This window comes from Paracoccus bogoriensis (assembly GCF_019431455.1).
Classification (GTDB): domain Bacteria; phylum Pseudomonadota; class Alphaproteobacteria; order Rhodobacterales; family Rhodobacteraceae; genus Paracoccus; species Paracoccus bogoriensis.
In genome coordinates, this window is the sequence record NZ_JAHYSR010000002.1 from 56,664 (window position 1) to 167,722 (window position 111,059).

Genomic DNA, 111,059 nt, shown 5'->3' on the forward strand with positions numbered 1-111,059 from the left:
CACCGAACCCTCGTATGATCTTGCGACCGGCCGCGGCCTGATCGCCTGTCCCAGCTGCGATGCCCTGCACTTGCGCGAGGACATGGCCCCGGGCGAGACCGCGCGCTGCATCCGCTGTGGCCATGTCCTGGCCAAGCCGCGCGAAGGTGCGTTCGTCCAGCTGATTGCGCTGGCCTTCACGTCGATGGTGCTGTTGATCGGGGCGGTTTTCTTCCCCTTCCTCGAGGTTTCGACATTCGGCTTCGGCAATGCCAGTTCGCTTTTCGACGTGGCGCTGGCCTTCGCTGACGGGGTGCTGCTGCCGCTGGTCATCGCGGTTCTGGCGATGATCATCGGCCTGCCCATCGCGCGGGCCTTTCTGCTCGTCTATACGCTGGCCCCGCTGGCGCAGGGCCGCCCGCCCTACCGCCACGCGGCCACCGCGTTCCGCTGGTCGGAAGCGCTGCGCCCCTGGTCCATGGCCGAGATCTTCGTGATCGGCACCGCCGTCGCGCTGGTCAAGGTCGCGGGTCTGGCCTCGGTGCATCTGGGCCCAGCGTTCTGGGCCTTCTGCGCGCTGATCTTCGTCAATCTGGCCAGCCGGTCCTTCATGTGCCGCACGTCGATCTGGGACGCGCTTGAGCAATCGGGCCAGGCCGTCGATGACCGCGATCCTTCCGGCACCTCGTCCGAGGTGCAGCACCGCCCGGCCAGCCTGGCCGATCCGCAGGCCGGTGCATGAGCGCGCCGACCGAGCCGCAATCGCCGGTCCTGACCGCTCATCGCGCGGGCCTGATCGGCTGCCGGTCCTGCGGGCGCGTCTGGCCGCAGCAGGAAACCCATTGCCACCGCTGCGGAGCCGAACTGGTGCCGCCCGACCGGCGCGGGCTGCAAGCGGTTTGGGCCTGGCTGATCGCGGGGCTGATCGCCTATATCCCCGCCAACGTCTTTCCGATGATGAGCACCCAGACCTTTGCCGGGCTGGCGGGCAATTCCGAAGCGACGATCCTGGGTGGGGTGATCGAGCTGATCCATTACGGCAGCTGGGACATCGCGATCATCGTCTTTGTCGCCTCGATCGTGGTGCCGGTCGGCAAGTTCATCGCCATAGGCTGGCTGGCGATGGTTGCCGGGCGTCCCGCGAATGTGGAGCAGGCGCATACGCGGCTGAAGGTCTATGAGGTGGTCGAGTTCATCGGTCGCTGGTCGATGATCGACGTTTTCGTGGTGGCGATCCTGTCGGCGCTGGTGCAACTGGGCTTCGTGGCCTCGATCAAGCCCGGCCCGGCGGCGGTGTCCTTCGCGCTGTCGGTTGCTTTCACGATGCTTTCCGCGCAAAGCTTTGACGCGCGGCTGATCTGGCGCGGCCTGCCGCTGCGCAGTCGAGCCGCGACCCACAGGACTGAATGATGAGCGATACCCCTCCGCCTCTGAAACCGGCCAGCCCGGTCCGCAAGACCGCCGTCCGCGCGGCACAGGCCGGGGTCAATGTCATCTGGCTGGTGCCCATCATCGCACTGGTCGTCACGCTGGGCATCGCCTGGAACGCCTTTCGCGACCGGGGCATCCTGATCCAGATCGAATTTGCAGACGCCACGGGCATCACCGCCGGCGAGACGACACTACGCTTCCGCGAGATCATCGTGGGCCGGGTCGAAGCCGTGCAATTCACCCCCGATCTGGGGCGGGTGGTCGTCGATGTCCGTGTCAACCGCGACATCGCGCAATATATCGACGACGAAGCCAGCTTCTGGATCGTGCGCCCGCAGGTCACCGCGCAGGGGGTGACGAGGCTGGACACGGTGCTGACCGGCGCCTTTATCGAAGGGTATTGGGACGCCGATGTCAGCGAGCCCGCGACCCGCTTCGTCGGGCTGGACCGTCCGCCCCTGATCCGCAACGACCAGCCCGGCACCTGGGTCACGCTGGCCATGGACCAGGCCGACGGGTTGAACGAGGGCGCGCCGGTCCTGTTCCGCGGCGTCGCGGTGGGTCGGATCGAGAATATCCGCCTGGATCCCGGCTCGGACCGCGTGTTGGCCGATGCCTTCGTCCAGGCACCCCATGATGGCCGCCTGACCAGCGCCACGGTGTTCTGGGACACGTCGGGCTTTTCGCTATCGCTTGGCGCACAAGGTCTGTCCTTCAACGTGAATTCTCTGGCCTCGATCCTCCAGGGTGGCGTAGCTTTCGACACGCTGGCCAGCGGCGGCCGCCCGGTCGAGCCGCAGCAGGTCTTTACCGTGCAGCCCGATGAAAGCACGGCCCGCAACCTGCTGTTCAGCGCCGAGGATGACAGCCAGCCCCTGATGCTGGGCATGATCATCGACGATTCCCTGCGCGGCCTGACCCGCGGCGCCGATGTCCAGTTTCAGGGCCTGCGCGTGGGGCAGGTGAACAATCTGGCCGTCATCACCACCGAAGGGCCGGGCGGGCGCCCGGAACTGCGCCAGCTTGTGACGCTGGCGATCCGGCCCGGCCGTCTGGGACTGGCCGATGATGCCGACCCGGCCGAGGCGCTGGCCTTTCTGACCGCAGCGGTCGAGGACGGTCTGCGCGCCCGCGTTGCCAGCGCCGGTTTCCTTGGCACTTCGCTGATCGTGGAACTGGTCGAGATCTCCGATGCGCCCCCTGCGACCATGGATCTTGCTGCCCAGCCCAACCCGCTGATCCCCTCGGTCGAGGGCGATATCGAGGATTTCTCGGCCAGCGCGCAGGGCTTCATCGAACGCATCGGCCGCCTGCCGATCGAGGAATTGATGAACTCGGCCCGCGACATGCTGGACAGCATCACCGCGATCGCCAGCGATCAGGACACCCGCGCCATCCCCACCGCCCTGCGCGAGGCGATCGAGGATGGCCACCTGGCCCTGTCGGACCTGTCCGCGATCACCACACAACTGCGCGAGAACAACAGCGGCGAAACGCTGGCCCAAGCGCTCGAGGATGCCTCGGCCGCATTCCAGGCGGTGTCCGAAGCCGCCGCCGATGTCCCCGAGATGGTCGGGCGGATCGACGCCGCCGCCGCTGCGGTCGAGGAGTTCGGCTTTGCCGAGGTCAGCGCCCAGGTCGAGGGTATCCTGGCCGATCTGCGTGCCATGCTGGGTAGCGAGGATGCCGAACAGCTTCCGCGCAACCTGTCGAACACGCTGGAAGCCGCGACCGGCCTTCTGAACGACCTGCGCGACGGCAATGCGGCGGGCAACCTGAACAACGCGCTGCAATCGGCCAGCAATGCGGCGGACGAAATCGCCGCCTCGGTCCAGCAACTTCCGCAACTGATCCAGCGCCTTCAGCTTGCCGCCGCGCGCGCCGACGGGGTGCTGTCCAGCTATGGCGACCGGTCGGCCTTCAACAACGAGGTTATCGGCACCCTGCGCGAATTGCGCCGCGCGACCGAGGCTTTCGGCTCTCTGGCGCGCATGATCGAACGTAACCCCCGCGCCTTCATTCTGGGACGCTGACATGACCAAGACCATTGCCCTGTTTCCTGCCGCGCTGCTGGCGATTGGTGCCTGTTCCAACCCGGAAAAGACCGCGCGCCATCTGATCGACCCGCCTACGGCCGGAATTCAGGTGCCCGACCGGCTGGGTTCGGCGGTGCTGAAGGATGTGGTGCTGCCGCAATACGCGTCCGACCAGGAAGTCGCGTTCCAGACTGCCGATGGCGCGGTGCGGTCGAACCCGGACAATCTGTGGGCCGACAATCCCGGTCGGGCTTTCACGACCACGCTGGCCCGCGCGATCACCGAGGTTTCCGGTGCGACCGTGATCGGCGAGCCTTGGCCGCTGGCCCAGCCCCCGCGACGCGAGATCGAGGTGAGAGTCGAACGGGCCCTGGCGCAGGCCAATGGCATCTATCGGCTCAGCGGTCGCTATTTCGTGGCCGATGGGGCGGGCGGAGGCGCGAACCATGCGCGCAGCTTCAACATCAGCGTGCCGATGGCGGCGCAGTCGCCTGCCGCGACGGCGGCCGCGCAAAGCCAGGCCATCGCGATCCTTGCTCAGCAGATCGCCACGCTGTCCGGGCCGGGAAGCATCATCGCGACCAGCGCGCCTTCGGCCAGCGACCCCTTCGCCCTGCCGCCGCTGTTCTAGGCCAGCGCCTCAAGCAAGGCGCCATGCAGGCGGTGGCCTGCGACGATCAGCCCGTCCACCATCGCGCGCGGGCTGTTGAAGCGCATCAACCCGCCGCGCCGATCGGTCACGCGCGCGCCTGCGCGTTCTGCGATCAGCGCACCTGCTGCGATGTCCCATTCCCAGGCCGCGCGCAGCGACAGGGCCGCGTCGAAGCGCCCCTCGGCCGCAAGGCACAGCCGCCATGCCAGCGACGACCGGAATTCGCGGCGAAAGGGCGGCATGATGCCGCCGCGCCAGTTTGCGGCCTCAGTCACGGCGCGATAGGTCAGGACGCGAGCGCCCTCGATTCCGGCATCGGATGGTCGGATCGGCTGGCCGTTCAGCAGCGCCGGACCGTCCGCATGGGCGGCATAGGTCAGGCCCTGCGCGGGCAGATGGACCACCGCCGCGACGATCCTTTCGCCGCGCGCTACGGCCAGCGAATGGGCGAAGCCGTCCTGCCCGTCGATGAAGGCGCGGGTGCCGTCGATCGGGTCGATGATAAAGCAATATTCGGCGTCCAGCCGCGCCGGATCGGATTCGGATTCCTCGGAGAGCCAGCCATAGCCGGGGCGCGCGCCCATCAGCCGCGCGGCAAGCGCGTCGTTCACGGCCAGATCGGCCTCGGTCACGGGGCCTGCGCCCTCGCCCTTGTCCCAGGCTCTGGGATCACGCCGCCAATAGTCAAGCGCGATCCGGCCTGCCTGTTCGGCGGCCTCGGATAACAGCGCCAGATCGGCCTCAGGCGCCGGCAAGCGTCATGCCCTCGACCAGCAGGCTGGGAACCTCGATTCCGCGCCAGGGCAATGCGTCATCGGCGGCGATCATGGTCCGCAGCATGTCGCGCAGATTGCCCGCAATGGTGCATTCGTTGACCGGATAGGCGATCTCTCCGTTCTCGACCCAGAAACCGGCCGCCCCGCGCGAGTAATCGCCGGTCGTCGGATTGATCGAGGCACCCAGCATCGAAGTCACGACCAGCCCGCGCCCCATCTGCGCAATCAGCCCCTGCTGGTCGCCCTGTCCGGGTGTCAGGATCACGTTGGAATGGCTGGGCGCGGGGGCCGAAGCCAGGCCGCGCGCCGCCGATCCGGTGCTGGCCATGCCCAGCTTGCGCGCCGAGGCCAGATCCAGCGTCCAGCCCTTCAGCACACCCTTTTCCACGATGGCGCGGCGCTGGGTCGGCAGCCCTTCGGCGTCGAATGGCCGCGAGGATGCATAGCGCGGGCGCAGCGGATCCTCGATCAGGTCCATGCCCTCGGGCAGGATCGCCTCGCCCAGATCGCGGCGCAGCCAGCTTGCGCCCCGCGCGATGGCGCTGCCATTCACCGCCGATAACAGATGCCCGATCAGCGACCCGGCGACCCGCACATCATACAGGATCGGAAAGGCGCCCGTGGGCGGCTTCCTGGCGCCCGCCCGCGCCAGCGTGCGTTCGGCGGCCAGAAGGCCGATCTCTTCGGGCTGCGGCAGATCGGCGGCAAAGGTGCGGGACTCGCCGGCATAGTCGCGTTCCATCTGCAGCCCGTCGCCGGTGATGGCCACGACCGACAGCGCATGGCCGGTGCGCGCATAGCCGCCTGAAAAACCGTTCGAGGCCGCCAGCCACATCCGCCTGTGGCTGTAGCTGGCATTGGCGCTTTCGACCTGGCTGATGCCCCTGACCGCCAGGGCGGCGGCCTCGGCGCGCAGGGCCATCTGCTGCAACCTGGCCGGTTCGGGTTCGGGCGCGTTTTCGGCCAATTCCAGCCCTTCGGCATTGCGGCGAGGGGATAGCTGGTCAGGATCGGCCAGACCGATCGTGTCGTCCACCGGCGCCTCGCGCGCCATCGCGACGGCGCGTTCGGCCATCCGGGCAATCGCCTCGGTGCTGTGATCCGAGGACGAGACCGCCGCCTGCCGCCCGCCGATCAGGACGCGCAGGCCGATTTCCAGCCCCTCGGCGCGTTCGGCCTGTTCCAGCGCGCCGGCGCGCACGTCGATGCTGACCGAACGGCCATCCACCGCCAGCGCGTCGGCCTGATCGGCGCCAGCGCGCTGTGCGGCCTCGATGAGGGTCTCGGCAAGGCGGCGAAGACGGTCGCGGTCGGGGGTCTGGATCGTCATGGTCGAGGCTCGAGTCCGGTTCTGGGGCGCGTTGACGAAAAAAGGCCGGGACTGGTCGCCCCGGCCGGTCCGTTATCCGGCAATGCCGGTCACTTGACCTGCTGGCCGTTCGCGAAGATCGAGCCGTCCTGCCGGAACTCCATCTCGGTGCGCAGGCGGTTCTGGTCGCCATCGACCGGGCGGGCGAACATGGCCATCATCATTCGCGTGGCCATCACCTGATCCTGCGGCACGACACCCATCGCGACCAAAGTATCAAGCAACGTGTTCACGCCGGTGAAATCGCCGGTCAGGCGGCCCTCGGGCGCGGTCGGGTCATCGCCGAAGGTCAGCGCGCCCGTCACCTCGGCCGTGGCGCCCACAGCGGCGAGCCCGATGCGGTTCACGTTCAGGCTGAGCGGCATCAGAGGCGGCGTCTGCGCCATCTGCTGATCGGCGTCCAACAGATCGCTGGTCAGCATCAGCTTGCCATCCACGTCAATGTTCAGGCTGGCCGGGTCGCGGGGCATCTGCCCCTCGGGGTCGAACATCGACCACAGCGAATCGTCCAGCGTCACCCGGTCCAGCACATAGCGCAGCGCGAAGGGCTGCGGCTGGTCGCTGGCCAGAAGCGGCATCGCGATCCGCATGGCGGCTTCGGCGATGTCGTAGGACATGGTCATGCCCATGGCCGGATCTTCGGTCGTAACGGACATGCCGGTGCCGGTGCCGGCGATCTCCACACCCTCGGCGGACAGTTTCACGGCAAAATCGCTGCTGGCTGCGGTGAAGCGGCCATTGCCCTGTTCGGACTCTCCAAGGTCGTTGGTGGTGTCGCTGGCGAAGCTGCCGGCGACCGCGCCTGTGGTAAAGGACAGATCCGCCATCATCCCCGCCCGCAACGCCGCCGCAGGATCGGTGTCCATGCTGGTGCCGTCGCCAGGGGAAACGCTGGTCCCGGTCAACGCCAGCGCCTCGATCCGCAGATTGGCTTCAACGTTCTGTGCCGGAAGCTCGCCCTCTTCGGGCTGAGCGGCGGCAAAGGTCAAATCAGTGCTTTCGGCGGTGAAGCTGAAATCCTGCTCATTGCCCCCGTTCTCGCGCAGTCGGATTGCCTGACTGCCCTGCAATCCGTTCATGGTCAGGACCAGCGGCGTCTGGCCGTCCAGATCGGTTGTTGTCCCTGTCAGACGCAGTTCGGGCACCATCATGACATGGCGCATATCCTCGATGCTGCCGCTGGACAGGGTCTCGTTGCCCGGCATCTGAAGGACCAGATCCATGCCGCTTTCCTCGCCGGACGGATCGGTAAAGCGGCCGGTCATCGTCATGTCGCCCTCGATGGTCGAGCGGACCTGATCGCTGGTCTGGGCCTCGAAGATCATGCGCGGTATCGTCATGACAAAGCTGCCCTCGGCCTCGGGCGGGGCGCTGAGGGCAACGTTCTCAAGCACCAGTCGTCCGGCGCTTTCATCGCGGTTGCCGATTTCGACCAGCGTGCCGGAATCCGCAAGGCTGCGTTCGATATTCGCCCAGACATCGGCCGGAGCCAGATCGGCAAGGGCCGCGCCGGATCCGAGTATCAGCGCAAGCGCCGATGTTGCAATGGGACGAAACATGGCGGATACCTCTCCAAGGACAAATGCAACATGATTTCTGGCACAGGCAGGGCCAAAGGGAAAGAGGCAGGGCATGATCGGCAGCACGCGCCTTGCGGGTGGCGAATTGGCGCTGATTACCATTGACCGCCCGGGCAAGGCCAACGCCCTGACCGAGGAAATGTTGCGCGCCCTGATCGCCGCCTTTGACCGGGCCAGGGCCGACCGCGTCAAGGCGGTCATCCTGACCGGGACCGGCAAGACCTTTTCCGCAGGCGCCGATCTGGATGCCGCGCGGGCCGGGCTGGCGCAGTCGGACCTGTGGGCGACCTTGTCGGGGCGGGTGGCTTCGATGCCTTGCCTGACCATTGCGGCCCTGAACGGCACGATGGCGGGCGGTTCCTTCGGAATGGGCCTAGCCTGCGACATAAGGCTTGCCGTCCCCGAAGCACAATTCTTCTATCCGGTCATGCGTTTGGGTTATCAGCCGCCGCAGGGCGACCCCGAGCGGCTGGCCGCGTTGATCGGCCCGTCGCGGGCGCGTCTGATCCTGATGGGCGGTGCCCGGGTTGCCAGCGACGAGGCGCTGTCATGGGGCCTGATCGACCGCATTCATGACGGCGACGCGCTGCTACCTGCCGCGCAGGATCTGGCAGCAGCGGCCTTGTCGGCGTCGGCCGATCACGTGGCGGCTCTGAAGGCCCGACTGGCATGACGGAGCCAGCAAGGCTTGTGCGACCGTGTCAGAAGCCGAGGCTGCTGTAATAGACCTCGGCCTCGCGATCAGTTGTGTAGCCCACGCCCGAGGCGATGATGCAGCTGGTATCGTCGCCGCGCGGTGCCACGACACTCCAGGTGCCAAGGATGTCCGAGGCCCAGAGCTCGGTGCCCTCGGCGCCCGCGGTGACGACCACTTCTTCGGCAAAGTCATGCCGCAGTGTAAAGGCGATCTCGTCGTCGCTGGCGCAATAGGGCTGGTCCTGCGTGGTCTGGGCGGACAAGGGCATGTCCTCGATCAGACGCAGCAGGTCCGGGGCGGGAATGCCGGCCATGGCGGACCAGCTTTCGACCGCGCCTCCGGGGCTGGCCTTGGCGGCAGCGGGCAGGACCGACAGCAGCGCGACGCTGCCGGCCAGTCCGAGGCGGGCGATGCGGTTGGCGATGCGGTTCATGGTCTGGCCTTTCTGTTGCCGTTCGGTCAGGATTGACAGCCGAAAAACGCAAGGGCCCGAAAGGCAGTTCCGGTGACGTAGGGTCAGTCACGCCCAGTTGCGGCACAGATGCAGGCGCGCGACCAGCCCCTGTCCCTCGCGCAGGAAGTCCAGCCGCCCGCCATGCTGCGCTGCCACGGTCGAGACGATGGCAAGGCCCAGACCGACCCCGCTTGCACCCTCGGCATTCTCGCCGCGCTGGAAGGCGCCGGTCAGGCGCGCCAGGTCCGTATCGGACAGGGCCGAGCCGCGATCAATCACACTGATGCGGGCATCGTCGGCATCGGCCTCCAGCGTGACATCGGCGGAATGGCCGTATTTCAGCGCGTTGTCGATCAGGTTCGTCAGCGCCCGCCGGATCGAGGTGGGCTGCGCGCGCATCAGGATGGCCGGGTTCTCGACCAGGGGCCGGGTGATCGCGCGGGCGAACAGCGTGCCCGATGGCGCGGCGCGGGGCGGTGCAAGGCGCAGCGTCACCGGCAGGCCGACATCCTGGTAATCGGCCACGACCGCCTCGACCAGCGAGGTCAGAGAAATCTGGCGGAACGGCTCGGCGCCGATCTCGGCGCGGGTATAGGTCAGCACGCCGTCGATCATGCTGGTCATCTCGTCAATGTCGTGTTCCAGCCGGGCGCGCAGGGCTTCGTCCTCGATCAGCGCGCTGCGCAGGCGCAACCGGGTGGCGGGCGTGCCCAGATCGTGGCTGACCGCCGACAGGACCAGCGCCCGGTTTTCCAGCGCGGCGCGGTCCTGCGCGACATAGGCGTTCACGGCCTCGGCGGTCTGGCGCAATTCCTCGACGCCGCTCACGGGCAGGTCGGCACTGCGGGCGCGGTGGTCGCGCAGCGCGGCGGCAAAGGCCGAAAAGGCGCCCGACACCTCGGCCACCCAGCCCAGAAGCGCGACCAGCGCGCCGATCGCCACCGCCCCGGCCAGCAGGCGCCTGTCCGCAGGGGCCGCATCGCAGCCCCAGACCGGAGCCCCGTCCACCCGGATCCAGGGCCCCGATCCTGTCTGCACATAAAGCTGCGGCTGGCTGCAGAATTGCGCCAGCGTCCGCGTGACCGAGGCCAGCCCCGCCGCCTGCCCGGTCCCGCCCAGGCTTTGAACCCGCGCCACAGGATACTGGATGTCGGGCGAATGAACGCGGATCGACAGGCGCAGCCCCTGCGACAGGTCAGGCCGCCCGCCGCCGGTCAGCGTCAGCACCGTCTCGTGCCAGCCAGGTGCCAGCGGAGGTGGCTCGCGCAGCGGGGTCAGCGTCGTGCCGGGCGGGGTCGGCCCGCCGTTCAGCAGGCTGTCATGCAGCGCCAGCCCCGTCACATAGGCCCGCGACAGGTGATCGCGCCATGCGGCATCGCTGGAGGTCCACAGCCAGGCCGCGCCGGCCCCGGCCAGCATCGCCAGCACGACCCACAGGCTGGCCAGAAGCCGCAGGCTGGGCCGCCTAGTCATCCGCCCGGGTCACGTCGGCGGCCAGCACATAGCCGACCCCGCGTTCGGTTCTGATCAGGCTGGCATCTGTCTTTTGCCGCAGACGGCCGACCAGCATGTCGATCGCCCGGCCCTCGGCGGCCTCGTCATCATCAAGGGCGGCGGCGATCTCTTCGCGGGTCAGGGGGATCAGCGGATTGGCCAGAAAGACGCGCAGCAGCGCGGTTTCGCGCGCCGACAACGTGACCTGCCAGCCGCCCGGCGCCGTCACCTCGTCGCGCCGTGCGTCATAGCGCCAGCCGCCGAAGCGCAGGACGCTGTCGCGGCGGCGGTGGATCAGGCTGGGCGCCCTGCCCGCCCGGCGCAGAACCGCCCGGATGCGCGCCAGCAGCAGGTCGGGGTTGAATGGCTTGGCGATGTAATCGTCGGCGCCGACCGCGTATCCGGCCATGCGCTGATGATCAGCCGACAGGGCACTGACCATGATGATCGGCACGTCCTGCGCGGCGCGGATCTCGGCGCACAAGGCGACGCCGTCGTCCCGGCCCAGGGAAACATCCAGAAGGATCAGATCCACCCGCCCTGATTTCAGCGCCGCCAAAGCGCCCGCGCGGCTGTCGGCCAGCGTGACATGCAGCCCCTGCCGTCGCAGATAGGCGGCCATCATGGCGGCCATGTCGGCGTCGTCCTCGACCAGCAGCAGACGATGCAGGCTCATTCGGTTCCCCCTCGGCGGATCGTCATGGCAGGGTCGCGCGGTTTTTGTAACAGTATGTAACGAAGCGCCGCGAAATCTGCCAGTTGCATGGCCGCCATGCATTGCACGAAAGCCCGGTTTTTCGGCATTTTCCTCATCAGGCAGGGCCAAGGCCCCTGCACCGGAAGATCTGGGAGGATCCATGACGCTGAAAACCGTTCTGGCGGCCTCGGCCGCCGTGATGATGGCTGGCCCTGTGCTGGCCAATCCGCAGGCCGAAGTGCTGCATTGGTGGACCTCGGGCGGCGAGGCCCGCTCGGTCGCCGTCCTGCAGGAGCAATTCGCCGCCGAGGGTGGCACCTGGACCGACATGCCTGTGGCGGGCGGCGGCGGCGACGCGGCGATGACCGCCCTGCGCGCCCGCGTCCTGTCGGGCAATGCGCCGACCGCCGTGCAGTTGAAAGGCCCGGCGATTCAGGAATGGTATGAGGAAACCGGCCTTGCCGACATCAGTGCCGTGGCCGAAGAGAACGGCTGGGCCGATGTCCTGCCTGCCCAGATTGCCGAGCACATGAAATGCGAAGGGAAGTGGTGCGCCGCGCCGGTGAACGTGCACCGCGTCAACTGGATCTGGGGCAACAAGCAGATCCTGGACGAGCACGGCATCGAGATGCCGACCACCTGGGAGGAATTCAACGCCGCTGCCGAGAAGCTGCAAGAGGCCGGTGTCACGCCCCTGGCCCATGGCGGTCAGGCCTGGCAGGACGCCACCGTCTTCGAGACCGTCGTTCTGGGCATCGGAGGGCCGGAATTCTTCCGGCAGGCGCTGGTCGATCTGGACCCCGAGGCGCTGACCTCGGACACGATGAAGCAGGTCTTTGACCAGATGCGCGTGATTCGCGGCTATGTCGATCCGAACTTCTCGGGTCGCGACTGGAACCTGGCCACCGCCATGGTCATGAACGGCGAGGCCGCCTTCCAGATCATGGGGGACTGGGCCAAGGGCGAGTTTCTGGCGGCCGGAAAGGAACCCGGCACCGATTTCGTCTGTGCGCAGACGCCCGGCAACGGCTTCCTTTACAACGTGGACAGCTTCGCCTTCTTCAACGTGGATGGCGACGACAAGCAGCAGGGTCAGGCCCTTCTGGCGCGTCTGATCATGGGCAAGGACTTCCAGAAGACCTTCAACCTGAACAAGGGCTCGATCCCGGCACGCACCGACGTGGCGCTGGACGAGTTCGACAGCTGCGCCGTCGCCTCGGCCGAGGCGATGAATGCGGGCGCCCAGGACGGTTCGCTGCTGCCCAGCTATGCCCACGGCATGGCGCTGCGTGGTGCGCAGGCCGGTGCGATCACCGATGTCGTAACCGCGCATTTCAACAGCGACATGTCGTCGGATGACGCCGTGCAACAACTGGCCGACGCCGTCGCCAACGCGATGTAATCCCGGCCCGACTGCCCCGCGCCATGCCGCACGGCCCTTGGCGCGGGGCTTTTTCTTTGGGGATGCCTGACATGGAATGGCTTGAACGCAACGTGCCCAAGCTGGTCTTGGCGCCGTCCTTCGTGGCAATCCTGGTCTTCGTCTATGGCTTCATCGCCTGGACCGCCTGGATCAGCTTTACCCGCTCGCGGCTGATGCCGCGCTACGAACTGGACGGCTTCATCCAGTATGAACGCCTTTTCGCCGCCCCGCGCTGGGATGTGGCGATGAACAACCTGTTCATCTTCGGTGGACTTTTCATTCTGTTCTCGATGGTCATCGGCCTCGTGCTGGCGATCCTTCTCGATCAGAAGATCCGGGCCGAGGGCGTCTTGCGGACGATCTACCTCTATCCCATGGCGCTGTCGCTGATCGTGACGGGGACGGCGTGGAAATGGATCCTCAACCCCGGGTTGGGCTTGCAGGAGATGGTGCGCGGCTGGGGATTCGAGAATTTCACCTTCGACTGGCTGATCCGGCCCGACATGGCGATCTACACGATCGTCCTGGCCGCCGTCTGGCAGGCATCGGGCTTCGTGATGGCGCTGTTCCTGGCGGGACTGCGCTCGGTCGATACCGAGATCATCCGCGCCGCCCAGGTGGACGGTATCCCGACCCACCGCATCTATTCGGCGATCATCATCCCGACCATGGCGCCGATCTTCCTGTCGGCCTTCATCGTGCTGGCGCATCTGGCGATCAAGGCCTTCGACCTGGTCATCGCCCTGACCGGAGGCGGCCCCGGCTATGCCACCGATCTGCCCGCGACCTACATGTATGCCATGGCCTTTTCGCGCGGCGATCTGGGTCAGGCGGCCTCCAGCGCGATGATCATGATGATGGTCGTCTTCGCCATCGTGGTTCCCTATCTCTACAGCGAATTGAGGCCGCGCCGTGACCAGTAACACCGTCCTGCGTTGGGGCCTTTACGGCATCCTGATCCTGTTCGCGGCCTTCTACCTGATGCCGCTGTTCGTGATGCTGACCACCTCGCTGAAAAGCCTGGAGGAAATCCGCACCGGCAGCCTTCTGGCCCTGCCGCGCGAGATCACCTTTGCCCCTTGGGCCGAGGCCTGGTCCACCGCCTGCGCGGGCACCCAGTGCGAGGGGCTACGACCCTTCTTCTGGAACAGCGTTCTGATGGCCGTGCCAGCGGTCGCGATCTCGACCGTGATCGGTGCCCTGAACGGCTATGTCTTTGCTCAATGGCGCTTCAAGGGCGCGAACCTGTTCTTCGCGATGATCCTCTTCGGCTGCTTCATCCCCTTCCAGGTCGTGCTGCTGCCCATGGCGCAGATGCTGGGATTCATGGGGCTGGCGGGCACCATCCCGGGGCTGATCTTCGTCCATGTGATCTACGGCATCGGCTTCACAACGCTGTTCTTCCGCAACTACTATGTCACCATCCCGCAGGAGCTGGTCCGCGCGGCCAAGGTCGATGGCGCGGGGTTCTTCCGCATCTTCTGGTCGATCTTCCTGCCGCTCTCGCTGCCGATCATCACCGTCTCGGTCATCTGGCAGTTCACGCAGATCTGGAACGACTTTCTTTTCGGCGTGTCGTTCAGCGGGCCGGGCAGCCAGCCCGTGACCGTCGCGCTGAACAACATCGTCAACTCCACCACCGGCGTCAAAGCCTATAACGTGGACATGGCGGCTGCGATCATCGCGGCCCTGCCCACGCTTCTGGTCTATGTCGTCGCCGGCAAATACTTCATCCGCGGCCTGACCGCCGGCAGCGTCAAGGGATAAGCCATGCCCATTCTCGAAATCGAACACCTGCAGAAAGCCTATGGCGACACCCACATTCTGCACGACATCAATATCTCGATCGAGCCGGGCGATTTCCTGGTTCTGGTGGGGCCCTCGGGTTGCGGCAAGTCCACCTTGCTGAACTGCATCGCCGGGCTCGAGCCGATCACCGGCGGCACGATCCGCATCGCCGGCCGCGACGTGACGGGCGTCAGCCCCAAGGATCGCGACATCGCGATGGTGTTTCAGTCCTACGCCCTTTACCCGACGATGAGCGTGGCCAGGAACATCACCTTCGGGATGCAGGTCCGCGGCGTGGACAAGGCCACGCAGGAACGCAAGCTGGCCGAGGTCGCGCGGCAATTGCAGATCGAGCCGCTTCTGAACCGCAAGCCCGGCCAGCTGTCGGGCGGCCAGCGCCAGCGCGTCGCCATGGGCCGCGCCCTGGTCCGCGACCCCGCGCTGTTTCTGTTCGACGAGCCGCTGTCCAACCTGGATGCGAAGCTGCGCGTCTCGATGCGGACCGAGATCAAGAAGCTGCATCAGGATCTGAACGCCAGCATCGTCTATGTCACCCATGACCAGATCGAGGCGATGACCCTGGCCACCAGGATCGTGGTGATGAAAGGCGGCGTGATCCAGCAGATCGGCACCCCGGCCGAGATCTACAACAAGCCCGCCAACATGTTCGTGGCCGATTTCATGGGCAGTCCGGCGATGAACCTGATCCCGGCCCGCGCCCGCGCCGAGGGCGGACAGACGCGGATCGAGATCGACCGCCCCGGCGATGCGCCCTTGGTCATCGTCGATCCGGTGGCCCGCGACCTGCCGACCGAGATCGTCCTGGGTGTCCGTCCCGAGGATATTCACGAGGCGACGGGCAATGCCCATCTTCCCGGAACCGCGCAGGCTGCAAGCAGCGACGTGCTGATCGAGATCGTCGAACCCGCAGGCGCCGACACCTTTGCCGTCACCCATCTGGGCGGCAAGCCGGTCACGGCGCGGCTGCGTGCGGAAAGCGCGGTTCAGGCGCGCCAGCCCTTTCCGCTGGCATTCGACCTCTCGAAAGTGTCGTATTTCTCGCCTAAGGATGGCCAGAGGCTGAACTGAGAGGGACCGGCGATGGCGATGCTACTGGGCGATGTGGGCGGCACCAATGCCCGTCTGGCGATTGCGCGCAACGGCGTGATCGACCAGACGACGGTGACGCGCTTCAAGGGTGACGATTTCGCCAGTTTCGACGATGTCGTGCGCCGCTTCATGGCGCAGCAGCACCAGCCCCATATCTCGTCGCTTTGCATTGCGGTCGCCGGGCCTGTCAGCGGGGGTCGCGCCTCGCTGACGAACCGCGACTGGTCCTTTGACGAACAGAACTTGGCGCGGCTGACCGATGCCGACCATGTGCGGCTGATCAATGATCTGACCGCGCTTGGCTATGCGACCCCGGCGCTGAAGGGCGAGGGTCTTTCGGTCTTGCGCCCCGCCCCCGAAGATCGCGCCCGCAACGGTCAGGCGCTGGTCGTCGGGCTGGGCACGGGCTTCAACGTCTGCGCAGTCCGCGTGCTGCCCGGCGGCGCGATCACCGCGCTGGAGGCCGAAGAGGGTCACACCCACCTGCCCGCCAACATCATGGCGCGCCTGATCGACCGCGTCGGCGCCGAAGCCGCTGCCGGATTCTTCTCGACCGAAGAGACCTTTGCGGGGCGCGGCCTGTCGCGGCTACACGCGGCAATGACGGGCTTGGAGCCTGTCCGCAGCGAGCAGATCGCCGCCGCCGCCGAGGCGGGCGATGCGGCCGCGAACGAGACCTATGATTTCTTCGCCGAGCTGGTCGGGCTTTTGTGCCGGGAACTGGCCCTGCGCTTCATGCCGCTGGAGGGGCTGTTCCTTGCGGGCAGCGTCGGGCGCAGCATCGCGGGCCGGATGGATCGGTTCACCCTGGCCTTCCTGTCCAAGACCCATATGCGCCACATCCCGGAAAACGCGCCGGTTTTCCTGATCCGCGACGATATGGCGGCGCTGCATGGCTGTCTGGCGGCGCTGACCCAGCCCGGTTGATGCCGCACGAAGGTTAAGCAAGAAGCCGCCTTTTCGCCGTGGAATTGCTGGATTTCACGGGCTGATCCTGTTTCAATCGGTCCCAAGAAGAAACGGGCGGGCAGGGTGATGCGGCGAATTCTGGGAATGGTGCTGGCGGTTTCGACTGTGCTGGCAGGTCTGGGCCTTGTGGCGGGCGATGCACGTGCACAATCTTCGTGGCCCTTTTCCGGCCTCTTCGGTCGCGATGGGGAAGGTCCGGTCGTGCTTGACATCACCGTGACCGGCGGCGATGCGGGGCTGGAACGCGCCTTTCGCAACACCTCTCTGATCGCGGGCGCGCTGGCCGAGGATCGGATCTCGGGTCAGGACATCCTTGCGGCGGCGCGGGCGGATTATGCGCGTATCCTGGGCGTGCTTTATGACGAAGGCTATTACGCGGGCGACATCAGCATTACCCTGGATGGGATCGAGGCCGCCGAGGTCGCACCTCTGGATGCGCCAGACCTGGTGCGCCGGGCGGTTATCGCCGTGGATCCCGGCCCGCGCTTCCGCTTTTCGCGCGCCCAGATCGCACCGGTCGCGCCGGGCAGCGACATTCCCGACGGCTATGCGGCGGGCGAGGTGGCCGGCACGGGCACGATCCGCCGCGCAGCCCTGGCAGGCGTCGCTGGCTGGCGCAGCGCGGGCCATGCCAAGGCCGACATCGCCAGCCAGGAGATCACCGCCCAGCACGACAGCGCCACGGTGGACAGCCGCATCGCGCTGAATCCTGGCCCCGCCGTGCGCTTCGGCCAGTTGCAGGTCAGCGGCAATCAGCGCCTGAACGAACGGCGCCTGCGAAAGATCGCGGGCTTCCCCGAGGGCCAGCCCTTCGACCCCGAGGATCTTGACACCGTCCGCAGCCGCCTGCGCCGCACCGGTATCTTTTCCTCGATCACCCTGACTGAGGCCGACGACCTGCGGCAGGGCAATATCCTCGACGTGGACCTGACGGTGATCGAACAGCGCCCCCGCCGCATCGGCGCGGGCTTCGAGATCTCGAACACGGACGGGGTTCTGGTCTCGGCCTACTGGATGCATCGCAACCTGCTGGGCGGGGGCGAAAGGCTGAGGATCGAGGGCAGGGTCAAGGATATCGGCTCGACCACCAGCGACCGCGACGACCAGCTGACCTTGCGGATCGACCGGCCCGCGACGATCACCGCCGACACGACTGGCTATGTCGAAACCGACATCGCTCGGATGCGCGAAGAGGATTACAGCGAGGACAGCGCCAGCCAGTCCTTGGGCTTTATCCACATCTTCAATGACCGCCTGACCGCCGGCATCGCCGGGCAATACCGCATCAGCCGCGTCTTCGACGCCAATGGCCGCACGAATTTCCGCGTCCTGGCGCTGCCCTCGGATGTGATCTGGGATCGCCGGGACGAGCCGAACAACGCCAGAAGCGGCACATGGCTCAGCGCCGAGATCATGCCGTTCCATGGCTTCGACGACACCGATTCCGGCTTGCGCGCGCTTGGCGAGGGGCGGGCCTATGTCTCGTTCGGGGAAAACGACCGCTTCACGCTGGCCACGCGCGGACGGCTCGGCACGATCCTGGGCAGCGACATCCGCCGCACCCCGCGCGGCTTCCTGTTCTATTCGGGCGGCGGCGGCTCGGTCCGGGGGCAGCCTTATCAAAGTCTTGGCGCCGATGTGATCACCACCCGCATGACTGGTGAGACCATTCGCACCGGCGGCATGAGCCTGGCCAACGCCACGGCCGAACTGCGCTTTCAGGTGCGCGACCGGATCGGCATGGTCGCCTTCGCCGATTACGGGCGCGTCTGGTCCCAAGGCGGCTTCGACGGGATCGAGCGCGATCATGCCGGCGCCGGAATCGGCCTGCGTTATGACACCCCCATCGGGCCGCTGCGCTTCGACGTGGCCGGGCCGGTCGCGGGCGACACCGGCAGCGGTGTTCAGTTTTACCTTGGACTTGGGCAGGCTTTCTGATGCGGCGCTTGTGGATATTGGTCTTTGGCCTGATCTTTCCGTTGGCCGTTCTGGCGCAGAGCGCCGCCGAACTTTCCGCCGAGATCGAGGATGATCGCGGCTTTCTGACCGGGCTTCTGGAACGCAGCCTGTCGGGCGCCGGACGGACCGTCGTGATCGAGGGCTTCCAGGGCGCCCTGTCATCCCGCGCGACCTTTTCGGAGATGCGGATTGCCGATGATGACGGCGTCTGGCTGACGCTCCGCGATGGTGCGATCCAGTGGAACCGCAGCGCCCTCTTGCGGCGCCGCATCGAGATCGCGGAACTGACCGCGCGCGAGATCCTTCTGCCCCGCCTGCCCGCTGGCGAGGACGGCGCAATTCAGGCCGAGGCTCCGGTCTTTGCCTTGCCTGAACTGCCTGTTGCCGTGAATATCGAACAGATCCGCGCCGAGCGCGTCGCCCTGGGCGAAGCGGTCATCGGAATCGAGGCTGCCTTGCGGATCGACGGGGCCATGAGCCTGGAGGGGGGCGAGGGCGAGACGCAGCTGAACGTCACCCGGCTGGACGGGCCGCGCGGCCAATTCGTGCTGGACAGCGCCTTTTCCAACGAGACGCGCATCCTGCGGCTGAACCTCGCGCTGGACGAGGCCGCGAATGGCATCCTGGCGAACCTGATCGACCTTTACGAGCGCCCCGCCCTGACCGCGCAGATCAGCGGCGAGGGGCCCTTGTCGGATTTCGCCGCCGATATCCGGCTGGCCACCAACGGCCAGCCCCGGATCACCGGCCGGATCAGCGCCAATGAGCGCCCTGACGAGACCGGCACCCCCGGAACCGCGTTCTCGGTGCAGATCGGGGGCGATGTCGCCTCGCTTCTGCGCCCCGACGATCGCGTGTTCTTCGGCCGCGACACGCGGCTGCAGGCCGAGGGCTGGCGCGCCGAGACGGGCCGGATCGAGCTGCCGCAGCTGAGCCTGCAGACCGAGGCGCTGAGTGTGACCGGCTCGCTTTCGACGAACGATCAGAACGCGCCGCAGCTTGCGGAATTGCAGATTCTTCTGGGCCGCGACGCGAATGCGCCGGTCCTGCCGGTTCCCCTGCCCTTCGCCGATGCCGGAACGACGGTCGATTCCGGGCGGCTGCAATTGTCCTATGACGCGGCCGAGGGTCAGGGCTGGACCCTGACGGGGCGGGTCGGGCAGGTGGACCGGGGCAATCTGATGATCGGCCAGCTTCTGCTGGATGGCGGCGGCGAGATTGTGCTGGATGATGGCGCCCTGGTCGAGGTCACGGGCGGGCTGTCCTTTGGTGCGGCGGGGCTGGCCTTTGCCGATGCCGGACTGGCCCAGGCAGTGGGCGACGAGGTGCGGGGTCGCGCGCGGTTCAATTTCACGCCGGGCAACGTGCTGGATATCCATGACGTGCGTCTGGACGGGGCCGATTTCGGCGTGAACGGCGATTTTCTTGTCGCGGGTCTGGCCAGCGGCATCACGCTGTCGGTCGATGTGACGGCGCGCCACCAGGATCTGTCGCGGCTGTCGCTGCTGGCCGATCGCGATCTGACCGGCAGCGCCGAGGCAGAGCTGAACGGCTATTATATCGTGCTGAACCGGGCCTTTGACCTGGATGCGCGCATCACCGCGACGGATCTGACACTGGACCAGCCCCAGCTTGACCGCCTGCTGGGCGGCGGCTCGGATATCGTGGTCGAGATCCGGCGCGACGAGACCGGGATCGAGGTCGAGGAACTCAGCCTGTCCGCCGCCCGCGTCACGCTGGACGCATCGGGGCGGATCGACAGCCTGTCCAGCGATCTGGTCGCGCAGATCTCGATGCCCTCGCTGGCCGAGGCCGATCCCGATTTCGGCGGCAGCCTCATGGCCGAGGCGCGGCTGAACGGCCCAAGCGGCCAACGCCGCCTGACCGTCTCGGGCGAGACGATGGACCTGCGTATCGGCATCGACGCGGTGGACCGCGCGCTGGCGGGCATGACGAACCTGACGCTGATCGCGGGCCAGACGCCGGACGGTTATCAGCTGGACAGCTTCCGCTTCGCCAATCCGCAGATCACCGCCTCGGGCGAGGGGGTCTTTGCCAAGGGCGCGCTGGACGCGACCGCCGATATCGCCCTGCCCAGCCTGTCAGCCCTGGACCCGCGCTGGAGCGGCGCGCTGGCCGCCCGCGCCCGCCTGACCGATGAGAACGGCCGCCGCATCATCGACCTGACCGGCCAAGGCACCGACCTGTCGTTCGGACAGGGCAATGTGGATGGCGCGCTGACCGGGCGCACCGATCTGCGCGTCTTGGCCGATCAGGCCGAGGGCGTCCTGACCCTGCGCGATGTCCGCATCACGAATGACCAGTTGCGCGCCACGGCGACGGGGCAGGTCGGCGAGGGGGTCACGGATCTGGCCGCCGAGCTTCAGGTCGATACGCTTGCGCCATTCGGCCCCGGTTGGCGCGGCGCCTTGACCGCGACAGGCACGTTCCGCGAGGCGGGCGACGGCATCCGGCGGCTCAGCCTGCGAGGCACGGGCCGCGATCTGGCGCTTGGACAGGCGCAGGTCGATGGCGCGCTGGCCGGTGAGACGCAGCTGACGCTGGAGGCGACCGAGGCCGAAGGCGTGCTGTCCTTGCAGACCGCGCGGATCAGCAATCCCCGGCTTCAGGTCGATGCGACGGGCCAGCTTGGCGACGGCGCGACGGACCTTGCCGCGACCATCGCGGCAGGCGACCTGCGCTTTCTGGGCAATGGCATCGCAGGCGCACTTCAGGCCCAGGCACGGGTGCTGGATCAGGGCGGGCAACGTCTGATCACCGCCAACGGCAATGCCAGCGGCCTGCGCGTCGGACAGCCGCGCGTCGATCCGGTCCTGACGGGGCAGACGGTCTTTGATCTGGCGGCACGGCAGGATGCGGCGGGGCTCAGCCTGCAACGCTTGCAGCTTCGTAACCCGCAGGTAACGATCGAGGCCAGCGGCGATCCGGCCACGGGGCTTCTGCTGGACGGGCGGCTTGCCAATCTGGGGTTGATCGTTCCGGAATTTCCCGGCCCCGCGACTTTGCGCGGCACCTTGCGCGAGGATGGGGCCAATCTGGTCATGGACCTGAATGCCACCGCGCCGGGCAGCGTGGATTTGCGCATCGCGGGCGTGGCGGCGCGCAATGGGCAATCGGCCGATCTGGCCATCACCGGACGGGCGGATTCCGCGCTCGCCAATACCACGCTGCGGACCCGCAGCCTGTCGGGGCCGCTGGCGATCAACCTGCGCCTGACCGGACCCCTGGCGCTGCAATCGCTGTCGGGGCAGGTCGCCCTGTCGCAGGGGCAATTGTCCGATCCGGGGTTGGGCATCCGGCTTGAGGGGGTCAATCTGGTCGCGGCTTTTCAGAACGGTCGGCTTCGGCTGGACGGGGGTGGCGGTTTCGCCGCGGGCGGCAGTATCTCGGTGTCCGGCCCCGTCGATCTGCAAGGCGGCGCGCTGGATCTGTCGGTTGGCCTGAACCGGGCGGTGCTACGCGATCCGAACCTTTACGAGACGCGCCTGGACGGGGCGCTCCGCATCTCTGGCAACCTGGCGGCGGGGCCGCTGGTCTCGGGGCGGATCGTCCTGGACGAGACCGAAATCCGCATCCCCTCGACCGGGCTTGGCGGCGCGCGGGGCATTCCCGACATCCGCCATGTCGGCAACCAGCGACCTCCGGTGCGCGCCACGCGCGCCCGCGCGGGGCTGGAGGGCTATCCCAGCCCGGCCGCCGCGGCCGCGGGGCTGGCGGGTCCACCTGCGGTTCCGGCGCGCAATCCGCCGCGTCTCAACCTGTCCATCGAGGCGCCGAACCGCGTCTTTGTGCGCGGTCGCGGTGTCGATGCCGAACTGGGCGGCGGCTTTCTGGTGCAGGGCACATCGCGCAATGTCGTGCCGGTCGGCAATCTGCAGCTGATCCGGGGCCGCGTCGATCTGCTGGGCAACCGCTTCAACCTGACCGAGGGCTTGATCGAATTGCAGGGCAGCCTGATCCCGGTCATTCGCCTTGTGGCCGAAACGCAGCGCGACGGGATCACCACCCGCATCGTGATCGACGGAGAGTTGCGCGAGCCCGATATCCGGTTCGAATCCTCGCCCGAACTGCCCGAGGAAGAGGTTCTGTCCCAGCTTCTGTTCGGGCGGGGCCTCGACACGATCACGCCCCTTCAGGCGGCGCAGCTGGCCAATGCGGTCGCGGTGCTGGCTGGGCGCGGCGGGGCGGGGATCATCGGCAACCTGCGTGACAGCGCGGGGCTGGACGATCTGGACCTGACGACCGATGCCGACGGCAATGTCGAACTGCGCGCGGGCCGCTACCTGAGCGAGAACGTCTATACCGATGTCTCGGTCGGGGAAAGCGGACGCAGCACGATCAACCTGAACCTGGACATCACGCAAAGCCTGCGGGCGCGGGGTTCGGTCGGCAGCGACGGCAGCAGCAGCCTCGGCGTGTTCTTCGGGCGCGATTACTGATCGCTGTAGGGCGCGACCAGCGCGCCCAGATCGACACGCGCGCGCAGCCGCGCCAGCAGCAGGTAGAGCCCGCCGAACTTGCGGTGCAGGAACAGGATCTCGGGCGGGGGCATCTCGGCCCGGTCGCGGCTTTGAGTAATCTTCATCACCATTTCGGCGATGCGCTGCGGGATGTCGGTGCCGGCCAGGTCGAACAGGCCCTGACGGCGCAAGGGGCCGAAGGCCAGTTCCATCATGTCCAGCAGCAGCGCCTTGTGCGCGGGCTGGGTATCCTCGCGGAAATAGCCGATGGCGATGGCGGCCTCGTCGATGGCCTTGCGGTCGTCCTGCAAGGCGGCGCGCAGCAGGCGGCGATATTGCGGGCCGACATGGTCCGAGAAACTGCGCGTCGCGCCGAAATCCAGCAGAACCAGCCGACGGCTGTCCGGTTGCCAGCGGTAATTGGCGAAATTCGGATCGGTTTGCATCAGGTTGAAGCTGAACAATTCCTCAAGCACCAGGCGGGCCAGGGCATGGGCGGCGCGATCCCGGACGGGCTGAGCCTCGTCGGCCAACGTCTCGATGGGGCGGCTTTCGATGAAATCCATCGCCAGCACGTCGCGGCGGGTGAATTCCGGGTCGGGCCGGGGCAGCAGGAATTCGGGCCGCCCGGCCAGCGCCTCGGCGTAGCGCAGCATCTGGCGGGCCTCGTGTTCGTAATCGGCCTCGGCCTTCAGCTGGGCGCGAGCCTCGTCCAGCAGGGGCGGCAGGTCGATCCCCTTGGGCAGCAGGCCCGGCATCCGCAGCAGCAGGGCAAGGTTGTCGATGTCGCTGTCGATACTGGCGCGGATGCCGGGATATTGCACCTTGATCGCCAGATCGCGCCCGTCCCTGGTCTGCGCGCGGTGCACCTGCCCGATCGAGGCCGAGGCGATGGGCCGCGTCTGGAACCGCTGAAAACGCGGCAGCCAGCCCTCGCCCCAGGCGCGATCAAGCTGGGCCCGCAACTGCCGCGGTGGCATCGGCTCGGCATCGGCGCGCAGCCGCGACAGGATCTGCGTCAGTTCGGGCGGCAGGAAATCGCCTGCATCCATCGACAGAAGCTGCCCCATCTTCATCGCCGCACCGCGCATCCGCGACAATTGATCGGCCAGCCGCATCGCATTGGCTGGCGTCATCAGCAGATCCTGCGCACGCGGTCGTTCGCCCTGCGCCAGCCGCGCCATGCCCGAGACCAGCGCCCTGCCCCCGATCCCGCCCGCCAGCGCCCCCATCCGCAAGGCGCGGGACAGCCGACTCGAAGGGACCGCGCGGCCGATATGGTCATCTTCCTCACTCATGCGCGGGCCAGCGGGCTCGGGCCGACGGCCTGGACATCATGCCAGCCGTCCCCTGCGTCAAGCAATTCCAGCGGCATCGGCGCCGGCGCGCGGCCAGGATAGGCGCGCAGGAAAAGCCCGTCCCGCCTGCGCCGAGGATCATGACATCGTTGACGCTGTGGACCTGATCCATGATGTTTGTCCTGGCGGGCTCTTGCGGCCTGATCAGCACAGGCGCAGGTGTGAAAGGCAAGTGGGATTTTTGTCGCCCCCCCCCGCGTCACGCGTCAGGCCTTTGCGGGCCGAGGCGGCTATCGACTTTCGGAATGGCGGGTGCAAGAATACGCTCGATGACCAGGCGGCTGGCCAAGACTGGCCTTGGTCAATCCAATCGGGCCTCTGGAGCGCGGAGATACCTGCACGGCTGCATTGCTGTGCCTGGGGTATCGCAGACATTCCCAGTCCCGCGCGATGGCGGGTCAGGAACAGACGCCGATTGTGGCCTGAATTGCGCGGCGCCATTCATCCCGGCGCTTGGCGCGCAGTTCGGCCGAGATTTGCGGCTCGAAGCTGCGTTCCAGCGCCCATGAGCGCGCGAAGCCAGCGGCATCGGGATAGATCCCCTGCTGCTGTCCGGCCAGCCAGGCCGCGCCCAGGGCGGTGGTCTCGGTGATGCGGGGGCGGTCCACCCGTGCGCCGATGATGTCCGAAAGGAATTGCATGGCCCAGTCCGAGGCCGCCATCCCGCCATCGACCCGTAGCGCGGTTTGGCCGTCGCCCTGCCAGTCGGCGCGCATCGCCTCCAGCAGGTCCAGCGTCTGGAAGCCCACGCTCTCCAGCGCGGCGCGGGCCAGTTCGGCGGGGCCGGAATTGCGCGTCAGCCCGAAGATCGCACCCCGGCATTCGGGCTTCCAGTAGGGCGCGCCCAGCCCGGTGAAAGCCGGGACAAGGATCACGCGCTGGCTTTCATCGGCGCTTTCGGCCAGAGGCTGCGTCTCGCGTGCCTCGCGGATGATCCTGAGCCCGTCGCGCAACCATTGCACCACCGCGCCCGCGATGAAGATCGAGCCTTCCAGCGCATAGGTCGGCTTGCCGTCCAGTTGATAGGCGATGGTCGTCAGCAGCCGCTGGCTGGAGACGACGGGCGTGTCGCCGGTGTTCAGCAGGGCAAAGCAGCCCGTGCCATAGGTCGATTTCATCATGCCGGGCTGGAAACAGGCCTGGCCCAAGGTCGCCGCCTGCTGGTCGCCCGCGACGCCTGTGATCGGGATCGGGCGGCCGAAGAGATCGGGCCGGGTCGTTCCGAAATCGGCCGAGCAATCGCGCACATCGGGCAGCATGGATTGCGGGATGCCGAACAGGTCGCAGATGGTCGCCGACCAGCGGCCCTTGTGGATATCGTAAAGCATCGTGCGCGCCGCATTGGTCGCGTCGGTCGCATGGACCGCCCCGCCGGTCAGCCGCCAGATCAGCCAGCTATCCACGGTGCCAAAGGCCAGATCGCCCGCCTCGGCGGCGGCACGCGCGCCCTCGACATGATCGAGGATCCACTTGACCTTGGTGGCCGAGAAATAGGGATCGACCAGCAGGCCGGTGCGGGCGGTGATCATGTCGCCATGGCCGGCCGCTTCCAGTTCGCGGCAGAATTCGGCGGTGCGGCGGTCCTGCCAGACGATGGCGTTGTGAACCGGCTTGCCGGTCTGGCGGTTCCAGACCACGACGGTTTCGCGCTGGTTGGTGATGCCAATGGCGGCGATGGGCGGATTGCCGGCCTTTTCGATGGCCGCGCGGCAGGTGGCGGCAACGGTCGCCCACAGATCCTCGGGGTCGTGTTCGACCCAGCCGGAGCGGGGGAAATGCTGCGGAAATTCCTCTTGCGCGCTGGAGCGGACAGTCATGTCGGCGTCGAACAGGATCGCGCGGGACGAGGTCGTGCCCTGGTCGATGGCAAGGATATGGGTCATGGTCTTCCTCGGGGCGGGCTGAAAAAGGGGCGCGGACAACCGCGCCCCAAGCCTATCGCGCAGGGCTTATTGCTGCCAGCGCTGGATCAGTTCTTCATAGGCGATGGTCACCGGTTCGGGCTTTTCGTTCTCGAGCTTGGGTTTCGGCGCGCCTTCGCGGTCCAGCCAGACCTGCGGATCCTCGGGCTCGTTCAGGACCGGGCCCAGATCGCCTTGAACGCCCGAACGCTGCAGACGCTCCAGCACGGCTTCCTGCTGCTCGCACAGCGCGTCCAGCGCCTCTTGCGCGGTCTTGGCGCCCGACGAGGCGTCACCGATGTTCTGCCACCACAGCTGCGCCAGACGCGGGTAATCCGGCACGTTCAGGCCGGTATCAGACCAGCGTGTGCGGTCGGGCGAGCGATAGAACTCGACCAGTCCGCCCAGCTTCGGCGCGCGTTCGGTGAAGCTGTCGTGACGGATCGAGCTGTCGCGCACGAAGGTCAGGCCGACATGGCTTTTCTTCGTGTCCACAGTCTTGGACACGATGAACTGCGCGTAAAGCCAGGCGGCCTGGGCGCGATCCACCGGGGTCGATTTCATCAACGTGGCCGAGCCCACATCCTGATAGCCGACCTTCATCCCCTCTTCCCAGTAGGCGCCATAGGGCGAGGGCGCCATGCGCCATTTCGGTGTGCCGTCCTCGTTCACGACCGGCAGACCTTCCTTGACCATGTCGGCGGTAAAGGCGGTGTACCAGAACATCTGCTGGGCGATGTTGCCCTGAGCGGGGACAGGCCCGGCTTCCGAAAAGGTCATGCCCGCCGCCGCAGGGGGCGTGTAGTTCTTCAGCCAGTCGATATATTTCTCGATCGCATAAACGGCGGCCGGGCTGTTGGTCGCCCCGCCGCGCGCCACGCAGGAGCCCACGGGCTGATAGTTTTCGTTGACGCGGATGCCCCATTCATCGACCGGAAAGCCGTTGGGTTCGCCCTTGTCGCCCATCCCGGCCATGGACATCCAGGCATCGGTAAAACGCCAGCCCAGCGACGGATCCTTCTTGCCGTAATCCATGTTGCCCCAGACCGTCTGGCCGTCGATCTCGCGCCCGGTGAAGAACTTGGCGATGTCCTCATAGGCGGACCAGTTCACGGGAACGCCCAGTTCGTAGCCGTATTCCTCGCGGAAGGCGGCCATGATCTCGGGATCGGTGAACCAGTCGTGGCGGAACCAGTAGAGGTTGGCGAATTGCTGGACCGGCAGTTGGTAAAGCTTGTCGTCCGGACCGGTGGCCGAGGCCAGGCCGATGAAATCGTCCAGATCCAGGTTCGGGTTGGTGAAATCCGCGCCCTCGCCTGCAATCCAGTCGGTGATGTTGCGGACCTGCTGATAGCGCCAATGGGTGCCGATCAGATCCGCGTCGTTGATATACATGTCATAGATGTTCTCGCCGGTCTGCATCTGGGTTTGCAGCTTCTCGACGACATCGCCTTCGCCGATCAGGTCATGGGTGACCTGGATGCCGGTGATGGCGGTGAAGGCTGGCGCCAGGACGCGGGCTTCGTATTCGTGGGTGGTGATCGTTTCCGACACCACATTGATCGACATGCCGCGCAGAGGCTCGGCCGCGTCGATGAACCACTGCATCTCGGCTTCCTGCTCCTCGCGGGTCAGGACCGAGAGGTCGCCGATCTCGGCATCGAGGAACGCGCGCGCGGCCTCGATATCGGCGAAGGCGGGGCCGGTCAGAGCCAGCAGGACCGCCGTGGTGGACATAAGTTTCAGGTTCATCTTTCCCTCCCTGTGAACCGTCGAGGTCAGTCTTGACGGATGGCCGGGCCCCTCACACCCGGCCATCCCGACCTTGTCACACCCACCGGAATACGGCAGCGGCATAGACAAGGCAGATCAGCAGCGCCCAGGGCTGCATCGCCGCCCCCATCACCCCCAGCCAGGCCAGGTTGATGAAGGCCGAGCCCAGAAGCGTGATGAACAGGCGGTCGCCCCGCGTCGTCTCGATCCCCAGCACGCCGCGGCGCGGCGTCTCGGGGAAGCGGATCGCCAGCACCGTGAAGGTGACCAGCAGCAGGGCGATGATGATGAAGAAGATCGCGGTGGGTTGGGTCCATGCCATCCAGGACATAGCGGGCCTCCGTTACACGCGGCCCAGGGCAAAGCCCTTGGCGATGTAGTTGCGGACAAAATAGATCACCAATGCGCCGGGAATGATGGTCAGGACGCCGGCCGCGGCCAGAACGCCCCAGTCGATCCCCGACGCGCCAACCGTGCGCGTCATCGTGGCCGCGATCGGCTTTGCGTTCACGCTGGTCAGCGTGCGCGACAACAACAGCTCGACCCACGAGAACATGAAGCAGAAAAACGCCGCTACCCCGATCCCCGACGAGATCAGCGGCATGAAGATCTTCACGAAGAAGCGCGGAAAGCTGTAGCCGTCGATATAGGCGGTCTCGTCGATTTCCTTGGGCACGCCGCGCATGAAGCCTTCCAGGATCCACACCGCCAGCGGCACGTTGAAGAGGCAATGCGCCAGCGCCACCGCGATATGGGTGTCGAACAGGCCCACTGAGGAATAGAGCTGAAAGAAGGGCAGCGCAAAGACCGCAGGCGGCGCCATGCGGTTGGTCAAGAGCCAGAAGAACAGGTGCTTGTCGCCCATGAAGCGATAGCGGCTGAAGGCATAGGCCGCCGGCAGGGCCACCGTGACCGAAATCACCGTGTTCATCACCACGTAGATCAGGCTGTTCACATAGCCCATATACCAAGTGGGATCGGTCAGGATCGTGACGTAATTCTGAAAGGTCAGGTTCTGCGGCCACAGGCTGAACGTGCCGGTGATCTCGGCATTGGTCTTCAGGCTCATGTTCAGAAGCCAGTAGATCGGCAGCATCAGAAACAGCAGGTAAAGTCCGATGACAATGGCGCTTGCGCTGACGCGCGGCAGGGTGCGGCTGCGGCTGCGGGGCGTGGCGGCGGCGGTTGCAGTCAGGTCGGCCATGGCGTCACCCCCTTTTGTCCAGATTGGTCATCACGGTATAGAACACCCAAGAAATCAGCAGGATGACCAGGAAATACATCAGCGAGAACGCGGCGGCGGGGCCAAGGTCGAACTGGCCAAGCGCCATCTTGACCAGGTCGATCGACAGGAAGGTGGTCGCGCTGCCCGGCCCGCCCCCTGTCACGACAAAGGGCTCGGTATAGATCATGAAGCTGTCCATGAAGCGCAGCAGAGTGGCGATCATCAGCACGCCGGCCATCTTGGGCAGTTCGATATGGCGAAACACCTTCCAGCGGCTGGCCTGGTCGATTCTGGCGGCCTGGTAATAGGCGTCGGGGATGGATTGCAGCCCGGCATAGGCCAGCAGCGCCACCAGCGAGGTCCAGTGCCAGACATCCATCACGATCACCGTGGCCCAGGCATGGGCAGGGTTCTGCGTGTAGTTGTAATTGATGCCCAGGCTGTTCAGCGCATAGCCCAGAAGCCCGATATCGACGCGGCCGAAGATCTGCCAGATCGTGCCGACCACGTTCCACGGGATCAAGAGCGGTAGCGACATCAGGACCAGCACCACGCTGGCCCAGACCCCGCGCTTGGGCATGTTCAGCGCGACGAAGACGCCAAGCGGGATCTCGATCGCAAGGATGATCCCCGAAAAGGCCAGCTGGCGCCACAAGGCGTTCCACATCCGGTCGGAATGCAGCAGATCCTCGAACCAGCCCAGGCCGTGCCAGAAGAAGACGTTGTTGCCGAACGTGTCCTGAAAGGCGTAGTTCACCACCGTCATCAGCGGGATCACCGCCGAGAAGGCGACCAGCATCAACACCGGCAGAACAAGGAACCAGGCCTTGTGATTGACGGTCTTTTCCATGTTTTCCCCCTCCCCCTTGGCGCGCGTCAGGCGGCTGCCACGCGCCAATCGTCGGCGTAGATGTTGACCCGAAGCGGATCCAGGCGCACGCGCCCCATTTCGGGGGTGATGGCTTGATCCTCAGGGGCGATGATGTTGATGTCGTGCCCGCCCAGGTCAGCGCGGATGATGCGGTGGCGGCCCACATCCTCGATCCGGCGGATGGTGACGGGCAGGCCCTCATCGGCGGTCAGCCGCAGATGTTCGGGGCGGATGCCCAGCTGCACCTTGCCCGACAGGCCGCGATAATCGCCCGCCAGCGTGGTGACGCCGCCCGGAATGCGCGCCTGACGGCCCGACACTTCGGCCGGCAGCAGGTTCATCCCTGGCGAGCCGATGAAATAGCCCACGAAGGTGTGCTCGGGACGGTCGAACAATTCCTCGGGCGTGCCGATCTGCACGACGCGGCCGTCATACATGACCACGACCTTGTCGGCGAAGGTCAGGGCCTCGGTCTGATCATGGGTGACATAGATCATCGTATGGCCGAAATCGTGGTGCAGCTTCTTCAACTGTGTGCGCAATTCCCACTTCATATGCGGGTCGATCACGGTCAGCGGTTCGTCGAACAGAAGCGCGTTCACATCCTTGCGGACCATGCCGCGGCCAAGGCTGATCTTCTGCTTGGCATCGGCGGTCAGGCCGCGCGCCTTGCGGTCAAGCATGTGCTCCATGCCGATCATGCGGGCGATTTCGGTCACGCGCTCGGCGACATAGCTTTCCGGGCGGCCGCGATTGCGCAGCGGAAAGGCCAGATTGTCGCGCACGGTCATCGTGTCGTAAACGACCGGGAACTGGAACACCTGGGCGATGTTGCGTTCCGCCGTCGGCGCGCGGGTCACGTCCACGCCGTCGAACAGGATGCGCCCCTGCGACGGCACCAGAAGCCCCGAGATGATGTTCAGCAGCGTCGATTTCCCGCAGCCCGACGAGCCAAGCAGCGCATAGGCGGCGCCGTCCTCCCAATCGTGGTTCAGCTCTTTCAGCGCGAAATCATCGGGGCCCTTGGGCTGGGGCAGATAGGAATGGGCCAGGTTGACCAGCGAGATCTTTGCCATCCTCCGAACCTCTCAGGCTGCAAGGGCATAGGGGGCGGGGGTGACCAGACGGCCATCCTCGGCGAAGACATAGATGTGGCGCGGCTCCAGCCAGACGGGCAGGGCGGCGTCCAGCGCCAGATCGTGGACGCCGTGGATCAGCCCGACCCACCGCGCGCCGTGATGGTCCAGATGGATGAAGGTTTCGGACCCGGTCAGTTCGGTCACGACCAGCCGCGTGTCGAAGCGGATCGCATCGGCCGAGGGCTGGTGCAGATGCAGGTGATTGGGCCGGAAACCCGCCAGATAGGCGCCATCAGGCAGCCCGGCCAGCGCGCCCGCCGCCGCGTGGCTGTCGCCATAGGACAGGCGCCCCTGCGCCAGACGCACCGGCAGAAAGTTCATCGGCGGATCGCTGAAGACCCGCGCCGTTGTCGCATCGACCGGCTGGCGATAGACCTGCGGGGTCGGGCCGAATTGCGTCACGCGGCCCTCCCACAGGGTCGCGGTATTGCCGCCCAGCAGCAGCGCCTCTTCGGGTTCGGTCGTGGCATAGACGAAGATCGCGCCCGATGCCTCGAAGATGCGAGGGATCTCGACGCGCAACTCCTCGCGCAGCTTGTAGTCGAGGTTGGCCAGGGGCTCGTCCAGCAGGACCAGCCCGGCATTCTTGACGAGCGCGCGGGCCAGCGCGCAACGCTGCTGCTGGCCGCCCGACAATTCCAGCGGCTTGCGTGTCAGCATCGGCGTCAGGCGCATCAGCTCGGCCGCCTCGCGGACGCGGCGGTCGATCTCGGGGCGCGAGACCCCCATCAACCGCAGGGGCGAGGCGATGTTCTCATAGACCGTCATCGCCGGGTAGTTGACGAATTGCTGATAGACCATCGCGACCTGCCGGTCCTGAACGCGCATCCCGGTCACGTCCTGGCCCTGCCAGATCACGCGGCCCTGCGCGGGGCGATCCAGCCCCGCCATCAGCCGCATCAAGGATGTCTTGCCCGACAGCGTCGGTCCCAGCAGCACGTTCATCGTGCCCTTCTCAAGGCGCAGGTCGGTGGGGTGGATATGCACCTGCCCCTCGACGACCTTGCTGACGCCTTTCAATTCCAATGTCATGTCGTTTCCCCCTCCCCTTGACTGCCGCCCTATTCGGCGGCAGCCGATGCGCCGCCCCGCCGGGCGCGCATCCAGTCGTTCAATGCGTCGATCTGGTCCGGCGTCATCCGCAGGCCCAGCTTGCTGCGGCGCCAGACGATATCCTCGGCGCTGCGGGCATATTCGCGTTCCATCAGCCAGATCACCTCGGCCTCGGTCAGGGTCGCGCCGAAGTCGCGGCCCAGATCGGCGGCTTGACGGGCGCCGTTCAGGATGGTCGCGGCCTCGCTGCCATAGGCGCGCACAAGGCGCAGCGCCCAAGGCGCGCTGAGAAACGGATGCGCGCCGCGCAGGTCGCAGACCAGCCGCCCCACCGCATCGACGGGGAAATCTCCGCCGGGCAGGGGCACACCCCTGGTCCATGCGCCGGGCAGGCCCGGAAAGAAGGGCGCGATCTTTTCAAGCGCGGATTCCGCCAGACGGCGATAGGTCGTGATCTTGCCGCCAAAGACGTTCAGCACCGGCGCCCCGCCATTCCGGTCCACCTTGAGCGTATAATCGCGCGTCGCCGCCGTCGCGCTTTGCGCCCCGTCATCGTAAAGCGGACGCACGCCGGAATAGGACCAGACGACATCCTCGGGGCCAAGTTGGCGCGCGAAATACTGATTGGCGAAGGCCAGCAGGTAATCGCGTTCCTCTGGCGTGCATTCCGGCCTGCGCGAGGGGTCGTCATGGTCGGCATCGGTCGTGCCGATCAGGGTGAAGTCTGTCTCGTAGGGGATGGCGAAGATGATCCGCCCATCGGTGCCCTGGAAGAAATAGCATTTGTCGTGGTCGTAAAGCCGACGCGTCACGATATGACTGCCGCGGACCAGACGCACGCCCTCGGTCGAGTTCAGGCGGATTCTGGTCTGGATGATCTCTCCGACCCAGGGGCCGCCGGCATTGACCAGCATCCTTGCCAGATGCTGCCGAGTCTCGCCGGTTTCGCTGTCTTGCGTCGTGACGCGCCAATGTTCGTTTTCACGCTCGGCCGACAGGACGCGGGTGCGGGTCAGGATCCGGGCGCCGCGCGCCTCGGCATCGCGGGCATTCAGCACCACAAGCCGCGAATCCTCGACCCAGCAATCGGAATATTCAAAGGCGCGCCGGAACTGCGGTTTGAGGGGCGCGCCCTCGGGCGTGCCGGGCAGCGACAGGGTCGTGGTGCCGGGCAGGATCTTGCGGCCGCCCAGGTTGTCGTAGAGAAACAGGCCCAGCCGGATCAGCCAGGCAGGACGGCGCCCCTTCATCCAGGGCATCAGCACGCCCAGCAGCTTTGACGTGGGCGTGTCCGAGTCAAACCGCATCTCAGGGTGATAGGGCAGGACAAAGCGCATCGGCCAACTGATATGCGGCATCGCGCGCAGCAGCACCTCGCGTTCGATCAGCGCCTCGCGGACCAGCCTGAATTCGAAATATTCCAGATAGCGCAGGCCGCCGTGAAACAGCTTGGTCGATGCTGACGAGGTCGCCTGCGCCAGATCGCCCATCTCGGCCAGGGTGACGGATAGGCCACGCCCCGCCGCATCACGGGCGATTCCGCAGCCATTGATGCCACCGCCGATCACGAAGAGATCGGTGATGTCCCGGGTGCTGCCATCTGTCATCCCAGCCTCGTCGTCTTGCACGCTTAAGCGATCATGACCCAGCTCGCGCGAAAAGGAAAGATGTTTATTTTCTTTTTTGTTCGATTATGAAGTCACTGACAAGGTTGGTATTTTTCGTCTTTCAGTTCCGAAAAGCCGATCTTGTGCATTGCGTTGAGGGTGTGCAGGCGCGCTTCTTATGTTCGTTCTGGATAAAGACGAACAACTTGCGCGGACGAATCGAACATGGCACATCTGGTCAACCTGATCGGAGCGCGCATGTCCCAATCCTTTCGCCAGCCCGAAATCCTGGAAATCGCTCGCCGCGACGGCAAGGTGACAGTCGAATCCCTGGCGGCGCATTTCGGCGTGACCTTGCAGACGATCCGGCGCGATCTGACCGAACTGGCCGAGGCCGGGCGGCTGGAACGGGTTCATGGCGGCGCGATCCTGCCATCCGGCGTCAGCAATATCGGCTATGAGGAGCGTCGCGCCCTGAACAAGGACGCCAAGACCGCCATCGCGCGGGCCTGCGCGGCAGAGGTGCCCGAGAACATTTCGCTGTTTCTGAACATCGGCACCAGCACCGAGGCCGTCGCCCGCGAATTGCTGGGCCATCGCAACATGCTGGTTGTCACGAACAACATGAATGTCGCCAATATCCTGGCCGCCAATCCCGATTGCGAAGTGATCGTCACGGGCGGCAATCTGCGCCGGTCGGATGGCGGGCTGGTCGGCACCCTTGCCGCCGAGACGATCCGGCAGTTCAAGTTTGATCTGGCGGTGATCGGCTGCTCGGCGCTGGACCGCGACGGCGATCTGCTGGATTTCGACATCCAGGAGGTCGGCGTCAGCCAGACCATCCTGCGCCAGTCGCGCCGGACCTTTCTGGCGGTGGATCATTCCAAGCTCAAGCGCAGCGCCCCCGCCCGGATCGCGTCGTTGGCCGAACTGGATTGCGTGTTCACCGACCGCCCGCTGCCGCCCGACCTGATGCGGCTGTGCCAGGGTTGGGATACCCGCGTGGTCACGGCGCAGCCCTGAACGCAGACGCTGCCGCGCTGGCTGCACGTCAGGACCGGCAGCGACCTAGTCCGCCAGAAGGGCCGCGTTGCCGCCCGCAGCGGTCGTGTCCACGCACAGATGCCGTTCATGCAGGACATGCGCCTGATCGGGCATTGCCGTCAACAGCGGGACCAGCGGGCCTTCGCGTCGGGCAAGCGCCATCGCCATGGCGCGGGCCGTCGCCTCGTCACCCCACCACAGAACCGCCGAGAGACCGGGCAGGTCGGTCAGCGCATCGGCTGCAACTTGGCCGCTTGCCGCGACCGCCTCGCCGCCAAGGGCGCGCACGGCCTGGGCCTGTGCCGCGGCCGCGGCCGCGCCGGGACCAAGGCACAGGACCGGTGCGCGGGGCGCCAGGGTCAGGCGGTTCAGCTCTCCGGTCGGGCCGGGCATCAGGGTTTCCGACACGATTCGCCCATTGGCCCGCCCCAAAAGGCCGGCAAGGCGGGCCGGATCGTCGCGGGTCGTCCAGTCGCGGCCCCTTTCAGGCAGCTCGGGCGCGAAGAAGCGCGTCAGGTAAAGCGGGCCGCCCGCCTTGGGGCCGGTGCCCGAGAGCCCCTCGCCGCCGAAGGGCTGGCTGCCGACCGTCGCGCCGATCTGATTGCGGTTGACGTAGAGGTTGCCGGCATGAACCGCATCGGCCACCTTCTGCACGCGGCTGTCGATGCGGCTGTGCAGGCCAAAGGTCAACCCGTAGCCCCGCGCATTGATCGCCTGGATCACCTGGGGCAGGTCGGCGGCGCGGAAGGTCGCGACATGCAGGACGGGGCCGAAGATCTCGCGTTCCAGTTCCTCGATCCCTGCGACGCGGATCAGGGTCGGCGGGACGAAGCAGCCGTCCTGCGGGGCGGCGCGCTGGTGCAGGATGCGGGCGCGCTGCGCCTCGATCCAGTCAATGATGCCCTGCCGCGCCTCGGGGTCGATGACCGGGCCGACATCGGTCGAGAGATGCCAGGGATCGCCCACGGTCAGTTCATCCATCGCACCCCGGATCATCGCGATGACGTGGTCGGCGATGTCCTCCTGAACGTAAAGGCAGCGCAGGGCCGAGCAACGCTGACCCGCCGAGCGGAAGCTGGAGGCGACGATGTCGCGCACCGCCTGTTCTGGCAGGGCGGTGCTGTCCACGATCATCGCGTTCAGCCCGCCGGTTTCCGCGATCAGCGGCGTGCCGGGGACCATGTGCTGCGCCATGCTGTGGGCAATGCGGCGGGCGGTCTCGGTCGAGCCGGTGAAGACCACGCCGCCGATGCGCGGATCGCGGGTCAGCGCCGCGCCGACCGTGGCGCCGTCGCCCGGCAGCAATTGCAGCGCCGAGGCCGGGACGCCGGCCTTGTGCAGCAGGCGCACGGCGAAGGCGGCGATCAGCGGCGTCTGTTCGGCGGGCTTGGCCAGGACCGCGTTCCCGGCCATCAGCGCGGCCGCGATCTGGCCGGTGAAGATGGCCAGCGGAAAGTTCCATGGGCTGATCGCAGTGATGATGCCGCGCGGGGCGTCGCTGCGGGCCTCGCCCTGCTGGGCGTAGTAGCGCAGGAAGTCCACCGCCTCGCGCAGTTCGGCCACGGCGTCGTTCACGGTCTTGCCGGCCTCGCGGGCGAGGATGGCGAAGATCGGTCCGAACTGTGCTTCGTAAAGGTCAGCGGCGTGGCGCAGAACCTGCGCGCGTTCGGCGGCGGGGGCATCCCAGGTCCGGGCATCCTCGATGGCGCGGGCGACGGTCTCGGCATCGGCCTCGGTCACATGGGCCAGGACCGCGCCGGTGGCGGGGTTCACGACCGGGCGGCGCGGGCCTGTGGCCGGGCGCAGCGTGATCGGGGCGGCGTCGTCCAGCGCGATCTGGCGGGCATCCTCGATCCGGGCAAGCACGTCATCGGCGGTCAGGTCGAAACCCTGCGCATTGACGCGCCCTTCGCCATAGATCGCGGCGGGGGCCTTCAGCGCCTGCGGGGCGCGGGCGGTCGGCAGCGCGTCGAAGGGATCGCGGGCGATGTCCTCGGGGGCGATGGTCTCATCGACGATCTGGTTGACAAAGCTGGAATTCGCGCCGTTCTCCAGCAGGCGGCGCACCAGATAGGCCAGCAGATCGCGATGCGCGCCGACCGGGGCATAGATGCGGCAGCGCGTGCCGTGATCGGTCCGCACGATGTCGTGCAGGCGCTCGCCCATGCCGTGCAGGCGCTGGAATTCGAAATCCACGCCCTTGGCCATGTCGAGGATCGCCGCGACCGAATGGGCGTTGTGTGTGGCGAATTGCGGATAGATGCGGTCGGCATGGGCGATCAGCTTCCGCGCGCAGGCGATGTAGCTGACATCGGTCGCCGTCTTGGAGGTGAAAAGCGGGAAATCGGGATGGCCCTCGACCTGGGCGCGCTTCATCTCGGTATCCCAATAGGCGCCCTTGACCAGACGCACCATGATGCGGCGGTCCAGACGGGTGGCCAGCGCGTGCAGCCAGTCGATCACCGCGCCCGCACGCTTGCCATAAGCCTGCACCACCACGCCGAACCCGTTCCAGCCCGCCAGTTCGGGATCGGACAGCACGGCCTGGATCACCTTCAGCGACAGGGTCAGGCGGTCCTGCTCTTCGGCGTCGATGTTCATGCCCATGTCGGCGGCGCGCGCCGCGCGGGCCAGATCGCGCACAACGGGGACCAGTTCGGCCATGACGCGGGCTTCTTGCGCGACCTCATAGCGGGGATGCAGCGCTGACAGCTTGATCGAGATGCCGGGATTGGCACGCACATCGCCCTTGTCGCAGGATTGCGCGATGGCCGTGATGGCGTGGGAATAGGATCGGGCGTAACGGTCGGCATCCTCGCGCGTCATCGCGGCCTCGCCCAGCATGTCGTAGCTGTAGCTGTAGCCCTTGGCCTCCAGCGTGCGGGCGCGCGACAGGGCGTCGGTGATGGTCTGGCCCAGCACGAACTGGCGGCCCATCTCGCGCATGGCGCGCTGCATGGCGGCGCGGATCACCGGCTCGCCCAGACGGCGGATCGCGCCGCGCAGCGTGCCCGCGATGCCAGGCTGCGGATCATCCAGCACGCGGCCCGTCAGCATCAGCGCCCAGGTCGAGGCGTTCACCAGGCTCGAGGCGCTTTCGCCCAGATGCCTGCCCCAGTCCGAGGGCGCGATCTTGTCCTCGATCAGCGCGTCGATGGTCACGCGGTCGGGCACGCGCAGCATCGCCTCGGCCAGGCACATCAGCGCGATGCCCTCGCGGGTGGACAGGCCGTATTCCGCCAGCATGTGCTCCATCATCGTGGGCCGTGATTGCGCGCGGATGCGGCGCACCAGATCGGCGGCATTGGCGCTGATGCGCGCGCGGGTCTCGGCGGACAGGGCGGCCTCGGCCACCAGCCGGTCGAGGATCGCGGCTTCGGGGGCGAATTTGGCGGCGGATCCAAGGGCTTTCAGATCGGTCATGGCGCGGCTCCGGGATGATTGCGCCATGATACGGCAGCTTTCATGGTCTTTGTGACCAAAGATGCGCTAATCTGTAGTCCGATGAACCATCGGCAAGGGAATTCGCGATGAATGAGCTTCTGGACCCGATCAACCGCCGCATCCTGTCGGAACTGGTGGCGAATGCGCGAATCCCGGTCACGGAGCTGGCGCGCAAGGTCGGCCTGTCAAAGACCCCGGTCGCAGGTCGCATCCGCGCGCTGGAAGAGGCGGGGCTGATCACCGGCTATCGGGCGATGCTGTCGCCGCTGAAGCTGGGGCTGACCCATGTGACCTATGTCGAACTGCGCCTGTCCGACACCCGCCAAAAGGCGCTGGAGGCCTTCAACGCCGCCGTCCGCGCCATCGAGGCGGTCGAGGAATGCTACATGATCGCGGGCGGCTTCGACTATCTGCTCAAGGTGCGGTCGCGCGACATGGCCGATTACCGCCGCATCATGGCCGAACAGATCTCGGCCCTGCCCCATGTCACCGCCACGTCAAGCTATGTCGCGATGGAGGCGGTTGTGGAACAGGGCTGGACCGGGGTCGAGGGCTAATCCTCGAAGCCAAAGGCGATATAGTCGCGCAGATAGGCCCGTCTGGCGGCCTGAAACAGGGGCTTCTGGCGCAGGAAATCGGGCATCGGTTCCGGCCTGAGATGCTGCAACCTGGGATTGCGGATGCCGGCCATGTCGATCAGTGCGGGCAGGTCGTCGGTCAGCCGTTCCTCGCGCAGGATCATGTCGGGCGAGACAAAGCGCGCGAAGCCCGCAACCACCTCGGACTGGCTGGCCCAATAGGGGCTGGTCGGCAGCGTCGTCTGGGCGTTCAGGTTGCGGCGCAGGAAGTCCAGGAATGCCTCGAACAATTCCAGCCTTCTGTCCTGCGACAGGCCCGGCAGGTCGCCATCGGCGGGCAGGGCGACGCGCTGGACATCGCGCATCGCCTGCCGGATCTCGGGCGGGGCTTCGGTCATCAGGTGGTCAAAGGCCGACCATGCGCGAAACAGCGGGTGGCGCAGGACGGTGAAGCTGCGATGGCCGGGATGCTTGCGCTTCCATTGGCGCAAGGTCGTCTGGGTAAAGCCCGACTGCAAGTCGTCCAGGCGGGCCAGCCAGTCGGCCACGCCCTGCGGGCCGCCCTTGATCGGCATGTGCAGCAAGCCGCGTCCCGATTCCACCGCGATGAAGCCGGGCACCGAAGGGCCGCGGCGCGGCTCGAAATTCGGCACGCGGCGCAGCATGAACGGGTCCAACGTCCTGAGGTCGTGCTGCATCTCGTCGAAATTGCGGACCTTGTCGGCCAGTTCGCGTGGGTTCTGCGGCACCTGATCGCGCGCCGGTTCGACCCGCGCAACATCGGTGCGCCCCAACCAGTGGACAAGGCCGGTCATCACCTCGGCATCGCGCAGATCCTCGTATCCCAGCCAGAAGGCCGACTGCCCCGAGACCTGCAACCGGTGCAGGACGCGGCGCTGGAACCGCTCGATCGCGGTCAGCATCTCGCGGAATTCGGTGCCGTCATAGGTGATGGCGGCCGGGATCGGGGTTTCGGTTTCGTTCAGCTTCCACTGATTCGTTTCCCAAGCCAGCCGGGTCGAGACATAGCTGTCCAGCGGGTTACGGGTCAGCACGATCTTGGCGCAGCTCCGGTCTTCGATGATGCGGTCGAAGACGCGGGGGTCGTGGTCGTGGAAATAGCGGAAGCCGGGCAGATGGCCGGGCCGCTCCATCAGCTTGCGATAAAGGACCATCGGGTCCGCCTCGCGCTGTTCGCGGGTGATGCCCTGCAATTCGTCCTTGTCGGGCCAACCCATCATGTAGGGATTGAACGCCTCGCCGAAGCAGGTGACGCCCTTGATGGCGTTCAGCGTCGCCTCGAGCAGGTTCGAGCCGGTGCGCATCTCGGCGAAGATCACGAAGGATCGGAAGGCTTCGGTCATTCTGCGGCCGTCCTTTTGGTCAGGCTTTGTTCGGGAAGCTCCAGCCCCTCGCCCGTCAGGCGGGGACGCAGGCCGGAATTGCGAAGCTGGCGCAGCAGGGCGGGCAGCCCCGCGGTGTTGCGCATCCGCGGCATGTCGTCGGCGGGGCGGACGGGAACCTGAAGCTGTTGCAGCGCCGAGTTCAGGATCGCCTGCGGGCGGGCCATGAAGTCGTTCAGTTCGTGGATCTGCACGCGCGCCTTGACCCAGACCGAGTTCAGCACGTCGAGCTGCTTCACTTCGGCCCGTTGCAGCTGGGCGCTGATCCGGCGGATGTCGTCAAAGGGCATGTCGCAATCCAGCAGCGGCAGCATCCACGCCCCCGTCACCACATGGAATTGCGCATTGGGGTCGGTCGCCATGAACCAGTTCAGGTTCTGATTGTCGCGCGGGCTGAACTGAAAGACCTGCATCCGGTTTGTCACCCGGATCAACGCGGTCAGGAAGCCTTGCGGGTCGCGGTCGCGGATCTGCGGGATGGATGAGATCGCGCCCGGCCCTATTTCGGGACGGCCCGAGAATTCGACCATTTCGGCGCCAAGCAGATGACCATGGACATCGGCCTCGATACGGGCCGCCAGCCAGGTCTCGAATTCCGGGAAGATGTCGCTGAAGCCCTGAAAGATCGCATAAGGTGCCGAAGTCTTGCCGTTTTCGCAATCCTTGCGCGGAAAGCGGCTCTGCATGTAGAGACCGGGCCGCCCCAGCAATCTGCGCCGCACGGTGCGATTGATCAGGCGCTCGAAATGCTGGGGCTGGGGCGGGGTTTGATCGACCTGCGGCCCGGCCGGCCGCGGAAAGCGTTCCATCAACCCGGTCGAGCCCTTCCAGACCTTGCGCGCCACGAAGCAGCGCGATTCCTCCAGCAGCAGCATGTGATCGTCATAAAGCTGGTAGGGCCTGCCTTCGTGGTCGAACTTGGCCAGCGTCAGCGACTGGCTTTCGATGCGGATCGCATGGCGCCGGGCCAGCGTCTGGAAATAGCTTTCGTCGGGAATCCAGGTCAGCCGGAAATAACGGTCGAATTCGCTGCGGCGCGGGTCGTGCAGGATGGCGCGCAGGGTTGCGGCGGTCAGACACCACCATTGCGAACCCAGATGCGGGGTGATCCCCTTCGGGATGCGCCGCCGGATCCCCAGACGCCGCTGCAGTTCCACCAGCCGGTCGAACAGCCAGCGCCGCCGCCGCCAGTCCAGCGGATAGAACAGGGTAAAGCGTTCCTCGTTCAATCCGCCCACCGTCCAGCCGACATCCAGCGCATTGACCGATTCGATGTGGTCGCATTCTGGATCTTGGGCCAGATAGGCGATCAGGTCGCGGATCGGGCGCAGCGGCAGGCAGGATCCCGAGGCCAGATAGACATGGGTCAGGTCGGGATGCGCCGCCAGCAGCGCCTCGGCGGCCTCTTGCGTGGCGTGCACCAGGCTGAAGCGGCCCCATTCGCAGGGGTGGCGGCGCGAAAAGATCACCTGGGGCAGATCGGCCAAAGCCGCGCGCATTCTGCGCATCGCCCTGGGGCTGGCCTTGGCATCGACATGGATCGCCATGCGGGCTCCGCCCTCGACCCAGATGCGTGCCATGCGGGCGGCCATGTCCAGATCGGAATGGCACAGCATCACCACGCCAAGCCGGACCGGGGCGCTCGCGGGCGCGGTCATGCCCAGTTCCCCCGCGAGATCAGGCCCAGATCCTCGAGCTGGCGCCAGCCCGTATATTCGCGCGACTCGCTGCACCACAGATCGGTGCCGCGTCCGCGCAGGCCCGCGTGATAGGCCTTGTATTCGCGGCTGTTGGCATAGTGCTGGCCGCGATCCAGTTCCTCGGCAGACTTGTCGGCGAACAGCGACAGGAACTTGGCGTGCAGCAGGCAGCCCGAAGCCTGTTCGCCCCCATCCTCGTCATAGACCAGATTCAGGCTGCGCGGCAGCAACATGTGGGTCGAACTGACATAGGCATAGCGCCAATACCATTTCACCAGCGGGATCTTGTTCAGCGCCGGGCTGGCCAGCGGATCATCCGTGAAGAAGGCGCGGGTGCGAGGGCCCCCCTGAATCCACAGATTGCCGTAATAGGCGTTCTTGCTGATCGTGTAATTCGCCGGGTCGAACCAGCGCGCGATGGCAAAGGGGTCCGCGCCCTCGGTATAGGGCTGCTCGTCGATCTGGCCCTTGGGATACAGATCCAGAAGCATCGCCGGAAAGGACCGCCGCCCGGAACTGTCCAGCCAGCTTGTCAGTGCGGCAAGCGGGCGGCTGTCGCAATGGGGATAGACGAAGAATTCGTCGGGATCGACCGTCAGGCACCAATGACCGTTGCCATGGCGCATCAGCAGCCAGTTCATCCAGTCCATACCAAAGCGGGATTTCTTGTAGCTGGCCTTGGTCCACCACAGCGACACGTCGGGTTGTTCGCTCAGATAGGCGCCGCTGCCGTCATTGCTGTCATTGTTGACGAACAGGAAATGGTTGATCCCGAGCTTGCGGTAATAATCGAGGAAATAGGGTAGCCGCGCCTTTTCGTTGCGCAATGTGACAAAGGCCAGGATGTCGCCCTTGCGGATGCGCCCGGTCCTGTTCACCACGGATTTGAGCACGCGCCGCCGATTGATCGCCCGGGCGACAAGATATTGTCGCTCTGATCGTCGTCTCAGACGATCCACGAAGGGTGCGGCTTGCGAACGAAACATCATCTCCTGCGCGGGAGGGCGGCGGAACGGTTGAACCTCATGATCCAAGCAATGTTCGGCACCGGCTTGATTGGCAAGACCTAATCGCTGCCATCCTGACCGATCGCACCGGCCCAGTTGCCCCGGCCCATCAATCCCAGATCAACCATCTGTCGCCAGTCGCGGAATCGAACCGATTCCGGGCCGTGCAGGACCGGCCTTTCGGTCAGGCGGCCGTGATAGACGCGATAGGGCGCCGGATCGACGAAATGCTGGGCCCGGTATAGCTCCTCGGCGGATTTCTCGACGATCTCGGGCAGGAACTTGCTGTGCAGCAGCACGCCGGACAGGCGCGGATCGCCCGGCCCGTCCCAGAGCAGGTTCAGCCTTGGCGGCAGCATCGAATGGGTCGAGTTGAAATAGGCCATGCCCCGCCGCCAGCGGATCAGCGGCAGCTTGTTCAGCGTCGGCGCGCGTTCCGGACGGTCGGCAAAGAAGACCCGGTCGCGCACACCGCCCTGCACCCACAGGTTGCGGCGCGGCAGGATCCGCCTGATGCGATGCGGCCCGGCATCGAACCAGGGCAGGCGTGCGGTCAGCGGCGCGTCGTCTGGTGCATCGGTCGTGCCAAGCGGGCCGGTGGGGTAGAGGTCCAGCATCAGTGCGCCGATGCCCTCGATCCGCTCGGCATTCAGATGGCGGGTCAGGGCGCGCAGGTCGTGGCTTTCGTGGCCGGGATAGATCAGCAATTCGTCGGCATCGACGGTGACGCACCAATGCCCGTGGCCATGCCGCCACAGCAGCGCCATCAGCCAATCCATGCCGAAACGCGAGGCCCGATAGCCGCCCTCGCAATGCCAGATGGACGCGTCCGGCTGGCCCCTCAGATAGGCGACCGAGCCGTCATTGCTGCCATTGTCCACAATCAGAAAATGATCGACGCCAAGCGCGCGGTAATGGCTCAGAAAGTCGGGCAGGCGGTTGATCTCGTTCCGGATCGTCGCAAAGGCCAGGATGCTTTCCGGCCTGATCGACGCTGTGCGGTCGGCGATGGGCCGCAGATCGCGCGCCGCACGCCAGGCGCGCCACAACAGCTTGCGCCGTTTCCAGCGCAGCCGCATCGCCCACCACAGCGCCCCGGCGGCGGTCACGCCTTGTAATGGCCCGTCTGGTGCCAGCGCCAAGCGTCGGTGATCATCTGTTTCATCGTCGAGCGATCCGGGCTCCAGCCCAGTTCCGACCTGGCGCGCTGGCTGCCGCAGACCAGCTTGACCGCGTCGCCGCCCCGGCGGGGGCCATCGACCATCGGAACTTCGCGGTTGGTGACATGGCGCGTGGCCTCGACCACCTCGCGGACCGAGAACCCGTCGCCTGTGCCCAGACAGAAAACCCGGCTGCCGTTGCCCGCGCGCAGCCATTCCAAGCCCTTCACATGAGCATCGACCAGGTCCATCACATGAACGTAGTCGCGGATGCAGGTGCCGTCGGGCGTGGGATAATCGGTTCCGTGGATGGTCAACGCCGCGCGCTTGCCATCAACCGCGTCCAGGATCAACGGAATCAGATGCGTCTCGGGGCGGTGGAACTCTCCGATCTCGGCCTCGGGATCGGCCCCGGCCACGTTGAAATAGCGGAAGATGACATGGCGCAGGCCATGCGCGGCCTCGAAATCGACCAGCATGTCCTCGATCGCGCGCTTGCTGGCGCCATAGGCGTTCAGGGGTGCTTGCGGTGTGTCCTCGTCCAGAACCTCGCCATCGCGGTCGCCATAGGTCGCGCAGGTCGAGGAAAAGACGAAATCGAGGCAGCCGGCCGCCACGGCCGCCTCGATCAGGTTCAACGAGCCCGACACATTATTGCGCCAGTATTTGCCGGGATGGGCCATTGCCTCGCCGACCTGGCTCAGCGCCGCGAAATGCAGCACGGCGGCCGGTTTCCATTCGGCAAAGGCAGCATCCAGCGCGGCGCGGTCCATCAGATCGGCCTCGACCACCGGGCCGAAGCGGACGGCATCACGCCAGCCGGTCGAGAAATTGTCCAGCGTGACAGGCACATGACCCGCCGCCGCCAGAGCCTTGCACGCGTGCGAGCCGATATAACCGGCGCCGCCGGTCACAAGAACATGGTCGCCCATCGCTATTCTGCCGCGCGGCGCATCGCCATGACCTGATACAGGTATTCGGCGAATTCGTCCTTGAGGTCGTCGCGTTCCAGACCAAAGGCCACGGTCGCCTGCAGGAACCCGGCCTTCGAGCCGCAATCGAAGCGCTGGCCACGGAAGCGCAGGCCATAGACGTTGCGTCCGGCCTCGATCTCGTCGGCGATGGCATCGGTCAGCTGAATCTCGCCACCGGCGCCCTGCTTCAGCTTGTTGAGGTTCTTCATGATCGAGGGCGCAAGGATGTAGCGGCCGATCACGGCAAGGTTCGAGGGCGCGTCTTCTGCCTTTGGCTTCTCGACCATGCCCTTGGCGCGGACAATGGCGCCCATATCCTCGGCCACGTCCAGAACGCCGTAGGACGATACCTTGTCGGAAGCGACCTCCATCGTGGCGACCATGCTGCCGCCGGTCTCGCCATAGGCTTCGATCATCTGCTGAAGGCAGGGCGGCTCGCCCTGGATCACATCATCGGTCAGGACGACAGCAAAGGGCTCGTCATCCGACAGAAGCCGCCGGGCGCACCACACGGCATGGCCAAGGCCAAGCGCCTTGTGCTGGCGGATATAGGCGATCGCGCCGGAATCCATGTTGGTGCTGCGAAGAACCTCCAGCAGTTTGTCCTTGCCTGCCTTTCTGAGATTCGCCTCAAGCTCGTGGGCATGGTCGAAATAATCCTCCAGCGCGCCCTTGCCGCGCGAGGTGACGAAGATGAATTCCTTGATGCCAGCCGCCCGCGCCTCGTCGATGGCATATTGAATCAGAGGCTTGTCAACCAGCGACAGGATCTCTTTCGGGATGCTTTTCGTTGCTGGCAGAAATCGTGTGCCGAGTCCGGCTACGGGGAAGATGGCTTTCGTAACCTTGCGGCCCATGGAGAGATACCTCTTTCATTCTGACAATCCGGAAAATGCTGCGACAGCATCATTCCGGCGGCAACCGAATACAGTCCGAGTTTACGCCCCAAGCGGATAGTCGCCAAGAGATTCCTTTGAAATGGCGCGAATACTTCACGGCGATGTCTCATTCTGCACCGCAGCAACACGGCTCTGTTCAGGACTGACCCATTTCGGCCATCATTCTTTCGATACGAGCAACATCCGAGGGGTTGTTGAGTTCCCAGAATTGTCGGCCGCGCGCTTCGACCTCGACGCAAAGGACGTGGCACCCTTGTTCGAGGAAACGCAGTTGTTCAAGTCCCTCAAGCCGTTCCAGCGCACCTTCGGGCCAGCCGCGATAGGCGGCCAGCGCCGCAGGGCGATAGGCGTAAACGCCGACATGGTGAAAGACCGGGCTGGGCTGGTCTTCCCCGAAGCTGCCCGGCGCGAAGGGGATCACCTCTTTCGAGAAATAAAGCGCCCTTCCCCCCTGCCCGAATACCGCGGTCGTCCCGCCTACCCGGCCCGCGCGGCGGTCGGCGATCAGGTCCGCCCGCATCCTGCCCGTGCAGCGCAGGACCGGGGTGGCGATCTCGGCATCCGGGGCTGCGCGAAGGCCCGCGATCAGATCCTCGACGAACCAGGCGGGGGTCAGCGGCGCATCGCCCTGAAGGTTGATGACGATCTCGGGCGCGATGCCCATGCGCTCGATCGCCTCGGCACAGCGTTCGGTGCCGTTGCGGCAATCAGTGCTGGTCATCACCACTTCGGCGCCGAAGCCCTGGGCGTGATCGCGGATGCGGTCGTCGTCGGTCGCCACGACGACCCGGTCCACGCCGCGCACGGCCAAGGCGGCCTCGTGGCTGCGGCGGATCAGGCTGCGGGCCTCGCCGCCTGCGCCGCGCAACTCGACCAGAGGCTTGCCGGGAAAGCGGCTGGAGGCGTGACGCGCGGGAATGACGATAACGACCGACATCAGCCCTTCACCAACAGGACGCCCGGCGCGTAGGCGATGAAGAACGGATTCTCGAAGCCGGGCTTGCCGTAGGTCAACGCCTTGTGATCGTCGAAGCGCACGACCTTGCCGCCCGCGCCGCGCAGCACCGCGTCGCCCGCCGCCGTGTCCCATTCCATCGTGCGGCCCAGCCGGGGGTAGAGATCCGCCTCGCCCGTGGCCACAAGGCAGAACTTCAGCGAGCTGCCCGCGCTGGTCATGTCGCGCACGCCATAGCGCGCGATATATTCATCCGTCGCCGCGTCGCGGTGCGATTTCGAGGCCACGACCATCAGCGCGCGATTGTCTGGCGTCGCGTTGACGCCGATGGGGTGTGTTTCGCCCGGTTCGGCGCCGAAGGGGCCGTTTTCCTCGACCGAACGGCCGTCGGCGGTGGTGTAGAACAGCCGACCCCTGGCCGGCGCATAGACGACGCCGCGCACAGGAACGCCGTTCTCGACATAGGCGATGTTGACGGTGAAATCGCCGCGACGCTGCACGAATTCCTTGGTCCCGTCCAGCGGGTCCACGATCAGAAAGCTGTCGAGGCTCTGGCCATGCGTCTCGGCCTGTTCCTCGGTCACCAGGGGGATGTCGGGAAAGGCCGCGCGCAGACCCTCCGAAATCAAGGCATCGGCCGCCTCGTCGGCTGCGGTCACGGGCGAATCATCCGACTTGGCGCGCGTCTCGAAATCGTCCGAGCCGTAGATTTCCATGATCCGGTCGCCGGCCAGCAGGGCCAGACGGCGCATTTCCGAGGTCAGACGATCAAATTGCATCCAGTTTCCTTTCGAGGCGCGGGTCCGGCGGGCAAGCGTGGGCTCTGCGCAGATTGTATGGCCGCTTGCGCCCCCTTATGATGGCCTGCAAGCCCTACGGCAAGCATCAGGCGCGGCACATGCCCGCCCGATCCGCGGCTGAGCGGCGGCCGGGCATCGAAGGAACGACGCATGTTCAAGCAGCGCCATAACCGAAACATGCTGGAGGCGAGCTTCGCCACCCTGGCGCTGATCTATCACCAGACCGTTTACAAGCTGCGGACGCAGCACCGCAACGCGCTGGTCGGTCTGCTGCTGACGATGATGCAAAGCCTGATCATGATCGTGGTTCTGATGACCCTGTTCCTGCTGATCGGCGTCCGCACATCGCCGATCCGCGGCGATTTCATGCTCTACATCATGTCGGGCATCTTCATCTTCATGACTCATGTGCAGACGGCGGGGCAGGTCGCAAACAGCCACTCCATCTCGTCGGCGCTGGTCAAGCACGAGCCATTGAACGCCGCTATCCTGATTTCGGCAGCAGCCCTGTCGGTGCTCTACCGCCAGACGATCGTTTGCCTGACGGTGCTGGCCACATACCATCTGGCTTTTGCACCGATCTCGATTTACGACCCGGTCGGGGCGGCAGCCCTGTTCCTGCTGGCGTGGTTTTCCGGTGTCTCTGTCGGAATCATCTTTCTGGGCATAAAGCCCTGGGCGCCGGCCCTGGCGGCCACGCTGACCATCTTCTATCAGCGGATCAACATGTTCGCCTCGGGCAAGATGTTTGTCGCCAACACGATTCCCGGCTTCATCCTGCCCTGGTTCATCTGGAACCCGCTGTTTCACCTGATCGACCAGCAACGGGGTTTCCTCTTCATCAACTACGCGCCGCACCGCACCGTGCTGCTTTATCCGCTGTGGTTCTCGATCGGGGCGCTGATGATCGGCCTGCTGATCAACTTCACCACCCGCAAGTACGAATCCGCCAGCTGGGGCGCGATGCAGTAACAAGCGGACTCGCCGCTGCTTGCGGGCCTGAAATCCATCCCTATATACAGCCGCGAAGCCATTCCGGCAGAGCCGGGACCAAATCAAGGGATCGGGCCTTGGGGGCCGCAACGGACCCGAAGCCTGAACATCGCCGCAAGAAAGGTTAAGAACTATGTCCAAAGTCATCGGCATCGACCTCGGCACCACGAACAGCTGCGTCGCGATCATGGACGGCAGCCAGCCCAAGGTCATCGAGAACAGCGAAGGCGCCCGCACCACGCCCTCGATCGTGGGCTTTACGGATAACGAGCGTCTGGTCGGCCAGCCCGCCAAGCGTCAGGCGGTCACGAACCCCGCCAATACGATCTTTGCGGTCAAGCGCCTGATCGGCCGCCGGATCGACGATGAAGCCGTCGAAAAGGACAAGAAGCTCGTCCCCTACGCCATTGTCGATGGCGGCAATGGCGACGCCTGGGTCGAGGTGAAGGGCGAGAAGTTCTCGCCCGCGCAGGTCAGCGCGATGATCCTGCAAAAGATGAAGGAAACCGCCGAAAGCTATCTGGGCGAGCCCGTCACCCAGGCGGTCATCACCGTTCCGGCCTATTTCAACGATGCGCAGCGTCAGGCCACCAAGGACGCGGGCAAGATCGCGGGCCTCGAAGTGCTGCGAATCATCAACGAGCCGACGGCCGCCGCGCTGGCCTATGGCCTGGACAAGAAGGACAGCAAGACCATCGCCGTTTATGACCTTGGCGGCGGCACCTTCGACATCACCATCCTGGAAATCGACGACGGCCTGTTCGAGGTGAAATCGACCAACGGGGACACGTTCCTCGGCGGCGAGGACTTCGACATGCGCATCGTCAATTACCTGGCCGAGGAGTTCAAGAAAGAGCATGGCGTCGATCTGACCGGCGACAAGATGGCGCTGCAGCGCCTGAAGGAAGCGGCCGAAAAGGCCAAGATCGAACTGTCCTCGTCCACCCAGACCGAGATCAACCAGCCCTTCATCAGCATGGACAAGAACAGCGGCACCCCGCTGCACCTTGTTGTCAAGCTGACCCGCGCCAAGCTGGAAAGCCTGGTGGCCGACCTGATCAAGCGCACCATGAAGCCCGTGCAAGAGGCGCTGAAGGATGCCGGCTGCTCGAAATCCGACATCGACGAGGTCGTTCTGGTCGGCGGCATGACCCGGATGCCCAAGGTTGTGCAGGAAGTGACCGAGTTTTTCGGCAAGGAGCCGCACAAGGGCGTGAACCCCGACGAGGTCGTGGCGCTTGGCGCGGCGATCCAGGCTGGCGTGTTGCAGGGTGACGTGAAGGATGTCGTGCTGCTGGATGTGACGCCGCTGTCGCTGGGGATCGAAACGCTTGGTGGGGTCTTTACCCGCCTGATCGACCGCAACACCACGATCCCGACCAAGAAGTCGCAGATCTTCTCGACCGCCGAGGATAACCAGAACGCGGTGACGATCCGCGTTTTCCAAGGTGAGCGCGAGATGGCCGCAGACAACAAGTTGCTGGGCCAGTTCAACCTGGAAAACATCCCGCCCGCGCCGCGTGGTATGCCTCAGATCGAGGTGACCTTCGACATCGACGCCAACGGCATCGTTTCGGTCAGCGCCAAGGACAAGGGCACCGGCAAGGAGCAGAAGATCACCATCCAGGCCTCGGGCGGTCTTACCGACGAAGAGATCGAGCGGATGATCAAGGATGCCGAGCAGAATGCCGAGGCCGACCGATCCCGCCGTGAACTGGTCGAGGTCAGGAACCAGGCCGAAAGCCTGATCCATTCGACCCGCAAGTCGCTGGAAGAGCATGGCGACAAGGTCGATGGTTCGACCGTCGAGGCGATCGAACTGGCGCTCGGTGCGCTGGAGGAAGCGGTCAAGTCCGACGATGCCGGCAAGATCCGCTCGGGCATCCAGAACGTGATGGACGCCTCGATGCGTCTTGGCGAGGCGATCTACAAGGCGCAGCAGGGCGCCGAGGACGGCTCTGACGATAAAGGTGACAATCCGCGCAGCGTGGACGATGACATCGTGGACGCCGATTTCGAGGATCTGGGCAAAGACAAGAAGCGCGGCTGATCCGGGCCGCGAACCCGAGAAGGGCCGGCCCGCGCATCAGCGGGCCGGCTTGTTCGTTGGGGATTGCTGAACAGGACGACAGATGAGCAAGCGTTGCTACTACGAGGTGCTCGGGATCAGCCGCGGCGCCTCGGCGGACGAGATCAAGAAAGCCTATCGCCGCAAGGCCAAGGAGCTGCATCCCGACCGCAACAAGGACGACGCCACAGCCGAGGCCCGGTTCAAGGAGGTGAACGAGGCCTATGATTGCCTCAAGGACGATCAGAAGAGGGCCGCCTATGACCGCTTCGGCCACGCGGCCTTCGAGGGTGGCGGCGGTGGATTCGGTAGCGCGCGCGGCGGCCATCCGGGCGATTTCGGTGCGGCTTTCGCGGATGTGTTCGAGGATCTTTTCGGCGACATGATGGGCCGCCGCGGCGGCGGCGGGCGGTCGCGTGCCCAACGCGGCCAGGATCTGCGCTACAATCTGCGTGTCACGCTGGAAGAGGCCTATCGCGGCGTTCAGAAGGTCATCACCGTTCGAGGCTCGGTCATCTGCGAGGAATGTCAAGGCACCGGGGCCGAGGGCGCGTCCCAACCCGCCGTCTGCCCTACCTGCGCGGGCATGGGCAAGGTCCGGGCGCAGCAGGGTTTCTTTACCGTGGAACGCACCTGCCCGACCTGCGGCGGTGCGGGGCAGATCGTCAAGAACCCCTGCAAGGCCTGCCACGGGGCGGGCCGGGTGGAACGCGAACGCACGCTGTCGGTGAACATCCCTGCCGGCGTCGAGACAGGCACGCGCATCCGCCTGGCCGGCGAGGGCGAGGCCGGTCTGCGCGGTGGGCCTTCGGGCGATCTCTATATTTTCGTCGAGGTGGCCCAGCACGAGATTTTCCTGCGCGAGGGCAAGATGCTGGCCTGTCAGGTTCCGGTCAGCATGGCGACCGCCGCGCTTGGCGGCGAGGTCGAGGTGCCGACCATCGACGGAGGCCGGGCTCGGGTCAAGGTGCCTGCGGGCAGCCAGTCGGGCCGTCAGATGCGCCTGCGCGGCAAGGGGATGCCACCCTTGCGCCACGGTCCCGGCGCGGGCGGCGATTTCGGCGACATGCTGATCGAGCTGACGGTCGAGACGCCGGTGAACCTGTCGCCGCGCCAGAAGGAGCTGCTGCGCGAGTTCGAGGCCGCCGGTTCCGGCGGTAACAGCCCTCAATCCGAGGGCTTCTTCGACAAGGTCCGGCATTTCTGGGAAGGCATGACCCGTTAGGCGTTAGCGATTTCTTTACGGTCTTTCTGCCATGCTTGCGGCATGGACCAGAATCGCGCCTTCGCTGAAATGCCCCTGCCCCTTTTCGCGCCAGCCCCCGATGACGTGGCGCGGCCCCCGACCGGGGGCAGGCGCCCGCCCTCGTATCTGGCCGATCACCGGGCACGGCTGCGCGAACGCTTCATGGTGGGCGGGGCTGCCGCGCTGCCGGATTACGAGATGCTTGAACTTGTCCTGTTCCGGGCCATTCCGCGACAGGATGTAAAGCCCCTTGCCCGTCGCCTGATCGAGGTTTTCGGCGATTTCAACCGCGTCGTTACCGCTCCTCCGGCGCGCCTGCAACAGGTCGATGGCGTCGGTCCCGCAGTCGTCACCGAATTGAAGATCGTCGAGGCCGCGGCGCAACGAATGGCGCGCGCCCGGGTGATGCACCGTCCGGTCCTGTCCGGTTGGCAAGCGCTTCTGGACTATTGTCATACCGCCATGGCGCATGGCGAGATCGAGGAATTCCGCGTCCTGTTCCTGGACCGAAAGAACATCCTGATTGCCGACGAAGCACAGGCGCGCGGCACGGTCGATCATGTCCCCGTCTATCCGCGAGAGGTGATCCGACGTGCGCTGGAATTGAATGCTTCGGCGCTGATCCTTGTGCACAATCATCCCTCAGGTGATCCCACACCCTCGGATGCCGACATCGCCATGACCGCCCGCATCGCTCAGGCGGCCGAAAGCATGGGAATCACCGTCCACGACCATCTGATCATCGGCAAGTCGCGCGAACTGAGCTTTCGTTCGGAGGGGTTGCTCTGAGGCGAGCCACCTGTCACCCTGGCCGAGCCGGCAAGATGGCTGCGACAGCACGTTGCATCCTGGACGCAGGCGATGGCCGACGGTCCAGCGGATGCGGCGATTTGCGACGCCGCTTGCGGGCTTATCATCTGGACTGACACGGATTTGAACGCTAGAACCGCCTGCGCGAAGGCTGCGTTCGGACGCGGCCCGGAATGTCGTATCGGCCAAGATTTGAGGCCCGAATTGGAGTATGACCCGTGTCCCACGCAGATGACCACGTAGGCACCCGGAGGGATTTCCTCTATTATGCCACGGCGGGCGCAGGCACGGTGGCCGCCGGTGCCGCCGCCTGGACGCTTGTGAATCAGATGAACCCGTCGGCCGATGTGCAGGCGCTTGCCTCGATCCAGGTCGATGTCAGCGGCGTCGCTCCGGGTTCGCAGATCACCGTGCTGTTTCTGGGCAAGCCCGTGTTCATCCGCCGCCGCACCCCCGCCGAGATCGAGGCGGCGCGCGCAGTGCAGTTGAACGAACTGATGGACCAGAACGCGCAGAACCCGAATATTGGCGACAACGAGCCTGCGATCGACCAGAACCGGACGCTTGATGCCGAAGGCGAATGGCTGGTCCAGATCGGCGTCTGCACCCATCTGGGCTGCGTCCCGATCGGTGACGGCGCGGGCGATTTCGGCGGCTGGTTCTGTCCCTGCCACGGCAGCCACTACGACACGGCCGGGCGCATCCGTCGCGGTCCCGCGCCGCAAAACATGCACATTCCCGTGGCGTCGTTCCTGAACGACACCACCATCCAGCTGGGCTGAGGGGGGACCGATGGCCGGAATTCCGCACGATCATTACGAACCCAAGTCCGGGTTCGAGCGCTGGCTGCACCGCCGCCTTCCGGTGGCGGGGCTGCTTTACGACACCCTGATGATTCCCACGCCCAAGAACCTGAACTGGATGTGGATCTGGGGCATCGTCCTTGTGTTCTGCCTTGTGCTTCAGATCGTTACCGGCATCGTGCTGGTGATGCATTACACGCCGCATGTCGATCTGGCCTTCGCCAGCGTCGAGCACATCATGCGCAACGTGAATGGCGGCTACATGCTGCGCTATCTGCACGCGAACGGCGCTTCGCTGTTCTTCGTGGCGGTGTATCTGCACATCTTCCGGGGCCTCTATTACGGCAGCTACAAGGCCCCGCGCGAAGTGACCTGGATCATCGGCATGTTGATTTACCTGCTGATGATGGCCACGGCCTTCATGGGCTACGTGCTGCCCTGGGGTCAGATGTCCTTCTGGGGCGCGACCGTGATCACCGGCCTCTTCGGCGCCATTCCCGGCGTGGGCGAGGCTATCCAGACCTGGCTTCTGGGCGGACCGGCGGTCGATAATGCGACGCTTAACCGGTTCTTCTCGCTGCATTATCTGTTGCCCTTCGTGATCCTGGGCCTGGTGATCGTGCATATCTGGGCCTTCCACACGACCGGCAACAACAACCCCACCGGGGTCGAGGTGCGCCGGTCCAGCAAGGAAGAGGCCGCGCGCGACACACTGCCCTTCTGGCCCTATTTCGTGATCAAGGATCTGTTCGCCCTGGCGCTGATCCTGGTCGTTTTCTTCGCCATCGTCGGCTTCATGCCGAACTATCTGGGCCATGCCGACAACTACATTCCCGCCAACCCGATGGTGACGCCGGCCCATATCGTGCCGGAATGGTATTTCCTGCCCTTCTACGCCATCCTGCGCGCCTTCGACGGCGATGTCTGGCTGGTGCAGCTGGTCCAGTTCCTCACCTTCGGCATCGTTGACGCCAAGTTCTTCGGCGTGTTGGCGATGTTCGGCGCGATTCTGGTCCTGGCGCTTGCGCCCTGGCTGGACACGTCGCGGGTCCGCTCGGGCCGCTATCGCCCGATGTTCAAATGGTGGTTCTGGCTGCTGGCCGCGGACTTCATGTTGCTGATGTGGGTCGGCGCCATGCCGGCCGAGGGGATCTATCCCTACATCGCGCTGGTCGGGTCGGCCTACTGGTTCGCCTTTTTCCTCGTGATCCTGCCATTGCTTGGCGTGATCGAGAAACCCGATCCCGTCCCGGCCACGATCGAGGAAGACTTCAACGCGCATTACGGCGCCAAGGCGACACCGGCCGAATAAGGAGAGCCTAGGAATGACCCTGAGAACAAAGACGCTCACGGCGGCTCTGGCGCTGACGATCTCTGCCGGCGGGCTGGCTTGGGCGCAGGACAGCACGACCGTTCCGATGACGGCCCCGGCCGATGCCCCCGCCATGGGGGCCGGAGGCACGAACTTCGTCGCCTCACCCGAGACGACCGAAGCCCCCACGGCCGAGGCAGAGGCGACCGAAGCCCCTGCTGAGGACGCGGCGGCAGACGCGGCTGCAGAGGAAGAAGCGCCCATCGACGAAGCCGCAGCCGGGGCCGATGCGGTCGGCCTGTCTGCGGGCGGGGAATCCGTTGTTCCCGTTGAGACGACCGAGGCGGTGCCCGCCGTCGAGGATCATGCCCGTCTGGAAACCGGTATCGAGGAAGCCCTCGATCCGGGCGCCGACGAGGAAGCGGTCGATCCCTATGGCGGCGGCAGCTATTACGGCCATACCGAGGATGTTGCCTTCAGCTTCGAGGGCCCGTTCGGCCGCTTTGACCAGTTCCAGCTTCAGCGTGGCCTTCAGGTCTATACCGAGGTCTGTGCCGCCTGCCACGGCCTGGAATTCGTTCCGATCCGCACCTTGTCGGACCGGAACGGCCCCGGCCTGCCTGAAAACCAGGTTCGTGCCTATGCAGCCGAGTTGCTGCCGATCTTCGACCCTGCCTTGGGCGAAGAGCGTCCGCGCGTCCCTACCGACCACTTCCCCAGTATCGAGGGTGCGGGCATGGGCCCGGATCTCTCGGTGATGGCCAAGGCGCGTGCGGGCTTTCACGGTCCCTATGGCACCGGGATCAATCAGCTTGTGCGCGGCATCGGCGGCCCGGAATACATCTATTCGCTTCTGACGGGCTATACCGGACAGGAGAAGGAAGAGGCGGGCACGCTGTATTATGGCAACACCGCGTTTCCGGGCGGATGGATCAGCATGGCGCCCCCGCTGTCGGATGACCGCGTGACCTATGAGGACGGCACGCCGGCCACGGTCGAGCAGATGTCGCTGGATGTTGCGGCCTTCCTGATGTGGACTGCCGAACCCAAGATGATGGAACGCAAGCAGGTCGGGCTTGTGTCGGTTCTGTTCCTGATTCTGTTGACGGTGCTGCTGTATCTGACCAACAAGCGTCTCTGGGCGCCGCACAAGAACAAGCCGAAGCATTGATCGTCGCGAACAGCCAGGAGCGCGCCCCTTTCGGGGCGCGTTTTGCGTTTCTGGACAAGCCGCGTGCGGCGGCTTCACATGAGCGTCGGTCGTAAGGAGGGGAACATGGCGATCTGGAATCTGGGGTCGATCAATATCGACCACGTCTATCGCTTGCCGCATCTGCCGCAGCCTGGCGAGACACTGGCGGCGCACGGCTACGGACTGGGTCTTGGGGGCAAGGGCGCAAACCAGTCTGTCGCGGCGGCGCGGGCGGGCTCGGTCACGCATCATCTGGGCGCCATGGGGGCGGGCGATGACTGGGTTGTGGCGCGCCTGGATGCAGCCGGGATCCGCACGGGCGCGATCCAGCGCTTGCCCAAGCAGGCCACGGGTCATGCCATCATCCTGCTTGATGCCGAAGCCGAGAACGCCATCGTCATTCACCCCGGCGCCAACCGCGCCATCGACGAGGCGCGCCTGACCCGCGATCTGGCGGGGATTGCCCCTGGCGATCTGCTGCTGCTGCAAAACGAGACCAGCGCCCAGCCCGAAGCCGCCTGTGCAGCAAAGGCTCGGGGGGCGCGCGTGATCTATTCGGCGGCTCCCTTCGACCTGGCCGCCGTTTGCGCGGTGCTGCCCCATGTCACGATCTTGGCCATGAACGAAGGCGAGGCCGCGCAGCTGGCCGCCGCGATGCCCCAGGGGCCAGGCGTCGAGGCCATGCTGATTACCAAGGGGGCGAAAGGGGCTGAATATCGTGACCTGCGGACGGGTGCGGTGCATCATCAGCCCGCTTTCCGCGTCGATCCGGTGGACACGACCGGCGCGGGCGACACCTTTGCGGGTTATTTCGCCGCCGGGCTGGATCAGGGTCTGGATGTGGCGCAGGCCCTGCGCCTGGCCTCGGGTGCGGCGGCGCTGAAGGTCACGCGGCCGGGGGCGGGCGACGCCATCCCCAGCCGCGCCGAGGTCGAGGCATTTCTGGCCAATCAGCCGATCTGACCGCGCAGGCCCCCGGTCTGCGCCCGGTCCATCAACAGGTGGTCCAGGATGACGCAGGCCGCCATCGCCTCGGCCACGGGCACGGCGCGGATGCCGACGCAGGGGTCGTGGCGGCCCTTGGTGATGACCTCGATCTCTTCGCCGCGCATATTGATGGACCGGCGCGGCGTGGTGATCGAACTGGTCGGCTTGATCGCAAAGCGCACCAGGATGTCCTGCCCGGTCGAGATCCCGCCCAGGATGCCGCCCGCATGATTCGACAGGAACACGGGCCCATCCGGCCCCATGCGGATCTCGTCGGCATTGTCCACGCCGGTCAGGGCGGCGGATGCCATGCCCTCGCCGATCTCGACCGCCTTGACGGCATTGATCGACATCATCGCGGCAGCCAGATCGGTGTCCAGCTTCGCATAGATCGGCGCGCCAAGACCTGGCGGGCAGCCTTGCACCAGAACCTCGATGGCCGCGCCGACGCTGTTCTGATCCTTGCGGATGCCGTCCAGGTAATCCGACCAGGCCTGAACCGCGCCTGCGTCGGGCAGAAAGAAAGGATTGTCGTTCACCGCGCTCAGGTCCAGGCGGCTGCGGTCCAGATGCATCGCCCCCATCTGCACCATATAGCCGGTGATCCTCAGGTCGGGGACCAGCCGCGCCAGCACCGCCTGCGCCACCGCCCCCGCCGCGACCCGCGCCGCGGTTTCGCGCGCCGAGGACCGGCCCCCGCCCCGATAATCGCGGACCCCGTATTTCAGGTGATAGGTGATGTCGGCATGGCCGGGGCGAAAGCTGGTGGCGATGTCGCCGTAATCCTTGGACCGCTGGTCGGTATTCTCGATCATCAGCTGGATCGCGGTGCCGGTGGTGACGCCTTCGAAGACGCCGGACAGGATGCGCACCTGATCGGGCTCGCGCCGCTGCGTGGTGTGTTTGCTGGTGCCGGGGCGGCGGCGGTCCATGAAACGCTGGATATACGCCTCGGTCAGCGGCACGCCGGGCGGCACGCCGTCCACGGTCGCGCCCAAGGCGGGGCCGTGGCTTTCGCCCCAGGTGGTAAAGCGGAACTCGCGGCCGAAGGTGTTGTAGCTCATGGTCGCGTCTCCTCGGACAGGGCTTTCAATTCATAGATCAGGTCCAGCGCCTCGCGCGGGGACAGGGCGTCGGGATGGATGGCGCGCAGCCGGTCATCCAGCGGGCGAGGCTGCCGCGCGGGCGGCGGGGCGGCGCGGAACAGCGGCAGATCGTCGATCAGCGCCATGGGTCGCGCCGATTGATGCTGGCCCTTTTCCAGCGCGTCCAGAATGGTGCGGGCGCGATCCACGACCGATGCGGGCAGGCCCGCCAGCCGCGCGACCTGCACCCCATAGCTGCGATCGGCTGCGCCCTTGCGGACTTCGTGCAGGAAGATCACTTCGCCCTCCCATTCCCGCACGGCAACCGTGGCGTTCTCGACGCCGTCCAGCTTGGCCGACAGGGCCGTCATCTCGTGATAATGCGTGGCAAACAGCGCGCGACAGCGATTGACCGCGTGCAGATGCTCCATCACTGCCCAGGCAATCGACAGCCCGTCCCAAGTCGAGGTGCCGCGCCCGATTTCGTCCAGGATCACCAGCGCGCGGTCATCGGCCTGATTCAGGATCGCGGCGGTCTCGACCATCTCGACCATGAAGGTGGACCGCCCCCGCGCCAGATCATCGGCGGCGCCCACGCGGCTGAACAGCTGGCTGACCAGCCCGATATGCGCCGCGCGTGCGGGAACAAAGGCCCCGGCCTGCGCCAGCACCGCGATCAGCGCGTTCTGCCGCAGAAAGGTCGATTTGCCCGCCATATTGGGCCCGGTCAGCAGCCAGATCGCGGGAGTCGTCCCCCTGGTCAGGTCGCAATCATTGGCGACGAAGCTTTCCGCCTTTCGGCGCAGCGCGCGTTCCACGACCGGGTGACGGCCGCCTTCGATCACGAAGGCGCGGCTGTCATCGACGCGCGGCCGCACCCAGCCTTCGCCCGACGCCAGATCGGCAAAGGCGCAGGCCAGGTCGATCTCGGCCAGGGCACGGGCCGCCTGTCCGATCCGTGCCGCCCGATCAAGGATCGCGCCGCGCAGGCGGCCGAAGATGTCGCGCTCGATTTCCAGCGCGCGGTCGCGGGCGTTCAGGATACGGGTCTCAAGCTCGCTCAGTTCGACCGTGGTAAAGCGGATCTGGTTCGCGGTGGTCTGGCGGTGGATGAAGGTCTGATTCAGCGGCGGGGCCATCATGCGTTCGGCATGGGTCGCGGTGGTCTCGATGAAATAGCCCAGCACGTTGTTGTGCCTGATCTTCAGGCTGGGCACGCCGGCCAGCGCCGCGTAATCGGCCTGCATCCCGGCGATGACGCCGCGCCCCTCGTCGCGCAGACGCCGGGTCTGATCCAGTTCGGTATCGAACCCCTCGGCCACAAAGCCGCCGTCGCGCGCCAGAATCGGCGGCTCGGCCACCAGCGCCCGATCCAGCAGCCCCACCAGATCGTCATGCCCGACCAGGTCGCGGGCGGCCTCGGCCAGCAGAGAGGGCGCATCGCCCGGCAGGCGCGCGGCAATGGCCGCAGCCTGAGCCAGCCCGTTGCGGATCGCGGCCAGATCGCGCGGGCCCCCGCGGTCCAGCGCCAGCCGGGACAGCGCGCGGTCCATGTCGGGCACGCGGGCCAGCGCCGCGCGCAGATCCGAAAGCAGCCGCGCATCCTCGGCCAAGGCCGCCACCGCATCGTGCCGGGCCGCGATCAGCGCCAGATCGCGCGACGGCGCGCTGATCCGCCGTTCCAGCAGGCGCGCGCCCGCAGCCGTCACCGTGCGGTCGATCGCCGCCAGCAGCGAGCCCTCGCGCCCACCCGAAAGGGCCTGGGTCAGTTCCAGATTGCGCCGGGTCGCCGCGTCGATCTGCATCGCGCCGCCTGCTCGTTCGCGCGCGGGCGGGCGCAGCAAGGGCAGGCGACCCTTCTGCGTCATCTCGAGATAATCGACGATGGCGCCCATCGCGGCCAGCTCGGCGCGGCCAAAGCTGCCGAAACCGTCCAGCGTCTCGACGCCATACAAGGCGCAAAGGCGACGCGCCCCTGCATTGCTGTCGAAGGCCGAGACATGCAGGTCGGTCATCACCGCGCCTGCGTCTGCGATCAGATCCGCCAGGCCAGTGTCGCAGGCCAGCACCTCGCGGGGCGCAAGCCGCGCCAACTCTGGGGCAAGGCGCGTCAGAGGGCAGTCCATCACCGAAAAACTCCCGGTCGAGATATCGACCCAGGCCAGCGCGCCCTCGTCGCGGACCACCACGAAGGCCGCCAGGTAATTGTGCCGCCGCGCCTCCAACAGCGATTCCTCGGTCAGCGTGCCCGGCGTCACCAGCCGCACCACGTCGCGCGCCACGACGGACTTCGACCCGCGCTTTCTGGCCTCGGCAGGGTCTTCCATCTGTTCGGCGATGGCCACGCGGAACCCCTTGCGGATCAGCGTCAGCAGATAGGATTCGGCGGCATGAACCGGCACGCCGCACATCGGGATGGGTTCCCCCAGATGGGTGCCGCGTTTCGTCAGCGCGATGTCCAGCGCGGCCGCGGCAGCCACCGCGTCGTCAAAGAACATCTCGTAGAAATCGCCCATGCGATAGAACAGCAGCGCACCGGGATTGGCCTCGCGGATCGCAAGATATTGCGCCATCATGGGCGTGGGCTGATCGGTCATGTCCTTCACCATGGCCTGCGTTCTAGCGCCTTGCGCGCGGGCGCGAAACCTCTACATTCGGGGCCACCTCGGGGCGCCTTTCTGGCTGAGACGCGACAGCGGACCCGTTGAACCTGATCCGGTTAAAACCGGCGGAGGGAAGGTCACGCGCCCCTTTCATCCGAAACCCCATCTGAAAGGAGGCGCCGATGCGAACCGCCCTTGCCCTGTTGCTGATGACCACGCCTGTTGCGGCACAAGACCGCGTCCTGACCGTCTATGCCGAGGATTACATCGCCAGCGAATGGGGCCCCGGCCCGGCGATCAAGTCCGGCTTCGAGGCTTTTTGCGACTGCGAATTACGCTTTGTGACCGGCGACATCCTGCCCCGTCTGCTGATGGAGGGCGAAGGCACCCAGGCCGATGTGGTCTTTGGCCTGAATACCGACGTGCTGGCTCGCGCCCGCGCATCCGGCCTGTTCGCGCCGCATGGGCAGGACACGTCCGACATGTCGCTGCCGATCGCATGGGACGACCCGATCTTTCTGCCCTATAACTGGGGCGAGACGGCCTTTGTCTATGACGAAACGCGGCTGGCAAACCCGCCCGCCAGCTTTGCCGAGCTGCTGGAGGCCGAGGATATCCGCATCGTCATCCAGGATCCGCGAAGCTCGATTTCCGGGCTGGCGCTGCTGTTCTGGGTCAAGCACATCTATGGCGATGAGGCGCCCGAGGCCTGGGCCCGGCTGGCGCCCAAGGTGCTGACGGTCACGCGCGGCTGGTCGGAAAGCTATGGCATGTTCACAAGCGGCGAGGCCGATATGGTGCTGTCCTACACGACCTCGCCCGCCTATCACATCGCGGCCGAGGATGACCCGACGAAGAAGGCCGCGATCTTCCCGGAAGGGCACTACTTCATGACCGAGGTCGCGGGTCAGTTGGCCGGCACCGATCAGCCTGAACTGGCGCAAGCCTTCATGGACTGGATCATGACGCCCGAATTCCAGGCAAAGATCCCTCTGGCCAACTGGTCCCTGCCCGCCGCCCTGCCCCAGGATCAATGGCCCCAGGTCATGCGCGATCTGCCGCGCCCCGAACTGACGCTGTTCTATTCCGAGGACGAGGCCGAGGCGCTGCGCCAGCCCGCGCTGGACGAATGGCTGCGCGCCTTCAACTAGGCCATCTGGTCGCGGCGGCTCTGGCTGCCGCGATCCTCGGCACGCTGGCGGCGGTTGCATGGTTCGCGGGCGGGCTGGGGGCGCTCAGCGAATGGGATTGGCGTGCGGTGCGCTTCACGCTGTGGCAGGCGGCCTTGTCGGCCAGCCTGTCGGCGGCGCTGGCGATCCCGGTCGCCCGCGCGCTGGCGCGGCGGCGCTTTCGCGGGCGGGGGCTTCTGGTCACGCTGCTGGGTGCGCCTTTCATCCTGCCGGTGATCGTGGCGATCATGGGGCTGATCGCCGTCTTCGGCCGCAACGGCGCCGTGAACGAGGCCCTGCGCGCCCTGGGTCTGCCCGAGATCGGCATCTATGGCTGGCAGGGCGTTATCCTGGCGCATGTCTTCTTCAACCTGCCCCTGTCGGTGCGGCTGATCCTGCAAGGCTGGCAGGCGATCCCGGCGGAACGGTTCCGCCTGGCCGCCAGTCTGGATTTCGCGCCCCGCGACATGGCGCGCCATCTGGAACGCCCGATGCTGCGCGCGACCTTGCCGGGTGTCTGGCTTTCGGTGTTCCTGGTCTGCCTGACCTCGTTCACCGTCGCCCTTGCGCTTGGCGGGGGACCGCGCGCCACCACGGTCGAACTGGCGATCTATCAGGCCTTCCGCTTCGATTTCGACCTTGGTCGGGCGGCAACGCTTGGGCTGGTGCAGATCGCGCTGTGTGTCGCCGCGCTTCTGGCGGCGCGGGCCATCGCCCTGCCTGCGGGCTTTGGCGCGGGGATGGACAGCGCCATGCCCATCCCCGCGCCGCGCGGCTGGTCGTTGGTTGCGGACGTGCTTGTGATCACGCTGGCGGCGGGGTTCCTGCTCTGGCCCATGGCCGCTGTGATCACGCATGGCCTGCCGCGCATCCCGGCCCTTCCGCCCGAGGTCTGGGACGCGGCGCTGCGATCCGTTGTCATGGCGGTCGCCTCGGCGCTGTTGTCGGTCGCCGCCTGCCTGGCGCTGGCGCTGACCATTGCCCAAGGCCGCGCCCGGTGGGTCGAGGTGGCGGGGATGCTGCCGCTGATCGCCTCGCCCCTGGTCTTGGGGACGGGGCTGTTCATCCTGTTGCGCGGCACGGTCACTCCGCAGCAGATGGCGCTTCCCGTGACGGTGGCTGTGAATGCGGCGATGGCGCTGCCGTTCGGGCTGCGCGCGCTGATCCCGGCGGCGCAGGCGCTGCGGGCCGATTATGACCGGCTGGCGGCCTCGCTGGATCTGCGCGGATGGGCGCGGCTGCGCCACCTGACCATGCCGCGCCTGCGCCGCCCGCTTGGCTTTGCGGCGGGGCTTGCGGCGGCCCTGTCGATGGGCGATCTGGGTGTGATCACATTGTTTGCCAGTGACCGGCCGACCCTGCCGCTGAAGCTTTACCAGCTGATGAACAGCTACCGGATGGCGGATGCGGCGGCGGCCTCGGTTCTGCTGATGGCGCTCAGTTTCGGGCTGTTCTGGCTGTTCGACAAAGGAGGCCGGCTTGAGCCTTGAATTCCGCGATATCCTGATCCGTCAGGGCGATTTCGCGCTGAGGGCCGATCTGACCGTGCCGCCGGGCCGCCATGCGGTGATCGGCGCCTCGGGGTCCGGGAAATCCACGTTTCTGTCCCTGATCGGCGGCTATCTGGCGCCTGATCAAGGGCGGATCTTGTGGCAGGGCTGGGACATCACCGCGATAGCGCCGGGGAAAAGACCCGTCTCGACCCTGTTTCAGCACCACAACCTGTTTCCGCATCTTACTGTGGCGCAGAATGTGGGGATGGGCCTGCGCCCCGACCTGCGGCTGGATCGCGCGCAGCGCATGGCGGTCGAGGCGGTGCTGGACCGGGTCGGTCTGGGGGGAACCGGCGCAAGGCGGCCGGGCGATCTGTCGGGCGGGCAGCAAAGCCGCGTGGCGCTGGCCCGCGTCCTGCTGCGTGCGCGCCCGGTTCTGTTGCTGGACGAACCCTTCGCCGCGCTTGGCCCGGCGCTGAAGGCCGACATGCTGGCCCTGCTGGCCGAGGTGGCGGGGGATGCGACGGTGCTGATGGTCACGCATGATCCTGCCGATGCTCGCGCTTTCGCGCCCACGACCCTGCTGATCGAGGACGGCCTTGTCCATTCCCCGCGCCCGACCGGGCCGCTGCTGGACAACCCGCCGCGGGGCCTGCGCGCCTATCTGGGCTGACGCTTGCGGCCCGCACGCGGCGGCTTATGCTGGCGGTCCAGGGCGCGACAGGCGGCGCTTGGCCGCATTGCATCGGAGGCGGCGATGGCCGTCTTGGCAGGGGCTTGGCAGAGGGGCCGCAGAATGACCGACATCACCAGCCGCAAGTCGCAGCATATCCAGATCGTGGCCGAGGGCAGGGGCCTGCAACACAGCCGCGCCACAGGCTTTGATGCGGTGCATTTCCAGCACGAGGCCTTGCCCGATCTGGATTTCGACGAGATCCGCACCGAGGCGCGGCTGCTGGGCCGGAGACTTGGCGCGCCGCTGATGGTCTCGGCCATGACGGGCGGCCCGGCCGAGGCCGCGCGCATCAACGCCCATATCGCCGAGGCCTGCCAGCACCTGCGGATCGCGCTGTCGGTCGGCTCGCAGCGGATCGCGGTCGAGGATGGCGCGGCGGGCGGTCTGGGGCGCGACTTGCGCGACCGGGCGCCCGACATCCCGATCCTGGGCAATATCGGCGCGGTCCAGTTGAATTATGGCTTTGGCCCCGATCAGGCCCTGCGCGCGGTCGAGATGATCGGCGCCGATGCGCTGATCCTGCATCTGAACCCGCTGCAAGAGGCCATCCAGCCCGGCGGCGACCGCAACTTCGCGGGCCTTCTGCCCCGGATCGAGGCCTTGGCCCGCGCGCTGCCCGTGCCACTTGGCGTCAAGGAGGTCGGCGCGGGACTTTCCGCCCCCGTCGCGCGGCGGCTGATCGAGGCGGGCGCCTCGATCATCGACGTGGCGGGGCTGGGCGGCACAAGCTGGGCCCGGGTCGAGGCCGAACGCGGTTCCGATGCCCTGCGCCGCATCGCCGCGCCCTTCCACGATTGGGGCATCCCCACGGCGGATGCGCTGCGGCAGGTGGCGCCCGTGATGGCGCCGGGGGGCGTCCTGGTCGCCTCGGGCGGGGTGCGGCACGGGCTGGACGTGGCGCGCGCGATCCGACTGGGTGCCGATCTGGCCGGGCAGGCCGCTCATGCCCTTGCCGCCGCCCGCACCAGCGCCGAGGCGCTGGTCGCCCATTTCGACGAGGTGATCGCCCAGTTGCGGATCGCCATGTTCTGCACCGGTTCGCCTGATCTGGCGGCGCTGCGCCATGCGACATTGCTGCGACAGGATGATGGCTGGCAAAGCGCCGGGCAGGGGTCTAGTCTTGGCGCGTAAGGCAGGATCGAACCCATGACCACCGCTCATCCCACGCAACGAACCGACGCCCGCACCAGCCTGACGCTGGCCGCCATCGTGATCGCGGCCTGGGCGGCGCTGCATGTCGCCGCGGTCTGGCACCTGGACGCGCTGGCGCATCCCTTGCTGGCCCTGGCCGCGCTGGCGGGCCTGACCTGGCTGTCCACCGGGCTGTTCATCATCGCCCATGACGCGATGCACGGGGCCGTGGCGCCGGGCCGCCCGCGCCTGAACGCGGCGATCGGACAGCTTGTCCTGTGGCTGTTTGCGGGTTTTTCCTGGCGCAAGCTGATCGTCAAGCACATGGCCCATCACCGCCATGCCGGCACCGATGACGACCCCGACTTCGGCCATGGCGGACCGGTCGGCTGGTATCTGAAATTCGTCCGCACCTATTTCGGCCTGCGCGAGGCGCTGTTCCTGGGCGGGGCCACCCTTCTCTATGCGGTGGTCCTGGGCGAGCGTTGGCCCTATGTCGCCTACTGGTCGGTGCCGTCGATTCTGGCCTCGATGCAGCTGTTCTATTTCGGCACCTACCTGCCCCATATGCCGCGCGAGGCCGAGACATTCCCGGACCGACACCGCGCCCGATCCTCGCGGATGAGCGATCCGATTTCGTTTCTCAGCTGCTTTCACTTCGGCGGCTATCACCATGAGCATCATCTGTATCCGCATGTCCCCTGGTGGCGCCTGCCCCGGACCCGCAAGAGGGGTGCCGAATGAGCTGGCTTGTCCCTCTGGCCATTGTCCTGGCCACCGTCGTCGCGATGGAGCTGGTCGCCTATTCGGTGCATCGCTGGATCATGCACGGCCCGCTTGGCTGGGGCTGGCACAAGTCGCACCATGACGAACATGGCGACCATCGGGGCGGGTTCGAGAAGAACGACCTCTATGGCCTGATCTTCGCCGCGATCACGGCGGGGCTGTTCATCCTGGCCTCAGGCTGGCTGTGGTGGGTCGCCGTCGGCATGTCGGTCTATGGCGTGATCTATCTGCTGATGCATGATTGCCTTGTGCATCAGCGCTGGCCCTTCCGGGCGATCCCGCGCAAGGGCTATCTGCGCCGCGTCTATCAGGCGCACAAGATGCATCACGCGGTCGAGGGCCGGGACGGCTGCGTCAGCTTCGGCTTCGTCTATGCGCCGCCGCTGGATCGCCTGAAGGATCAGTTGCGCCGGAGCGGCGCGCTGAAGCGCGACGCGGGCAAAGCCCCGGCGCGGGACCGCTGAGGGCATGGCCCGCATCGTTTTCTGCCTGCCCGCCATGCGCGGCCATCTGGGCGCCCATGGCCCGCTGGCCCGCGAACTGGCGCGACGGGGCCATGATTGTGTGCTGCTGGGCAGTCGCAGGCTGCCGCCTCTGGCGCAGGGTCTGCCGGTCCATGCGATGCCATGGGACGAGCCCGACCTGAGCGGGGTCGGACTGGCGTTGACCTTGTGGCGCACCGCCCGCGCGACCCGCGGTGTGATCCGCCATGCCCCCGCGGCCTTGCAGGCGCTGCGCCCCGATCTGGTCGTGGCCGATCAGGCCGAGCCGGGCTTTGCCTTGGCCGCCGAGGCTGCGCGGCTTCCCTGGATCACGCTGGCGGCGGGTCTGCCGCTGGATGGCGACGCCGCAGCGCCCCCGCCTTTCCTGCCCTGGCCGCATGAGGACAGCGACAGCGCAAGACGGCGCAATCAGGGCGGCTGGCGGGTCTCCGAGGCGCTGATGCTGCTGCAACGGCGCGCCCTTGCGGCAGGCTGCCGCCGTCACGGGCTGGCGCCGCGTCCGGGCGCGGGGGGCTGGATCAGCGACCGGCTGGACCTGCGCCAGATCGTGCCCGCGCTGGATTTCCCGCGCAACTGGCCCGCGCAATCGGTGGGGCTTGGCCCGCTGCGCGACGCGGAACCCGATGGCGAGCTGCCGTTGGAATTGACCGGCTTGGGCCGGCCGCTGGTCTTTGCCTCGCTGGGGACGCTGTCGGGGCGCAGGCTGCCGATGCTGCACGCGATCTGCGCGGCGGCGGCCGATCTGCCGGTGACGCTGGTCCTGGCCCATGCCGGGATGCTGACCGAAGCCGAGGTGGCGGCCCTGCCCGGCCGCCCTGTGGCACGCGCCTTGTGGCCGCAGCGCGCGGTGCTGGAACGTGCCGCGGCCTGTGTCATGCATGGCGGAATGAACACGATGCTGGACAGCGCCGCGGCGGGCGTGCCCATGCTGGCCATGCCGCTGGCCTTCGAGCAACCCGGTATCGCTGCCCGGATCGAGGCGCATGGCCTGGGCCTGCGCCTTGACGCCCGCGCCGCGCCGGGCGCGATCCGCGAGGCGCTGTTGCAATTGCTGGACGCGCCGCGCTGGCGCGACAGCCTGTCGCGGGCGCAGCAGGAACTGCGCAAGGCTGGCGGCGTTCGGCGCGGTGCCGACCTGATCGAGGGGGTGCTGGCCGGTTCTCGCATCCACGAGGCTGCCGAATGAGGGCCGCGCATGAAGTCTGACATCATCCTTGCCGGGGCAGGGCTGGCCTCCAGCCTCATCGCGCTGGCGCTGCGCCGGGCGCGGCCCGACCTGTCGGTGCTGTTGCTGGACACGGCGCCCGGCCCCTCGGACGCGCATACCTGGTCGTTCCACGATCCCGACATCCCGGCCGCCTGGCACAAGGCGCTGGCCCCGGCCAAGCGCGGCGACTGGCCCGATCAGGAGGTCCGCTTCCCCGCCCATTCGCGGCGTCTGAGGGCGGGCTACAACTCGATCGATGGGGCGGGTCTGGCGCGGCTGGTGGCCGAGGCGGGCGCGCAGGTGATCCATGACGCGACCGTCACCGACCTGGGCGCGGGCCATGCGCTTTTGCTGGATGGCCGCCGGTTCGAGGCGCCCTGCATCATCGACGGGCGCGGCGCGCAGCCCGGCCCGCATCTGGTCACGGGCTACCAGAAGTTCGTCGGCATCGAGATCGAATGCGACGCCCCCCACGGCGTGCAGCGCCCTGTCATCATGGATGCGACCGTGCCGCAGCGCGACGGCTACCGCTTCATCTATCTGCTGCCCTTCAGCCCGACCCGCATCCTGATCGAGGACACACGCTACAGCGACGGCGCCGACCTGCAGGACGCCAAACTGGCCCGCGCGTCCCATGATTACGCCGCGGCGCAGGGCTGGACCGGGCGAGAGGTCCGGCGTGAACGCGGCATCCTGCCCATCGCGCTGGCCCATGACGCGGCGGGCTTCTGGCGCCAGCGGGCCGAGGGACCGGTTCCGGTCGGCCTGCGGGCGGGGTTCTTCCACCCGGTCACTGGCTATTCGTTGCCCGTCGCGGTCGAGGTCGCCGACCTGATCGCGGCCCAGAGCGACCTGAAAACCGGGGCCGTGCGCCGCGCCGTGCGCGATTTCGCGCTGGCCCGCGCGCATCAGGACCGCTTCCTGCGGCTTCTGAACCGGATGCTGTTCCGGGGCTGCCCTGGCCCGGAACGCTACCGGCTGCTGCAACGCTTCTACTGCCTGCCCGAACCTGTGATCGAGCGGTTCTATGCGGGCCGCCTGACCTGGGCGGACAGGTTGCGGATCGTGACCGGCAAGCCGCCCATCCCGATCCGCCGTGCGCTGAGATGCCTGCCCGAGAAACCCCTGCTGAAAGGTGACACATGACGAAAGCCATCGTGATTGGTGCGGGCTTTGGCGGCCTTGCCCTGGCGATCCGCCTGCAATCGGCGGGCATCGCCACGACGCTGGTCGAGGCCCGCGACAAGCCGGGCGGGCGCGCCTATGTCTGGAACGATCAGGGCCACATCTTCGACGCAGGCCCCACGGTGATCACCGATCCCGACGCGCTGAAGGAACTCTGGGCGCTGAGCGGGCAGGACATGGCGCGCGACGTGACGCTGGTGCCGGTCTCGCCCTTCTACCGGCTGATCTGGCCGGGCGGAAAGGTCTTTGATTATGTGAACGAGGCCGACCGGCTGGAAGAACAGATCGCGCGCTTCAACCCCGACGATCTTGAGGGCTATCGCCGCTTTCGCGCCTATTCCGAAGAGGTCTATCAGGAAGGCTATGTGAAGCTGGGCACCGTGCCCTTCCTGAAACTGGGTCAGATGCTGCGCGCCGCCCCGGCCCTGATGCGGCTGGAGGCTTACCGCTCGGTCCATTCCAAGGTCGCCAGTTTCATCAGGGATCCCTATTTGCGGCAGGCTTTTTCCTATCACACGCTGCTGGTGGGCGGAAATCCCTTTGCCACCAGTTCGATCTATGCGCTGATCCATGCGCTGGAACGGCGCGGCGGCGTCTGGTTCGCCAAGGGCGGCACCAACCGGCTGGTCGCCGGCATGGTCGCCCTGTTCGAGCGTCTGGGCGGGCAGGTGATGCTGAACGCCAAGGTCGCCCGGATCGAAACCGAGGGCAGCCGCGCCACCGGCGTCACGCTGGCCGATCGCCGGCGCCTGGATGCCGACATGGTCGCCAGCAACGGCGACGTGATGCACAATTACCGCGATCTTCTGGGCCACACGTCGCGCGGGCAGGGACAGGCGCGGTCGCTGGACCGCAAGCGCTGGTCCATGTCGCTGTTCGTGCTGCATTTCGGCCTGCGCGAGATGCCCCAGGGGCTGGCCCATCACACGATCCTGTTCGGGCCGCGCTACAAGGAATTGGTGAACGAGATCTTCAAGGGCCCGAAACTGCCCGATGATTTCTCGCTCTATCTGCATTCGCCCTCGGTGACGGACCCGGACATGGCGCCTGCGGGCATGTCCACGCATTACGTCCTGGCCCCGGTGCCGCATCTGGGCCGGGCCGAGATCGACTGGTCCAAGGAAGGCCCGGCTTATGCCGACCGCATCCTGGCCAGCCTGGAAGAGCGGCTTATCCCCAATTTGCGCGCCAACCTGACGACGACTCGCATCTTCACGCCGGTCGATTTCCAGACCGAGCTGTCGGCCCATCATGGCAGCGCCTTTTCGGTCGAGCCGATCCTGACGCAATCGGCCTGGTTCCGGCCGCATAACCGCGACAAGGTGATCCGCAACTTCTATCTGGTGGGGGCGGGCACGCATCCGGGCGCAGGCATCCCCGGTGTCGTGGGCAGCGCCAAGGCCACCGCGCAGGTCATGCTAAGCGACGCCATGCCGGGCGCGGGTGCCGCATGAACCAGACCGTCGCGGCCAGCCAGCAGGCCATCGCGCAGGGCTCGCAAAGTTTCGCGGCGGCTGCGCGGCTGATGCCTGCCGGTATCCGGGACGACACGGTGATGCTGTATGCCTGGTGCCGCTACGCCGATGACGTGATCGACGGGCAGGAGATGGGCAGCCGCCCGGAACTGGCCGACAACCCTGCGGCACGGCTTGAGGCGCTGCGGGCCGACACGCTGGCGGCGTTGCATGAGGACCGGCCCATGTCGCCACCCTTCGAGGCCCTGCGCGCCGTCGCCCGCCGCCACGACTTCCCCGATGCCTGGCCGCTGGACCTGATCCAGGGCTTCGCGATGGATGTCGAGGCGCGGCAATACCGCACGCTGGCCGATACGTTGGATTATTCCTACCACGTCGCGGGGGTCGTGGGCGTGATGATGGCGCGGGTCATGGGCGTGCGCGATCAGGCAGTGCTGGATCGGGCTTGCGATCTGGGGCTGGCCTTTCAGTTGACAAACATCGCGCGCGACGTGATGGACGATGCCCGGATCGGGCGCGTCTATCTGCCTGCCGACTGGCTGGACGAGGCAGGCGCGCGGATCGAGGGAGAAATCCCGTCCGAGCTGCTTTATGCCGTCATCCTGCGTCTGCTGGATGCGGCGGAACCCTATTACGCTTCGGCGATGGCGGGGCTGCGCGCCCTGTCGCCGCGCTGCGCCTGGTCCATCGCCTCGGCCGCGCGGATCTACCGGGCGATCGGCACGCGCATCCGGCAGGGCGGCCCGCAGGCCTATCGCGCGCGCATCCGCACCTCGGGGGCGGCCAAGGCGGGGCTGGCCTTGCGCGGTGGCTGGGATGTCGCCCGGTCACGTCTGCCCGGCGCCAAGCCGGGGCGTGACGGGCTGTGGACGCGCGCCCACGGGCGCGACTAACGGGCGCGACCAGGCGCCCATTTCAGGCCGGGCGCTTCAGCCGGTGGGGCAGGACGCGGGCCAGCAGGGCCTGGATTTCCGGATGGTGAATGCGGCGGCCGCGCAGCATCCGGTCCAGTTCGGCCCGCCGCGCCTCGTATCCGCGCGACACGTCCTGAAGGTCGGCGACCGCCAGCACGCCGCGCGCGGGGCCGTCCTCGCGCCGGTCACGGCCGGTATCCTTGCCGGTCGAGGCGCTGTCGCCCAGCAGATCCAGCAGATCGTCATAGGACTGGAAAACCCGGCCCAATTGGCGACCGAAGGCGATCATCGCCTCCAGTTCGTCCTGTTCGATCCCCTTCAACGCGGCCAGCATTTCGAGCCCGGCGATGAACAGCACCCCGGTCTTGAGATCCTGTTCGCGCTGCACACCGTCAGGCGTCTTTTCGGCGCTGAGATCCAGATCCTGCCCGGCGCAAAGCCCAAGCGGCCCAAGCGCATGGGACAGGATGGCGACCAACCGCGCCTGAATGGCGGGACCGGCCCCGCGCGCGGTGGCCAGAAGGCGCATCGCTTCGGTAATCAGCGCGATCCCGGCCAGAACGGCGCGGCTTTCGCCATGCGCGACATGGGTGGCCGGCCTGCCGCGTCTGAGGCGGGCATCGTCCATGCAAGGCAGATCGTCGAACACCAGCGAGGCCGCATGAACGATCTCGAGTGCCGCGGCCGCATCGACACAGGCATCGCAGGCCCCGCCCGCAGCCTCGGCCGCCATCAGCAGCAACATGCCACGGAACCGCTTGCCCGAGGACAGGGCTGCGTCCTCCATCGCGCGGCCAAGGGCCGGAGAGGCCGCGCCAAAGCCTGCGGCGGTTTCGGCCAGCCGCTTTTCCAGTCGTGAACGCAGCCGGTCCGAAAGCGTTTCGGTCATGGCCGCCCCCGCTTTTCTTCGGTCAAGCCGGTCGTGCGACCGGGGAAAGACATGGCGTAAGACAAGATGTGCATTCTTCCCGCATCATGATGGTTTCCGTCCGCACACACGAACAATGTCCCATTCATGTTGCGGGCTGGATGTGCGGCTGTCCACCGCTATTCCGTGCGGGTCCGGTGCGTCATGGCGCGGCGATCCTGTCCTGGGCGGATCGAAAGGGGGAGCGGCTGATCGCCGCACCCCCCGGCAGGCGTGGCCCGTCGATCACATGGCGGGCATGATGGTGAGGTCGCGGATCGGGGCCTCTGCGCCCTCGATCGCGCCGACTTCGGTGGCGGCGCCGGTCTCCAGATCGACGGTATAGAGCGTGTTGTTCGTCACCAGCCAGGCGGTGTTCTCCATCGCCTCGGTCGTCTGGATGTCGAAGCCCATCACATCGCCCGGGCTCTCGATGCCAAGTGCGCCGACCGTGGCAAGGATGCCATCATTGGGCGAGGTCTGTTGCAACAATGCGCCCAGACCCGCATCCACATCGAACATCGCGGTCGAATCGGGCGTGCCGAAACTGTTCGTATAAGCGGCGGCCACGACCTGCGCGGTCTCGGTCTCGTTCGCGTCGCCCGCTTCAAAGACAAGCTCGCCATCCACGGTGACTTCGCCGGTAGCGACATTCACGCGGTGGTTGGTGGTGCCGGTCATCAGCCGCAGCCGATCGGCGGCGGGGTTGAAATCGACCACGACCTGAGCGTCGGTTTCGGGCAGGGGCGTGTCCATCGTGGACAGTTCGCTGACCGCGCCGCTGGCCGGGTCGATGGTAACAATCCGGTTGTCGTCGGTCACGCCCACCAGCGTCTGATCCGCGGGACGCAGGTCGATCCCGTGCAGGCGGTTGACGCCATCGACCTCGACCATGCCGGTCACTTGCAGGGTCGAGGTGTCGAACATCACCAGCGTGCGGTCGCCCGCCAGGCCGATCGCAGGGGCAGCAGCGGCGGCCGACAGCGACAGGGCCAGCGCGGTGGTCGAACAGGCAGCAATGCGAAACATCGTGATTTCCTCTTGTTTCGGATCGTGACGGGCGGCGCGGATCGCCGTCCTGCCCATAAAGACGCTGACCATCGCGGATCGGATGCAGAAAAAACGCAAAAGTCGTCGCGTGGGCAGGATTACGCCACTGGCCCTGCCTGGGCCAGTCTGCCCCAGGACAGGACGCCGGGGCAGAACAAGGGGCGCGCGTGGAGGATCACGACGGGAACCGAGATGGAGTGCTGGCCAGGGCGCTGGCCGATTGCGCGGCGGGCCGGGCGCGCGGGATCGACTGCATTCTTTCGACCGAGGGCGCGCAGATGCGCGGCGTGGCGCGTCGGATGCTGGGACGCGACGATCTGGCGGACGAGGCGTTGCAGGACGCGATGGTGCTGATCTGGCGCAAGGCCGCGCAACAGGCGGGCGGGGCGGGTTCGGCACGTGGCTGGATCTATGCGGTGCTGCGCAACCGCTGCCTGACGATCCTGCGCGACGGATCGCGACTGGCCAGCCTGCCGCCCGAAGAACTGACCCGTCTGCAAGAGGCACGGCAGGATCTGGTTCCCGACGACGGCTGGCGCCTTCTGGCCGGGCCGGGCCGCTTGGGCGATTGCCTTCAGGCGCTGGACGACCACAGCCGCCGCGCGATCCTGATGGCGCATGTCGCGGGCTTCAGCCATGGCGAGATTTCGGCCCGGCAGGGCGTGCCGCTGGGAACGACGAAGTCCTGGATCAGGCGCGGCCTTGCCTCGTTGAAGGAGTGTCTGTCATGAACGGGACGGATCGTGCCGAACTGGCCGCGCTGGCGGGCGATTACGCCCTGGGCCTGATGTCTGCGACCGAGGCTGCGCTGTTCGAGACGCTGATGCAGCGCGATCCGGCCCTGGCGGGCGAGGTGGCGCTGCTGAACGACCGCCTTCTGCCGCTGGACCTGTCGGCCGAGCCCGCCCCCCTGCCCGAGGGGTTCGCCGAAGGGTTGCGCGCCCGGCTGCGCGAGGTCGCAGCCGGGGGCGACCCCGCGCCGGGCGCCTGGGCCGGGACGGAACCTGGGGGCGCGGCCAACCTGAACCGGGCACCGTGGCGGCGGCGTGCAGGTCTGGCGGCGGCGCTGGTGATCGGGGTCGCGCTTGGGCTGCTGGGCGGCGCGCAGCGTCCCGCGCCCCAGCCCATCGTCGTGGCGGTGCTTCTGGACGACCAAGGCCAGCCCCGCGCCGTGATCGAGGATTACGGCAACGATACCGCGCAGATCCGCTTTGTCGCGGATGTCGAGATGCCGCCGGGCACCAGTATCGAGGCCTGGACCCTGCCCTCGCAGGATCTTGGGCCGGTTTCGCTGGGGGTTCTGGACGGGGCGCGCGCTGCGGTTCTGCGCGGGCCGGATCTGCCGCCCCCCATGGATGCCCAGCTCTACGAGATCACGCTGGAGCCACTTGGCGGCTCGCCCACCGGTCGTCCGACCGGCCCGATCATCGCCAAGGGTCTTGCGGTGGCGCAGGGTCTTTGACGCAGAGCCGGGAACGCCCCGGGCCTTGCGCCGTTGGTCCGCATCGCGCGCTGTTTCGCCGCAATCGCGGGATATGGTGTGACCGCAGGGGATCGCAGCAGCCGAAAGGATGGGTGCATGGCCGAGGAATTGCTGGATCTGGGCAAGGGTTTCTGGAACATCCGGGGCAATTTCCGGCTGGCCGGCTTGGTGAATGTCGGCACTCATGCCTCGTTGGTGCGGCTGGGTTCGGGGCGTTTCGTGTTGCTGGACAGCTACAGCCTGACCGGCCCGCTGCGCGAGCGGGTCATGGCCCTGACCGATGGCGGTCGGGCAGTCGAGGCGATCCTGAACCTGCACCCGTTCCACACCCTCCACTGCGAGGCGATGCACCGCGATTTTCCCGATGCCGCGCTTTACGGGACCGTTCGTCACCATCAGCGTCTGCCTGCCCTGCCCTGGGCCGATGCGCCGGTCGAATCAGCGGCGCTTGCCGCGCGCTATTCCGATGACATCATCCTGTCGGTGCCTGCCGGAATAGACCTGGTCTGTGCTGCCGAGCATGTCCATGCGGGCTCGGTTCTGGCCTGGCACAAGGCCAGCGGGACGCTGCATGTGGACGACACGCTGAACCTCGTTCCGGTGCCGCGCCTGCTGCGCGCGGTTCTGCCCCCGCCGCGGCTGTTCCTGCACCCGACCTTGCCGCAGGCCCTTGCGCCGGGGCCGGGCGCGGTCCGCGACTTCCGGGCATGGATCAGGGCGCTGGCCGCGCAATGCGCCGATCTCAGGCATCTGGTCGTCGCCCATTCCGGCCATCGCAGCTTCGCGCCGGGAGCCTTTGCCGAGGCGCTTCTGGCCGCGCTGCGCCGTATCTCGCCGCGTCTGGAACGCGCCGAGGCCCGACGTGGCAGCCCTGCCGTTTGAGCGCGACATCCGTCCCTTGCCTGAAACGCAGGCGCCTGTCCGTTCGGCGGGCGGCCAGCCGGGCGGTTGCCGGCCGACGACCGACTGACATCGAAGCGGCGCACAGGGCTATGGTCTTGCCTTCTGCGCTCGTCTAGAACCGGGATGCGCAGGCCAAGCCGATCCGGTCCGCGGTAAAGAGTGTCTAACCTAGGGACGAAAGCATGTCGAAACGCGCCTTGATCACGGGGATCACCGGACAGGACGGCTCCTATCTCGCGGAATTCCTGATCGCAAAGGGCTACGAAGTCCACGGGATCAAGCGCAGGTCATCCTCGCTGAACACGCAGCGGATCGACCACATCTATCAGGATCCCCATGCCGACAACGCGCAGATGTTCCTGCATTACGGGGATCTGGGCGACACGTCCTCGGTCATGCGGATCATGGCCGATGTCAAGCCGGACGAGGTCTATAACCTTGGTGCGCAATCGCATGTGGCGGTCAGTTTCGCGACGCCGGAATATACCGCCAATGTGGACGCGATCGGCACGCTGCGCATCCTGGAAGCCATCCGCTTCCTGGGACTTGAGGACAAGACCCGGTTCTACCAGGCCTCGACCTCGGAGCTTTACGGGATGGTCCAGGAAATCCCGCAGCGCGAGACGACGCCCTTCTATCCGCGATCGCCTTATGCGGTGGCCAAGATGTATGCCTACTGGATCACGGTGAATTACCGCGAGGCCTATGGGATCTATGGCTGCAACGGCATCCTGTTCAATCACGAATCCCCCCGCCGTGGCGAAACCTTCGTGACCCGCAAGATCACGCGCGGCCTGGCCAATATCGCCCAGGGACTGGAGGATTGTCTCTACATGGGCAATATCGACGCGCTGCGCGACTGGGGCCACGCCAGGGATTATGTCCGTATGCAGTGGATGATGCTGCAACAGGACAAGCCCGAGGATTTCGTGATCGCCACGGGCGTTCAGTATTCCGTGCGCCAGTTCATCGAATGGTCGGCCGCCCATCTGGGCATCACCCTGCGCTTCGAGGGCCAGGGGGAACAGGAAATCGGCATCGTCGAATCCGTCACCGGCGATGACGCGCCGGGCGTGAAGGCGGGCGACGTGATCGTGCGGATCGACCCGCGCTATTACCGCCCGACCGAGGTCGAGACCCTGCTGGGCGATCCGACCAAGGCCAGGGAGAAGCTGGGCTGGGTTCCCGAGATCACCACGCAGCAGATGTGCGAAGAGATGGTGGCCGAGGATCTGAAGGCCGCCCGCCGTCATGCGCTGCTGCGCAATCACGGCTATGACATGCCGATCTATCACGAAAGCTGAGGCCCGCCATGACCCGGATCTTTGTCGCAGGTCATCGCGGAATGGTCGGCAGCGCGATCCTGCGCCAGCTCGAGGCGCGGCGCGCCTCGGGCGAGGATCTGACGCTGATCACCCGCACCAGCGCCGAACTTGACCTGACCGATCAGGCCGCCGTGCGCCGTTTCATGCAGGCCGAGCGGCCCGATGCGGTGATCCTGGCGGCGGCCAAGGTGGGCGGGATCCATGCCAACAACACCTATCCGGCGGATTTCATCCACAAGAACCTGATGATCCAGTGCAATGTCATCCACGAGGCTTATGCCGTCGGGGTGACGCGCCTGCTGCAACTGGGGTCGAGCTGCATCTACCCGCGCGAGGCGCCCCAGCCGATCCGCGAGGATGCGCTGCTGACCGGCATCCTGGAACCAACGAACGAGCCTTATGCCATTGCCAAGATCGCCGGGATCAAGCTGTGCGAAAGCTACAACCGACAATTCGGCACGGATTACCGGTCGGTCATGCCTTGCAACCTTTACGGTCCGGGCGACAATTTCGACCCTGAAAACAGCCATGTGATGCCCGCCCTGATCCGCCGCTTTCACGAGGCCGCGCGCGAGGGCCGCGACGAGGTCGTGATGTGGGGCACCGGCACGCCGCGCCGCGAATTCCTGCATGTGGACGACATGGCGCGCGCCTCGCTGTTCGTGTTCGATCTGGACCGCGCCACCTACGAGGCGAATACCCAGCCGATGCTGTCGCATCTGAATGTCGGCTCGGGCAGCGACATCTCGATCGGGGAACTGGCCGCGATGGTCGCGCGCGTGGTGGGTTTCAAGGGCCGCATCACCAACGACCTGACCAGGCCCGACGGCACGATGCGCAAGTTGATGTCGTCGGACAAGCTGATGGCGATGGGCTGGCGCCCCGAAATCGCGCTGGAGGACGGGATCGCCGACGCCTATCGCTGGTTTCTGGAACACCGGGCAGCCTGATGGATCAACCGACGGGCACGCTGATCGCATTCCGTGCCGACCGTCTCGGGGGCCGGCTGATCGCGCTGCTGAACACGATGCGTTTCGCGCGCAGCTATGGCCTGCCGTTCGTCGTGCATTGGCGCGACAGCGACGGGATGGGCGACGGGACCGAACTGTTCTCCGAGGACTTTGTCCGCGACCATTTCATCGACAAGCAGACCTATCAGCAGATGCGCGATGCGGCGACGGCGCATGGCGCGATCATGTCCAGCAACTCGGCCGAGGCATTTCTGGATTTCCTGCGGGACGGCAGGCATATCCTGTTCGATCCGCCCTTTGACGTGCTGCGGATGCCCTTTGAATCCGAAGAGGCCGTCAGGGCCACCTTCCGCGAGGTGGTGGACAGCCTGCCTCTGAACCCGGTCCTGCAAGAGCATCTGGACGATCTGCGCGCCCGCCTGCACGATGGCCGGCGGACCGTGTCCTATCACATCCGCCGGGGCGATCTGACCAGCGACATGCGCGCCATGAACCGCGCCTGGCCCAACAAGTTCGTCCCCGACGAGTTCTTCGAGACGCATATCCGCGCCAATCTGGAAGGCTCGGGCACGCGGACGGTGCTGTTCAGCGACAACAAGGCCGTGCTGGACCGCTACACCCGCATGTTCCCCGGCCTTCTGACCTTTGCCGACATCGCCGATACCAGCGCCCTGACCCCGGTTCAGCGCGACGCGCTGGAGCTGTTTGCCATGTCACTGTCCGATCTGATCGTGGCGCCGCCCTCCTCGGCCTTTTCCTCGACCGCCAGGACGATCGGCGGCTGCGCGTTCCGCGACGTGGAGGCCGATATTTCCCCCGCGGAACGTCTGGCCGCGCTGGATGTGCTGGCCGCGCGGATGAAGGATCAGCCCGAGTTCTTTGCCAATGAGGGCGAGATCGGGCAATATATGGTCTATGTCTGCAACCATCTGGTCGAGACGGGCCGCCGGGCCGAGTTCATCCGCATCGCGCGCGCCCATGTCGAGCGCGGGCTGAACATCGCCTTCGTTCATGCCCTGCTGTTTCGCGAGATGTTCAACGAGGGCCAGTTTCAGGAAATCTGCGATCTGCGCCCGGTCGTGGATCGCGGCTTCGTGCTGTTCCAGCGCAGTTTCGCGCAGGTCGCGTTGTATCACGGCCTTGCGCTGCTGGTGCTGGGCCGGCGCGCCGAGGGGCTGCGCCAGATCGTCTCGGCCTTCTGGCACGAGCCGATCGAAGGCGAGATCAACACCTTGGCCGGCCTCTTGCGACGGCAGGGAGACTTCGACGACACGAACTTCTGGCCCACCGATCCCGTGGTCGAGCCGCTCTTTCCGAACCGGACTGTCGTGGACATCACGAGGCGCTTCTATACCGGGGCGATCTCGGCTGGGGTGCTGCAATTCAACGGCATGGTGCCCGCCAGCCGGGTCGCGGTCTGGGAATGGCCGGATTTCACGCGCTCGGACCATCGCAACAAGGAACGGTTGTTCGGGCATTTCCGCACCATCCTGAAGATCCTGGCGCGGCGCAGCTGGGCGCCCGAACCGAAGCCGCATTTCGACAGCTTTACCGGCATGATCGCCCTGCGCGAGGGCAATCTGGAACAGGCCGAGGGGCTGATCCTGTCCAGCATCGCCGCACGGCCCGATATCGCCCTGTTCCACAAGCGCCTGGCCGAGCTTCGCCACCATCAGGGCCGCCCGGACGAGGCGATGGCCGCGTTGGACCACGCAATCGGCCTGGCGCCGCATGTCTCGATGCTGCGCGCACTCAAGGGGCTGTTCCTGTTTCGTGCCGGCGATGCCGAGGCTGCCGCCGATACGCTGTGTTCGCTGATGGACGAGGGGCGGCTGCATTTTCCTTCGGTGTTCTTCCTGGCCGCGGACGCGGCGCGCAAGGCGGGTCGGATCGGGGATGCGATCCGCATGTTGCAATCAGGTCTGGACCTGTCGCCGATGCAATGGCGCCGCCAGTTCGATCTGGCCAGCATGAAGGCTGAAACCGGCGATACCGAGGGCGCGATACGGGTTCTGGACTGGGCGCTGCAATGGGCCTCTGACCATCCGCCCCTGGTGCTGCTGCAGACCGACCTGCTGATCGCCTCGGGCCAGGCCGAGCGCGCGCGGGCCGTGCTGGAGGCCGCGATCCGGCACCACCCCGACAAGAAGCAATATCAGCGGCGTCGGCACAAGCTGGAAAAGGCCTGACGCCCCGGGACCGGATGACACGCGAGGGAAGGACAAGATGACCTCTGCCGCCGCTGGCCGTATCCATTTCGTGGTCCTGTCGGACCGGACCGAGCCCTATGCGGGCAATGCCGCCGCACTTTGTACCGCTGCGCTGGCGGCCGGAGCCGACGAGGCGCTGCATTACAGCGCCGACCGATTGGAGGCCGATGGCTTCTGGCAGGCCCATCCTCATATCCCGCGGGACGCGCCGCGTCTGGGCTTTGGCGCCTGGCGGCCCTTTGTGATGCGGCGGATGCTGGAACGGGTCGCGCCCGATGATATGGTGATCCTGCATGATGCGGGAAGCCATGCGACGGACCGACTGCCCGCGATGCCTGCCCGCCTGCGCCTGCTGGCCGATCTGTGTGCGCGTGTTCCGCAGGGCATGATCCACGGCAGCGCGCTGGCCGCGACCCCGCAGGAAAGCCTGATCAAGCAGGATTGCCTGGTCCTGCTGGGTGCCGATTCGACCGAGGCGCGGCGCGCGGCTTTCGTCAGTTCCGGGATTCTGGTCTATCGGCCCGGTCGCGCGGCCTTTGCCTTTCTTGACGACTGGCAGTCGGCCTGCGCCGATCCGCGCCTGCTGACGGACGAGCCCGACCGCCACGGCGCGCCCAACCCGCAAATGCGCCGCCACGCGCAAGAGGAAGCCATCGCCTCGATCCTCGTCCATCGCCACGCCGTGCCGCATTTCGACCTGAAGGCCGCCGCGCCCGACCTGCTGGAGGCTGTCGGCAAGGCTCGCCGCCAACTTGCCGATCCCGAGACGCACCTGGCCTCGATCCTGTGGGTGCTGGAGCGGTCGGGCGGCTCGGTCGATGACGGCCTGCGCCTTCTGGCCTATCTGGACGGCCCCCGTCCCGCCCGGGCGGTGCCGAATATCGGCTACAAGCGTGCTCTGGATGGGGAATTGCGCCGTCTGGGCAATGGCTGGCGTGCGCGGATCGTGACCGCCCATCTGCGCCACGTCGTGTCCGGGAACCGCGTCCTGTCGGCGATGCTGCACGGTTTGAAGGACATGCCCGAATGGCGTGACGATTTCTGGCAGCGCGCGACCGCCCTTGCGAATCTGGCGCTGACCGATCTGCTCGTCTCGGGCGGGTCCGCCGATCTGGCCGGCATGAAGCGCCTGATCCGACAGGCGATCACTGGCACGCTTGACGACATGCCGCTGCTCTCCGACGAATTGCTGGGATCTTGCATCTGGGCGCGGCTGGACATGTCCGCCCGCGAGGTGGTCCGCAATGCGCAAGGCGCTCATACCAACGAGGAGCGCAAGACGGTCATGGCCGAATTCGTGGCCTGGCTCCGCGCGCGCGGCTTCCCGCAGGATGATTTGCTGGATGGCGGCGATCTGGACGAATTCACGAATCGGACGCGCCGTCTGCTGATGGATTGGCTGCTGCTGGACCATCTGTGAGGTGCCATGAGGATCGAGAAAACGCCTCTGCCCGGCGTTCTGGCGCTGACCCCCGCCCGGCACAGCGACGCGCGCGGCTTCTTTTCGGAAAGCTGGAACCGACGCCGCCTGGAAGAGGCCGGGCTGGATCTGCCGGATTTCGTCCAGGACAATCATTCGATCTCGCACGCGGCGGGCACGCTGCGCGGGCTGCACTACCAGGCGCCGCCTCATGCGCAGGGCAAGCTGGTGCGCTGCGGGCGGGGGCGCATTCTCGACGTGGCGGTCGATGCAAGGCGGGGCAGCGCCCATTACGGCCGATGGGTCGCGCGCGAACTCAGCTTCGAAAACGGGCTGCAATTGTGGATCCCGGCGGGCTTTCTGCACGGGTTCGTCACGTTGGAACCCGACAGCGAGATCATCTACAAATGCACGGCGCATTACGACGCCGCCAGCGACGGGGCGGTCCGGTGGGATTCGCTGGGCATCGACTGGGGCGTTACCGATCCGATCCTGTCCGACAAGGATCGCACCGCGCCCGCCTTTGCCGATTGGCGATCGCCCTTCGAGATGGAGGGCGCATGAAGATCCTTGTCACCGGCGGGGCAGGTTTCATCGGCTCGGCCGTGGTGCGGCTGGCGGTGGCGCGGGGCCATCAGGTCGTCAATCTGGACGCGCTGACCTATGCCGCGAACCTGGCCAATGTCGCCTCGGTCGCGGATCATCCGGCCTATGCCTTTGAACAGGCCGACATCCGCGACCGGCTTGCGCTGGACCGCATCCTGGCGCAGCACCGGCCCGACGCCATCATGCATCTGGCCGCCGAAAGCCATGTGGACCGGTCCATCGACGGGCCTGCCGCCTTCATCGACACCAACGTGACCGGCACCTTTCACCTGCTGGAGGCCGCGCGCGCCTATTGGCAGCAGACCCGGCCCGAAGGCTTCCGCCTGCACCATGTCTCGACCGACGAGGTCTTCGGATCTCTGCCCGCGATGGGGCGGTTCGACGAAACCTCGCCCTATGACCCGCGCAGCCCCTATGCCGCCAGCAAGGCCGCCAGCGACCATCTGGTGCGTGCCTGGGGGGAAACCTATGGCCTGCCGGTGGTCATCTCGAACTGTTCCAACAATTACGGGCCGTTCCACTTTCCCGAAAAGCTGGTGCCCGTGGTGATCCTGAATGCGCTGGCCGGGCGGCCGATCCCGGTCTATGGTGATGGCGCCCATATCCGCGACTGGCTTTATGTCGAGGATCACGCCGAGGCGCTGCTGGCCGTCCTGACGCGCGGTGCGGTCGGGCGCAGCTACGTGATCGGCGGCGAGGCCGAGGCCCGCAATCTGGATCTGGTGCGGATGATCTGCGCCCATATGGACCGGCTGAACCCCGCAGGCGCGCCCCATGACCGGCTGATCGCCTTTGTCGAGGATCGCCCCGGCCATGACCGGCGCTATGCCATCGACCCCGCGCGCATCCGGCGGGAACTGGGCTGGCGCCCCTCGGTCACGCTGGATCAGGGGCTGGGCCTGACCGTGGCCTGGTATCTCGACAACCGCGACTGGTGGGAGCCGCTGCTGGCGCGCAAGGGCGTCGGCCAGCGTTTGGGCCGCGCCTGATGCAGGGTCTTCTGGTCTTTGGCCGCAGCGGGCAGGTCGCGCGCGAGGTGGCGCGCCTTGCGCCACAGGCGCGGTTTCTGGGCCGCGATCAGGCCGACCTGACCGACCCCGATGCCTGCGCCCGCGCCATCAGAGGCGCGGCCGCTGTGCTGAACGCGGCCGCCTATACCGCCGTTGACCAGGCCGAGACCGAGCCGCAGACGGCCTATGCCGTCAACGCGCTGGCCCCCGGCGCGATGGCGCAGGCGGCGGCGGCCGAGGGCATTCCCTTCCTGCATCTGTCCTCCGATTACGTCTTTGACGGCAGCGGCGATCACGCGCGGGCCGAGGATGCGCCGACCGGGCCTCTGGGCGTCTATGGTGCCTCGAAGCTGGCGGGGGAACAGGCCGTCGCGCAGGCGGGCGGGCAATGGGCGGTGATACGGACCTCGTGGGTCTTCAGCGCGCAGGGCCGGAACTTTGTCAAGACGATGCTGCGTCTTGGCGCCGAGCGTGACGAAGTGTCGGTCGTGGGCGACCAGATCGGCGGGCCCACCCCGGCGGATGCGATCGCGGTCGCGGTCCTGCATATGCTGGCCCGAATGCGCGATGACCCGTCGAAGGGCGGGCTTTATCATTTCGCCGGTGATCCGCAGATCAGCTGGGCAGATTTTGCCGCGCGGATCATGGCGCGGGCGGGCATGGCCTGCCGCATCCGCCCCATCGCCAGCGCCGACTACCCGACGCCTGCGCGCCGTCCGCTGAATTCGCGGCTGGACTGCGCCGCCATCACGCGCGACTTTGGGCTGGCCCGGCCCGATTGGCGCGACGGGCTGGACCGGGTTCTGGCCGAATTGAGGGCGACATGACCGCACGCAAGGGGATCATTCTGGCCGGGGGTAGCGGCACCCGTCTCTACCCGATTACAATGGCCGTGTCCAAGCAGTTGCTGCCGCTTTATGACAAACCGATGATCTACTACCCGATCACGGTGCTGATGCTGGCGGGCATCCGCGAAATCGCGATCATCACCACCCCGCAGGACCAGCCGCAATTCCAGCGCCTGCTGGGCGATGGCAGCCAATGGGGGCTGCGTTTCGACTGGGTTGTGCAGCCCCGCCCCGAGGGGCTGGCGCAGGCCTATCTGCTGGCGGCGGATTTCCTGAATGGCGCGGCCTCGGCGATGGTCCTGGGCGACAACATCTTCTTTGGCCATGGCCTGCCTCCGCTGCTGCATCAGGCGGATGCGCGGCAAACGGGCGCGACGATCTTCTGTTACCGTGTCCGCGACCCGCAGCGTTACGGAGTCGTGCTGTTCGACGATCAGGACCGGCCGGCACGGCTGGTCGAAAAGCCTCGGACGGCGATCTCGCCCTGGGCCGTGACGGGGCTTTACTTCCTGGACGGAACCGCGCCCGAACGTGCGGCGCGGGTGACGCCCTCGGCCCGGGGCGAGTTGGAGATCACCGCCCTTCTGGACAGCTACCTGGCCGAGGATGCGCTGACCGTTCAGCGCATGGGGCGCGGCTTTGCCTGGCTGGATACCGGCACGCATGAAAGCCTGCTGGACGCGGGCAATTTCGTCCGCACGCTTGAGAACCGGCAGGGCCTTCAGACCGGCTGCCCTGAAGAGATCGCCTATGAAGCCGGCTGGATCTCGGCCGATGCCTTGCGCGCGCGGGCCGAATTGTTTCACAAGACCGAATATGGTGCCTATCTGTTGCGGCTGCTGGGCTGAGCGCCCGAGACACGTCTTTGCCCTGACGTGTAAAACTGAACGGACGGCCAGCTTGCAAAGCCTGCCCCGGCCGTGGAATCATCGGAATCCGAATGTATCCTCCCTGTTCAGGGGCCTTTTTCTCGGGATTTGTCATGCGTCGTGGTAAAAGCAGGATCAACAAGGCTCATTTTCTTGTCTATTCGAATGGCGTCGATCCCTTTGCCACCAACGCGCAGGATTACTGCGACGCGGCCCTGGCCGTCGGCTTCGACAGCGCCGAGCACGTGACCGAGGCGGCGCTGCGTCAGACCCCTTTCTGGGAGGAGAACCGCTTCATCCTCGAACAGCCACGCGGCGCAGGTTATTGGCTGTGGAAGCCGTGGATCATCCTGCAGAAGCTGCGCGAATGTGGGCCCGACGACATCGTGATCTACAACGATGCCGGGCGCTACGCAAAAGGCACCTTCCGGCAGTTCCCGGCCTTTCCCCATACGGCGGTCGAGCTGTGCGCGATGACACCGAACCGCTTCATCCACGGCTTCATCGGCGCCTGGCAGGTGCAGGGAGAGTTTACCAAGCGCGATGCCTTCATCCTGATGGACGCCGACACGGACGAGATGCGCCGCGCCGCACAGGTCTGTGCGGGGCCTCTGCTGTTCATGCCCTCGGATGCCAGTTTCGCCTTTCTGGAAAAATGGCTTGCGTTCTGCCGCGATCCGCGTGTGCTGACCGACCAGCCCGACGAACTGGCCCCGACCCATGCGCAGTTCCGCGACCACCGGCACGACCAGTCGGTCGGTTCGATCCTGGCGCATCAGATGGGCGCGCATTACTTCGACTTTTCCGAGTCGGGCGCCGTCAACGCCTCTGAGGATGTGCGCCAGCGCAACCGGCACGTGCCGCGGCTGCATACCCATATCGGCTATGTCTCGTTGATCGCGGCGCGCGCCTTGCCGGACGATTTCCTTGTCCGGGACGACGCCGACATCCTTGAGGCGCGGCCGCTCTTGCGGAATCTCGTGCCTGGCGAGCCCCTGCCGCTGCATGCGGAAAAGACACCTGATTCCGTTCTTGTCCAACAGATCCTCTCCGCTCTGGCCACGCCCGGCGAACGCCTTGGCCCTGATCACCTGCGCTATCTGATCGGCGATAATCGCATCACCAGTTCGCGGGCGCATATCCTGCAGAAACTGGGCCATGATCTGACCGATTTCTGGAAGGCCGCGCTGGACAGCTTCGGTGCCGCAGTCGAAGCGCAGAGAACCGCCGCCGAAAGCCTCAGCCTGACGGATGCGCGCCGGCTTGCTGTGAAGGCCTTCCGCCACGCCGAACAAGGCGTGCCGCAATGGCGCAAGGATGTCATGACCGGCTTCGTCTGGTCCATGCTGGATGACGACGCGCGCAAGATCTTCAAATCCACCCACAAGGGGCTCAAGACCGCGCGGGGCGTGGATGCGATGTTCCGCTTCGTCGAACATCTGGAGCGGACCGATCTGCTGTCGCTTGAGACCGAGCTGGCGGGCGATGACCGCAAGCTGCGGCCTGCCATTTCTCAGCAGATGATGGCCTGGATCCTTCAGCCCGCCGCTGCGAAGGCAGGCTGAGGCAGGCGCGGCTGGGGTCAGACCTCGACCACGACCCGGCCAAGCGGGTTCGAGCAGCAGGCCAGGATCCAGCCCTCGGCGATATCCTCGTCGCTGATGCCGCCGTTATGGACCATATGCACCTCGCCCGCAGTCTTGCGGATCTTGCAGGTGCCGCAAAGCCCGAAGGTGCAGCCCGAGGGGATGTTCAGCCCCGCGCGCCGGGCCACGGCCAGAACGGTGTCGGTCTCCGCACAGGCTGCCGTGACGCCGCTGGCCGCGAACACGACTTGGGCACGCGATTCCCCGTCGGGGGCGATATCCTCGATCACCGGAGCCTCGGCCTCGGACGCGACAGGGGTGCCGAAACTTTCCTGGTGATACCGCTCCATGTCATAGCCAAGCGAGACCAGCATCTCGCGCACCGCCTGCATGAAGGGTTCCGGGCCGCAGCAGAAGACTTCGCGGTCCAGATAATCGGGCGCCATCAGGCCCAGCATGATCTGCGACAGGCGGCCCTGATAGCCATGCCAGGTCTTGAAGGGCTCTGGTTTCTCGACGGTGAAGCGCAATTGCAGCCCCGGCACGCGCGCGGCGAATTGCTCAAGCCGCTCGCGGAAGATGATGTCCGATGGTGTGCGCGCGGCATGGACGAACACGATGTCGGTGTCTTGCGCCTGATCCCAGGACCAGGTTGTCATCGACATCATCGGGGTGATCCCCGATCCGGCCGAGATGAACAGGTATTTCCGGGCCGGATGGCGATGGAAGCTGAAGATCCCCGCCGGTCCGAAGGCCTTGATCCGCATACCGGGCTTCAGGTGGTCCAGCATCCAGCGCGTTCCGATCGAGTTCGCCTGCGCCTTCACCGTCACCGAAATCGACAGTGGCCGCGAGGGGGACGAACTGATCGTATAGGTCCGTTGCACGTTCCCGGCCGGCCCCTTGGCGGGATCGACGGGCAGGTCCAGCGTGATGAACTGACCCGGCTGATAGTCGAACCACGCGCCCGAGGGCGCGCGAAAGATGAAGGTCGCGGTGTCGCGGGTTTCCGGGACTACCATGACGCATTCCAGCGGCTCGTCATCCGACCAGGGCTCGACGGCCCAGTTCAGGCGGGGTTTGGGCATAGGATCACTCGGCCGCAACGCGGTTCGGGGTCAGGCGGTCGGCCATCGTCTGGCAATACCAATCGACGAATTGCAGAACGCCTTCTTCCTGGCGCGGCGAATAGGGGCCGGGCTCGTAGGCGGGCGACAGGATACCGGCCTGATTTTCCTCGACCACCTGCCGATCTTCGTCATTGGTGTGCATCCAGACATGGGTGAGGTTCCCAAGGTCGTAATCCTTTCCCTCGACCGCATCGGGATGGACCAGCCACCAGGTCGTGACCTGCGTCTCGGTCGGGCTGACCGGCAGGACGCGAAAGACGATCGAGTGATCGGCCAGAAAGTGATTCCATGTGTTCGGGTAGTGGAAGAACAACAGGCTGCCCGCATCGTCGAAGGGCATCTTGCCCAGACGGCGCGACACGGCCTTCTTGCCGTCCAGCGTATAGCTTTCGGCGTGGTTCAACAGTGGAATCCGCGCCAGACGCCATTGCATCCGCGGATGGTTCACAAAGCGCGAGGGCAGGCCGGCGGACTCGCAGCGTTCCCAATGGGCCAGAATCTCGGGGCTGGCGGCGTGGGGGCCCTCCATGGCGGTCATCGAGGGATCGTCGGAATAGGTGCGGCACAGCGAGGGGTGGCTGCCGCTGCAATGATAGCATTCGCGATTGTTCTCGATGACCAGCTTCCAGTTGCCCTTCTCGATGATGGTCGAGACCTGGGCGACCTTGGTATTGGCCAGATCGGTCGGTGCCAGATAGCGCATCAACTGCGGCGCCAGATCGTTGATCGCGGGGGGCACCTTGGCCAGGCAGATGAACACCATCCCGCCCAGATCGACACAATGCACGGTTTTCAGGCCGTATTTCGTGGCATCGAAGCCCTCGCCCATGTCGCGGGCGTAAAGCAGCCTGCCGTCCAGATCGTAGGTCCATTGGTGATAGGGGCAGACCAGTTTGGGGTTGGTGCCGCTGGCCTTGGAACACAGCCGCTGGCCGCGATGGCGGCAGACATTGTGAAAGGCCCGGATGCGGCCATCGGCCCCGCGCGTCAGGATCACCGGGTAATCGCCCACCTGCATGGTCATGTAGCTGCCAGTTCTTGGCAGGGCCGAGGCCGGGCCCGCGAACAGCCATTCGCGATACCAGATCTGTTCCAGATCATCGCGGAAGGCCTGTTCACCGCAATAAAGGTCGCGTGGCAGGGAATGGCCAGGCAGGCGGGCGGCGATCAGCTCGGCGGTCAAGGGGATGGTGTTCATGGCGCGGCTCTGGTCCTGCGGCGGGATTTGTCCAAGTGCAGATTAGCGCCTTGGTGCAAGAGGACCGGACGATTTGCGACATTCAGCCTGCGGAAACAGACATTCAGGACATCGGCTTGCGCCGAAGCAGCCCCTTTTTGACCAGATGCCCGTGATGCAGGCCTGAATGAGGGCTACGCTCGCCGATCAGAGCGGCGAGCTCGGCCATCATCGCGGGGGGCTTCCGGCGGTTTACCGTATCGAACAGCGAGGTCGGGCGCAGGTCGTCGGTCATCAGGCTTCGCATCCAGTCCCGTTCGTGCGGCGAAACCCACAGCCAGCGCCCGGCCTTGGCGTGCAGCCGCGCGTGGCGCAAATCGACGAAACCCGCCGCATTCTCGATCTGGTCCAGCCGGGGCAGGTTGCGCCCCAACTGGCAGGTCGTGCCGGTGCCAAGAACATCGACCTTCATCAGATGCGGCGATCGTTTCCAGAACATGATCGTCTTCCAGCCCATCTGGCCCAGCTTCCCGCGTTCTTGCCAGGCATTGCCCAGATGGCCGATCACGCTTGTTTCGGGGTCCAGACGCTCCATCTGGGCCAACGTCGCCGCGACGTAATCGGGCGGATAGGCGATGTCGTCATCGACGGTGAAGACCCAGTCATCGGGGTCAGGCTCAAAGGCGAACTTGCCCGCATCCTTCAGATCGCGCGGTGGGATCATCGCCTCGATCTTCGGCTCGTCCGCGATCCAGCCGGGGACCGAATCGAACTGGTTCAGGCACAGGAAAAGCCGGTCCACCTGCGGCAGAAGCGAGGCTACGGCCTGGCGGACGACCGCGCTGCGGGGTGGAAAACTCGCCATATGCGCGCGGATCATCGCTCATTCTCCGGTCTGGTTGCTGCTGAATATCACGACAGCGCAAGGCTGCGACGGTTTTCTGCGCGGCCGACCGCGCCTGCCGGAGCAGCGCGATTTTTCCATTTATGGAAAAATATTCCGTCTGTCTTGGCAGAAGGCCGCTTCTATCGTAAGCCATGCGGCAAGACATCACCTGCAAGGAGGAAGGCATGGCACGCGTTACCCGTCATGGGCTGGAGGTCGATCAGGATTTCGCCCGCTTCGTCGAAGATCAGGTGCTGCCGGGCACGGATGTCCAGGCCGATGCCTTCTGGCAGGGCTACGCGGCTCTGCTGGACGGCTTCATGGCTGAAAACCGCGCCTTGCTGGACCGCCGGGTCGAGTTGCAGGCCCGGATCGACGCCTGGCACAAGGCGCGCGGCAATCAGCCTTGGGACGCGGCCGCCTATCGGGCCTTTCTGACCGAGATCGGCTATCTTGTCCCCGAACCCGCGCCCTTCACGATCGAGAACGGCGCCGTCGATCCCGAAATCGCCAGTCTTGCCGGTCCGCAGCTTGTCGTGCCGGTCAGCAATGCCCGTTTCGCGCTGAATGCGGCGAATGCGCGGTGGGGCTCGCTCTATGACGCGATGTATGGCTCGGACGTGATGGGGCCGCCTCTGGCGCCAGGCGGGATCGACCCCGCACGCCGCGATGCGGTCGTGGCCAGGGCGGCCGCCTTCCTGGATCAGGCCCTGCCGCTGGCCTCGGGCAGCCATGCCGAGGTCACGGCCTATGATGCTGACGGACAGGGGCTGGCGGCGACCATCGCGGGCCAGGTTGTGCGTCTGGCCGATCCGGCGGCCTATATCGGCATCCGGCGCGAGGGCGGCGACACGGCCTATGTGCTGCGCCATCACGGGTTGCATGTGGAACTGGTCGTGAACCCGGACCATCCGATCGGCGCGGCCAGCGCAAGTGGCCTGCGCGACGTGGTGCTGGAGGCCGCGCTGACCGCCATCCAGGATTGCGAGGATAGTGTCGCAGCCGTCGATGCCCAGGACAAGATCGGCGTCTATGCCAACTGGCTGGGCCTGATGAAGGGCGACCTGGTCGAAAGTTTCGAGAAAGGCGGCAAGATGATGACCCGCCGGCTGGCCGGCGACCGCCAGATCACCCGGCCCGATGGCAGCATCCTGACCTTGCCAGGCCGCGCTTTGCTGCTGGTCCGCAATGTCGGCCATCTCATGACGACCGACGCGGTTCTGAAGGACGGCGCCGAGACGCCCGAAGGGTTGATGGACGCGATGGTGACTGTCGCTTGCGCCCTGCACGACCTGAAGCGCGGCGACCGCCCCGGCAACAGCCGCGTGGGTTCGGTCTATGTGGTCAAGCCCAAGATGCACGGCCCTGACGAGGCCGCCTTTGCAGACCGCGTCTTTACCCATGTGGAACAGGTGCTTGGTCTGCCCGCCAACACCGTGAAGCTGGGCCTGATGGACGAGGAACGCCGCACCAGCGCGAACCTTGCCGCCTGTATCCACGCGATCCGCAACCGCATCGTCTTCATCAACACGGGCTTCCTGGACCGCACCGGCGACGAGATCCACACCTCGATGCAGGCCGGTGCCTTCGTCGGGCGCGCCGCCATGAAGGCCTCGACCTGGCTTCAGGCCTACGAGGATCGCAATGTCCTGATCGGCCTGGCCGCCGGGATGAAAGGCCGCGCCCAGATCGGCAAGGGGATGTGGGCCAAGCCCGACGCCCTGGCCGAGATGCTGGAGGTCAAGATCGGCCATCCGCAATCGGGCGCCTCGACCGCCTGGGTGCCCAGCCCCACGGCCGCCACGCTTCATGCCATGCATTACCACATGGTCGATGTCGCCGCGCGACAGGCGGAACTGGCGGGCAAGGCGCTGCCCGATCTGGACCTGCTGCTGACGCCCGCCCTCGCCTCTGAGCCGCTGACGCGCGACGAGATCCTGCGCGAACTGGACAACAGCGCGCAGGGCATCCTGGGCTATGTGGTGCGCTGGGTCGATCAGGGAATCGGTTGCTCGAAAGTGCCCGATATCGACGACGTGCCGCTGATGGAGGATCGCGCGACCTGCCGGATCAGCGCGCAATACCTGGCCAACTGGCTGGAACACGGCCTGATCACCCGCGACCAGGTCGAGGATGCGCTGCGCCGCATGGCCGTCAAGGTCGATGCCCAGAATGCAGGCGATCCGGCCTATCGCCCGATGGCACCAGGCTTCGACGGGCCCGCCTTCAAGGCTGCGCGCGATCTGATCCTGACCGGGACCGAACAGCCCTCGGGCTATACCGAACCCACGCTCCATGCCCGCCGCAAGGAAGCCAAGGCGCTGGCGCGGGCCTGACGGCCGCAGGGCAGGACGCCTTGGCGCCTTGTCGCAATTCGGTTTTTCGGCGTTTTCATCCGCGCGCGCAGAGGCCATAAGGCATCGGGGCCGCGGCGCCCCGTGCCAGAGATCAGGGAAAGCGCATGTCGCAGAAAATCATCGCCGTTGCCGGGATCGGCTATGTCGGGCTGTCCAATGCCGTGCTGTTGGCGCGCCACCATAGGGTGCGCGCCATCGACATCGACCCGCGCCGCTGCGAGATGCTGAACGCCCGCCAATGCCCCATCGTCGATGCGGAAATGGCCCGCTATCTGGCCGAGGAGAACCTGGACCTGATCGCCACGACCGACCCGGCCACCGCCTATGAGGGCGCGGATTTCGTCATTGTCGCAACGCCCACCGACTATGACCCGGTCACGAATTTCTTTGATACCTCCAGTGTCGAGACGGTAATCCGCAGCGTCATGCAGCACGCCCCCCAGGCCGTGATCGTGGTCAAATCCACGGTGCCGGTGGGCTTCACGCTGGACGTTACGCGCAGGCTCGGCTGCGATCAGGTGATCTTCAGCCCGGAATTCCTGCGCGAGGGCCGGGCGCTGCACGACAACCTGCATCCCTCGCGCATCGTCGTGGGCGAGAACAGCCCCCGCGGGCAGGCCTTTGCCCAGCTTCTGGCCGATGCGGCGCTGGACCGCGACGTGCCGGTCCTGCTGACCGGTCCGACCGAGGCCGAAGCGATCAAGCTCTTCGCCAACACCTATCTTGCGTTGCGCGTGGCCTATTTCAACGAGCTGGACAGCTATGCCCTGACGCATGGTCTGGACAGCCGCCAGATCATCGAAGGGGTCGGTCTCGATCCGCGCATCGGCAATCACTACAACAATCCATCCTTTGGCTACGGCGGCTATTGCCTGCCCAAGGATAGCAAGCAGCTGCTGGCCAATTACCGCGACGTGCCGCAAAACCTGATCGCCGCGGTGGTCGAAGCGAACCGCACACGCAAGGATGTCATCGCCGATGACATCCTGTCGCGCAAACCCGGCATCGTCGGCATCCACCGGCTGGTGATGAAATCCGGCTCGGACAATTTCCGCCACAGCGCAGTGCAGGGCATCATGAAACGGCTCAAGGCCAAGGGCGTCGAGGTGATCGTCTATGAGCCCGCCCTGGCCGAGGACCGCTTTTTCGGCTCGCGCGTGGTGCGCGACCTGGAAGCCTTTCGGCAAGAGGCGGATCTTATCGTCGCGAACCGCCTCTCGGCCGAACTGGAAAGCGTGCGCGCCAAGGTCTATACGCGCGATCTTTTCGGGGCCGACTGAGCCAGCCTAATCTTCCAGAGCGAAAGCGACGACGTAATCGCCCGTGTCGGTCATCAGACGCTGATGGCCCGTGGCGGTGATGACGACATATTGCCGCCCGTCGATCTCGTAGCTCATGGGCGAGGCCTGCCCGCCTGCGGGCAGCCGCCCCTGCCACAACAGGCGACCGGTTTCGGTCTCGTAGGCGCGCAGCCAGTTGTCCTGCGCGGCGGCGATGAAGGTCAGTCCGGTCGCCGTGACCAGCGGTCCGCCGATATTCGCCGTGCCGATGGGCAGCTTCAGAAAGGTCGGCAGCGCCAGCGGACCCGTGTCGAACCCGGTGCCAAGGGGCTTCTGCCAGATGATGTCACCGCTATCCAGATCGGTGGCCACGATGAAACCCCAGGGCGGCGCGATGCATGGCACGTCCAGCACCGACAGCCAGATCGGGCGGTCCACCCCATAGGGCGAGAAGAAATGCGGCGCCACGTCCTGATCGGGGCGGGCGCCGCCCATCCCGACGGGCAGGTCCGCGACCTGCTCGCGCGGCACCATCACGACCTTGTTCGGCAGCCGCGAGTGATTCGAGATCACGATGTTGCGGTCGCGGTCCAAGCCGATCCCGCCCCAGTTCGGGCCGCCGATCGTGCCGGGAAACAGCAACATTCCGCCAGGATCGTCGGTGGGCGGGGTATAGATACCCTCGTATCTCATGCGCTGGAACTCCAGCCGGCACATGGCTGCATCCAGCGGCGTCAAGCCAAAGGCGTGGCGGGCATCCAACCTTTCGGGGTCGGGACCGGGCAGACCCGCGAGATTGGGGTAATGCACCGATTGCGGCTGTGTCTCGTTGACCCAGTCCCCGGGCAGGGCGCCCTGCGGCGCGGGTGTCATGCGGATATCGGTCAGCGGCTCGCCCGTCGCCGCGTCAAAAACGAACAGAGAGCCGGTCTTGGTGGCCTGAAGCACTGCGCGCCTTGTCTGCCCGGCCACGGTCACATCGCCCACAACCGGCTGCGCGCCGATGTCGTAATCCCACAGGTCGTGAATGACGGTGGCGAAATCCCAGACCGTCTCGCCGGTTTCCAGGTCAATGGCGACAACAGCGGCGGTAAAGCGGTCCTCTTCCTCGGTTCGGGTGCCGCCCCAATGGTCGTTCGCCGAATTGCCTGTGCCGACATAGACCAGCCCGGCCTGCGGATCGCCCGAGATGATGTTCCACACATTCGGCGTGCCGCGGGGATAGACTTCTCCCTCGGCCAAGGGCTCTTGCGCCCGTCCCTGCCGCAGCGCGTCCCACGCCCAGAGCAGATCGCCCGTCGCCGCGTCGTAGGCCCGGACCACCCCGGATGGCGCGTCGCGACGCTGATTGTCGCTGACCTGCTGGCCCACGATCAGCGCGTCGCCAACCAGCGCCGGACCCGAAGTGGACGAGGCCAGCCCGGTTTCCTGGATTCCCATGCCAAGCGTCAGATCGACGATGCCATTCTGACCGAAATCCTCGCAAACCGCGCCGCTGACCGCGTCCAGCCCGTAAAGACGGCCATCCACGGTTGCGACATGCACCCGTGCGGAACACTCGCCCGTCGCATCCGGCAGGGCGTAATGCGCGACCGTCCGGCAGGCCGCCGAGAACAGCGATTCCATGTGCCTTGGATCGACGCCGGGATCAAAGCGCCACAGAACCTGCCCCGTCGCCGGGTCCAGCGCCAGAACCTGATTGCTGGGTGTGCAGGTGAACAGCCGTCCGTCCACCAGGATCGGCGTGTTCTGCGCCGAGTAATAGACCCGGTCGTTCGGCGGCAGATCACCCGTCTGCACGCGCCAGACCTCGGTCAGCCGGGCGACGTTCTGCGGCGTGATCTGGCTGGCTGGCGTAAAGGCCTGTCCATGCGCACTGCCCGCATGGGCAGACCAGTCCGAAGGCCCGTTCAGGCCTTCGGGGACCGGACGCGGCTGGATCCGGGCCAGATCCGAGGGCTGTGTCGTGCGTTCCCAGTAGATCGCGATCAGTCCGATGGCGACAAGACCGGCCGCAGCGGTCGCCCCGGCCGTCATTCGCAACAGGCCCGGCGCACGCAGGGGGCGCGGCGTGCCGGCTGCCGCGACCAGAGCCGACAGAAAGAAGAGGGCCGCAATGACCCCGACCCGCGCGCCGAAATCCGCGCCCCAGCCCGGCAGAAAGCCCTTGCCCCAGATTTCCCAGATGGACCACAGCATCGTGACCAGCAGGAGGCAGGCCTGAAGCGGCACCGAAAGCCGGGTCAGCCCGCCGATCTGCGCCAGGCCCGCCAGAGACATCGTCAGTCCCGCCAGCAGATAATACCAACTGCCTCCCTCCCACACGAGAAGCGCCCCGAACCATGCGGTGGCCGCGCCCAAGGCAAGAAGCGACAGCCCCAGAAGGGCCAGCACGATACGCGCCCACAGGTGAAGGGGCGGAAGGACTGCGGCGGTGCGGTTGGTCTGGGGCATGGGGCCTCGGGCTTCACGGCGTTGTGCATGAATGTGTATCGGATGGGGAAACGCGCCCTGATCCAAGGGGTTCCGGCGCGCCTTGCCGTGGCGTGCGAAAAGCGTCGGGTGGTCGCGTCGCAACCCGCGACGGCGCCGTTGATTTAAGTTAAGATGGTCGCTGCAGGGCGAGGATGCGATGACAGCAGGCGTTGACGAGACGGACAAACGGGTGGACGAGGCCATCAAGGCGCTGCGCGATGGCGTCCAGGCCGAGCCCCTGACCCCGCGCGGCCGCGCGCTGGCCGAGGCGCTGGCGCGCAAGCTGGCTGCTCACACCCCCCAGACCGACAGGGAGACAGGCTGAGGGAGTGCGCTTTCCCGGCGCCGTCCTCGACCTGACCAAAACACCTCGACCCGACCAAAGCAACGGGAGTGCTGCTATGAACAACGGATCCGAACGCCTTGACCAGATCGAGGGGCGCCTTCTGGCGCAACGGCGGTTGTTGGCGCAGATCCTGATGACGATGACCGAGGCGCAGCGCAGACAGATGCTTGACTGGCTGGATGCGCGCTCGGTCATGCGCGACGGGCAGGAAGATCCCGGCGTGGTCCCTGCCGATGGCATGGCCGAGGCCATGGCCCTGGCCGAGGAATACCGCGCGATCGCCGAGCTTGTCGCGCCGCTGCCTCGTGCGATGTCGCCCCGCCCCCCGGTGGACAGTCTCGCGCCGAGGGATTAGAAAGTCTCGCATCATTTCAGCAGGGACAGGCCCGCAAGCATGACGACGCAGCATCTTCACGGACAAGGCCGGATCGCGAAATTCGCCCTGGGCCAGGTTGTCCGGCATCGCGAGCGCCCCTTCCGCGGCGTCATTTTCGATGTCGATCCCCACTTCGCCAATACCGAGGAATGGTACGAATCGATCCCCGAAGAGTCGCGGCCCGACAAGGATCAGCCCTTCTATCATCTGTATGCCGAGACAGAGGCGACCTATTATGTCGCCTATGTGTCCGAGCAGAACCTGGAGCCCGACACGTCGGGCGAGCCGATCGACCATCCCGAACTGGCTGATCTGTTCGGCGATTTCGAGGATGGCCGCTATTCCCTGATGGCGCCAATCAACTGAGCCTTATCCGGCGACATCGCATGGCGGGATGCGGAAAGCCAGGAAATTCCGGCTGCCTTCGCGGTAGTAGCACAATTCCTGCGTCAGATCCTGGATCAGATACCAGCCGAACCCCCCTTCGGGCAGATCCTCGCTGCCGATCTGCGGCAGATCGCGCGGCAGCAGGCATTCGGCGGGCAGCGATGTGCCGTCATCGCTGAGCGCGCAGGCCAGCCCGCCATCATGGCCAACCACCCACAGATGGACCAGCGGCGGGCGCAGGATCCTGCCAGGCTCGTCATGATCGCCCGCATGTTCGGCGATGTTGTTCATCACCTCGGCCAGGACCAGCTCCAACCGGCCGAGCGTGTCGCCCGCCACCTCATCGCGAAAGCGCGCACGCACGGCGCCAAGCGCGTCCCGCACGGTCTCCGGTGTCGCCTTCAGGACACGGTGGAACATTGGCAAGCTATGGGCCGAGGGCCGATTCTTTATCCCGGCATTCTGCCGTTCTTCAGGTTTCATTGACGCTGGACCTCCTGTGGGGTGGCGGGGCGGATGTCGAAGATGCTGTCCATCCGGGTCAGCCGAAAGACGCGTTCGACATTGGGGGTCAGAGCCTGCAGCACCAGCGGCAGGTGGTCGGGCAGCGCCTTGCGCACCGCGATCACGGCACCAAGGCCGGAACTGTCCATGAAATCGACATGCTGCAGGTCCAGATGCACGGGCTTGGTCGCCCTGGTCACGATGGCGCGCAGCCTGTCCTTGAACTGCGTTGCGATGGCGGCGTCGATCCGCGCTTCGCCCACCCGGATCAGCAGATGGCTTTCGGAATCCTGGACGACAAACTGCATGGACGTTTCCTTCTGCATTCTCGACGACCCGTATAGACGCCAAAGGTTAGCATCCGGTAATCGAGGAAGGGGATCGCAAGGGGGAGGATGATGACAATGCGACAGATCTACATCAACGGGGCCGCGCGAACGCCCATGGGCGGCCTTCTGGGGGCGCTGTCTTCCATGCCCGCCCCGGCGCTTGGCGGGGTTGCCGTGGCGGCGGCGCTGGCGCGGGCGGGGGTGGCGTCCGATCGGGTCGATGCGCTGTTGATGGGCTGCGTTCTGCCTGCCGGCCAGGGCCAGGCGCCCGCCCGACAGGCGGGCTTTGCGGCGGGCCTGCCGCAGGGCGTGCCGGCGACGACGCTGAACAAGATGTGCGGTTCGGGGATGCAGGCGGTGATGATGGCCGCCGATGCCATCGCAGCCGGTAGCGCCGATCTGGTCGTCGCGGGCGGGATGGAGAGCATGTCGAACGCGCCCTATCTGCTGCCCAGGATGCGGGCGGGCGCCCGGTTGGGCCATGGGCAGGTGATTGACCACATGTTCCTTGACGGGTTGGAGGACGCTTATGACAAGGGCCGCCTGATGGGCACCTTCGCCGAGGATTGCGCCGCCGAATTCGCCTTTTCCCGACAGGCGCAGGACGATTACGCCCTTGCCAGCCTGACGCGGGCGCAACAGGCCATCGCCTCGGGCGCCTTCGCCCCCGAGATCGCGCCCGTCACGGTTGCCGGCCGAGGCGGTGACAGCTGCATCGACACGGACGAGCAGCCGGGTCTGGCCCGCCCCGACAAGATCCCGCATCTGAAACCGGCCTTCCGCAAGGACGGGACGGTGACGGCCGCCAACAGTTCCTCGATCTCGGACGGGGCCGCGGCGCTGGTGCTCAGCGCCGATCCGGCAGACGCCATCGCGCGTATCGTGGGTCATGCCAGCCACGCGCAGGCCCCGGGCGCGTTTCCGACGGCCCCGGTTCCGGCCGCCGAAAAGCTGCTGGCCCGGATCGGCTGGACCAAGGACAGCGTCGATCTGTGGGAGGTGAACGAGGCCTTTGCGGTCGTCCCCATGGCCTTCATGGCGCGGATGGGTCTGTCCCATGAGCGCGTGAACGTGAATGGCGGGGCCTGCGCGCTGGGCCATCCGATCGGTGCCTCGGGCGCGCGGATCATCGTGACGCTGATCCACGCGCTTCAGGCGCGCGGCCTCAGGCGTGGGGTTGCCGCCATCTGCATCGGTGGCGGCGAAGGCACGGCGATCGCGGTCGAGCGAGTCTAGCTCTTGCCCTGAAAACAGGCAGCGCGTCCGCGCGCGGGCTGCGTCATGCTGTTGTCGCACTGGAACCTGCGGAACGTTTGGGCAGGGCCATGGCTTCTTTTGTGGACTTTGCGCCATGCCTTGCCCGATCATCGGGTCAGGCGGCTGGGGTCCACGACAAGAAGAAACGGCCTGACACGACACGCAGCACGGGGGAGCCATGAATTACTACAACGAGATGTTCGACGGCGACGCGGTGCGCGAGCCCTATGCCCGGCTTCGCGAATGGGTCGAGACGATGCCCGACGATTTCCGCCAGATGAAGCAGGCCGAGGCCGAGGCGCTGTTCCGCCGCATCGGCATCACCTTTGCCGTCTATGGCGAGGGGGGCGACCCGGACCGGCTGATCCCCTTCGACATGATGCCCCGCGTTTTCGAGCAGGCCGAATGGCGCCGCCTGGAACGCGGTATCAAGCAGCGCGCCCGGGCGCTGAACGCCTTTCTGCGTGACGTTTACGGCCGGGGCGAGATCGTGCGGGCGGGGCGCATCCCGGCGCGGCTGGTCTATCGGAACGAGGCTTACGAAAAGGCCGTGGTCGGCATCGTGCCCCCGCGCGGTGTCTATTCCCATATCATCGGCATCGACATCGTCCGCACGGCCAAGGACGAATTCCACGTGCTCGAGGACAATTGCCGCACGCCCTCGGGCGTCAGCTACATGCTGGAGAACCGCGAGATCATGATGCGGATGTTCCCGCAGCTGTTTCGCACCAACCGCATCGAGCCGGTGGACCAGTATCCCGAACTGCTGCGCCGGACGCTGGAGTCGCTCGCCCCCGCCAAGTGCAGCGAACGTCCGACCTGCGTGATCCTGACGCCAGGCCATTATAACAGCGCCTATTACGAACACAGTTTTCTGGCCAACCTGATGGGGGTCGAACTGGTCGAGGGCCAGGATCTCTTCGTGGACGGCGAATTCTGCTATATGCGCACCACGACCGGGCCCAAGCGCGTGGACGTGATCTATCGCCGGATCGACGACCCCTTTCTGGACCCGCTGTGTTTTCGCCCCGATTCCATGCTGGGCGTTCCGGGACTGATGGATGTCTATCGCTCGGGCGGGGTGTCGATCTGCTCGGCACCGGGCGCGGGGGTGGCCGACGACAAGGCGATCTATACCTTCGTCCCGGAAATGGTGCGCTTCTATCTGGGCGAGGAACCGATCCTGAACAACGTCCAGACCTGGACCTTGTGGAAGGATGACGATTATCGCTATGTGATGGAGAACCTGGGCGATCTGGTCGTCAAGGAGGTCCATGGCTCGGGCGGCTACGGAATGCTGGTCGGTCCGAAATCCACTGCCGCCGAGATCGAGACCTTCCGCGCCAAGATTCAGGCCAACCCCTCGAACTACATCGCGCAGCCCACGCTGGCCCTGTCAACCTGCCCAACCTTCGTGGACGAGGGCATCGCGCCGCGCCATGTGGACCTGCGCCCCTTTTGTCTGTGCGGCGATCGGATCGAGCTGGTGCCGGGCGGTCTGACCCGCGTCGCGCTGCGCGAGGGTTCGCTGGTGGTGAACTCGTCGCAGGGAGGCGGTGTCAAGGATACCTGGGTCCTGTCGGAATGAGGAGGAGAACGACCATGCTGAGCCGCACCGCCTCGAACCTGTTCTGGATGGGCCGCAATCTGGAACGCGCCGAAACCGCCGCGCGCCTGCTGGATGTGGGCCAGCGCATCACCCTGCTGCCCAATACCGAACTGGGCTATCAGAATGAATGGAACTCGCTCTTGCAGGCCTCGGGGACATCCGACCTGTTCCGGCAGAAATACGGCGAGATCACGCAGGAAAAGATCGAGGAATTCATCTTCTTCGACCATGACAACCCGTCATCGGCCGCAAGCTGCCTTGAACAGGCACGCGAGGCCGGGCGTATTGTGCGCACCGCCCTGACCAGCCAGGTCTGGGACGCGCTGAACGTCGCCTATCAGGAGTTGCGCAAGATCGAACGCCAGCCCCGCGCCAAGCTGGATATGGCCGGCTTGACCGACTTCATCACCAGCCACACCTCGACCGTGCGCGGTGCGATCAATGCGACGCAGTTGCGCAACGATGGCTGGCATTTCATGAACCTGGGCTACAGCATCGAACGCGCCGACGCGACGGCGCGGCTTCTGGATGTCAAATATTTCGTGCTGTTGCCGCGTATCGAATTCGTGGGCTCGGGACTGGACAATTATCAATGGCAGGTGATCCTGCGTGCGCTGTCGGCGCATCGGGCCTATCACTGGGCCTATGGCGGCGACATCACGGCGGCGCAGGTGGCCGATTTCCTGATCCTGAACGGGGAAAGCCCGCGGGCGCTGATCACCTCGCTCTACGAAGCGGTCTGGCACCTCGAAGGGTTGGCGCGCCGCTATGGCGACAGCGTGCCGACCGAGGCCCGCGACAAGGCACGCGAGGTTCTGGCTGCCCTGGAATCGCGCAACATCGAGATGATCTTCGACGAGGGGCTTCACGAATTTCTCAGCCGGTTCATCCGCGAGATGGCGACGATCTCGAACCTGGTGCATCAGGATTACCTCATGGGGGGGGTGTGACCATGAAGTTGCGGATTTCCCACGAAACGATCTATCGCTATGATCACCCCATCCGGAACCTGGTTCAAAGCCTGCGTCTGACGCCCTCGATTTTCGAGGGGCAGCGAACGCATGAATGGCAGATCCATGTCTCGGGCGGGGTGCGCGGACCGGGCTTTCGCGACGGCGCGGGCGACTGGATCGAGGGCTGGACCGTGCGCGGCCCGGTCAACGAAGTGAGAGTGCGTATCGAGGGCCGTATCGACACGCGCGACACTGCGGGCGTGCTGCGCGGCCATCGCGAACTGATCAACCCATTGACCTATCTGCGAACCAGCAAGGTCACGGCCCCGGATGCAAGCCTGAGGGCACTGGCCGCAGAGGTCGGAGCCTCGGCGCAGGACCAGCTTGACCTGGCGCATCGCCTGTCGCGTGCGGTCAGCGGGGCAATCGCCTTCCGCCCCGGCGTGACCGAGGCGCATACGACGGCCGCCGAGGCGTTGGCCCTGGGCAAGGGCGTTTGTCAGGACCACGCCCATACGTTGATCGCCCTTGCCCGCCTGTCGGAGATGCCTGCGCGCTATGTTTCTGGCTACCTGCATTCGACCATCGACGGCGAAGCGCACGACGCTGCTCATGCCTGGGCCGAGATCTTCATCGAGGGCCTGGGCTGGGTCGGCTTTGACCCCGCCAATTCCTGCTGTCCGGATGAACGTTATGTGCGACTCGGATCTGGCATTGATGCTTCTGAAGCGGCTCCGATCCGCGGCGTCGCGCTTGGCAACAGCGCCGAAGAGCTGGCAGTGGCAGTCCATGTCGAGGAACTTGCCCAGTAGCGCCAGATTCCGGGGGGGTGCAGAGGGCGCTGCCCCCGGCCCTTTCCGGGCCTCCCCTTGGGATTTTGGGCCAAGGCAAAGGGACATGCCGCCTTATTGAGCAGTTCCAGGATGCGCCGCCATCCCGATGATTGCAGGGTGCTCAGGCTCGGCCTAGTGTCGGGCGACTTTTTTCGGGAAAACCTGCCGATGACCTATTGTGTCGGATTGAAACTGGATGCGGGCCTTGTCCTGTTGTCGGATACCCGGACCAATGCCGGGCTCGACAATATCTCTTGCTATCGCAAGATGTTCTTCTTCGAGGAGCCTGGTGAGCGGATCATCACGATCATGACCGCCGGGTCGCTGTCAGTGACCCAGACCACGATTGCACGCCTCAAGGAAGCCATCGAAGACGAGATGGCGGATGAGACGACCTCGATCATGCGGGCCCCAACCATGCTGCGGGCCGCCATGATCATCGGCGACACGCTTTGCCGCACCCGGCGCGAGATCGCCGAGCAATGCCGCGACCTCAGGCAGCAGGCTTCGGCCAGCCTGATCGTGGCGGGTCAGCGGCGTGGCGGGGAGATGCGCTTGTTCCTGATCTATCCCGAGGGCAATTTCATCGAGGCGACCGAGGACACCCCTTTTCTGCAGATCGGCGAACACAAATACGGCAAGCCGATCCTTGACCGCGTCGTGACGCCGTCAACCAGCCTTGCCGATGCGCAGAAGGCGGTTCTGCTGTCGATGGATTCGACGCTGCGATCGAATCTCTCTGTGGGAATGCCCCTGGACCTGGCTCTGATCGAACGCGACCAGTTCCGTCTGGGCCTCCGGCGCCGCATTCTCGACGGCGATCCCGATTTCGCCCGGATGAGCGCCGCCTGGTCGGCCGCCTTGCGCGACAGTTTCGGCAAGGTCACGATCTGAGCCTGCCCCTTTGCCTTGGCCCAGATATCCCGGGGAAAGGCCCGGAACGGGCCGGGGGGGCAGCGGCCCCTGCACCGCTTGACCCTAGGTCAACGCTTGTCGATTGAGCCGGCCTCCGTGTCGCGCTAAGCAGGCCGGGATCCAACGGGGACCAACAGATGACAGACCGGACGCCGCGCAACAACCGCATCACGCCCGAAGAGGCCCTAGCCTATCACATGGAGCCGCGGCCCGGGAAATACGACGTTGTCGCCTCGACGCCCATGGCGACGCAGCGCGACTTGTCTCTGGCCTATTCGCCGGGGGTCGCTGTCCCGGTCGAGGCCATCGCTGCCCGCCCCGAAACGGCCTATGACTACACGACCAAGGGCAACATGGTCGCGGTCATCTCGAACGGGACCGCGATTCTCGGCCTGGGCAATCTGGGTGCGCTGGCCTCGAAGCCGGTGATGGAGGGCAAGGCGGTTCTGTTCAAGCGCTTCGCCGATGTGAACGCGATCGACATCGAGCTGGACACCGAGGATCCAGACGCGTTCATCAACGCCGTCCGTCTGATGGGCCCGACCTTCGGCGGCATCAACCTTGAGGATATCAAGGCCCCCGAATGCTTCATCATCGAGAGCCGTCTCAAGGAGGTGATGGACATCCCCGTCTTTCATGACGACCAGCACGGCACGGCCGTCATCTGCGCGGCCGGGCTGCTGAACGCGCTGGAACTGTCGGGCAAGAAGATCGAGGATGTTCGCATCGTGCTGAACGGTGCGGGTGCCGCGGGCATCGCCTGCCTGGAATTGCTGAAATCCATGGGCGCGCGGCACGAGAACTGCATCATGTGCGACACCAAGGGCGTCATCTGGCAGGGCCGCACCGAGGGCATGAACCAGTGGAAATCGGCTCATGCCGTCGCGACCGAGGCCCGCACGCTGGAGGATGCGATGAAGGGCGCGGATGTTTTCCTGGGCGTCAGCGCCAAGGGCGCGGTGACTCAGGCGATGGTCGCCAGCATGGCCGACAATCCGGTGATCTTCGCCATGGCCAATCCCGATCCCGAGATCACCCCCGAGGATGCCCATGCCGTGCGCCCCGACGCCATCGTCGCCACGGGCCGCAGCGATTATCCCAATCAGGTGAACAACGTCCTGGGCTTTCCCTATCTGTTCCGCGGCGCCCTGGACATCCATGCCCGCGCCATCAATGACGAGATGAAGATCGCCTGCGCCCGCGCCTTGGCGGAGCTGGCGCGCGAGGATGTGCCCGACGAGGTCGCTGTTGCCTATGGCCGCAAGCTGCGTTTCGGGCGGGACTACATCATCCCCACGCCCTTTGACCCGCGGTTGATCCATGTGATCCCGCCCGCCGTCGCCAGGGCGGGAATGGAGACCGGCGTCGCGCGCCGTCCGATCATCGACATGGAGGGGTATGTCCAGTCGCTGAAATCGCGCATGGACCCGACCGCTGCCATCCTGCAGGGCATCCATGCGCGCGCGCGCCGGGCTCAGGCGCGGATGATCTTTGCCGAAGGTGACGATCCGCGCGTGTTGCGCGCGGCCGTGTCCTGGAGCCGGACCGGGATGGGGCAGGCGCTGGTCGTCGGCCGCGAGGCCGAAGTCAAGGCCGAGTTGGAGGCCTTGGGCCTGGGCGATGCCTGGCGCGAGATCACGGTGGTCAATGCCGCCAACAGCCGCCATCTGGATGCCTATCACGACTTTCTTTATCAGCGGCTTCAGCGCAAGGGTGTGGACCGCGAGGATGCCTTCAAGCTGGCCAATCGCGACCGCCATATCTTTGCAGCCCTGATGCTGGCGCATGGTCATGGCGACGGTCTGGTGACCGGGGCCACGCGGAAAAGCGCGCCGGTCCTGGCGCAGATCGGTCATGTCTTCGATGTGCGCCCGCAGGACGGAACCGTAGGGATCACGGCCGTGCTGCATAGGGGCAGGATCGTGCTGATCGGTGACACGCTGGTCCATGAATGGCCCGAAGCCGAGGATCTGGCCGACATCGCCACGCGCGGCGCGGATGTGGCCCGCAGTCTGGGGCTCGAGCCTCGGGTCGCGTTCCTGTCATTCTCGAACTTCGGCTATCCGGTCAGCGAGCGGGCGACCAAGATGGCGCAGGCCGCGCATGTGCTGGATGCGCGGCGCGTGGATTTCGAATACGAGGGCGAGATGACCGTGGATGTCGCGCTGAACCGCGAGGCCGCCGCGCGCTATCCGTTCAGCCGCCTGACCGGGCCCGCCAATGTGCTGGTCGTGCCGGCGCGGCATTCGGCCTCGATCTCGGTCAAGCTGATGCAGGAGATGGCGGGGGCGACCGTGGTCGGGCCGATCCTGACCGGCGTGCCGCGTCCGATCCAGATCTGTTCGACCGGCTCGACCGTCAGCGATATCCTGAACATGGCCGCCATCGCCGCGGGCGGGCTGACCACGGCGCGCTGAGAGAGGGAAGAGGGGGCGCTGCCCCCCGTCCCCGTGCCGGGGACTCCCCCCGGGGTATTTTCGCAACGAAGAAGTCAGGCGCGGCGGTCGAACTGGCGTTGTCTTTCGCGGAAGCGGGCGCGGTCCTCGGGGGTGTATTCGCCGGTGCAGCGGTGGCAGGAGACGCCCTCTTCATATTCGGGGCGGGCGCGATCCTCGGGGGACACCGGGCGGCGGCAGGCGTGGCACAGCCGGTGGCGGCCCGGCGCCAGGCCGTGGGTCAGGCTGACACGCTGGTCGAAGACAAAGCATTCGCCCTGCCAGAGGCTGTCGGCCTCTGGCACGTCCTCGAGATATTGCAGGATGCCGCCCTGGAGGTGATAGACCTCGGGGACGCCTTGCAAGAGGAGGTAGTTCGTCGATTTCTCGCAGCGGATGCCGCCTGTGCAGAACATCGCGATGCGTTTGCCCTGGAAGCGGTCGGCATTCCGGGCCCACCATTCGGGGAAGTCGCGGAAGCTTTTGGTGCCGGGGTCGATGGCGCCCTTGAAGCTGCCGATCTGAACCTCGTAGTCGTTGCGCGTGTCGATCAAGGCCACATCGGGGGCTTGGATCAGGGCGTTCCAGTCGCAGGGTGCCACATAGCGGCCTGTTGCCGCGATCGGGTCCACCTGGGGTTGGCCCATCGTCACGATCTCGCGCTTGAGGCGGACCTTCATACGGCCGAAGGGCGGGGTTGCAGCCGCACTTTCCTTCCAGACCAGTGTCGCGCAGCCCGGTAGGGCACGGATATGAGCCAGTGCCGCGTCGATGCCCTTTCGCGGGCCTGCAATCGTGCCGTTGATCCCCTCGGGCGCCAGAATCAGCGTGCCGCACAGGCCCTGTGCCTGGCAAAGGTCAAGCAACGGTCCACGCAGGGCTGCGGGATCGTCGAATCGGGTGAAGTGATAGAGTGCGGCGACCACGAGCATGGGCGCGACCTAGCGCCGCCGCCGTCCTGTGACAAGGCCGGTCGTCGCAGCGCGGCGATCCGGCGTCGCGCGAAACTTCTGCCGCAGGAGTTATTGTCACGAGGGCTTGACCCTGACGCGCGTGCGCCATTCAACTGCGCCCGGACTTTCCGAAGCAGGAGCAACCCTTGTCCCAGGCGTTGATTGTGGTTGATGTCCAGGTCGATTTCTGCCCCGGTGGTGCATTGGCCGTCCCGGCAGGAGACGAGGTCGTTGCACCGATAAACGCGATGATGGGCGATTACGATACGGTGATCCTGACGCAGGACTGGCACCCGGCCGAACATTCCAGTTTCGCGGACAATTTCAGACCCGGGCCGGGCGACCCCGCTGGCACGGGGGCGCCATTTTCGTTTGTGGAGATGGAATATGGTCCGCAGGTTCTCTGGCCGCGCCACTGCGTGCAGGGCACCAGGGGCGCAAACCTCCATCCCGATCTGGACCAGAGCCGGGCCGAGCTGATCCTGCGCAAGGGTTTCCGGCCCCAGATCGACAGTTATTCCGCGTTCTTCGAGAACGACAAGATGACGCCGACCGGTCTGCACGGCTATCTGGCCGAGCGAGGCATCACCCATCTGACCTTTGTCGGGCTGGCTCATGATTTCTGCGTGGCCTATAGTGCGATTGACGCCGCGCGCTTGGGCTATGACACGCGGATCATCGAATCGGCTTGCCGCGCGATCAACCTGAACGGCAGCCTTGCCGATGCGCGCGACCGGATGTGGCAAGCGGGGGTTGCCCTGTTCTGAGATCTTGCAGCCGCGGTCCAATCAGGGCACCAAGGATGGGCCGAACAGGAGGCCCGGATGGTCGATATCGCCACGCGCGTCTATAATCACAAATGGAAGATCGACCCGATCATTCGGTCCCTGATCGACACGGATTTCTACAAGCTTTTGATGTGTCAGTCGATTTTCCGCAACAGGCCCGACACGACCGTCACCTTCAGCCTGATCAACCGCAGCCGCGACATCCGTCTGGCCGAACTGATCGACGAGGGCGAGCTGCGCGAGCAGTTGGACCATGTGCGCGGCCTGTCGCTGACGCGCGGCGAAAGCACCTGGCTGCGCGGCAACACCTTCTATGGAAAGCGGCAGATGTTCCGGCCGGATTTCATGGCTTTTCTTGAGAGGCTGCGCCTGCCCGCCTATCACCTGGAAAAGCATGACGGCCAGTATCGTCTGACCTTCGAGGGCGCCTGGCCTGAGGTCATGCTGTGGGAGATCCCGGCCCTGGCGATCCTGATGGAGCTGCGTTCCCGAGCGGTTTTGCGCGACATGGGTCGGTTCGAGCTGCAGGTTCTCTATGCCCGTGCCATGACCCGCCTGTGGGAAAAGATCGAGGCGCTGCGTGTCCTTCCCGACCTTCGGATCGCCGATTTCGGCACGCGGCGGCGGCATAGTTTCCTGTGGCAGGACTGGGCCGTGCAAGCCATGATCGAAGGGTTGGGCGAACGTTTCACGGGCACGTCGAACTGCCTGATCGCGCAGCGCCGCGATATCGAGGCGATCGGCACGAACGCCCATGAACTGCCCATGGTTCATGCCGCGTTGGCCGATGACGACGATGCGCTGCGCCGCGCGCCCTATGACGTTCTGGCCGATTGGCAAGAGGAGCATGACGGCAATCTGCGGATCATCCTGCCCGACACTTATGGCACTGCGGGCTTTCTGGCGGGCGCGCCGGACTGGCTGGCGAGCTGGACCGGCGTGCGGATCGACAGCGGTGCGCCCGAGGCAGGTGCCGAGGCCGCGATCCGCTGGTGGCAGGAACGGGGAGAGAACCCGCGCGACAAGCTGGTGATCTTTTCCGACGGGCTGGACGTGGATCGGATTATCGCCCTGCACCGGCGGTTTCATGGGCGGGTCAGGGTCAGCTTTGGTTGGGGAACCCTGCTGACCAACGATTTCCGGGGGCTGGTCAGGAATGACGGGCTGGCCCCGTTCAGCCTTGTCTGTAAGGCGGTGGCGGCGAACGGTCGCCCCACGGTCAAGTTGTCGGACAACCCCGAAAAGGCCACTGGCCCCGCCGACGAGATCGCGCGATACAAGCGCGTCTTCGGCGTAGGCCAGCAGCAGCCCATGCAGGTGGTGGTCTAGCCCGGTCCTGGCCGGTGTGATTCGGCTTCCGCCGGGCGGACGGCACACGAGAATGCCAGAAAGCGGCCATCGTCATTGGCCACCAGATCGCCAAGCGGGCGCGGCGTCCAGCCCAACCTGCTGGCCATCCTCAGAAAGGCCGGTGGTCCCAGAAAGAGGCATTCCGAGGCGCCGAGCTCGTGCAGATGCCGGTTTGCGACATCAAGGATCCGTTCGGCCAGGCCGGGCACGGGCAGGGCGGCAAAGCGCGTCAGTTCCCATGCGCGCCGATCGACAGGTGGCTCGTCATGGCAGAGATCGCGCGGCATACCCGGCAGCAGACCCAGATGGGCGTCTCGGATCATGTAGGAATAAACCACCTTTCCGGCGCCGAAACTGTGATCGGTGCGCTTCAGCCGCGCGCCTCCGACCGCGCGTCCGCCGCGATGCGCGATCACATAGGCGGTGTCGAAAGTATCATATTGCTCGAACTCGATACCGTCGGCGTGGTGCAGGGGCCAGGCCATCCGATCCACGAAAATCTGTTTGCGCAGCCGGAAGAAGCTGGCGACCAGGTCGAAGCGGCGCATGTCGCGCGGCAGCACGACGACTTCGATCCGGACGGGGATGTCGCTGTCGCTCATTGGCGCATCCCCTCGGGCAGGCGGGCAAGGCCCAGGAACTGACGCCCGCCCGTCACATGATTGGGCAGCCAGAGCCCCCAAGGCGTGATTTCGACCTTCATGACGCCGTCCTCGGCATAGGCATCGAAATAGGTCAGCATCGTCTCGACCATGTCGCGGCTGAACTCGGCCGTTGCCAGCCGCGGTTCGCGGATTTCCTTTACCATCGGTTTTTCTCTCCTGTGTAACCGGGATGTTCTGAAGAAATCCTTAATCGGAGGGGAAAGTCGCCGGCAATCGACCGACCCTGCCTTTTCGGTATATCCGAAAAGACATATCATGCCGGCACTGGCGGGGCTTCGGCCCGAAATGGAGGGCTGCGATGCTCAAGGATCTGATCCCCGGCTTCGACGACGAGATCGCCGAGATGCACGCCCTGGCCCCGACCGGCTGGATCATGGGCTTCAACCTGACCTTCCGTGGTCCCGAGCACCTGTTCAATGCCTATCCCGATGCCTGGCGCGCCATCTACGAAGAACGCAACTATTTCTTCGGCGACCCGATCGCGATGTGGACCATGACGAATGACGGTTGGGTGCGCTGGTCCGAGGTCCGCATCCCCGACCTGCGCGGTGTCATGCGCGAGGCGCGGCGCTTCCGGCTGAATCACGGTGTCGCGATCTCGCGCAAGGTGAACGGCAAGCGGTCCTTTCTGACGCTGTCCCATCCTGACCGCGAATTCACCGATGAAGAAATTGGCCGCTGCGCCGCGCGCTTTTCGCTGTGGACGGATCTGGTGCTCAGCCGGGTAACGCTGGGCCCGGGCGAACTGGATGTTTTGCGCTGTTTCCGCGACGGGATGGGTCAGGCCGAGACCGCCAGCGTTCTGGGCATCGCGGAATCAACGGTCAAGCAGCGTGCGCTGAAGGCCTGCTCCAAGCTGGGGGCCAGAACCCGCACGCAGGCAGTGGCCATTGCCGTGTCGCGGAACTACCTTTAGCAGGATCTGAAATCGTCCTGAACCAGAACGCGTTCTGTCTTTGGGGGAAGCTGGCTTGATGACGATACCCGTTGGTGCGTTTACGGATGCGCCGATGTCCAGCATTTGGTCGTTAACCGAAACAACGGGCAGCTTGAGCGTCTGCTTATGGGCACCCTTCAGGCAATGGAGGTGGCGGGTCACCCCTTGGTCCTTCCCTATGTCCAGCCCCAGCTCTCACAGGCGCCTTTCATCACGAACGACGGGGTTCCATCCGAGAAGATCACCGCGCGGCCTTCCCGGGGGGGGGGTAGAAATATCCCGACCCAGAAGTGCGATTGTCGGGGATTGAGCGAGAGGCATACGCGGTTCCCTGTGGGGGCACTTTCGCGGAAACCTCTGGCTCGTGCGGTAATCCTCCCCGTTTTAGCGGGGCGCGACCGTAGAACTCACGCGGCCATTTTCAGCTTCATGGCGGGTGTGATGC

At 66.0% G+C, this 111,059-nt stretch carries 95 protein-coding genes and 1 riboswitch (1 of these 96 only partly in view); of the genes, 58 read left to right on the top strand and 37 right to left on the bottom strand.

The window, feature by feature from the left end; all coding sequences use genetic code 11:
- The 4 genes in view from KY389_RS01345 to KY389_RS01360 are tightly spaced (at most 1 nt apart) and all read left to right on the top strand, a layout consistent with a single transcriptional unit that may run on beyond the window.
- Positions 1-721, top strand: partial view of a paraquat-inducible protein A gene (locus KY389_RS01345; protein ID WP_219828924.1) — the 3' portion only. 5 nt of this gene lie to the left of the window's left edge; 721 of the gene's 726 nt are visible here — the last part of the coding sequence; the start codon falls outside the window, past its left edge; the stop codon is at positions 719-721.
- Complete coding sequence (locus KY389_RS01350) at positions 718-1,389, top strand: paraquat-inducible protein A (protein WP_219828925.1); 672 nt, start codon at positions 718-720, stop codon at positions 1,387-1,389. The genes KY389_RS01345 and KY389_RS01350 overlap by 4 nt, the downstream gene beginning before the upstream one ends.
- On the top strand, positions 1,389-3,443 hold the full coding sequence (locus KY389_RS01355; protein ID WP_219828926.1) for a PqiB family protein: 2,055 nt from the start codon (positions 1,389-1,391) through the stop codon (positions 3,441-3,443). The genes KY389_RS01350 and KY389_RS01355 overlap by 1 nt, the downstream gene beginning before the upstream one ends.
- Position 3,444: 1 nt before the next feature.
- Positions 3,445-4,077 carry a PqiC family protein gene (locus KY389_RS01360; protein ID WP_219828927.1) on the top strand — a complete coding sequence of 211 codons (633 nt, stop codon included), beginning with the start codon at positions 3,445-3,447 and terminating at the stop codon, positions 4,075-4,077.
- Here KY389_RS01360 and KY389_RS01365 read toward each other — a convergent pair.
- The 3 genes from KY389_RS01365 to KY389_RS01375 all read right to left on the bottom strand — a co-directional run bounded on the left by KY389_RS01365 (position 4,074) and on the right by KY389_RS01375 (position 7,802).
- Positions 4,074-4,853, bottom strand: coding sequence for an inositol monophosphatase family protein (locus KY389_RS01365; RefSeq protein WP_219828928.1), 780 nt, complete (start codon positions 4,851-4,853; stop codon positions 4,074-4,076). The two genes, KY389_RS01360 and KY389_RS01365, sit on opposite strands and share 4 nt — an antisense overlap.
- The gene (locus KY389_RS01370) at positions 4,840-6,204 is read right to left on the bottom strand and encodes a TldD/PmbA family protein (RefSeq protein WP_219828929.1); all 1,365 of its coding nucleotides are present in this window, start codon (positions 6,202-6,204) and stop codon (positions 4,840-4,842) included. Before KY389_RS01370 ends, KY389_RS01365 begins: the two co-directional genes overlap by 14 nt.
- An 89-nt stretch (positions 6,205-6,293) precedes the next feature.
- Entirely contained in the window at positions 6,294-7,802 is a 1,509-nt protein-coding gene (locus KY389_RS01375) for a DUF2125 domain-containing protein (protein ID WP_219828930.1), read from the bottom strand.
- Positions 7,803-7,875: 73 nt separating this feature from the next.
- Between KY389_RS01375 and KY389_RS01380 the strand changes: the two genes are divergently transcribed.
- The gene (locus tag KY389_RS01380; RefSeq protein ID WP_219828931.1) at positions 7,876-8,496 is read left to right on the top strand and encodes an enoyl-CoA hydratase/isomerase family protein; all 621 of its coding nucleotides are present in this window, start codon (positions 7,876-7,878) and stop codon (positions 8,494-8,496) included.
- 28 nt (positions 8,497-8,524) lie between these two features.
- Here the strand turns inward: KY389_RS01380 and KY389_RS01385 are convergent, their stop codons facing one another.
- From KY389_RS01385 to KY389_RS01395, 3 genes are all read right to left on the bottom strand, one after another.
- Positions 8,525-8,953: a hypothetical protein gene (locus KY389_RS01385; RefSeq protein ID WP_219828932.1), complete on the bottom strand. Its 429-nt coding sequence runs from the start codon at positions 8,951-8,953 to the stop codon at positions 8,525-8,527.
- A gap of 87 nt (positions 8,954-9,040) precedes the next feature.
- Positions 9,041-10,447: a sensor histidine kinase gene (locus KY389_RS01390; protein WP_219828933.1), complete on the bottom strand. Its 1,407-nt coding sequence runs from the start codon at positions 10,445-10,447 to the stop codon at positions 9,041-9,043.
- The gene (locus tag KY389_RS01395; RefSeq protein WP_219828934.1) at positions 10,440-11,144 is read right to left on the bottom strand and encodes a response regulator transcription factor; all 705 of its coding nucleotides are present in this window, start codon (positions 11,142-11,144) and stop codon (positions 10,440-10,442) included. The genes KY389_RS01390 and KY389_RS01395 overlap by 8 nt, the downstream gene beginning before the upstream one ends.
- A 181-nt stretch (positions 11,145-11,325) precedes the next feature.
- On the opposite strand from KY389_RS01395, the gene KY389_RS01400 reads away from it, so the two are divergent.
- From KY389_RS01400 to KY389_RS01430, 7 genes are all read left to right on the top strand, one after another.
- A complete protein-coding gene (locus KY389_RS01400) occupies positions 11,326-12,567 on the top strand; it encodes an ABC transporter substrate-binding protein (protein WP_219828935.1) in 1,242 nt (413 codons plus the stop codon).
- Between the two features lie 71 nt (positions 12,568-12,638).
- Positions 12,639-13,511, top strand: coding sequence for a carbohydrate ABC transporter permease (locus KY389_RS01405; protein WP_219828936.1), 873 nt, complete (start codon positions 12,639-12,641; stop codon positions 13,509-13,511).
- Complete coding sequence (locus tag KY389_RS01410; RefSeq protein ID WP_219828937.1) at positions 13,501-14,355, top strand: carbohydrate ABC transporter permease; 855 nt, start codon at positions 13,501-13,503, stop codon at positions 14,353-14,355. Before KY389_RS01405 ends, KY389_RS01410 begins: the two co-directional genes overlap by 11 nt.
- 3 nt (positions 14,356-14,358) lie before the next feature.
- A complete protein-coding gene (locus KY389_RS01415) occupies positions 14,359-15,465 on the top strand; it encodes an ABC transporter ATP-binding protein (RefSeq protein ID WP_219828938.1) in 1,107 nt (368 codons plus the stop codon).
- Positions 15,466-15,477: 12 nt separating this feature from the next.
- Positions 15,478-16,413 carry a glucokinase gene (locus tag KY389_RS01420; RefSeq protein WP_219828939.1) on the top strand — a complete coding sequence of 312 codons (936 nt, stop codon included), beginning with the start codon at positions 15,478-15,480 and terminating at the stop codon, positions 16,411-16,413.
- Positions 16,414-16,521: 108 nt separating this feature from the next.
- Positions 16,522-18,393: an autotransporter assembly complex protein TamA gene (locus KY389_RS01425; protein ID WP_219828940.1), complete on the top strand. Its 1,872-nt coding sequence runs from the start codon at positions 16,522-16,524 to the stop codon at positions 18,391-18,393.
- Positions 18,393-22,874 carry a translocation/assembly module TamB domain-containing protein gene (locus KY389_RS01430; RefSeq protein ID WP_219828941.1) on the top strand — a complete coding sequence of 1,494 codons (4,482 nt, stop codon included), beginning with the start codon at positions 18,393-18,395 and terminating at the stop codon, positions 22,872-22,874. Before KY389_RS01425 ends, KY389_RS01430 begins: the two co-directional genes overlap by 1 nt.
- Here KY389_RS01430 and KY389_RS01435 read toward each other — a convergent pair.
- The 9 genes from KY389_RS01435 to glpD all read right to left on the bottom strand — a co-directional run bounded on the left by KY389_RS01435 (position 22,868) and on the right by glpD (position 33,822).
- Positions 22,868-24,193 (bottom strand): ABC1 kinase family protein, encoded by a 1,326-nt coding sequence (locus KY389_RS01435; RefSeq protein ID WP_219828942.1) that lies wholly within the window; start codon positions 24,191-24,193, stop codon positions 22,868-22,870. The genes KY389_RS01430 and KY389_RS01435 overlap by 7 nt on opposite strands.
- A 458-nt stretch (positions 24,194-24,651) precedes the next feature.
- Entirely contained in the window at positions 24,652-26,136 is a 1,485-nt protein-coding gene (gene glpK, locus KY389_RS01440) for a glycerol kinase GlpK (RefSeq protein WP_219828943.1), read from the bottom strand.
- 66 nt (positions 26,137-26,202) lie between these two features.
- Entirely contained in the window at positions 26,203-27,906 is a 1,704-nt protein-coding gene (locus KY389_RS01445) for an ABC transporter substrate-binding protein (protein WP_219828944.1), read from the bottom strand.
- A 76-nt stretch (positions 27,907-27,982) separates the two neighbouring features.
- Positions 27,983-28,258 carry a DUF2160 domain-containing protein gene (locus KY389_RS01450; RefSeq protein WP_219828945.1) on the bottom strand — a complete coding sequence of 92 codons (276 nt, stop codon included), beginning with the start codon at positions 28,256-28,258 and terminating at the stop codon, positions 27,983-27,985.
- Positions 28,259-28,270: 12 nt separating this feature from the next.
- A complete protein-coding gene (locus KY389_RS01455; protein WP_219828946.1) occupies positions 28,271-29,131 on the bottom strand; it encodes a carbohydrate ABC transporter permease in 861 nt (286 codons plus the stop codon).
- Between the two features lie 4 nt (positions 29,132-29,135).
- Entirely contained in the window at positions 29,136-30,002 is an 867-nt protein-coding gene (locus KY389_RS01460; RefSeq protein WP_219828947.1) for a carbohydrate ABC transporter permease, read from the bottom strand.
- A 26-nt stretch (positions 30,003-30,028) separates the two neighbouring features.
- Entirely contained in the window at positions 30,029-31,099 is a 1,071-nt protein-coding gene (locus KY389_RS01465; protein WP_219828948.1) for an ABC transporter ATP-binding protein, read from the bottom strand.
- A 12-nt stretch (positions 31,100-31,111) separates the two neighbouring features.
- Positions 31,112-32,194 carry an ABC transporter ATP-binding protein gene (locus tag KY389_RS01470; RefSeq protein ID WP_219828949.1) on the bottom strand — a complete coding sequence of 361 codons (1,083 nt, stop codon included), beginning with the start codon at positions 32,192-32,194 and terminating at the stop codon, positions 31,112-31,114.
- Between the two features lie 29 nt (positions 32,195-32,223).
- Positions 32,224-33,822 carry a glycerol-3-phosphate dehydrogenase gene (gene glpD / locus KY389_RS01475; protein WP_219828950.1) on the bottom strand — a complete coding sequence of 533 codons (1,599 nt, stop codon included), beginning with the start codon at positions 33,820-33,822 and terminating at the stop codon, positions 32,224-32,226.
- Between the two features lie 258 nt (positions 33,823-34,080).
- Between glpD and KY389_RS01480 the strand changes: the two genes are divergently transcribed.
- Positions 34,081-34,845 (top strand): DeoR/GlpR family DNA-binding transcription regulator, encoded by a 765-nt coding sequence (locus tag KY389_RS01480; protein ID WP_219829021.1) that lies wholly within the window; start codon positions 34,081-34,083, stop codon positions 34,843-34,845.
- 45 nt (positions 34,846-34,890) lie between these two features.
- On the opposite strand, the gene putA is transcribed toward KY389_RS01480, so the two are convergent.
- Positions 34,891-38,289 (bottom strand): bifunctional proline dehydrogenase/L-glutamate gamma-semialdehyde dehydrogenase PutA, encoded by a 3,399-nt coding sequence (gene putA / locus KY389_RS01485; RefSeq protein WP_246587877.1) that lies wholly within the window; start codon positions 38,287-38,289, stop codon positions 34,891-34,893.
- 107 nt (positions 38,290-38,396) lie between these two features.
- Here putA and KY389_RS01490 point away from each other — a divergent pair, with 107 nt between their 5' ends.
- Positions 38,397-38,867 carry an Lrp/AsnC family transcriptional regulator gene (locus KY389_RS01490; protein ID WP_219828952.1) on the top strand — a complete coding sequence of 157 codons (471 nt, stop codon included), beginning with the start codon at positions 38,397-38,399 and terminating at the stop codon, positions 38,865-38,867.
- On the opposite strand, the gene KY389_RS01495 is transcribed toward KY389_RS01490, so the two are convergent.
- The 8 genes from KY389_RS01495 to cysQ form a co-directional block, all read right to left on the bottom strand.
- Positions 38,864-40,252: a sulfotransferase family 2 domain-containing protein gene (locus KY389_RS01495; RefSeq protein WP_219828953.1), complete on the bottom strand. Its 1,389-nt coding sequence runs from the start codon at positions 40,250-40,252 to the stop codon at positions 38,864-38,866. The genes KY389_RS01490 and KY389_RS01495 overlap by 4 nt on opposite strands.
- Positions 40,249-41,949, bottom strand: a complete 1,701-nt coding sequence (locus KY389_RS01500) for a beta-1,6-N-acetylglucosaminyltransferase (protein WP_219828954.1) — start codon at positions 41,947-41,949, stop codon at positions 40,249-40,251. The genes KY389_RS01495 and KY389_RS01500 overlap by 4 nt, the downstream gene beginning before the upstream one ends.
- Positions 41,946-42,977, bottom strand: coding sequence for a glycosyltransferase family 2 protein (locus KY389_RS01505; protein ID WP_219828955.1), 1,032 nt, complete (start codon positions 42,975-42,977; stop codon positions 41,946-41,948). The genes KY389_RS01500 and KY389_RS01505 overlap by 4 nt, the downstream gene beginning before the upstream one ends.
- Before the next feature lie 80 nt (positions 42,978-43,057).
- A complete protein-coding gene (locus KY389_RS01510) occupies positions 43,058-44,140 on the bottom strand; it encodes a glycosyltransferase family 2 protein (protein ID WP_343222882.1) in 1,083 nt (360 codons plus the stop codon).
- Positions 44,104-45,090: a UDP-glucose 4-epimerase GalE gene (gene galE, locus KY389_RS01515; protein WP_219828956.1), complete on the bottom strand. Its 987-nt coding sequence runs from the start codon at positions 45,088-45,090 to the stop codon at positions 44,104-44,106. Before galE ends, KY389_RS01510 begins: the two co-directional genes overlap by 37 nt.
- Positions 45,091-45,092: 2 nt before the next feature.
- On the bottom strand, positions 45,093-45,989 hold the full coding sequence (gene galU, locus KY389_RS01520; RefSeq protein WP_219828957.1) for a UTP--glucose-1-phosphate uridylyltransferase GalU: 897 nt from the start codon (positions 45,987-45,989) through the stop codon (positions 45,093-45,095).
- 178 nt (positions 45,990-46,167) lie between these two features.
- A complete protein-coding gene (locus tag KY389_RS01525; protein ID WP_219828958.1) occupies positions 46,168-46,968 on the bottom strand; it encodes a 3-deoxy-manno-octulosonate cytidylyltransferase in 801 nt (266 codons plus the stop codon).
- The gene (cysQ, locus tag KY389_RS01530; protein WP_219828959.1) at positions 46,968-47,765 is read right to left on the bottom strand and encodes a 3'(2'),5'-bisphosphate nucleotidase CysQ; all 798 of its coding nucleotides are present in this window, start codon (positions 47,763-47,765) and stop codon (positions 46,968-46,970) included. The genes KY389_RS01525 and cysQ overlap by 1 nt, the downstream gene beginning before the upstream one ends.
- A gap of 171 nt (positions 47,766-47,936) precedes the next feature.
- On the opposite strand from cysQ, the gene KY389_RS01535 reads away from it, so the two are divergent.
- The 8 genes from KY389_RS01535 to KY389_RS01570 all read left to right on the top strand — a co-directional run bounded on the left by KY389_RS01535 (position 47,937) and on the right by KY389_RS01570 (position 57,173).
- Positions 47,937-48,758: an ABC transporter permease gene (locus KY389_RS01535; RefSeq protein ID WP_219828960.1), complete on the top strand. Its 822-nt coding sequence runs from the start codon at positions 47,937-47,939 to the stop codon at positions 48,756-48,758.
- Between the two features lie 154 nt (positions 48,759-48,912).
- The gene (gene dnaK, locus KY389_RS01540; protein ID WP_219828961.1) at positions 48,913-50,829 is read left to right on the top strand and encodes a molecular chaperone DnaK; all 1,917 of its coding nucleotides are present in this window, start codon (positions 48,913-48,915) and stop codon (positions 50,827-50,829) included.
- Positions 50,830-50,911: 82 nt separating this feature from the next.
- Entirely contained in the window at positions 50,912-52,072 is a 1,161-nt protein-coding gene (gene dnaJ / locus KY389_RS01545) for a molecular chaperone DnaJ (protein WP_219828962.1), read from the top strand.
- Between the two features lie 42 nt (positions 52,073-52,114).
- The gene (radC, locus tag KY389_RS01550) at positions 52,115-52,882 is read left to right on the top strand and encodes a RadC family protein (RefSeq protein WP_219828963.1); all 768 of its coding nucleotides are present in this window, start codon (positions 52,115-52,117) and stop codon (positions 52,880-52,882) included.
- Between the two features lie 239 nt (positions 52,883-53,121).
- Entirely contained in the window at positions 53,122-53,685 is a 564-nt protein-coding gene (gene petA / locus KY389_RS01555; RefSeq protein WP_219828964.1) for a ubiquinol-cytochrome c reductase iron-sulfur subunit, read from the top strand.
- 10 nt (positions 53,686-53,695) lie between these two features.
- Complete coding sequence (gene petB / locus KY389_RS01560) at positions 53,696-55,018, top strand: cytochrome b (protein WP_219828965.1); 1,323 nt, start codon at positions 53,696-53,698, stop codon at positions 55,016-55,018.
- Between the two features lie 385 nt (positions 55,019-55,403).
- Positions 55,404-56,189: a cytochrome c1 gene (locus KY389_RS15240; RefSeq protein ID WP_425517132.1), complete on the top strand. Its 786-nt coding sequence runs from the start codon at positions 55,404-55,406 to the stop codon at positions 56,187-56,189.
- 105 nt (positions 56,190-56,294) lie between these two features.
- Positions 56,295-57,173 carry a ribokinase gene (locus KY389_RS01570; protein ID WP_219828967.1) on the top strand — a complete coding sequence of 293 codons (879 nt, stop codon included), beginning with the start codon at positions 56,295-56,297 and terminating at the stop codon, positions 57,171-57,173.
- On the opposite strand, the gene aroC is transcribed toward KY389_RS01570, so the two are convergent.
- A complete protein-coding gene (aroC, locus tag KY389_RS01575; protein WP_219828968.1) occupies positions 57,161-58,261 on the bottom strand; it encodes a chorismate synthase in 1,101 nt (366 codons plus the stop codon). The two genes, KY389_RS01570 and aroC, sit on opposite strands and share 13 nt — an antisense overlap.
- Positions 58,258-60,879 carry a DNA mismatch repair protein MutS gene (gene mutS / locus KY389_RS01580; protein ID WP_219828969.1) on the bottom strand — a complete coding sequence of 874 codons (2,622 nt, stop codon included), beginning with the start codon at positions 60,877-60,879 and terminating at the stop codon, positions 58,258-58,260. The genes aroC and mutS overlap by 4 nt, the downstream gene beginning before the upstream one ends.
- A gap of 59 nt (positions 60,880-60,938) precedes the next feature.
- Positions 60,939-61,036: riboswitch (TPP riboswitch) on the top strand.
- Between the two features lie 31 nt (positions 61,037-61,067).
- On the opposite strand from mutS, the gene KY389_RS01585 reads away from it, so the two are divergent.
- From KY389_RS01585 to KY389_RS01630, 10 genes are all read left to right on the top strand, one after another.
- Complete coding sequence (locus KY389_RS01585) at positions 61,068-62,036, top strand: thiamine ABC transporter substrate-binding protein (RefSeq protein ID WP_219828970.1); 969 nt, start codon at positions 61,068-61,070, stop codon at positions 62,034-62,036.
- Positions 62,015-63,544, top strand: coding sequence for an ABC transporter permease family protein (locus tag KY389_RS01590; protein WP_219828971.1), 1,530 nt, complete (start codon positions 62,015-62,017; stop codon positions 63,542-63,544). The genes KY389_RS01585 and KY389_RS01590 overlap by 22 nt, the downstream gene beginning before the upstream one ends.
- A complete protein-coding gene (locus KY389_RS01595) occupies positions 63,534-64,220 on the top strand; it encodes a thiamine ABC transporter ATP-binding protein (RefSeq protein WP_246587878.1) in 687 nt (228 codons plus the stop codon). Before KY389_RS01590 ends, KY389_RS01595 begins: the two co-directional genes overlap by 11 nt.
- A 123-nt stretch (positions 64,221-64,343) precedes the next feature.
- Positions 64,344-65,414: a type 2 isopentenyl-diphosphate Delta-isomerase gene (fni, locus tag KY389_RS01600; RefSeq protein ID WP_219828972.1), complete on the top strand. Its 1,071-nt coding sequence runs from the start codon at positions 64,344-64,346 to the stop codon at positions 65,412-65,414.
- A 15-nt stretch (positions 65,415-65,429) separates the two neighbouring features.
- Complete coding sequence (locus KY389_RS01605; protein WP_219828973.1) at positions 65,430-66,158, top strand: fatty acid desaturase; 729 nt, start codon at positions 65,430-65,432, stop codon at positions 66,156-66,158.
- Positions 66,155-66,664, top strand: coding sequence for a sterol desaturase family protein (locus tag KY389_RS01610; protein ID WP_219828974.1), 510 nt, complete (start codon positions 66,155-66,157; stop codon positions 66,662-66,664). The genes KY389_RS01605 and KY389_RS01610 overlap by 4 nt, the downstream gene beginning before the upstream one ends.
- Before the next feature lie 4 nt (positions 66,665-66,668).
- Entirely contained in the window at positions 66,669-67,889 is a 1,221-nt protein-coding gene (locus KY389_RS01615) for a glycosyltransferase (RefSeq protein WP_219828975.1), read from the top strand.
- A 9-nt stretch (positions 67,890-67,898) separates the two neighbouring features.
- Positions 67,899-69,056: a lycopene beta-cyclase CrtY gene (gene crtY / locus KY389_RS01620; protein WP_219828976.1), complete on the top strand. Its 1,158-nt coding sequence runs from the start codon at positions 67,899-67,901 to the stop codon at positions 69,054-69,056.
- Positions 69,053-70,549: a phytoene desaturase gene (locus KY389_RS01625; protein WP_219828977.1), complete on the top strand. Its 1,497-nt coding sequence runs from the start codon at positions 69,053-69,055 to the stop codon at positions 70,547-70,549. Before crtY ends, KY389_RS01625 begins: the two co-directional genes overlap by 4 nt.
- Positions 70,546-71,463 carry a phytoene/squalene synthase family protein gene (locus KY389_RS01630; RefSeq protein WP_219828978.1) on the top strand — a complete coding sequence of 306 codons (918 nt, stop codon included), beginning with the start codon at positions 70,546-70,548 and terminating at the stop codon, positions 71,461-71,463. Before KY389_RS01625 ends, KY389_RS01630 begins: the two co-directional genes overlap by 4 nt.
- A 22-nt stretch (positions 71,464-71,485) precedes the next feature.
- Here KY389_RS01630 and KY389_RS01635 read toward each other — a convergent pair whose 3' ends face one another.
- The gene (locus KY389_RS01635; protein WP_219828979.1) at positions 71,486-72,373 is read right to left on the bottom strand and encodes a polyprenyl synthetase family protein; all 888 of its coding nucleotides are present in this window, start codon (positions 72,371-72,373) and stop codon (positions 71,486-71,488) included.
- A gap of 264 nt (positions 72,374-72,637) precedes the next feature.
- On the bottom strand, positions 72,638-73,420 hold the full coding sequence (locus KY389_RS01640; RefSeq protein ID WP_219828980.1) for a DUF4394 domain-containing protein: 783 nt from the start codon (positions 73,418-73,420) through the stop codon (positions 72,638-72,640).
- Between the two features lie 188 nt (positions 73,421-73,608).
- On the opposite strand from KY389_RS01640, the gene KY389_RS01645 reads away from it, so the two are divergent.
- From KY389_RS01645 to KY389_RS01700, 12 genes are all read left to right on the top strand, one after another.
- Positions 73,609-74,172 (top strand): sigma-70 family RNA polymerase sigma factor, encoded by a 564-nt coding sequence (locus KY389_RS01645; protein WP_343222883.1) that lies wholly within the window; start codon positions 73,609-73,611, stop codon positions 74,170-74,172.
- On the top strand, positions 74,169-74,903 hold the full coding sequence (locus tag KY389_RS01650; protein ID WP_219828981.1) for an anti-sigma factor: 735 nt from the start codon (positions 74,169-74,171) through the stop codon (positions 74,901-74,903). Before KY389_RS01645 ends, KY389_RS01650 begins: the two co-directional genes overlap by 4 nt.
- A 117-nt stretch (positions 74,904-75,020) precedes the next feature.
- Positions 75,021-75,806, top strand: a complete 786-nt coding sequence (locus tag KY389_RS01655; RefSeq protein WP_219828982.1) for a hypothetical protein — start codon at positions 75,021-75,023, stop codon at positions 75,804-75,806.
- A gap of 203 nt (positions 75,807-76,009) precedes the next feature.
- Positions 76,010-77,131 carry a GDP-mannose 4,6-dehydratase gene (gene gmd, locus KY389_RS01660; RefSeq protein WP_219828983.1) on the top strand — a complete coding sequence of 374 codons (1,122 nt, stop codon included), beginning with the start codon at positions 76,010-76,012 and terminating at the stop codon, positions 77,129-77,131.
- 8 nt (positions 77,132-77,139) lie between these two features.
- Positions 77,140-78,102: a GDP-L-fucose synthase gene (fcl, locus tag KY389_RS01665; protein ID WP_219828984.1), complete on the top strand. Its 963-nt coding sequence runs from the start codon at positions 77,140-77,142 to the stop codon at positions 78,100-78,102.
- Positions 78,102-80,312 (top strand): tetratricopeptide repeat protein, encoded by a 2,211-nt coding sequence (locus tag KY389_RS01670; RefSeq protein WP_219828985.1) that lies wholly within the window; start codon positions 78,102-78,104, stop codon positions 80,310-80,312. The genes fcl and KY389_RS01670 overlap by 1 nt, the downstream gene beginning before the upstream one ends.
- A gap of 37 nt (positions 80,313-80,349) precedes the next feature.
- The gene (locus tag KY389_RS01675; protein WP_219828986.1) at positions 80,350-81,753 is read left to right on the top strand and encodes a hypothetical protein; all 1,404 of its coding nucleotides are present in this window, start codon (positions 80,350-80,352) and stop codon (positions 81,751-81,753) included.
- 6 nt (positions 81,754-81,759) lie between these two features.
- A complete protein-coding gene (gene rfbC / locus KY389_RS01680; RefSeq protein WP_219828987.1) occupies positions 81,760-82,317 on the top strand; it encodes a dTDP-4-dehydrorhamnose 3,5-epimerase in 558 nt (185 codons plus the stop codon).
- Positions 82,314-83,348 carry a dTDP-glucose 4,6-dehydratase gene (rfbB, locus tag KY389_RS01685; protein WP_219828988.1) on the top strand — a complete coding sequence of 345 codons (1,035 nt, stop codon included), beginning with the start codon at positions 82,314-82,316 and terminating at the stop codon, positions 83,346-83,348. The genes rfbC and rfbB overlap by 4 nt, the downstream gene beginning before the upstream one ends.
- Complete coding sequence (gene rfbD, locus KY389_RS01690; RefSeq protein ID WP_219828989.1) at positions 83,348-84,196, top strand: dTDP-4-dehydrorhamnose reductase; 849 nt, start codon at positions 83,348-83,350, stop codon at positions 84,194-84,196. The genes rfbB and rfbD overlap by 1 nt, the downstream gene beginning before the upstream one ends.
- Entirely contained in the window at positions 84,193-85,065 is an 873-nt protein-coding gene (rfbA, locus tag KY389_RS01695; protein WP_219828990.1) for a glucose-1-phosphate thymidylyltransferase RfbA, read from the top strand. Before rfbD ends, rfbA begins: the two co-directional genes overlap by 4 nt.
- A gap of 134 nt (positions 85,066-85,199) precedes the next feature.
- Positions 85,200-86,651 (top strand): hypothetical protein, encoded by a 1,452-nt coding sequence (locus KY389_RS01700; RefSeq protein ID WP_219828991.1) that lies wholly within the window; start codon positions 85,200-85,202, stop codon positions 86,649-86,651.
- Positions 86,652-86,668: 17 nt separating this feature from the next.
- On the opposite strand, the gene KY389_RS01705 is transcribed toward KY389_RS01700, so the two are convergent.
- The 3 genes from KY389_RS01705 to KY389_RS01715 form a co-directional block, all read right to left on the bottom strand.
- Positions 86,669-87,760: an FAD-binding oxidoreductase gene (locus KY389_RS01705; protein WP_219828992.1), complete on the bottom strand. Its 1,092-nt coding sequence runs from the start codon at positions 87,758-87,760 to the stop codon at positions 86,669-86,671.
- 4 nt (positions 87,761-87,764) lie between these two features.
- The gene (locus KY389_RS01710) at positions 87,765-89,000 is read right to left on the bottom strand and encodes an aromatic ring-hydroxylating oxygenase subunit alpha (protein ID WP_219828993.1); all 1,236 of its coding nucleotides are present in this window, start codon (positions 88,998-89,000) and stop codon (positions 87,765-87,767) included.
- 103 nt (positions 89,001-89,103) lie between these two features.
- On the bottom strand, positions 89,104-89,859 hold the full coding sequence (locus KY389_RS01715; protein ID WP_219828994.1) for a hypothetical protein: 756 nt from the start codon (positions 89,857-89,859) through the stop codon (positions 89,104-89,106).
- A gap of 191 nt (positions 89,860-90,050) precedes the next feature.
- On the opposite strand from KY389_RS01715, the gene KY389_RS01720 reads away from it, so the two are divergent.
- Both KY389_RS01720 and KY389_RS01725 read left to right on the top strand, forming a co-directional pair.
- Positions 90,051-92,201, top strand: coding sequence for a malate synthase G (locus KY389_RS01720; protein WP_219828995.1), 2,151 nt, complete (start codon positions 90,051-90,053; stop codon positions 92,199-92,201).
- A 125-nt stretch (positions 92,202-92,326) separates the two neighbouring features.
- Positions 92,327-93,502, top strand: a complete 1,176-nt coding sequence (locus tag KY389_RS01725; RefSeq protein ID WP_219828996.1) for a nucleotide sugar dehydrogenase — start codon at positions 92,327-92,329, stop codon at positions 93,500-93,502.
- A 6-nt stretch (positions 93,503-93,508) separates the two neighbouring features.
- Here the strand turns inward: KY389_RS01725 and KY389_RS01730 are convergent, their stop codons facing one another.
- Positions 93,509-95,956, bottom strand: a complete 2,448-nt coding sequence (locus KY389_RS01730) for a pyrroloquinoline quinone-dependent dehydrogenase (RefSeq protein ID WP_219828997.1) — start codon at positions 95,954-95,956, stop codon at positions 93,509-93,511.
- Positions 95,957-96,134: 178 nt separating this feature from the next.
- On the opposite strand from KY389_RS01730, the gene KY389_RS01735 reads away from it, so the two are divergent.
- The 3 genes from KY389_RS01735 to hspQ all read left to right on the top strand — a co-directional run bounded on the left by KY389_RS01735 (position 96,135) and on the right by hspQ (position 97,065).
- Positions 96,135-96,302, top strand: coding sequence for a hypothetical protein (locus KY389_RS01735; RefSeq protein ID WP_219828998.1), 168 nt, complete (start codon positions 96,135-96,137; stop codon positions 96,300-96,302).
- Positions 96,303-96,378: 76 nt separating this feature from the next.
- A complete protein-coding gene (locus tag KY389_RS01740; protein WP_246587879.1) occupies positions 96,379-96,678 on the top strand; it encodes a hypothetical protein in 300 nt (99 codons plus the stop codon).
- A gap of 39 nt (positions 96,679-96,717) precedes the next feature.
- The gene (hspQ, locus tag KY389_RS01745) at positions 96,718-97,065 is read left to right on the top strand and encodes a heat shock protein HspQ (RefSeq protein WP_219828999.1); all 348 of its coding nucleotides are present in this window, start codon (positions 96,718-96,720) and stop codon (positions 97,063-97,065) included.
- A 3-nt stretch (positions 97,066-97,068) separates the two neighbouring features.
- On the opposite strand, the gene KY389_RS01750 is transcribed toward hspQ, so the two are convergent.
- Both KY389_RS01750 and KY389_RS01755 read right to left on the bottom strand, forming a co-directional pair.
- Positions 97,069-97,506 (bottom strand): ATP-binding protein, encoded by a 438-nt coding sequence (locus KY389_RS01750; protein ID WP_246587880.1) that lies wholly within the window; start codon positions 97,504-97,506, stop codon positions 97,069-97,071.
- A 59-nt stretch (positions 97,507-97,565) separates the two neighbouring features.
- Positions 97,566-97,898, bottom strand: a complete 333-nt coding sequence (locus KY389_RS01755) for an STAS domain-containing protein (protein ID WP_219829001.1) — start codon at positions 97,896-97,898, stop codon at positions 97,566-97,568.
- A 96-nt stretch (positions 97,899-97,994) separates the two neighbouring features.
- Here KY389_RS01755 and KY389_RS01760 point away from each other — a divergent pair, with 96 nt between their 5' ends.
- The 6 genes from KY389_RS01760 to KY389_RS01785 all read left to right on the top strand — a co-directional run bounded on the left by KY389_RS01760 (position 97,995) and on the right by KY389_RS01785 (position 105,903).
- Positions 97,995-99,155, top strand: coding sequence for an acetyl-CoA C-acyltransferase (locus KY389_RS01760; protein ID WP_219829002.1), 1,161 nt, complete (start codon positions 97,995-97,997; stop codon positions 99,153-99,155).
- Between the two features lie 199 nt (positions 99,156-99,354).
- A complete protein-coding gene (locus KY389_RS01765; RefSeq protein ID WP_219829003.1) occupies positions 99,355-100,764 on the top strand; it encodes a circularly permuted type 2 ATP-grasp protein in 1,410 nt (469 codons plus the stop codon).
- A gap of 14 nt (positions 100,765-100,778) precedes the next feature.
- Positions 100,779-101,735: an alpha-E domain-containing protein gene (locus KY389_RS01770; RefSeq protein ID WP_219829004.1), complete on the top strand. Its 957-nt coding sequence runs from the start codon at positions 100,779-100,781 to the stop codon at positions 101,733-101,735.
- A gap of 2 nt (positions 101,736-101,737) precedes the next feature.
- Complete coding sequence (locus KY389_RS01775) at positions 101,738-102,550, top strand: transglutaminase family protein (RefSeq protein ID WP_219829005.1); 813 nt, start codon at positions 101,738-101,740, stop codon at positions 102,548-102,550.
- A 189-nt stretch (positions 102,551-102,739) separates the two neighbouring features.
- Positions 102,740-103,465 carry a proteasome-type protease gene (locus KY389_RS01780; RefSeq protein ID WP_219829006.1) on the top strand — a complete coding sequence of 242 codons (726 nt, stop codon included), beginning with the start codon at positions 102,740-102,742 and terminating at the stop codon, positions 103,463-103,465.
- A 158-nt stretch (positions 103,466-103,623) separates the two neighbouring features.
- Complete coding sequence (locus tag KY389_RS01785) at positions 103,624-105,903, top strand: NADP-dependent malic enzyme (RefSeq protein WP_219829007.1); 2,280 nt, start codon at positions 103,624-103,626, stop codon at positions 105,901-105,903.
- A 74-nt stretch (positions 105,904-105,977) separates the two neighbouring features.
- Here KY389_RS01785 and trhO read toward each other — a convergent pair whose 3' ends face one another.
- Entirely contained in the window at positions 105,978-106,853 is an 876-nt protein-coding gene (trhO, locus tag KY389_RS01790; RefSeq protein WP_219829008.1) for an oxygen-dependent tRNA uridine(34) hydroxylase TrhO, read from the bottom strand.
- 167 nt (positions 106,854-107,020) lie between these two features.
- Here trhO and pncA point away from each other — a divergent pair, with 167 nt between their 5' ends.
- Both pncA and pncB read left to right on the top strand, forming a co-directional pair.
- A complete protein-coding gene (pncA, locus tag KY389_RS01795; protein ID WP_219829009.1) occupies positions 107,021-107,641 on the top strand; it encodes a bifunctional nicotinamidase/pyrazinamidase in 621 nt (206 codons plus the stop codon).
- A 57-nt stretch (positions 107,642-107,698) separates the two neighbouring features.
- Positions 107,699-108,991 (top strand): nicotinate phosphoribosyltransferase, encoded by a 1,293-nt coding sequence (gene pncB / locus KY389_RS01800; RefSeq protein ID WP_219829010.1) that lies wholly within the window; start codon positions 107,699-107,701, stop codon positions 108,989-108,991.
- Here the strand turns inward: pncB and KY389_RS01805 are convergent.
- A complete protein-coding gene (locus tag KY389_RS01805) occupies positions 108,988-109,614 on the bottom strand; it encodes an acyl-homoserine-lactone synthase (RefSeq protein ID WP_219829011.1) in 627 nt (208 codons plus the stop codon). The genes pncB and KY389_RS01805 overlap by 4 nt on opposite strands.
- Positions 109,611-109,820 carry a hypothetical protein gene (locus KY389_RS01810; protein ID WP_219829012.1) on the bottom strand — a complete coding sequence of 70 codons (210 nt, stop codon included), beginning with the start codon at positions 109,818-109,820 and terminating at the stop codon, positions 109,611-109,613. The genes KY389_RS01805 and KY389_RS01810 overlap by 4 nt, the downstream gene beginning before the upstream one ends.
- A 155-nt stretch (positions 109,821-109,975) precedes the next feature.
- On the opposite strand from KY389_RS01810, the gene KY389_RS01815 reads away from it, so the two are divergent.
- Entirely contained in the window at positions 109,976-110,593 is a 618-nt protein-coding gene (locus KY389_RS01815) for a helix-turn-helix transcriptional regulator (protein ID WP_219829014.1), read from the top strand.
- Positions 110,594-111,059 lie beyond the last annotated feature (466 nt).

Excerpts from the sequence above, each read along its gene's own strand:
- KY389_RS01350 (WP_219828925.1), top strand. The coding sequence starts at position 718 with ATGAGCGCGCCGACCGAGCCGCAATCGCCGGTCCTGACCGCTCATCGC.
- KY389_RS01355 (WP_219828926.1), top strand. The coding sequence starts at position 1,389 with ATGAGCGATACCCCTCCGCCTCTGAAACCGGCCAGCCCGGTCCGCAAG.
- KY389_RS01360 (WP_219828927.1), top strand. The coding sequence starts at position 3,445 with ATGACCAAGACCATTGCCCTGTTTCCTGCCGCGCTGCTGGCGATTGGT.
- KY389_RS01370 (WP_219828929.1), bottom strand. The coding sequence starts at position 6,204 with ATGACGATCCAGACCCCCGACCGCGACCGTCTTCGCCGCCTTGCCGAG.
- KY389_RS01375 (WP_219828930.1), bottom strand. The coding sequence starts at position 7,802 with ATGTTTCGTCCCATTGCAACATCGGCGCTTGCGCTGATACTCGGATCC.
- KY389_RS01380 (WP_219828931.1), top strand. The coding sequence starts at position 7,876 with ATGATCGGCAGCACGCGCCTTGCGGGTGGCGAATTGGCGCTGATTACC.
- KY389_RS01385 (WP_219828932.1), bottom strand. The coding sequence starts at position 8,953 with ATGAACCGCATCGCCAACCGCATCGCCCGCCTCGGACTGGCCGGCAGC.
- KY389_RS01390 (WP_219828933.1), bottom strand. The coding sequence starts at position 10,447 with ATGACTAGGCGGCCCAGCCTGCGGCTTCTGGCCAGCCTGTGGGTCGTG.
- KY389_RS01395 (WP_219828934.1), bottom strand. The coding sequence starts at position 11,144 with ATGAGCCTGCATCGTCTGCTGCTGGTCGAGGACGACGCCGACATGGCC.
- KY389_RS01400 (WP_219828935.1), top strand. The coding sequence starts at position 11,326 with ATGACGCTGAAAACCGTTCTGGCGGCCTCGGCCGCCGTGATGATGGCT.
- KY389_RS01405 (WP_219828936.1), top strand. The coding sequence starts at position 12,639 with ATGGAATGGCTTGAACGCAACGTGCCCAAGCTGGTCTTGGCGCCGTCC.
- KY389_RS01415 (WP_219828938.1), top strand. The coding sequence starts at position 14,359 with ATGCCCATTCTCGAAATCGAACACCTGCAGAAAGCCTATGGCGACACC.
- KY389_RS01420 (WP_219828939.1), top strand. The coding sequence starts at position 15,478 with ATGGCGATGCTACTGGGCGATGTGGGCGGCACCAATGCCCGTCTGGCG.
- KY389_RS01425 (WP_219828940.1), top strand. The coding sequence starts at position 16,522 with ATGCGGCGAATTCTGGGAATGGTGCTGGCGGTTTCGACTGTGCTGGCA.
- KY389_RS01430 (WP_219828941.1), top strand. The coding sequence starts at position 18,393 with ATGCGGCGCTTGTGGATATTGGTCTTTGGCCTGATCTTTCCGTTGGCC.
- KY389_RS01435 (WP_219828942.1), bottom strand. The coding sequence starts at position 24,193 with ATGAGTGAGGAAGATGACCATATCGGCCGCGCGGTCCCTTCGAGTCGG.
- glpK (WP_219828943.1), bottom strand. The coding sequence starts at position 26,136 with ATGACCCATATCCTTGCCATCGACCAGGGCACGACCTCGTCCCGCGCG.
- KY389_RS01445 (WP_219828944.1), bottom strand. The coding sequence starts at position 27,906 with ATGAACCTGAAACTTATGTCCACCACGGCGGTCCTGCTGGCTCTGACC.
- KY389_RS01450 (WP_219828945.1), bottom strand. The coding sequence starts at position 28,258 with ATGTCCTGGATGGCATGGACCCAACCCACCGCGATCTTCTTCATCATC.
- KY389_RS01455 (WP_219828946.1), bottom strand. The coding sequence starts at position 29,131 with ATGGCCGACCTGACTGCAACCGCCGCCGCCACGCCCCGCAGCCGCAGC.
- KY389_RS01460 (WP_219828947.1), bottom strand. The coding sequence starts at position 30,002 with ATGGAAAAGACCGTCAATCACAAGGCCTGGTTCCTTGTTCTGCCGGTG.
- KY389_RS01465 (WP_219828948.1), bottom strand. The coding sequence starts at position 31,099 with ATGGCAAAGATCTCGCTGGTCAACCTGGCCCATTCCTATCTGCCCCAG.
- KY389_RS01470 (WP_219828949.1), bottom strand. The coding sequence starts at position 32,194 with ATGACATTGGAATTGAAAGGCGTCAGCAAGGTCGTCGAGGGGCAGGTG.
- glpD (WP_219828950.1), bottom strand. The coding sequence starts at position 33,822 with ATGACAGATGGCAGCACCCGGGACATCACCGATCTCTTCGTGATCGGC.
- KY389_RS01480 (WP_219829021.1), top strand. The coding sequence starts at position 34,081 with ATGTCCCAATCCTTTCGCCAGCCCGAAATCCTGGAAATCGCTCGCCGC.
- putA (WP_246587877.1), bottom strand. The coding sequence starts at position 38,289 with ATGACCGATCTGAAAGCCCTTGGATCCGCCGCCAAATTCGCCCCCGAA.
- KY389_RS01490 (WP_219828952.1), top strand. The coding sequence starts at position 38,397 with ATGAATGAGCTTCTGGACCCGATCAACCGCCGCATCCTGTCGGAACTG.
- KY389_RS01495 (WP_219828953.1), bottom strand. The coding sequence starts at position 40,252 with ATGACCGAAGCCTTCCGATCCTTCGTGATCTTCGCCGAGATGCGCACC.
- KY389_RS01500 (WP_219828954.1), bottom strand. The coding sequence starts at position 41,949 with ATGACCGCGCCCGCGAGCGCCCCGGTCCGGCTTGGCGTGGTGATGCTG.
- KY389_RS01505 (WP_219828955.1), bottom strand. The coding sequence starts at position 42,977 with ATGTTTCGTTCGCAAGCCGCACCCTTCGTGGATCGTCTGAGACGACGA.
- galE (WP_219828956.1), bottom strand. The coding sequence starts at position 45,090 with ATGGGCGACCATGTTCTTGTGACCGGCGGCGCCGGTTATATCGGCTCG.
- galU (WP_219828957.1), bottom strand. The coding sequence starts at position 45,989 with ATGGGCCGCAAGGTTACGAAAGCCATCTTCCCCGTAGCCGGACTCGGC.
- KY389_RS01525 (WP_219828958.1), bottom strand. The coding sequence starts at position 46,968 with ATGTCGGTCGTTATCGTCATTCCCGCGCGTCACGCCTCCAGCCGCTTT.
- cysQ (WP_219828959.1), bottom strand. The coding sequence starts at position 47,765 with ATGCAATTTGATCGTCTGACCTCGGAAATGCGCCGTCTGGCCCTGCTG.
- KY389_RS01535 (WP_219828960.1), top strand. The coding sequence starts at position 47,937 with ATGTTCAAGCAGCGCCATAACCGAAACATGCTGGAGGCGAGCTTCGCC.
- dnaK (WP_219828961.1), top strand. The coding sequence starts at position 48,913 with ATGTCCAAAGTCATCGGCATCGACCTCGGCACCACGAACAGCTGCGTC.
- dnaJ (WP_219828962.1), top strand. The coding sequence starts at position 50,912 with ATGAGCAAGCGTTGCTACTACGAGGTGCTCGGGATCAGCCGCGGCGCC.
- radC (WP_219828963.1), top strand. The coding sequence starts at position 52,115 with ATGGACCAGAATCGCGCCTTCGCTGAAATGCCCCTGCCCCTTTTCGCG.
- petB (WP_219828965.1), top strand. The coding sequence starts at position 53,696 with ATGGCCGGAATTCCGCACGATCATTACGAACCCAAGTCCGGGTTCGAG.
- KY389_RS01570 (WP_219828967.1), top strand. The coding sequence starts at position 56,295 with ATGGCGATCTGGAATCTGGGGTCGATCAATATCGACCACGTCTATCGC.
- aroC (WP_219828968.1), bottom strand. The coding sequence starts at position 58,261 with ATGAGCTACAACACCTTCGGCCGCGAGTTCCGCTTTACCACCTGGGGC.
- mutS (WP_219828969.1), bottom strand. The coding sequence starts at position 60,879 with ATGACCGATCAGCCCACGCCCATGATGGCGCAATATCTTGCGATCCGC.
- KY389_RS01585 (WP_219828970.1), top strand. The coding sequence starts at position 61,068 with ATGCGAACCGCCCTTGCCCTGTTGCTGATGACCACGCCTGTTGCGGCA.
- KY389_RS01590 (WP_219828971.1), top strand. The coding sequence starts at position 62,015 with ATGGCTGCGCGCCTTCAACTAGGCCATCTGGTCGCGGCGGCTCTGGCT.
- fni (WP_219828972.1), top strand. The coding sequence starts at position 64,344 with ATGACCGACATCACCAGCCGCAAGTCGCAGCATATCCAGATCGTGGCC.
- KY389_RS01605 (WP_219828973.1), top strand. The coding sequence starts at position 65,430 with ATGACCACCGCTCATCCCACGCAACGAACCGACGCCCGCACCAGCCTG.
- KY389_RS01610 (WP_219828974.1), top strand. The coding sequence starts at position 66,155 with ATGAGCTGGCTTGTCCCTCTGGCCATTGTCCTGGCCACCGTCGTCGCG.
- KY389_RS01615 (WP_219828975.1), top strand. The coding sequence starts at position 66,669 with ATGGCCCGCATCGTTTTCTGCCTGCCCGCCATGCGCGGCCATCTGGGC.
- crtY (WP_219828976.1), top strand. The coding sequence starts at position 67,899 with ATGAAGTCTGACATCATCCTTGCCGGGGCAGGGCTGGCCTCCAGCCTC.
- KY389_RS01625 (WP_219828977.1), top strand. The coding sequence starts at position 69,053 with ATGACGAAAGCCATCGTGATTGGTGCGGGCTTTGGCGGCCTTGCCCTG.
- KY389_RS01630 (WP_219828978.1), top strand. The coding sequence starts at position 70,546 with ATGAACCAGACCGTCGCGGCCAGCCAGCAGGCCATCGCGCAGGGCTCG.
- KY389_RS01635 (WP_219828979.1), bottom strand. The coding sequence starts at position 72,373 with ATGACCGAAACGCTTTCGGACCGGCTGCGTTCACGACTGGAAAAGCGG.
- KY389_RS01640 (WP_219828980.1), bottom strand. The coding sequence starts at position 73,420 with ATGTTTCGCATTGCTGCCTGTTCGACCACCGCGCTGGCCCTGTCGCTG.
- KY389_RS01650 (WP_219828981.1), top strand. The coding sequence starts at position 74,169 with ATGAACGGGACGGATCGTGCCGAACTGGCCGCGCTGGCGGGCGATTAC.
- KY389_RS01655 (WP_219828982.1), top strand. The coding sequence starts at position 75,021 with ATGGCCGAGGAATTGCTGGATCTGGGCAAGGGTTTCTGGAACATCCGG.
- gmd (WP_219828983.1), top strand. The coding sequence starts at position 76,010 with ATGTCGAAACGCGCCTTGATCACGGGGATCACCGGACAGGACGGCTCC.
- fcl (WP_219828984.1), top strand. The coding sequence starts at position 77,140 with ATGACCCGGATCTTTGTCGCAGGTCATCGCGGAATGGTCGGCAGCGCG.
- KY389_RS01670 (WP_219828985.1), top strand. The coding sequence starts at position 78,102 with ATGGATCAACCGACGGGCACGCTGATCGCATTCCGTGCCGACCGTCTC.
- KY389_RS01675 (WP_219828986.1), top strand. The coding sequence starts at position 80,350 with ATGACCTCTGCCGCCGCTGGCCGTATCCATTTCGTGGTCCTGTCGGAC.
- rfbC (WP_219828987.1), top strand. The coding sequence starts at position 81,760 with ATGAGGATCGAGAAAACGCCTCTGCCCGGCGTTCTGGCGCTGACCCCC.
- rfbB (WP_219828988.1), top strand. The coding sequence starts at position 82,314 with ATGAAGATCCTTGTCACCGGCGGGGCAGGTTTCATCGGCTCGGCCGTG.
- rfbD (WP_219828989.1), top strand. The coding sequence starts at position 83,348 with ATGCAGGGTCTTCTGGTCTTTGGCCGCAGCGGGCAGGTCGCGCGCGAG.
- rfbA (WP_219828990.1), top strand. The coding sequence starts at position 84,193 with ATGACCGCACGCAAGGGGATCATTCTGGCCGGGGGTAGCGGCACCCGT.
- KY389_RS01700 (WP_219828991.1), top strand. The coding sequence starts at position 85,200 with ATGCGTCGTGGTAAAAGCAGGATCAACAAGGCTCATTTTCTTGTCTAT.
- KY389_RS01705 (WP_219828992.1), bottom strand. The coding sequence starts at position 87,760 with ATGCCCAAACCCCGCCTGAACTGGGCCGTCGAGCCCTGGTCGGATGAC.
- KY389_RS01710 (WP_219828993.1), bottom strand. The coding sequence starts at position 89,000 with ATGAACACCATCCCCTTGACCGCCGAGCTGATCGCCGCCCGCCTGCCT.
- KY389_RS01715 (WP_219828994.1), bottom strand. The coding sequence starts at position 89,859 with ATGATCCGCGCGCATATGGCGAGTTTTCCACCCCGCAGCGCGGTCGTC.
- KY389_RS01720 (WP_219828995.1), top strand. The coding sequence starts at position 90,051 with ATGGCACGCGTTACCCGTCATGGGCTGGAGGTCGATCAGGATTTCGCC.
- KY389_RS01725 (WP_219828996.1), top strand. The coding sequence starts at position 92,327 with ATGTCGCAGAAAATCATCGCCGTTGCCGGGATCGGCTATGTCGGGCTG.
- KY389_RS01730 (WP_219828997.1), bottom strand. The coding sequence starts at position 95,956 with ATGCCCCAGACCAACCGCACCGCCGCAGTCCTTCCGCCCCTTCACCTG.
- KY389_RS01735 (WP_219828998.1), top strand. The coding sequence starts at position 96,135 with ATGACAGCAGGCGTTGACGAGACGGACAAACGGGTGGACGAGGCCATC.
- KY389_RS01740 (WP_246587879.1), top strand. The coding sequence starts at position 96,379 with ATGAACAACGGATCCGAACGCCTTGACCAGATCGAGGGGCGCCTTCTG.
- hspQ (WP_219828999.1), top strand. The coding sequence starts at position 96,718 with ATGACGACGCAGCATCTTCACGGACAAGGCCGGATCGCGAAATTCGCC.
- KY389_RS01750 (WP_246587880.1), bottom strand. The coding sequence starts at position 97,506 with ATGTTCCACCGTGTCCTGAAGGCGACACCGGAGACCGTGCGGGACGCG.
- KY389_RS01755 (WP_219829001.1), bottom strand. The coding sequence starts at position 97,898 with ATGCAGTTTGTCGTCCAGGATTCCGAAAGCCATCTGCTGATCCGGGTG.
- KY389_RS01760 (WP_219829002.1), top strand. The coding sequence starts at position 97,995 with ATGCGACAGATCTACATCAACGGGGCCGCGCGAACGCCCATGGGCGGC.
- KY389_RS01765 (WP_219829003.1), top strand. The coding sequence starts at position 99,355 with ATGAATTACTACAACGAGATGTTCGACGGCGACGCGGTGCGCGAGCCC.
- KY389_RS01770 (WP_219829004.1), top strand. The coding sequence starts at position 100,779 with ATGCTGAGCCGCACCGCCTCGAACCTGTTCTGGATGGGCCGCAATCTG.
- KY389_RS01775 (WP_219829005.1), top strand. The coding sequence starts at position 101,738 with ATGAAGTTGCGGATTTCCCACGAAACGATCTATCGCTATGATCACCCC.
- KY389_RS01780 (WP_219829006.1), top strand. The coding sequence starts at position 102,740 with ATGACCTATTGTGTCGGATTGAAACTGGATGCGGGCCTTGTCCTGTTG.
- KY389_RS01785 (WP_219829007.1), top strand. The coding sequence starts at position 103,624 with ATGACAGACCGGACGCCGCGCAACAACCGCATCACGCCCGAAGAGGCC.
- trhO (WP_219829008.1), bottom strand. The coding sequence starts at position 106,853 with ATGCTCGTGGTCGCCGCACTCTATCACTTCACCCGATTCGACGATCCC.
- pncB (WP_219829010.1), top strand. The coding sequence starts at position 107,699 with ATGGTCGATATCGCCACGCGCGTCTATAATCACAAATGGAAGATCGAC.
- KY389_RS01805 (WP_219829011.1), bottom strand. The coding sequence starts at position 109,614 with ATGAGCGACAGCGACATCCCCGTCCGGATCGAAGTCGTCGTGCTGCCG.
- KY389_RS01810 (WP_219829012.1), bottom strand. The coding sequence starts at position 109,820 with ATGGTAAAGGAAATCCGCGAACCGCGGCTGGCAACGGCCGAGTTCAGC.
- KY389_RS01815 (WP_219829014.1), top strand. The coding sequence starts at position 109,976 with ATGCTCAAGGATCTGATCCCCGGCTTCGACGACGAGATCGCCGAGATG.